Origin of the sequence: Myroides odoratus, assembly GCF_001549985.1 — a bacterium.
Taxonomy (GTDB): domain Bacteria; phylum Bacteroidota; class Bacteroidia; order Flavobacteriales; family Flavobacteriaceae; genus Flavobacterium; species Flavobacterium odoratum_A.
The window spans coordinates 173,014-287,059 of record NZ_LROZ01000003.1 but is presented as its reverse complement, the minus strand read 5'-3'; the positions used below and the strand labels follow the sequence as shown (position 1 = coordinate 287,059).

The window sequence follows — 114,046 nt, the reverse complement described above, 5'->3', positions numbered from 1 at the left end:
TAAACCAAGCTTCTCCTTTTATTCTAATGAGATACTTATGACTTAAAAAACCTGCTAAAAATGGAATTCCTAAATAAATAAGCACACTTTGTATAACATCGCTCATCTTAATTGAAATAGCATAATCAGCAAATCCAAAATAAGAAGGTAATACGTTGATAAAAAGCCAAACAAAGAAGCTATAAAACAGCACCTGGAAAACACTATTTAATGCAATCAGTAAGGCTGCATATTCTCGATTACCTTTTGCTAAATCATTCCATACAATCACCATGGCAATACATCTGGCTAAACCAATAAGGATCAACCCTACCATATAATCAGGCTCATCACGCATGAAAATAATAGCCAGAACAAACATTAAAACAGGTCCTACAATCCAGTTTAAGAAAAGAGATAAACCTAAGACTTTTTTATCCCTAAAAGCCAATGGTAATAGATTATAATCAACCTTTGCCAGTGGAGGATACATCATGATGATTAATCCTATAGCTAACGGAATATTGGTCGTTCCAATAGACAGTTTATCCATCACATTAGAAACACTTGGAAATACATTTCCAATCAAAACACCAATCCCCATCGCCAAGAAAATCCAAAGGGTTAAGTATCGATCTAAAAATTTCATTCTAACTTGCATAACTTACTTTTTAATTTGTGATACGATGTAAAACATTTCACTTGCAATTTCAAGGCTTCGATTAAAATATCCTACTTGCTGGTTTTCCGTTCCATCAAATACCTTCGGATCCTCAAATGTAATAGGGATTCTGCGCTCAGCACCTGCTATAAAAGGACAGCCCTCATCCACCTGTGAACAAGTCATTACCGCTGCAAAATCACTACTTGGATTAAAAGCGGCATCGTACTTCTTAGAAAAACCAATAATAGGAACTTCATTATCCCCATACTTTATCGCATAAATAGGATTTTCTCCTTCTGCAATTTTAAATACATCAAGCCCTTGTTCTTTCAGAACTGTAGCAACCATGGGATACATAGCTGTTTGTTCGGTTCCTCCTGAATAACAAGTAACATTTGGAATACCATAGTAACTAGCCGCTACTTGCATCCAAATCTGAGTCAAATGACTTCTTCTTGAATTATGTGTACAGATAAAATTGATTCGAATTGGAGATTTTGAATCAACCTTAGCTTGAATGTATGCCAGTAAAGGAGCTAAAACTTCTTTTCTATGATTAGTTATCACTCTTGATTCAAGCATAATACTAATTGTAGTTGATAATGTTTTATACATCTTTTACCTTTTTTAAGATTAACAACATCCAGCGTTAGAATCGCAACAACTAGTTTGATTTACCTGATCACTTGGTGTAATTCCACAAGCATCTTCAGCTAAACAAGCAGTCAATGTATTTTTTAATAGAAAGTGAGTTCCATTAAATTCTAAGAAATACTTTCCTATTGTTTCTTTACCTTGAACTTCTACTTCAATATCCGCATCAACAATACCTAATTTTGTTTCTGATAATCGAATAATATTAAGCAATTTACCAGCTTTTAAACGGTGCTGATAATCATCTGCATTCCACAATTGAAAGCTTACTTTAACCTCTTCTCTTATTGTTCCTCCGCAGTCGATAAATTTCTTTGTCACTTGACCTACTTCTGTTACATGGAAGTGTTCTGCTACAAACGTCCCATCTTCAAATTGAAAATCTACTCGATCTAATTTTTCTAACACTACTTTTACTTCTGATAATTTCATATTTTATCTGTTTTAAATTATTTTAATATCGTAATATCACGATGATGTTGAATAAAAAATATTAACAGCAATCCTTTGATTGTATTTTTTGAGCGAAGAAGAATTCAAACTCCTTGAAGAATTCATTCCAAGCTACATTGTCAATACAATAACAAACGGATTTACCCTCAATAGTCCCTTTTATAAGTCCACTATTTTTAAGCTCTTTTAAGTGCTGAGAAATAGTGGCTTGAGCTAATCCAAGTTCTTCTACCAAATCATTGCAAATACAAGCATCTTGATTGATAATATACTGAAGAATGGCAAGTCTTGCTGGATGCCCTAAAACCTTAAACATAAGCGACAATCTATTCTTTTTATCACTAAATAATTCTGATTTTGTTACTCCCATTGTTTTATACTTAAATATACATCGCAATATTACGATGTATATTTAAACTGACAAAGTGTTTTTTATATTATTTTAAAACAATCGCGCATTGAATAATCCATTAAAAAATAGATTACTAGTAGTTTTAAAGGCATACTAAAATAGAAAATTTGTTATACACCTTTAACTCTCCAATAAAACCTACTACAGCTCCAATAGCATAACTAAGTGTAGTGGTTAAATCAAAATAAGAAGTGACTATCTGGATTTCTTATTTTATCTTAGCTAAATACATGGAATAATCAAACCTTAGAAACTATTTATCGAATTAAATACAATGAAAAAAAAGATTGTTCTTATAGGGGGTACAGGCCAAATAGGCTATGCGATCACTAATTTTTTTGTACAGCGAAATTGGGAAGTCTATCTTTTGTGTAGAAGTAAATACTCTTTCGATTCTTTTCTTTCACTACTAGAGAAAGAATCACTTGCGTTTATACCTAATATAAAACCTATATATGGCAGAAAAGAAGATGACAATACCTTAATCCAAATCGCTAGTATACAACCAGCTCTACTTGTTGATTTACTTGCCTTTACAGCAAAAGACGCGAAGCAAATACTCTCTATTCAAAAACACATTGGTCAATATATTGTTCTTTCTTCTTCAAGCGTATATAAAGATAGTAGTGGTAGAACTTTAGATGAAGCTAGTGTAACTGGGTTTCCAGATTTTCCTTTGCCAATAAAAGAAGATACCCCTACAGTGCAAGCAGGTGATACCACCTACTCTACACATAAAATAGCGATGGAGGAATACTTTTTAAAACACAGTAATAAACCCGTTACTATTTTACGCCCGTGTGCGATATATGGCATTTGTTCTCATCATCCCAGAGAGTGGTGGTTTGTCAAAAGAGTACTAGATAAAAGACCTTATATACCACTAAAGTTTAAGGGAGAAAGCACTTTTCATACCTCATCCACACAGAATATAGCCAAGGTAATATGGGCCTGTATTGGAAATAAAGCATATCAAATAGTAAACGTGGCAGATCAGTCTATCTTAACGGTAAAGGAAATAGGAGAATTCATTGCCGATCAATTAGCTTATAGAGCTGAGTTTGTTACTTATCCTGCTATTGAATCTAGCGATCTTTTTATCGGTTTTAGCCCTTGGTCAGTAGCAGCTCCTTTTACCTTAGATACAAGCTATAGTGAGCAACTATTACATCATGTTGGATTAGAACTCGGCAGTTATCAAGAAGATAGCAAAGCTTATATTCAATGGCTCTCTCGCTTTAGTACTGAGAATTGGGAGACCCATTTTCCTCAATTAGCCGCTTATCCCTTTAAGCAATTTGATTATGAGAAAGAAGACTTAGTATTATCCAAATGAATGAATCAAAAAAATGAATAACCCATCTTTACCGCTTCAAGTTACCCAAACCACAGCATTTCTTATCGATACTTTAGGGGAAACTCTTCAAGGGATTTACCTCTATGGCTCTTATGTACTAGGAGGATTAAAACCCAAAAGTGACCTTGATCTTTTCGTTATTGTTAATCAAGCTTTATCTCCAGAAATTAAAAGAATCCTCATAGAACAATTACTCGTATTATCAGGAGAAATTGACAATAATCAAGGGAAGCGATATATGGAAGTGACCATTATCAACCAATCAGAATTAAGGAAGTTAGCATTTCCCTTACACAGAGAGTTTCAGTATGGGGAGTGGTTAAGAGAAGAATATAGCAATGGGTATATCCCTGAGAATGTAAAGGATGAAGATCTTACTATCTTACTTAGAAAAGTACGGTTAAATAGCATAACCTTATATGGAAAAGGAGCTATTGAGGTACTCCCTATTATCTCAGATATGGTGTTTAAAAAAGCAATTTTAGCCTCATTACCCAACATAATCAATGAAATAGAAGACGACGAGGTGAATGTGATCCTTACCCTTTGTAGAATGTATTATTCTGTTCAAACGGGTGAAGTAATCTCAAAAGACAAAGCAGTTGATTATATACTACCTATTGCACCTGATGAGTTTACGCCTTTACTTGCTCAGGCTAAAGCTGTTTATTTAGGAGTAAATAAGAGTCCTCTAAATACAGATGTAGCTGTATTACATCAGTTTGCTGATTTTATACTAACACGAATTAAATAAGCTTTTCTAAAGAATTGGACTTGCTAACTTAGTCTGAACAAAGAGTTAAACATAAAAACTTATCTTTGACTTATGAAAAGAATTAGAAAGACTTACGATAGTGCTTTTAAGAAGCAAGCCGTTGAATAGGATTGGAATCGTTTGATTCTAAAATAAAAACCCTATTAAATAGTTGATTTTGAAGAAGAAGAAAAGGATTTTGCGTTTTATCAATATGCTGTCAATGTATAGGCCACTTATTCACTCTCTAGTTCTTTGTCAATTGTCCACTGGATTTTGGCTTCAAATTCAATTTGGACTAGATTCTCTTTTTTATCAAAAAAAGTCAAAGCACTGTCATAATGAAAACCAATACTGAATTTGTCATTTATTGGTGTTAAGTCAAAGGTGAAACAATTAGAACCGATTGGAACATTACAATCTTTACCTTTAAATTGGCCTTTAAAATGAAACCAGCCTCCATAATGATGAAGCCCATCATCTTGTCGACAGTAATGACAAATTACACTTTCTTTTTTATAATCAACTCCAATCTCAGTTAGTAATTTTTTAATTTCTTCAGGATAAATTGTTTCTCTGCTGTTTACAAAATTTTTACAGTCATTACAATCACAACCTTCAGGACTACCACTAGGGACTTTGTCGTACGTCATTTTTGTCAATTCCTTGTCAACAATGAATTCCCATGCTCTGAATTTTACTATTGTCATTTCTTTGCGTGTTCTGTTATGATAGCTCTGCAAAGCAGTGGGGATTAAAAATAAAAGTTTTAATTCAGCACTACTTAGAGCAAGAACCAATTAATTGAATAAATTTATAAAAAAGGAAATATAATTACTTTTTGCGGAATAGAATGCCGATTATTTAAATTTTAGCCTTACCCCATCATTACGCCAAACCCTTGCTACATGACGTTTTTTATATTTATAGTTTCAGTATGGTCATGATATTCCAGCAAATAATGTTCATCCCATTGCATAAACTTATCACAAGTAAATTCTAATGTGTTATTTGACCAATTTTTAAATTCAATGAAATCCATTTCGATTGGGCTTTCAATTAGCCTTTTATTTTTTATGCTCGAAGTGATTTTTTCGATATTCATATAATCAGCAATTAAATAGGTATCAAAATAGAAAGTCTAGTAAATGTATGAAACACAATTACTATTTCTACAGCTAAGAGGAATCGTAATTAATAGTGGTGTTGGCTCGAAGTAACTCTAGATCAATTCAATTAAAAACAAGGTTTATAACCCTTTTTTTCCTTCTAACCAATATCCTTGAAAACAGATTCTTCCTGCTTTTTTAGCTTTTAAGGTTTTTCTTATTTGCTGTATACTATTGACATTACCCGTGAGAATAAAATTGGCGTTTACCCAATTCGGATCTTGAAAAAATGACAAGCTTTCAATCCAGGTAGACTCTTTAAATGCATTGGTTTTTGGTACGAGGGTATAGTTTTCTAATCCCAAGTTTTGTGGAACTTCCAGATTAGAAGCATTTAATTCAAAATAAAAATGAAAACGATGTTTGTTTTGTTTGAAAAGAGGCAATAAGAAACAAGCCAATCCCAAAGAGGTTTCATCACCAAAAAACAGTTGTTGTTCGACAAAAGATTCATAGAGTTTCTTACCTCGGGGCAGCGTAATGAATAGTTCATCGCCAACTTGCAAAGTAGCTAGAAGATCACTTCCAACACCGTGACCGTGAAGATTAAAAATCATGTCAAACGTGCTCTCCTCTAGATTATAAGCCGCTACGGTGTAATTTCTAAATTCAGTATCATTGATTCGAATTACATTCGCATAACCTGCTTGAAAATTCCATTTGGAGATATCTCCTTTAAATCGAATTTGTTTAATAGCTGTACTTAAATAGGTTACTTCTATAATCTTCATATTGGGACGTAGTGCATTTCCAAAAATACTACTCACCCATTTTGGTAAGGTTGAAATCATGATATTACGTTGTTTATTCGCTCTTTATTTTATAAAAGCAAAACAACAACAGATTCCTTTTTTAGCCAATACCAAACAAATGTAAGTATTGGACTATTCGCTGTTTTTATTTCGAAAAGCTACAGCACTTACGCCTACTACCTTTTTAAACAAGCGGGTAAAATACGGATAATCTTCATACCCTAAGGCAAAGGCAATCTCCTTTACGGTTTGATTGGAATAGCGAAGCATGCGTTTGGCTTGTAGAACAATACGCTGTTGAATATGGTAAGAAACCGGGTGTCCAGTTGTGTTTTTTATGCATTCGTTTAAATAGGCAACAGATAAATTTTGCTGCTCCGCATAATATGTTGGACTTTTATGTTGTTCAAATTGTTCTTCTAATTTGGCTTTAAAGGCTTTGGTTACAATCTCGTAACGAGAAGATTTAATCTCTTGTTTTATCTTCTTAAAATAAGCCGAAAGTACCAAACCTATAAAGGCATTACACCCATGTTGTAAAAAAGAAAAATAGAATTTCTCATTTTTGTGTTCAGCAAATTGAGTACACAATCGTAAAGTGTCTACTAAAAGCAATACATCTTGTGCTTCTACTTGTAAGGGAATAAGTGGAATATTATCCTGTAAAACAGACAGATAGTTTTCTTGTATATGTTCTGTATCGATAGCCAAAAAGTGAATTCTAGCCTCATGAAAGGAAAGTAAATGGTGAACTTGCCCCGGATGAATATAAATAATAGTTCCTTGTTGAAGCGTATAGCGTACAAAATCAACTTCAATACAAGCCTCTCCATGCTCTAATACAATAAAAAAATGATGGTCATCCCGATGGGGTTGAACGATACCTTCGTTAGTCGCTTCCAGCGCTGCATTTAATTCTTGCAGTTCTTCTGTTGAAGCAGTACCCAAGTGAATTCCTTCAAAAAAAGCATGGGAGATAGGATTTAAGGGAATGTGGTTGGTTCTTTTGGACATGGTTCGTGTATTCAAATGGAGTACTAAGGTATAACTTTTGTATAATGAAAGTTATGTTGTTAGAACGAGCGTAATCATTCTTTGATTACTATCTATAACAAACGAAGTGATCCGATCGCTTCCTGTAGGAAATTATTTCCTTTTAACTAAATCTACTTTTATCCTACTCCTTACGATACTCATTAGGTGTCATTCCTGTATTCTTCTTAAAAAAACGACTAAATAACGTAGGTTCTGCAAAGTTTAATTCAGCCGCAATTTCTTTGCTTGTTAAGCTTGTTGTTTTTAACAGCGATTTACTATACAAGATTACCATCTCGCTTATCCAATAAGAGAGGGTGTGCTTAGTTACCGTTCTAATCACGGTAGATAGGTGCTGAGGAGTTACGCATAATTGATCTGCATAGAATTGAAGAGAGCGCTCTGCTTTAAAGTGCTTATATAACAAGGCAAAGAAAAGCTTGGTTAGGTACTCATAACGCGACTCAGCCTTGGTATTCTTACTCGCATGTACATAAACACCTTGAATTTCTAAAAGCAAGGCACTAAATAAATGCGTCTGTACCTCAGCAATTGGGTGCGCTGAATAATGATACTTACTTGTCGTTTGATAAAGGTCCCCTAATAATTCCAATTGTGTGTCATCCAAATCAATAACATATTGTTGCCTGAGTGTTTCTAATAACGTTGTCTTAAAAAGAGAAACAGATGTCGTTATAAAATCAAAAGAAAACAGTAAAGAATGGATTTCTATATCCTCAGAAACCGTTATAGGATAAACAATAGCATTAGGTACCAAACTTATCAAACTGCCTCTTTGAATTGTGTGCTCTACCAAATCCACTTTTATCTTAGCATGAATAAGCAAATGCATACAATTGATTGATTATTAATTGTATGCATTTTGTTTTTTTATCAAATCCCACACATTTCCACAGAAATTTACAGATAGTTTTGAATTGTTCGAACATCACAAAATCGTATAATTTAAAAACTAAAACTATGTATTTAAATCAGTTAAAAGAAAAGCCAGTTTGGCAAATGACAGGAGAAGAACTTTTACAGTTATTACAAACAGTATCTATAAAAGAGTTTAAAGAGCTTAATTCTCCACAAGAAACGCAACAATCCACAAAGCGTTATGTTTACGGAATACGTGGTATAGCAGACCTATTTGGGTGCAGTATTACTACTGCTAATAAAATTAAGAAAGAAGGTCATATAAAAAAAGCGATTATCCAAAGAGGTAGAAAAATTATAGTCGATGCTGACTTAGCATTGGAACTATTCGCTAAAAAATAAAAGGGACAACTTCCGCAAATCGTCCCTTAATCTCTGATTAATATATAACTCAATCCTTATCGTGTAAAGATAAGGATTATTAAAACACAAGTAAATATGAGCTTAGATATACCCTATATCCGAGTAGGAACTGCTTACTTTAAAATCATCGAAAAACCTTTGATATCAGGCGATAAAGTTAAAGTAATGGTGCGTTGGACTCGTGAAACGATTATATCAGATCACGGGAAGTCCTACTTAGAGAACGTCTTAAAATTAGATGGCTTTTGTTGTATTCCAGACCATCTTAATTATCAACCAATCGTAGAAAATTTTTTTAATACTTATAACGAATTAAATATGAAACCAATAGAAGAAAACTTTAGCCTAACTGAATTAGAACAATTGATTCCAAACTCACTACACTTTGTAAAACACATATTTGGAAGTGAACAGTATGAATATGGTTTGGACTATCTAAAGCTATTGTATGAGAAGCCAACGCAAACCTTACCAATATTGTGTCTTGTTAGTAAAGAACGTGCGACAGGAAAAAGCTCTTTTATCAAATGGCTTAAAAATATCTTTGGACTAAATATGACTTATATCAAAGGAGATTCTTTTGGCTCTCAATTTAACGCTGATTGGGCAAGTATGTTATTAGTTGCCATAGATGAAGTATTCTTTGATAAGAAAGAGATTACAGAGCGTTTAAAGTACCTTTCTACCACTGATAAAGACAAAGTTGAAGCAAAGGGAAAAGATAGGCAAGAAATAGAGTTTTTTGCCAAGTTTATTCTTTGCTCTAATAATGAAGATGATTTTATTCAGATAGACGAAGAAGAAATACGTTTTTGGATTCGAAAGATTAAACCTATTGAAGTAGAAGACGTTCACTTTATCAAGAAGCTCACAAGTGAAGTTCCTTACTTTATTAAATACTTACTTCTACGACCTTATTACACTACGCAACAAACCCGAATGTGGTTTACACCTAAACAGATACTTACAGCTTCTCTTTTAAAGCTAATTAGTAAAAACAAAATAGAGGTTTCGCTTTTAGAACTTTTAAACCTGTGCTTTGAAAAGATTGACGAGGATGAAATTTGCTTAGCTCCTAATGATTTACTCTTGTTATTGCGTAAGACAAATCCTAAACTAATTATATCTGCTAGTGAAATAAGAAAAACTTTAAAGAAATGGGATTTTGCCCCTCAAAACAACACAAAATCATATCAAGGAATAGAGCTTTTATCTCACGGAGAATTTGTTAAAATAGAACGTAGAGGACGTTATTACATCATTAAAAAAGATTTATTCTATAAAATATTTGATGCAATGATGCAAGAATAGACTAAGTCATTGTTTAATAATAAGTTACACTGAATCAAAGTTTGCATCAAACTAAAAATACGTCAAGTTTGATGCAAGAGTGATGCAAGAAACAAAATGAGTTTGATGCAGTGATGCAAGAGTGATGCAGAGTATTTTATTGAACTACAATTGATTAACACCTTTCTGCATCATTGCATCAAAAAAAACAGATTTTTAACCCGACTATTTTAAAACGTATGAATTGTGAATTAGCTAAACAAATTAGCCTAACAGGCTTACTTAAAAAGTTAGGTTACAGTCCAACAAAAACGACGAGAATTGATTGGTGGTATTTAAGTCCCTTTAGAACAGAGAAAACAGCATCATTTAAAGTGAATATTGATAAGAATGTGTTTTATGACCACGCAGAGGGATTTGGAGGAACAACGCTTGATTTTGTGATGAAGTACAATAATTGTGATATTAAATCAGCTTTAGAATTACTTAAAAACGATTCTTTTTCTTTTCATCAGCCAATTATTGTGAGTTCTAACATTATTCAAGAACCAATATATACAATTCGAGCGATTAAGCCACTAACGCACCCAAACTTGATACAATATGTCAACGAGCGTAATCTTAGCCTTAAAATGGCTCAAAATTATTGTAAAGAGGTGCATTATACCCTAAACAACAAATCGTATTACGCTGTTGGTTTTCAAAATGAGTTAGGAGGTTTTGAACTAAGAAACAAGTATGTAAAAATGTGTCTTGGGAAAAAGGCAGTGACCTACTTTGATAACAAAAGTACAAATATTGTCTTGTTTGAATCTTGGAGTGATTATATAAGCTTTTTAACCCTTTATTCAAATGCAGAAAAGCAATATGATTTTTTGATTCTTAATTCTGTATCAATGCTGAATAATACAATAATTAAAACACCAAATAATTATTTGTACAAATGTACAAATGGGGAATTGTATAAATGTATCAATGTACAAATGGATAAAAGTATCAATAATGCTTTGTACAAAGAATTAAAGTATGAAAGAATTATTTGTTGTTTCGACAATGATAAAGCTGGAGATAATGCAACTCTAAAAGTTGTACAGGCGTATCAAAACGCTTTTGATGGACGCAAAATGTACGAGAATCACAAAGACTTGAATGATTATTTACTAACTATTAACCGCAATGATTTGACGTGAGAATTATCGAGATGTGTCTTTGTCCTTACAAATTGGAAATTTGACAGCCAAAGATCACTCGTTTTTCTCCCGAAGGTCGCAAAATGGGTAAGACGATGAAAAAAACAAAGAAGATAGAATTTAGAGTTACTCTTACAGAAGCTCTAATCATAAAAAACAAAGCAGAAAAAGTGGGTTGTAGTGTTTCGGAATACATCCGAAATATAGCTCTTGACTATTCTTTAGCCTATAAATTAACTCCTGAAGAAGTAGAAGTTTACAAACTGCTCAACAAATACGCTGATAATTTTAGGCGAATAAGCAACCTTTTTAAACTTGGTGATACAACAGGAGTTAAAGAGCATACCATTGAAACTGCCAATCTAATTCGGACTCACTTACAAAAACTGCTGTAATTATGATAGCTAAAGCAAAATCTTGTGTTGGTGGCACAGCATTATTCAATTACGTAATTGATTCTAAAAAAGGATATGAACTCTTGAGAAACAATCTTTCGGGGGAAACTCCGAAAGATATGTTTCAAACGATGCAGATATTACAAAATCAAAACAGCAGATGTAAAAACAACACAATATCGGCTGTTATATCTCCAACTATTGCAGATAGTCAAAAAATGAGTGATAGAGATTTACGAGCATTAGCGGTTGAGTTTTTACTCGGTTTACAAATCGATCCTATCAAAGCTCAATATATTGCTTTTGTTCATACAGAAAAAGAGCACAAGCATATTCACATCATCGCCAATCGCATAGATGAAAACGGAAAAGCTTTAAAGGATAATTACATTGGTTTTGAAGCTCAAAGGGTAGCTCACGAAATAGCACTTAAATACGGATGGACTTCTATAAGGCAAGAAAACGAGAACAAGATGCAAAGAGCTAACAACACTAATTTAATTGCTAAAAATACTATTAAAACAGCTCACAGAGAGGTTTTAAAGCAGAAGCCAAAAGATTTACAACAATACATTCGCTTAATGCTGGAAAAAGAGATTGAGGTTAAGCCTACCATTAATAAACAGGGGAATATTCAAGGGTATCGGTTTATTCATTTGCCAACAGGTACAAACCTAAAAGCAAGTGAAGTAGACCGAAATATGAAGCTTAATGACTTATTTAAAAATACAATAAGTACAGAGCCTAAGGATGAAGTTGAAAAATTTTTTATCAATCAAGAAAGATTCGAACCTCAAATGCAAAATTGGAAAACAGATACATCTGTTTTATTTAGTCTGCTATCAGCTTTTCAGTATGGCTGTAACGACGAAGATGATGAACAGAAAAAACGAAAACGAAGAACATTAAAAAGATAAATGATGGCAAAGAACCAACCTAAGCTGACAGATATAACTGAATTATTACTTCAGCAAGTCATACAATTAGAACACACGATAAAACAAAGCAAAAAAACTCATTTAGAAACAATCAAAGAATTGAGCAATATCAAAGTAACAGTAAATGTTGCGGAACTCCGACAGATAGAAAAAGAACAACGACAACGATTACAGGATGACTTCAAACAATTTAATCGAGAGATAACAAAAAATAATGAGGAGCTTTTAAAAGTTCATAAGGGTGTTAGTTCTAAAAGGTTGTTGTACTTGATTGTCTTAAATATCTTTTTACTTTTAACAACAGGATTTTCTATGTATTTAGCTGTTAAGAATACTATTGAGAAGTCAGAATGTGAGCAATTAATAAATGAAAGAGAACAGTTAATAAAACAAGTTAAAAGAGTAATTGTATATCCGTTTTTAATCATAATCCTGTAATGTTCGCTATTACTAGCCTATCGAAGAGGTGTTCGCCAAAATATCTCCTATTGAGTTTGTAAACGAACTCATTGAGTATAAAACTGTAGGTTTATATGGAAATAGAGAAGTGATACGTAAGTATATAGAAAATCAAGGTAAGCCAGTCAAAGATTATGAGAAAGTATATTTTGGTCAGCTTACTTTGTTTTAACAATACCTCGTGGGCTTGCCTCGAGGTAGTTTATTTAGTTTATAGAAGGTTCCTTAATTGGAGCCTTTTTCATAGTTTGATTAAAATTTCGCACAACGAGAAACGCATTTGCGAAGTGGCGGATTAATTGAACGGAAAGTTCAATCAATCCAAAACGTAGCCGATGTGTTTCACAAAAGCTAACTTAACGAAAAAAGCTGAATGTGAACACATTCGGCGGATAAAAAAAACCGACTTTTCTTTTTAGCACAAAACCCGCCATTTTGCCAATGCGATGTTAGCTGTAGTTTTTTATCTCTTTTTTTATAATTTGTATTAATTTATACTTGTAGAAAAAAGAAAATGAAATTCCGATTAACGTAAAAATGATATCCCATTTATCACAAATTTTTGATGCAGAAAAAAAAGGAAAAAATTCTTCGGAGATTAAAATTAACAATACAATAAGCATAAAAAAATTTATGTATTGATTTGTTTTCTTTAATTTTTCTATTGTTTTAACTTTATAAAAATCCATGAAGAAAGCAAAAGATATTCCAATTGCAACAGTTAGATTTGGAATCGAACCTATCAAAATTACAAGAAATGAATTTTCAAAATTCATTGTTCTTAGATATGATTTAGTTAGAATATATAAAAAGAACATTAATATTATAGAAAAGATTGTAATAATTTTGGATTTACTTTTCGTCATTTTTAAAATTACAGCTAACGGTTCGGCGGCTTTGCGAAGTGGCGGGAAATCGAAGACGAAAGTTTCGATTTAGACGACACGTAGCAAAAGCCAATTTCTATTTGCTAAATTAAGAAAAAAAGCCAATAAAATTGGCTTTTGCGGATTACGAAGCAGAAACTTTCAATTTAGACTTAACCTCGCCATTTTGCAAAACCGCTTGTTGTGCGATCGGCATTTTTTTAAATTTCGTCAACTAATTTTGCTTTAACCTTTCTATAAATATCTAAAATTGGGCTGTTATTTATTGTTTCAGAAATATAATCGTTTAAATTAATTATGTCTTTCTCATTGGGGCGGACTAATTGAATTGCAAAATGAGCCCAAGAACCTTTTTGATTAAAAAAGTCGGTTTTAATGTATTCTTTTTCCTTATTATCAAATTCAATAGTTTGTATTCTTTCTTTTTGATTTAATAGCTCATTTTGAAGCTCAATTATGAAAAGTAACTCCCTTTTTTCTGTAAATAACTCTCCAAAGACTATAGTAATCATCAAATTGCCTTGATTTGGACATAGGTAGTACCTAAAATGTTCATTTCTACTTCCATATGGTTCTAATTTTTCATCAATATTTATTCGTGCCTTTTCTACTTCAGATATAACAAATGAAACAAAACTATTTTTTACTTCTGAAATTTGGTTAATTTCTTCTTGATTTCTATAGAAAAATTTTATGATGTCTGTATCCATAGGATTTGTTGTATTAATTACATTTTGATAAAAGTCCTTGAGAAATATTATATACTTTTCATTAGCCGTTGAAAAGTAGTTGGATAAATTAGAAACGACCTTTTGTAGTAGTTCCAAATGTGTTATTCCGATAAAATTTGTATTGATTAGTTTAATTTTAGGTACTTTATGAAGAGATAGAATGACACCTATTTTATTTGTTTGGGAAATTGAATTCCAATAGTCTTCTAAATCATTATTTAAATGATGATAAACTTTGTTTTCTATAATAATTGCTTCATTATTATTTGACAAAAGAATATCAATTCTCCCATTATTGTTAGTTCCAACTTCAGTTTCAATATCGAAAGATGATTTTAGACTGAAATTTAAATCAATATTCTCGTTAATGAGTTCAAGCAGACTGTTTATGAATAAATCATTTAGGTTATGTTCTTCAATCGTATTGAAAAAGAAAGCATAAATATTAGACCAAACATTTTCAAAATGTGGTTGTTTCGAAATCCCCAAAAAAGTGAGAGGTTTCTTTTTTACGATTGGTATTTGATGTTCTTTTAAGAAGTTTTCAAGTATAGAAAGATTATAATTCATTCTCTGTTGATATTATTCCGAATGTTGAGTTATGCTGTCGCACAACGGGAAACGCATTGGCGAAGTGGCGGCTAAATTGGACGAAAAGTTCAATTTAGACGGAACGTAGCCGATGTGTTTTCACAGAAGCTAACTTACGGAAAAAAGCTGAATGTGAAACACATTCGGCGGCAAAGAAAGCACAAAAGTTGAGTTTAGCACTTAACCCGCCATTTTGCCAATGCGATGTTGTGTGCAGTTTTTATCGCTCCGTATTCTTCCAGTGCATTTTAAACTCTTTTTCTCCAGTAGGTTTATCAATTGTTTCCGCTACAACCTTAAATCCTTTTGCTTTATAAAAATTTACACTTTTTTGGTTTTTCTGATAAACATTTAAAGTTAGTTCAGTACGTAATTCTTTAGCATAATTCAAAAGCAAGCTTCCAGTTCCTTTGCCTTGCTGTTCTTTATCCACAAAAATGGAGGCAATATGATTCTCAATGAGAGCCACAAAGCCCAAAATGTAACCTTCTTTTTCGGCAAGATAAACTTCCGAATTTGGCAGATATTGCTCTTCCATTAATGACTTATTATCAGTCCAATACTTTTCGGGGATAAAATCGTGAGCAATAATTGACATTTTGAGCCAAATTTCCGCTAACTTTTTTATGTCCTTGTGTGTTGCTTTTCTTATCATAGTTATTTTTTCAAAACGAAAATATCACTTTCCTTTCTTTTAAAATTGAGACTTTCGTACAGATGAATTGCCGCATTTCTATGATCTTCGGTAAATAACAGCACTTCGGTAAAATACTCTTCATCGGCAATTGCCAGAAGTTTTTCAATTAATTTCCGTCCGATGCCCATTCCACGGTAATTCTCACTCACTACCACATCTTCTATCCAGCCTTTTTTTCCTGAAATCACACTATAATTTGCCATTGAGGCAATGCCCACAACTTTATCTGCTATAAAGCAAGCTATTAGCACTATCTGATTGTTTTGATGTAAAATTTCATCGAAATTCAGTGGTCTTTTATTCGGGCTGAGCTGTTTGAAAAGGGCATAGATTTGATTCTGAATGATTAGATTTTTGCCTGTTTCCTTATCTAATATTTTTATTTCCATTACTTCGTTTCATTTAAATGTATAACGGCATTTTGCTGATAATCTTCTGTCAGATTTAATGTTTTCCCCAATTTTTGAGAAGCGTTTACAAAAGCGATAAATGTACATAATTCCGAAATTTCCTTGTCGGAAAAATATTTGCGGAGCATCATAAAATGGGCTTCGGATATAGAATGATGGTCTTTGCAAAACAATTCTGCGAAAGCTACTGCTATTGAAGTTTTCATTTGCGATACGTCAAAATCGGGCTTTCCTCCCTTTACCATACAGTATTCACAACCGTTTTCAAAAGCCATTGCCCTGCGAATTTGTTCCAGCAGATTATTGTCCAGCGATGTGTCGTTCCATACAGTTTCTTCCAGTGCATTCCACTTTTTAAGGATTTCAGGATTATGCCCAATCAGTTTTTGAAATGCGGTATTTCCGTTTAAGGAGAATTTAATTCTTGTCATTGCTTCAGATATTTATAATTTCAAAATTCGACATTTTAACTGCACTTCAAAAATTGATTTAATGATTATTTTAACTAATTTTGGTGGATTTAATTTTATAAATACATTTATACGATGAAAATAATTTTAGACGAATATGATTATAAGATCCTTCAAATCCTAACCGAAAATGCTCGGCTGAGTTATGCTGAAATTGGAAGAAAAATTTCTCTCTCACAATCTGCCACAAAAGAACGGGTTATAAATTTAGTGGATAATGGCGTGATAAAAGGGTTTGACGTGGCAATAGACCACACAAAGTTAGGGTATGGATTGAAAGTACTCATTAGTATGAAATTCAAAAATGATGAGTTCAAGCAGTTTACCGCCAATCTGCATCAATTCCACGAGATTCTTTCCTGCAAAAGAATAACAGGCGAATATTGCCTGATGATGGAATGCGTATTGAAAGATAGTTCACATCTTGAAAATCTTATTGACAGGCTTATTCCGTATGGAATTCCCACGACTGCGGTACAGCTTTCTGAAGTAAGTGTGAGTAAAGTTCTGAGGTGATTTTATATCAAAATTTCATATAAGAAGTATCGCTTAATCTTTTGATGATGCGTTTGCCTGTATGGGTTTGATGTAAAAAAGAAACACCACCGCTTACTCCATATAAATCAATGGTGTTGAGCATTTCCACATTCAAACCCAGCCACATTACATTAAAAACGCTTAACGAGTCTCCGTGTGAAACGATGATGATATTTTCCTCGTCATTGTTCGAAATTTCCTCATAAAATGGATACAACCGTTGCCAGACATCATACCTCGATTCTGCGTCGCTAAAACATTTGTCGTAAATGGTTTTCTCTTCTTTTTCGATATTTTCTTTGAGCCATTGCACCGATTTTCCGATAGCTTTTCCAAGACTTCTTTCTTTCAAAGCATCTGTAAATTTCGGAGTTGCGTTTAGTTTATTTCCAATGATTTCTGACGTTTGTTTTGTTCTTTTAAGTGTTGATGAATAGATGAAAAATTCCTTGCCCTGAATTTCGGGTATTAAATTGCGGGCAATCTTTTCTGCTTCGTGAATTCCTTTCTCTGATAGTTCCCAATCTGTCCACGAACCAATCATTCCATTTGTATGATGGACTGATTCGGGGTGTTGAATTGTAATTATGTTTTTCTTTAAAGTCATTTATTTCAGGACGATACATTTTGTAAAATTGCACACAACGGGAAACGCATTGGCGAAGGAGCGGAAAAGGAAGCTAGAAGTTTCGGTTTTGCACGAACGTAGCCAATGATGTGAGCCGTTGGCTAAATTAAGTAAAAAAAGCCAATACTCACAGCATTGGCGGTATAAAATGTATAGACGTTCAACGTAGCCGTTACTCCGCTCTTTTGCCAAACTGCTTGTTATACGAAATTATAATGTTGAAATTCCTAAATGCTTTCAAATGCCTATTAAATAAGGATTTATGATTTTTACAAATGCATATTAAAGCACAAAAAAGCAAGTAAATACTTGTTTTGTTGTACTAAATGTTGTACTAAATGTTGTACCTTAGAATCACGATGCATCGCTTTGAAACAATTGATTTACATATGGTTTCATTGTTTTGCACCCGATTCAAAAAGTAGTACAACAATTCTAAATCCCGAAACTTATGGCTTCAATCAAATTAGTACTTCGTACACAGCAGGAAGACGGAACAGGTCAAAGTCCTATCCATATCCGTTTGATAAAAGACCGAAAAGCAAAGTTTGTCACTACTGGAGTTAAGGCAAAGGCAAGTGAATGGGATGATGAAAAACAACGTCTGAAAAAGAATTATCCGAACAGTGCCAGGATGAATGCTTTCTTAACTCAGAAAGTAGCTGATGTACAGGCTCAGGTTGCCGATGTGGAGCGTACTCGTAAATCTGTTTCTGCACGAAAACTAAAAGAAGCCATCAAAGGAAAAGAAGATCCTAACTTCTTTAATTATTGCGACAGACGTTTAGAGAAAATCAAATCTATTGTTTCTTATCGTACTGCGGATATTTACAACATCTACATCAAGAAATTTGAAAAGTTTATTGGTCACAGGGATTTTTACTTTTCGGATATCAATACTACACTAGTGGGCGATTATGCCAATTACTGTAAAAAGACCCTGAAGAACGGAAACACTACTACGCATATGTCTTTGAAAATCCTTCGGATATTCTATAACGATGCAATGAAAGAAGAGCTGATACCTTATGCCGTTTCTCCGTTTGAGAAAGTCAAAATTCCAAAAAGCAATGTAGAACGTCAGTACCTCAACAAGCAACAATTGGAAGATTTAGAAAACCTGGTTTTAAGCCAGAAGCCTCACGCTGTCGTTTATAGGGATATGTTTTTGTTCAGCGTGTATGCAGGTGGTTTGCGAATTAGTGATGTGCTGTTACTACAATGGAAAAGCTATAATGAAGAAACGAAAAAAATTACCAAAGTCATTCAGAAAACACAGAAACAACATACTTTCAAGATAGGAACAAAAGCCGTTGAAATCATCAATAAGTATAAACCAAAGAACTCAAATCCTGATGCTTTTATATTCCCGGTATTAGAAAACCCTGAGAGAATATTTGGCGATGAACAATTCAAGAGTTTAAAGCTTCGGGGTAAAATCCGTTTGGGTGATGTACATCTGGACAAAATGGGAGAAGAAATCAAATTGCCTTTCAAACTTCATTTTCATTTGAGCCGTCATACTTTTGCTACTAATGCTTTAAACAATGGTATGCGTATCGAGTATGTTTCCAAGTTACTTGACCATTCCTCTATCCGACAAACACAGGTATATGCTAAGATCGTGAGTAAAGAGTTAGATAATGCGGTAGATAATTTTATTTTTTAAAAAATAAAATTTAGACAGATTTGTCTATCTATTAATATTTCATTTATCTTTGCTGATGCAAAAGGATGCAAAATGAAAAATATAGATGCAAAGAGTTTTTTACCTAATCTGGCATTTGTTTGTCTAGGGTTAATCTGGGGAAGTAATTTTCTCTATATGAAATTGGCAACGCAGTATATAAATCCGATACAAGTTGTTTTTCTACGTGTTGTACTAGCAGTGTTTCCAATCATACTATTCGGATTTGTAAAAGGATCATTTAAAAAAGAGCACCTAAAATATTGGTATCATTTTATAATAATGTCCTTACTGGCAGCTGTCGTTTACTACTATTGCTTTGTAGTAGGATCGCATTTATTATACTCAGGTATTGCCGGTGCATTAAGTGGTTCATCTCCTTTATTTTCTTTTGTATTAGCTGCGATATTTCTAAATGAAGAGAAAGTAAGTCTTAGGAAAATTATCGGATTAATACTTGGCTTTTTAGGAGTAATAATTCTGGCAAAACCTTTTGATGCAAGCATTACGGATACTACTTGGCAAGGGATTTTGTATATGATAATAGGATCGATAAGTCTAGGAGCATCATTTATTTATGCAAAAAAAATTGTTAGTCCATTAAAGATTTCGGGTTTGGCATTGACAGCTTATCAACTTATAGGTGCTACAGCCATTCTATGCCTTATAACGCCCTACGATGGTATTACTAATATTTTCAATAATACAGAAGCAACACTAGGACTCGTTGTAGGACTTAGCTTGTTAGGTACAGGTTTAGCATTTCTTATCTATTATTTTATCATCGATAAATTAGGAGCTGTAAAGGCAGCTTCCGTAACCTATATTCCTCCTATTGTAGCTTTAATCATAGGAGCTTTTATTGGAGGAGAGCCTATCATTTTTTCAGATATTATGGGGGCTTTAATTATTCTTTTGGGTGTATATATATTAAAAAAATAAAGCATGAAATCATCAAACAATGTAAGAGAAAACATTCTGAGTACAGCAGCTGATTTGTTTTACAAACAAGGTTATAACTCTACAGGAATCAATCAAATTATTGATGAAGCAGATATTGCAAGAGGTTCACTGTATAATCATTTCAAATCAAAAAACGAATTGTTCTATGCTTACTTAGAAGAAACCAATGAGCGTTGGTTTGAGCAATTATACAGTTACATTAAAAAAATAAAACATCCTAAAGATAGAATTTTAGGCTTGTTTGATTTTCGAATTAAAAGACAGACACAGAGCAGTTTCGGAGGATGTCCTTTTATTAAAGCCAATGCTGAAGTACCTCAAGATGACAAGAAAGCATTTGAAATCATTGATAAAAATAAAATGAAATTCAGGGATTACATTTTGGAACTGCTAAATGATATCACGCTTCAAAATGACCTGTTTACAAAAGAAGAATTGGCAGATACCATTTATATGCTAGCTGAGGGAGCTACTGTTACAGCAAGTTTTCAGAAAAGCAAAGAAATGATTGGTAGAGCTAAAGATATTGTTGACAGACTAATCTGATTTTAAACAGCAATACAGATCAACTCTCTCTAAGATATATAACAACTAATAGAAATTTAAAAATGACTTATAATTTCAAAAATTACTACTCAGTAGGGGCACATCCCAACATTCTAAAAAGCCTAGTAGATACTAATCTTATTCCGCAATTGGGATATGGAGATGATGACTACTCCATAGAAGCAAAAGATTTGCTGAAAGAAAAAATTAAAAATCCTAAAGCTGAAATTTTCTTTCTGTCCGGAGGTACACAAACTAATCTGATTGCTATATCTTTCTTCTAAGGGTTCACGAAGCGGTAATAAGTGCAAAGACAGGACATAAAGTTATTACGTATCCGCCCTATGAAGTACGTGTTTGATTACTGAATAATATTTTTAAAGTTCTGGGAATACAGAAATATATTATTTAAAATATACCAAAAGGTATATTATTTATATATTTGCACTAGATTACATTACTTTAATATCTAGAAACCATGTCAAAGGCAGAAAGAACAAGGGAATTTATAATTCAGAAATCGGCACCTTTATTTAATATGAAAGGTTACGAAAACACGTCCTTGTCCGATATACAGCAAGTTACTAAGTTGACAAAAGGAGCTATTTATGGTAATTTTTCAGACAAAAATGAATTAGCGGCTGCCTCTTTCGAGTATAGTTGTTCTCAAATTACAGAACGAATAAAGGCGATATTAGCTAACTCATCAACTGCAACAGAAGGTTTGATTGCTTATGGAAATTACTATGTTGAAAAATGGGAAACTGTTTTCAATAAAGGTGGCTGCCCTATGCTTAATGCTGCGGTTGAAGCCGATGATAGTTTAGATTATTTAAGAGAAAATGTTCGCAGAAGTGTAAAACGATTTATTGATTTACTTACCTCAACTATTGAAAAAGGGAAATCTGCAAATGAGTTTTCAAAAGATGTAAATGCCGAAGAATATGCTACTCTAATTTTTAGCATTGTGGAAGGCAATATATTGTTAGCAAAAACAATGAATGATCCCAAATATTTTCAGCTTGCAGTAAACAGAATAAAAAAAATTGCTGAAACTGAATTGAAGGTATAAAATTTTTTTTGACCAATAATATACCAAACGGTATAATTTAATATAATTAAGTATGAAAGAAGTATTCATAGTATCGGCTAAAAGAACTCCTATAGGTGGTTTATTAGGAAGCTTGTCCGAATATTCAGCAACTCAATTGGGTGCTATAACAATTCAAAATACTTACGAAAGTATTTCTCTAAATCCTGAATGGATTGATAGTGTATATATGGGAAATGTGTTGAGTGCCGGCATTGGTCAATCACCTGCAAGACAATCTTCAATATTTTCAAAAATTCCCAACACTAAAGATGCCACAACTATCAATAAAGTATGCTCATCTGGGATGAAAGCAACAATTTTGGGCGCACAACAAATCCAAATTGGCGTTGACGAAATAGTGGTTACAGGAGGTATGGAAAGTATGAGTAATGTTCCGCATTATGCATATTTACGCAAAGGGACAAAACTTGGAGATTTGAACTTCACTGATGGTATGATTAAAGATGGACTGTGGGATGTTTACAACGATTTTCATATGGGAAGTGCAGCAGAATTAGGAGTTAAGAAATATGGACTCACGCGTGAACAATTAGATAATTACGCATTACAGTCTTATAAAAAAGCACAAGAAGCTACTGAACAAGGTAAATTCAAATCTGAAATTGTCCCAATACAGATTAGAAAAAATGCAGAAAATATAATTGTGGACAAGGATGAAGATATTTACAAACTTGTTCCTGAAAAAGTTTCCTTATTAAAACCTGCATTTGAAACTAACGGAAACTTAACCGCAGCTAATTCAAGTAATTTAAATGATGGTGCAGCAGTTCTGTTACTCGCATCCAAAGAAGCTGTTAATAAATATAACCTTAAGCCTTTAGCAAAAATTGTTTCATACGCCGATGCAGCCCAAGCACCGGAATGGTTCACAACATCTCCCAGTTTAGCAATTTCAAAAGCTTTGAAACAAGCGAATTTGTCGCTAACTGACGTAGATTTTTTCGAAATAAATGAGGCTTATGCATCCGTTATCCTTTCTAATCAACAAATTTTAGATTTTGATTTAAATAAAGTTAATGTGTATGGAGGTGCAGTTGCATTAGGACATCCTATTGGGGCAAGTGGAGCAAGGATTATTGTAACACTCTTAAATGTATTACAACAAGAAAAAGGCAAATATGGCGTCGCAGCTATCTGTAATGGTGGTGGTGGATCATCTGCTATCGTCATAGAGAATATGAATTTTAATTAAAGACAGATATGAATACAGACAGAAAGCGAGCTTATGAATGGGAAAATCCTTTAGAAACCGTTGAAATTGCAAAAGAAATTTCAGGATTAGAGCTCTTAAATAGAATATTAAACGGAGAACTTCCAGCACCACCTATTGCAAAAACTTTAGATTTTCATCCTTCAAAAGTTGAAGAAGGAAAAGTTTTGTTTGAATTTACACCTTACGAATTCCATTATAATCCGATAGGAAGTGTGCATGGCGGGGTAATTTCTACCGTATTAGATACTGCGATGGGCTGTGCTGTTCACTCTGTTCTACCACGAAATGTTGCATATACCACTTTAGAATTAAAAGTAAATTTTATCAAATCTGTTAACCTTAAAAGTGGAAAAATGTACGCTGAAGGTCGGTTAATTCATTTGGGAAGAACTACTGCATTAGTAGAAGCTGACCTTCGAAATGAAAATGGGACTTTATATGCACATGCCGTATCAACTTGCATGATATTAAATAACAAGTAAATATAGAATTATGAAGAATACAAAGACAATTTGCTTTTTATTAAGCCTTAGTGTTTCCTTATTAAGCATCGGATTTACAAACAATTTAAACGCTCAAACAAAAACGACTGTGAAACAAATCGAATACGAAACAAAAACCATCAAAGTAAATGACGATGATTTTGCATATAGAATAGTAGAAAACAACAGTAACACAAATATTCCGATTATTTTATTGAACCATACACGTGGAAATCTTGATAATTGGGATCCTGCTTTAATTAATAAATTAGCATCAGAACGCACTGTAATCATCTTTAATAATAGAGGTGTCGCAAGTTCCAGTGGACAAACCCCTGAAAGTTTTGCACAAATGGCAGAAGATGCTTTTCAATTCATAAAAGCACTTAAATATGAAAAAGTTGATATACTTGGTTTTTCAATAGGTGGTTGTGTTGCTCAAGAATTATTAATGCAACACCAAGATATTGTTCGAAAAGCAGTCATTGCCGGATCTGCACCTTTGGGAGCTAGAAGTATTAATAAACGTGATCCAGAAATTGCAGCTTTGGTTCAAAGAGCCTCATCCTTAGGATTGAAAGAATTTCAAGCACTCTTTTTTAATGCTTCTGATAACAGCCGTAAGTTGGGCGAAGATTTTTGGAATCGCAAAGCCGAGAGTAAATATCCTAAAGATTTTGAAGTTGGAACTGAATCAGCTAAAGCACAAGCTATCGCACGTGAAAATTGGGGAAATGGCGAGTTAATCGTTTCTGATTATAAAAAGATAACCACTCCAATCTTAGTTACGGGAGGAAAAACAGACGTCCAAATGCCTGTCCAAAATTCGATGGAATTATTTAATCTATTACCAAACGCCCAGCTTATTTTATATCCTGATGCAGGACACGGTTTCCTTTTTCAATATTATGACCTTTTTGGTGGAGATGTAAATAGATTTTTGAACTCAAAATAATTATTTTAAATGGAACAGCATTCAAACAAGTGGTTGCAACACTTTATTTTACTGGTCGGTCCATTGCTTACAGTGATCGATATTTTCATCGTGAATATTGCTGTTCCATCTATACAGCAAGACCTCTCTGCAACCGATGCCCAAATGGAAATGATTATCGTTTTTTATCTTTTGGGATATGCTTCTTTTCAGGTATTGGGTAGCCGATCAGGTGATATATACGGACGTAAGAAGATATTCCTGTGGGGAATGTTCTTCTTTGTTGTCACTTCTTGTATATGTGGTTTTGCGAACAGCGCAACAACAATTATTATTGCTCGATTTTTTCAGGGAATCAGTGGTGCATTTATGCAATCACAAGCTCTTGCATATTTACAGGAACTATTTCCGGAAACAAAAGAAAGAACCAAAGCCGTTGGATATCTCGGTATTACATTAGGAATCGCCTCGTTGATTGGACAGTTTTTAGGAGGATATCTTTCAGAATTAGATACATTTATTTCTGGTTGGCGATTCATCTTTTTTATTAATCTTCCAATTGGAATTGCTGCACTAATTGCAGCGAAAAAACATCTACAGAATACCAAATTAAATGCTGAAGAAAAATTAGATTTTTCCGGTGTTGTTATGTTTACACTGGCTCTTGGATCTTTCATCTATCCGTTAACGGAAGGTCGAGAGTTAGGATATCCACTTTGGAGTTTTGTCATGCTTTTTTCTTCATTGGCACTATTTATCTACTTTATAGTAGATCAAAAGAAAAAATTGAAACTAGGCAGATATCCATTAATGGACGTACGCTTGTTTAAGATAATGGATTATAATTTGGGGTTGGTTCTTGTTACATTTTACTTTATGATGCATACCTCATATTACCTATTGTCTACGATTTATTTGCAAAATGGTTTGCATTTGACACCATTTGAGACTGGGAAATATTTTGTTGCCTCAGGGGTTTTATTCATGGCAGCTTCATTTCTTTCGGTTAGGCTTGTCAATAAATATGGGAAAAAACCGATACAATTGAGCGCTGTACTAATGATTTTCGTTTATGTGTTACAGCTATATTACTTTAATCAACAGCCAAGTGATTTAATTCTGTTAACTATAATTCCGCTACAAGGATTCTGCGGTGGTTTAATTTTGCCAAGCCTCATAAACTTGACATTAAAGAATGTTCCACCTCAGTTTATTGGTATCGCATCAGGTACTTATAATACGATTCAACAGGTCGCTTCCTCAATGGGAATTTGCTTTATTGCAGGATTATTCTTTAATATAGTTCAATCAACTCAGGATTATGTTTCTGCATTTCATTATAGCTTATATGCAGGCATTGCGTGTCTTATAGTAACCTTTATTGTTTTGTATTTTATTCAGGATATAAAACGTCACAAAACTTCAAAGGATGGCTAAGGTTTTAACAACTTACCTGGATAAAGGAAATTTTCCTTATAAGGAAGCATTGGTCTTGCAACAAAGTATCAGACAGGATATTGTCGAGCGTAAAATGCAAAAAATTGATACTTCGAAAAGCAATGTATTAATTTTATGCGAACACGATCCAATATTAACCTTTGGAAGTTCGGCCAAAGAAAGTGATTTACTGATTCCAAGAGATAAACTGTCAGATGTAGGTTTATCTTATACTAATATAAAACGCGGTGGATCAATAACATTTCATGGAACTGGGCAAATAGTAGGCTATCCTGTGCTAGACCTTGAAAACTTTAAAACCGATGTTAGATGGTATATACGGAGTTTGGCAGAGGTAATAATTCACACTTTAAAAGAATATGGAATTGACGGCTATTACGATGTCGATTTTCCCGGAATATGGATCAATGATTACACCACTGGAGTCAAAAAGAAAATCTGTGCATTTGGTGTTCATTTATCTCGCTGGGTGACCAATCATGGTTTTGCTTTTAACATAAACAACTCCCTTGATTATTATCAATATTTTGTGCCTTGTGGGATTAATGAACCTAACCGAACAGTCACTACTCTATAGAGTAGCAAATGGGAAGAACAGTAGATATAGAGGAAATCAAGAAAATACTTTTGTCAAATTTTTCGATAGTATTTTCCACAGAACTAGTAAAATAACAAACGTATGAAAAGAATAGTAATTACGGGGCTTGGAGCATTAACGCCCCTTGGAAATAACGTTGATGATTTTTGGAAATCACTTATAAATGGAGTTAGCGGAACTAATCTCATTACCAAATTTGACACTTCGAAATTCAAAACAAGGTTTGCTTGTGAACTCAAGGGTTTTGACCCATTAAATCACATTGAAAAAGCAGAAGCAAGAAAGTACGACTTATTTACACAGTATGCTTTAGTTTCTGTAGAAGAAGCCGTAAACAATGCCAATATCAATTTTGAAACATTGAACAAGAATCGTATCGGTGTTATTTGGGGATCGGGAAATGGTGGCATTGGCACTTTCCAACAACAGGTGATGGAGTTTGCAACAGGTGACGGCACACCTCGTTTTAATCCATTTTTTATACCGAAAATGATCGTTGATATTGCTTCAGGTGTCATTTCTATAAAGTATGGTTTAAGGGGAATAAATTTCACAACTGTTTCGGCTTGCGCAACTTCTAATACTGCAATTATCGATGCTTTTAACTACATCCGTTGGGGAAAAGCCGATATGATGATTACAGGTGGTTCTGAAGCTCCAATTAACGAAAGTAGTATTGGAGGTTTTAATGCTTCAAGAGCATTGTCTACTTTAAATGATAATCCACAAATCGCATCTCGTCCGTTTGATATAAACAGAGATGGTTTTGTAATGGGAGAAGGCGCAGGTGCTATTATATTAGAAGAATATGAACACGCAATAAAACGTAATGCTCCAATCATTGCAGAAATTGTTGGTGGCGGTATGGCTGCGGATGCATATCATCTTACAGGAACACATCCTGAAGGTGAAGGTGCGTATTTAGGTATGTTAGCCGCTTTAGAAGATGCTAATATTTCTGCTGATGATATCGATTATCTGAATACACACGCTACCTCAACACCTCAAGGAGATTTAAGCGAGTTAAAAGCGGTAGAACGAGTTTTTGGAACGAAAAACAAACTAAACATTAGCGCAACTAAATCAATGACGGGACACTTATTAGGCGCAGCTGGAGCAATCGAAGCAATTGCCTGCATTTTGTCTGTGAAAGAGGATATCGTTCCGCCAACAATTAATTCAGTAGATATTGAACCGGAATTTAAAGATGTTTTTAACCTTACGTTGAATACTGCACAAAAAAGACGTGTAAACTACTCAATGAGCAACACCTTTGGATTTGGTGGACATATTGCGACTACTATTTTTAAAAAATACGAATAAATTTTTATGCCCCATAATCATCAAATAAAGCATGTTGTTCAATTCCCTGAACAAACGGCTGTTCTACAAGAACAGTCCGAAAATGCTTTATTTGATATTTTGATTGAAGACATCACAGATAACATTGCTTACTGTCAAAAATTGATAAGTAAAATCTTTAAATTACCTTATGCAAAACTACCTGATTTTTTTTCACACCATTGTGATTTTATTGAAGACCCAATAAAATGGCTCAACAAATTCGAGAAGCTAATTTCAGAAAACGAAGAAATCTTTGTAAATGCTACAATGCGTGGCCGAATGATGAAATGCTACACCATTATCGAGCGTAAAAGAAAAGAATTAGAACTAATTCGTAATCGACATATAAAACGAAAACCACCGATGCAGTACATTAATGCCGAATGTGAGGAACGATATTTTTCATTCAGAGAAGTAAAAAGTAAAGTAAACGGTATGGAAGATTACACCGAAAAGATAATGTTTTTGACCAATGAGAAGTTCGATTACGAACAGGCAAGTATAGATTTCATCAATCCTAAATTACCCGATTATTCAGACCAATGTCAAAAGGAGATAGACCAGATACAGCATTTAATTCGTTTAACCGATGAATTTTCTAAGCAACAAATGAGAAAAAATGCGGAGGGCATTCCGTTCAATAAACTAAAAATCAACTGCAACATCAATCGGCTCGTTGATATATTTTACCAGTTACACAGAGAGTTATTTGTAAACGGTAAACCCATTCTGGATGGCAATATCAATGATTTTGTTGCAGTAATCGTAAACTCTTTCGTAGATAAAAACGGACAGGAATTAAGTCCCGAAACTATCAAAACCGTTATCACACCTTCTAAATCCGATAAACGCCCCAAACCGCATAAGCGGATAGATATTGATAAATTACTGTAAATAAATTTTATCCCGAAAGGCCATTTCGGGATTTTTTGACTTTGTACCGTTGCAGTCCTTTGCTTTCATAATCTTAAAAATTAAAAAAAATGGAAGCAGTAATTTTAAGCAAAGACCAATACACCGAATTGGTAGCAAGATTGGACGAAATCGCAACACGTCTTAATGCAAAGAACGAACCAAAAAAGGACACCTTTTTAGACAATCAGGAGTTTTTACAACTGATGAAAATTAGTAAGCGTACAGCCCAAACGTGGCGGGACGAGGGACGTATTTCATTCTCACAAGTCGGCAATAAAATTTACTACAAATTGTCAGACGTTGAAAAACTGTTGCAGGAACATTACAATAAATCATTTGCTAAAAAATAGCATTGATAAAGGTTTCTCAACAATAAAAAACGTTTGATTATGGTAGTAAGTATATTTAAAAACTTCAATGAAGTGGTAGAAAATGCCAAAATAGTTGAAGTATTGAACGACATCAAAACAGGTAAGTACATCAATGAATAAAGCTCCATTTATTACAATGCTCTCTAAAAGCCTTAGTTTGATGTAACCTTCGTTTATAATAACCTGATCTTCTTTGATACTTACTTTTATACTGTTTTTGTGAGTTTGCGCTTTACGCTCCCCTTCAGCGGTATAAAAGGTTTGATTCAAGTGAGGATTAACAGGAAAGAAATCCTGTAAATTCATCGGTTTTACAAGTGAGGATACAATTTCTTTGCTTGTTTTATCTATCACAGTTATAGACTGTTTCTTACTTGGGATTGTTTTGACACTTGTAGTTTGATTTACTGGTACTGATACATTTGAAGTTTGACCACCTGGTAAATACTTAGCTGCCATCTGAAAAGACTTTTCCATAAGCTCTAATTGATTGCCCATGGTAAGAACAGTTGGAGTATCTTTTTGTTCTAATTGCTTTTCTAACTCTTCGATGGATATCCTAATGAAATCCGGACAATTAGTTAAGCAGCTTTATTAATATTTATTATTTGATCAAACTCATTGATTGTCTGGTAGTTTAAGTAGGAGTGTCTACGTTTTTTATTGTACCAGAGTTCTATATATTCAAAGACTTTAGCCTCCATTTGCTTTGTATTTTGTTGTAAATTTCCATAAATCATCTCCACTTTTAGGGATTTAAAGAAGCTTTCCGCTACGGCGTTATCCCAACAATTAGCCTTCCTACTCATGCTTCTAACAACATTAAAGGACTCTAAATAGTTAGCATATTTGTAGTTAGCATATTGTACTCCTTGGTCAGAATGGAAAATTAATCCGTCTTCAAAAGATCTGTTCTTTTTAGCCATTTTAAAGGCTGCTAAAGTGGTGTTGTCCGTTGACATATCTTTACTCAGACTCCATCCAATCACCTTTCTATCGAATAAATCTATTATTGTAGTTAGATAAATAAACCCTTCTTTTACAGCGATATAAGTAATGTCGGATACCCAAGCTTTCCCTGGTTTGGTTTGTGTAAATTCTCTATCTAAGATATTATCAACTACTAAATAATTGTGGTCAGAATCTGTGGTAATTCTATATCGTCGAGCTACTTTACTACGTAATCCTAACTCTTTCATGTACTTAGCTACTGTTGGCTTAGACACTTTATAACCTCGTGCGTTCAGTTCTATTGTAAGTCGAGGACTACCATAACGCTGTTTAAACTCGAAGTAAACTTCTGTAATAACTCGTTTTAGATCTGCTTTGGCTTGTTTGCTTTTATTAACAGGAGACCGTTTCCAATGATAATAACCACTTCTACTTACCTCTAAAACCTTACACATAATCCCAATCGGAAATTCATGTTCATGATTAAATATGAACAGGTAAATCATTTGCCGGTCTTTGAGAAAATGCCGATTGCTTTTTTTAATATTTCATGTTCTAATTCAACAGCTGCTAACTTCTTTTCTAACTCTTTTATTCTTTCTTGTTCTGGTGTAAGCTTTTGTTTACCATTGCCTGGAAAACTACCATCTCCAAACTCTTGAGCCTCTTTACACCATTTATATAACAAGGTGGCTCGAATTCCAAGTTCACGAGCTAATTCTGATTTGTTTGTTCTTTCCTTAGCCAGTTCAACGGCTTGCTTCTTAAAAGCTGAGTCGTAAGTCTTTCTAATTCTTTTCATAAGTCAAAGATAAGTTTTTATGCTTAACTCTTTGTCCAGACTAAGTTAGCAAGTCCAATTTGAGATTATCCAAAAAAAGCGGTTATGTGTATGCAGTAAAAGAATTGACTTGGGAAGAAGTGGACAACCAAAACAGAGAAAAAGAGCCACCACCCGAACCACCCAAACCGCCAGAGCAAACAGGCTTACCGTTCTGAATTTCTAAAAGTTGCAAAATGCACCTTTTTTCATTCGTTGGAATGGATAAGTAAGATAACCTTTTTTCGGCAAAAAGATTTTTCATTTTTTATCTGCGATAAAAAACGAGCCAAAACAAAACTATTGAGTGCAAACAGAAACCTGCGGTTTACTGTTTTGCACCAATACAGCCCGATAAATCAGTTTTTTTATTCCTGCGGAATAAAAAAATATTCTTTTGCTGAATTTTAGTTATCCTACTTATCCCTTTATTTTGCTTTGAATTGCATTACTATAATAACAGTATGAAATGAACAAAAAATGTTCATTTAAAAACGCTTCGCATTTTTAATTTCATTCGGTGCATTCTGCACCTCATTACATTTGTTTAGGTGGATAAGTAAGATAACCTTTTTCGGGCAAAAAGATTTTTTATTTTTTATCTGCGATAAAAAACAAGCCAAAACCAACCTAAATAACGCAAACAGAAACCTGCGGTTTACTGTTTTGCGTTCAATAATCCCGATAAATCGGTTTTTATATTTCTGCGAAATACAAAAAAATCTTTTTGGCAAAAGTTACTTATCCTACTTATCCTATTAATTGAACGTAAAGCGAAGCAACTTTATTTATAACTTGTATTTTTACTGCTTTAATAATGCTAAAAATCAAAGCCTAAAAATAACGCTTGTTGATATTTAGAAATTGAATGTCAGATACAGTTGAAACTTTATAACCTTCGTCTTTTCCGACTGTTTTTGGTGTTGTATGTTTTAATAATTCAGGAGTTAACTTTCCAGTAATATTTCTCATTGACGGGCGTGGTTTAAATATTGCCTATAACGTTTCGGGGCTTGGCGTCAGTGGCGGAAATTGAAGCGAAAAGTTTCAATTTAGCGACACGGTAGGCAAAAGCCAATTCATTGAATAAATTTAAGAAAAAAGTCAATGTAATTGGCTTTTTGCGACATAGAAAGCCGAAACTTTCAATTAATCACTTAACCCGCCATTGCGCCAAACCCATGTTAGGTGCAGTACTATTTTTTTACTTTTTGTGTAATTTCATCTCCGAAAACATTTTCAATGATTTTAGATTCTGGTAAACACTTCCAATCATCAAAGTCTATTTTTAAATTTTTATTCTTTTTAATTTCGAATTGATTTTCTTTTTTAACTAAGAAATCAAAATTCACATCGTTACTAATAATTTGAATTAATTTAAAAGTGGTTTTAAGTATTGAAGTAGCAATTTCTTGATCAACTGCTTTTCCTTCATGTACTAATTTATTTCGAGCTTTTCGAGCTTCGCTTAAATTCTTTAATATGTCTTCAGTCAATATTTTAGATTGAAAGAGAATTTCTTGTTTTATGCTTGCAGTCCAAGTTCTACTATCATCTTTCATTGATTTTTTTCTGTTAGGAATGTCTTCAAATGGATGAAATATTGCATTTGATAAGAACTTATAATGCCATAAATAATCTATAATTTGCTCAACAGTAATCCATAAGTTAGATAATACTAAATCCCAATTTTTATATCTAAATTCTGTTATTCCACGAAGTAGAAATTTTGGTGTAAGATTAGGTATTTTTTGAAGTATTAAATTACCACTTATTAGTTTTTCTTTTAATTCTTTGACTCTAACAATTCTAGGATTTGATAATTGAATAGTATCCATATTACTAGCTACTAACATTCTAATTTTTGAATGTGTTTGAGAAATCGAACTTTCACCTAAGTTAGTTGGCCAAATAGCCCATTTCTCATGCAAATTTCCGGTTACTATATCTTTATGGTCAATACCTTCGATATTAAACCCTGCAAAAAGAAGTTTTACAAACAAATCACAAAAAAAATTAAGTGCAGATTCTTTAGAAGGAAAATTTTCATTTCTGGGAATTGCGATTGCTCCATCGTAGCAAATTAGTGCAGGTAGCTCACAATTTGGGATATCAATCTTAGTAACAATTCTTATTAAATTTCCACTACTGTAAGATACATTATTTATTTCTTCTAATTTAACTTCCCAAGGATTTTCGTCGTCAGGAACAACAAAAGTAAAAGGATGAAGAAAAGCAACCCAACAAGGATTTTTAATAATATTTTCTAACTCTGTTTCTGTCATTGGATCTGGTTTGGAAGTATTGCACCTAACGGGCCGCGTATTGGCGATAGTGGCGGATTAGAAAGCCAAAACTTTCAATCTTGCACTAAGCTAAGCAACAGCCTTTTATTATTTTCTAAATTTATGAAAAAAGGAAATATAAAAGGCTGTTGCGACAAAAAAAGGGGAAACATTCAATTTCTCCCTTAAACCGCCATTTCGCCAATACGATGTTACCTGCAGTACTTTTATTCATATTTTATTGCAATTACTTCAGCAATTCTTCTGATTAAATATAAGTATGGAATAAGTTGATGGCTATTATTTTCAGTTGGTAAAATGACTTTATTTTCACGACTTTCTCTTATATGTACTAATACATTTCTAATTTTATCAATACGATCTACAATATTTTTAAGTATGTCTTTAGAAGGATTTTCTGCTTCTTCTTCATTTTTGATTAAAGAGGATAAAACAAAACCACCATCAAAATTTATATCTTTTGAAAAATAGCTAGCATTAGATTTTATTTCAATTTTAATATTGTCATATTCACAGTAATCTAAAATCAATTTCTCAAGTTTTTGTTTATCATCATTGCTTTTGAAATAATTTTTAAATTCCTCTATAATTTGTCGACTGTAATGTGAAGAGTTACTTAAAACATCCGGGTTTTTGACAACATTATTTAATTTTCTTTTTAACTCTTCATTTAAATGATAATATGAGCAATACTCCAAAATTTGATAATAGAAAATATATTTCAATCTAATGTTTGTAGTATCGGTTGCAACATGTAATAAATCTAATATAACAGGTTCAATTTTTCTGGCACTTATAATTTCAGGAAAATTTTGTGAATCTGTATGACATGGTAATGAAAAATCTTCTTTTTCTTCAGAAGGATTAAATACAATAATATGAGGAGATTTTCTATCGAAATATTTCATATAGAAATTAAGATGTTTTGCTAATTTCTTAAAATCATAATTAATTTTAGAAAAATCACCTTTTATGAAAAAGTTAATAGGCTCTTTATCTTCAAAAAACTTCTTTAATCCATCACTTTGATTATTTTTATAAAAATCGTAGAAAACTCGAAGGTTTCTGTAATTAGTGTCACTTGCAATGTCATTTGCTCTGAAACCAGATGCAAACAATTTTACAGAATCACTTGGTTCATTGAAAAAAGCTTCGAATTCATTTCCTTCAAAATGAAATTTAAAATTTCTTTTAATAATATCTTCATCTTTAGATAACACTGTAAAAATAAACTCTAGAAGATTTTTGTCTTTGTGGTATATTCCAGAGAACTCATTTAATATTTGTGTGTGTTCTATAGAATTAAAATCTTGGTTGTTTGAATATCTGCAGATAAAAGTTTCATCATTCCATAAATTTTCAAGATTGATATTATCTGTTTCTTCTTTAATAACGATTTCCTTATTTATCGTCTTAAATTGCTGTAGAGATTTATCCATAAAGTTATATTAGTATTGCAGGTAACATTGTTTTTTCACGAAACAAAACACAGTGTAGTTTCGTAAAACAACACCTATGTGCGTATTTCGTTAAATTTGCTACTAATATAATTAGTTTTTTGTAAATTAGATAATTAGTGAGTTGTTTTTTGTGGATAGCGAAATAAAATAAGTTAAATTATTTTTATTTAAGTATGGATAGCGAAACAATATTAAAAACCTTACACGACCGATTGCAACTGCAACGATATGCCAATAATGCCAATAATACCATTAAGTCGTATTGTGGTTATGCACAATTATTTTTAGAGTATATGAATAAATATCATACACTCAATGAAATACCTCTTGCAGAGATTGAAGCTTTTATTAATGAAAAAGTACTTAAAGACAACATTAGCGCATCTTATCAAAGCTCTTTAGTAGGAGCAATTAAGAAAGTTTATGAGTTAGTTAATAATCAACAGATAGAGTTAAACTATTTATATCCTAAACGAAAATCAACTCAATTACCTACTTTTTTTTCTCAAGAAGAGGTGAGGAAGCTATTAAGTGCTACCGACAATCTAAAACATAAAGCAATTCTTACCACTATTTACAGTTGTGGATTGCGCTTAAGCGAATTAATAAATCTTCAACTAACCGATGTAAAATCAGACAGTGATTTACTTTTAATACAACAAAGCAAAGGAAATAAAGACAGGTTGGTGGCTTTGCCTGATAAGCTATTAATTTTACTGAGGGAATATTATATTGCATACAAACCAAAAGTGTTTTTATTTGAATGCGCTAATAATACAAAATATAGCGAAAGAAGTGTTCAGTTAGTTTTAAAAAAGCCAATGAAAAAAGCCAATACTACAACCAAAGGCAGTGTGCATACTTTACGGCACTCATACGCTACACATTTAATAAAAAGTGGAATAGATATTCGGGTTGTGCAAGAATTATTAGGCCATAGTGATATTAGAACAACTATGATTTACACTCACATTACAGATGTTGATAAAAAATCAACTCCAAGCCCTTTAGATTTTTTGTAAAATAAAACACCCAATTTCACATTTTTGGGTGTAAAATTGGGTGTTTATGCTTTAACTGATTTAGTATCAGTGTTTATTGCGGAGAAAGAGGGATTCGAACCCCCGGACCTGTTACAGTCAACAGTTTTCAAGACTGCCGCAATCGACCACTCTGCCATTTCTCCAGTAGTCTGCTTTACTTCTGTATTGCGAGTGCAAATATAGCGCATTTACTGACTTTGACAAACAATAATGCAATAATTTTTACTCTTTTTATCACGTAAAAACGTAAGTATTTTAGAACAAAACAATTACATCCTAAAAAAAATAGCACTTCTTTATGCTAAGAAGTGCTATTTGATATGAATCATATACTATACTACGCGTATACTCTCTTTTTAGCTGTTGCCCATAAGTAAACCCCTGCAAGGATAAAGGGAATACTCAACCATTGTCCTGTTGATAATAAACCTAAAGTAGATTCAAATCCACCTTGGCTCTCCTTCACAAATTCTACAACGAAGCGAACCATCCAAAGCAACACCAAGAATACCCCAAAGATGTATCCTCCGTATTTGCGAACGTCCGTTTTCCAGTACATAAAATACAGAATCAAGAATACAATAACATATCCAAATGCTTCATATAGCTGTGTGGGATGCTTTGGTAAAACCGCGGCTAAAGCCTCCGCAAACTGGGGGTTATGTTGAATCGCCTCATAAGCGGCATTGTGGTTATTTATTCCCGTAATTTCCATCGCTTGACGTGGACTATAGGTATCGCGAATAAAGCGAATTCCCATTGCATTTGTCGTTTCGTGTCCAACAATCTCTGAATTGAAAAAGTTTCCTAAACGCACAAAAATCCCTCCTAACGTTACAGGGATAACTACGCGGTCTAAAATCCATAGAATTGGCTTATGAATCACATTTTTGCTGTAGAAATACATCGTTAAGATAATTCCTATTGCAGCACCATGACTCGCTAAACCGCTAAATCCAACAATTTCAAATTTGGGTGAAAAGCGAACAGGTAAGATAATCTCAAGTAAATGATCTTTAAAATAATCCCAATCATAGAAAAATACGTGTCCTAAACGCGCCCCTATCAAAGTGGCCAACACGGTATATATGAATAGCTTATCCAATTTATCCACACTTAATCCTTCGCGGTCGTATATTTTTTTCATTACGAACCAACCTAAACCAAATGCCACTACAAACATCAAGCTGTAGTAACGCAATTGCATAAAACCTAAATCAAAACCTTCCGAAGGATTCCAAATCATACTATTCGAATTTGTTATATTAGTACTGCGGCATTCCGCCTTTGTCAATACGTAAAAATAGAAAAATTATTTAACAATCAAGGGTAAAAAAACATTAAGGTACCGGATCATATCCTTTCCCGCCCCAAGGACCACAACTGGCAATTCGCTTCATCGCCAACCATCCCCCTTTAAATAGGCCGTGTTTCTTCAAGGCATCAATTGTATAATGCGAGCACGTGGGCGTATAGCGACAAGTAGGTGGAAAAAACGGTGAAATCCCCCCTTGGTAAAAGCGCACCAATAAAATAAAAGGTGCAATGAGTATCTTTCGCAACATAAGCAATGAGAATAAGAAAAAAAAGCTATAGAATCACTCCTATAGCTTTTATGAGGTTATAAAGAAAAGGATGTACCTTCTTTGCCATCTTTTAATTGAATATCTAGCTTCGCTAATTCATCGCGAATGTGATCCGACATCGCGAAATCTTTATTCGCTCTGGCTTCATTGCGCATTTGAATTAACATGCTTACAACGCCTTCTAACTTATCGTTATTAGCTGCCATGATGTTTGTTGATTCTAATCCCAACACATCAAATACAAACGCGTGTAACAGCGAAATAAACAAGGCTAAATCTTCTGCACTAATTTGCTCTTTTCCTTCTTTGATTACGTTGACTAAACGCACCCCTTCAAAAAGATGAGCAATTAAAATCGGACTATTGAAGTCGTCGTTCATTGCGTCATAACACTGTTGTCTCCATCCTTGAATATCTACCGTAGATTGAGCAGAAACAGGCAATTCACTGCTGTGTTTTACCGCTTCCATCAAGCGATTGAATCCACGTTCAGAAGCTAAGATAGCCTCATCAGAGAAGTCCAATACACTTCGATAGTGTGCTTGTAACATAAAGAAACGAACAACTGCAGGAGCAAATGCTTTACTCAAAATAGCGTTTTCTCCAGAGAACAACTCATTTGGTAAAATATTGTTTCCTGTAGATTTTGCCATTTTCTTGCCGTTTAACGTCAACATATTAGCATGCATCCAAACATTTACAGGTGTATTACCTGTGCATGCTTCATTTTGAGCAATTTCACACTCATGGTGAGGGAATTTTAAATCCATTCCTCCCCCGTGAATATCGAAGTGATTCCCCAAATATTTGGTACTCATTGCTGTACACTCTAAGTGCCAACCTGGGAATCCATCTCCCCATGGAGAAGGCCAACGCATGATATGTTCAGACTCTGCATTTTTCCAAAGCGCAAAATCCAATGGATTGCGTTTATCCGATTGACCATCTAAATCTCGTGTATTCGAGAGTAGATCCTCAATCTTGCGTCCACTTAAAATACCGTAGTGGTGTTCTTTGTTGTATTTCTCTACATCAAAATAAACAGATCCATTTACTTCATAAGCAAAACCATTGTCAATAATTCCTTGAATAATAGCAATTTGCTCAATGATATGTCCTGTTGCTGTAGGTTCAATACTCGGCGGTAAGTTGTTGAATTGTTTCAGGATATTGTGGAAATTCACCGTGTATTTCTGTACGATTTCCATCGGTTCAATTTGCTCAATACGCGCGCGTTTTGCAATTTTATCCTCTCCTTCATCCGCATCGTCAACCATATGCCCCACATCCGTAATATTACGCACATAACGCACTTGATATCCTAAATGTTTCAAATAGCGGAATACCAAGTCAAAAGAGATAAAAGTTCTACAGTTTCCCAAATGCACATAGTTGTAAACCGTTGGTCCACAAACGTACATTCCGACTTTTCCATTGTGAATCGGTACGAAAACTTCCTTTTCTCCCGAAAGAGAGTTGTAAACTTTTAATTGTTGCTCTTGATATAATGCCATAGTTCTGATTTAATAAGGGATACTAGAATGTAGTATCTAATTTAATATAATCTAAGAATTCTTTTCTTACACTTTCTTCTTTAAAACGTCCACCGAACTCAGCCGTAACTGTACTACTTTCGATGTCTTTAATTCCGCGAGAATTTACACATAAATGCTTTGCATCCATAACACAAGCAACATCTTCTGTATTCAATACGCGTTTTAATTCATTTACGATTTGAATCGTCAAACGCTCTTGTACTTGTGGTCTCTTTGCATAAAAATCCACAATACGATTCATTTTAGATAAACCAACCACCGTACCATTTGAAATATACGCTACGTGTGCACGTCCAACGATTGGCAATAAATGGTGCTCACAAGTAGAATAAACCACAATGTTTTTTTCTACTAGCATTTCGTTGTACTTGTACTTATTATCAAACGTAGAAGAACTTGGTTTTTTTGCTGGATTTAACCCACCAAAAATTTCTTTCACAAACATTTTTGCTACACGATTTGGCGTTCCTTTTAAACTGTCATCAGTTAAATCTAACCCTAGTGTATTTAAAATATTTTCAACGTCTTTTTTAATTAACTCTATCTTTTCTTCGTCTGTGCGATCAAACGCATCACTTCTTAATGGAGTCGCATCGCTAGAAGCAATGTGGTTATCTCCCATATCGTCATGAAATTTTTCGTCTAAACTCATTATCTAGATTTTAATACGGTTTTAGTTTTAAAATAAACGCAAATATAAGTAATAAAACTAACATTTTAGTAGGTAAAATACTTTAATTAATACTGCAACCCGCTCATTAAATCCTTGAAAAAACAACGCATGTATACGTGCAATGGGTCAAACTGAGACGATGAGGCGATGAGGCGATGAGACGATGAGGCGAGGAACAAACCTCACAAAAAACAAACCTCACAAAATACAAACGTTGAGTAACAGATGCGATGCTTCCTCCGTCAGCAGGACATACGGAGCAGATTGACTAATTGGAATAACTAGGTGCAGTAACAAATAGCGTATTTCCTTTAATCGATAAATCTTACGACTTCACAAAGAGCAAAAAACAAACCTCACAAAAAGCAAACGTTGAGTAACAGATGCGATGCTTCCTGCGTCAGCATGACATACGGAGCAGATTGACTAATTGGAATAAGTAGGCGCAGTAATAAATAGCGTATTTCCTTTAATCGATAAATCTTACGACTTCACAAAAAGCAAAAAAACAAACCTCACAAAGAGCAAACCTCACAAAGCTCCACTAATTACCATACAATTAACTAAAAAAAGCAGATTTTATTAATAATTATCCGTATTTTTACACAAAAATTTTTAGTTACTATGAGAAAAACATTTTTAATTGCGAGTTTAGTAGGTATGTTTGCTTTTGCAAGTTGTCAAGAGAAAAAAGACCAACAAGAAGGAACTGTTCAAGAAACAAGCGTAGAAGAAACGACGAATCAAACAGAAACAACGGAAACAAAAGAAACACAAAACATTGTAACCATGTATGTAGGGCCTAAACAAGTAGATTGTACAGGGGTTGGACCTATGAAATGTTTACAGGTAAGAGAAACAGAAGATGGAGAATGGACGTTATTCTATTCCTCAATTCAAGGTTTTAAATACGAAGAAGGGTATAACTACACGTTAGAAGTACGCAAAGAAGACGTACCAAACCCTCCTGCTGATGCACCTTCTATTCGCTATATCTTAGTGAAAGAAATTTCAAAAACAAAAGCATAATCAAACGATTCAATACAAAAAAGAGCACTTTAGGTGCTCTTTTTTTGTATGAATTCTAATTATATTCTTTTATATACAGTTTGTGTTCCAAGAGTGGATGATCTACAGGAACCAACGGATGATTAAAATTTTTGACATACGTCATGCCACTTTTGATCATCACCTGTTCTGAAGCCTTATTTGACAAAGTAGTAAAAGCATATACGCGATCCAAATTCAATTGCCCCTTCGCGAAATCAAGACAAGCCTTAGCCCCTTCTGTGGCATAGCCTTTATTCCAAAATTCAGGCAATAAACGCCAAAGCACTTCTACTGCTGGAGCAAAATCTACCTCAAAAGTAAAGGTATTCAATCCAATAAAACCAATAAATTGTTGCGTCGCCTTCTCCTCTACGGCAAATGCTCCAAATCCATTCGCTTCTATCTTGCGCATCATATTTTGCATGATTTCCGTTGATTCCTCAGGCTTTTTCATTTCAAGAAAATAGCGCATCACTTCTGGATCACTATTCAAGCGAATAAAAGCCTCTAAATCCTCTTGCTTGTACTGTCTGAGTATTAATCGTTCCGTTTCTAAGTATACCATTGTCTTGTTATTTAAACAGCAAAAAGAGATTGGATTGCTCCAATCTCTTCAAACCAAAAATCTATAAAAAACAAATTTAACTATTTCGTTGAATTTTCTTATTGCTGTAGCGCTTTTTTAACTGCAGGAGCTACTTTAGTTCCCAACAATTCAATGGATTTCATCATGGTTTGATGATCAGGTGCCCCTAAGTCCATATGCATCAACCAACGGGTTAACCCAAACATCTCTTGGTGGTACAAAATCTTATCAATCACTTGATTGGCATCTCCAATAAACAAAGCTCCATCTCTACTTCTACCGCCTTCATATTGCTCAAAGGTATACGGTTGCCATCCTCTTGATGCACCAATGCGATCCATTTGTCCTTTGTACAAATCAAAATACTCTTTAGCCAATTGATTGCCATTTACCCCAACCAAACCATGGGAATGGGTTGCAATCTGCATGGTTTTAGGATCATGTCCTGCAGCCAAGTATTCTGCTTTATAATAATCAAAGAAAGGTTTGTACTGCTCTGGCATTCCACCAATAATGGCAAATACCAAAGGCAAGCCTAATTTAGCAGCACGCAATACCGATTCTGGTGTTCCTCCTGCTGCAATCCAAACATCCAACGGTTTTTCTGCACGTGGAAATACTTGTTGGGCTTGTAACGAAGCGCGATGTTTTCCAGTCCAGGTTAACGGCTCTTCCGTAGCATTAATATTCAATAAGAGATTTAATTTCTCTGTAAATAACTCATTATAGTCATCCAAATTATAACCAAACAGTGGAAATGACTCAATAAAACTACCGCGTCCAACCGTAATTTCAGCTCGTCCTTTCGACAATAAATCAAGGGTTGAGAACGATTGATAAACGCGAACGGGATCATTCGAGCTCAAAACAGTTACCGCACTTGTTAGTTTGATTTTTTCTGTAACACTAGCCGCTGCTGCTAAAATAATATCAGGAGCCGAAACGGCGTAATCCGGGCGGTGGTGTTCTCCTATTCCAAACACGTCAAGTCCGACCTGATCCATGAGTTTGATTTCTTCAATTAATTCGTTTAAACGTTGTTGTGGAGCTTGATAAGTATTCGTTTGTTTATTCAAACGCAAATCTCCAAACATACTGATTCCTATTTCCATAACTTCTTGTTTTTTAGTATATTATAAAATTACAACATCTAAACCGATAAAGCGCTTAACCTACATTAAGTTCACTCCACAAAAAAACCTTCTACCGCAGTGGTTAGAAGGTTTTGTTCCTTATTCTTATTCGATCGGATCGTTTGTTTTATCATTTGTTGGATCTGCTTCAGCATCCCCTACTTGATTTTGTTTTTCTTTTGGATCTACAATACGGAGATTCGACTCATCCTTGGGTTTTCGCAAACTCCAAATCACCAATCCCAATCCCACAATCATAAAGGGAATGCTCAAAATTTGCCCCATATTCAAGGCCATCTCGTCCTCAAAAGCAACCTGATTTTCTTTAAAATACTCCAATACAAAACGAGCAGTAAACATGAGAATCAAGAAAAGACCAAAAAGCAAGCCCTTGTAACGGCTGTATTTCTTTTGGTATAAACGATACAAGAGGATGGTAACAGCTAAATAAGCGAACGCTTCGTATAATTGGGTTGGATGTCTTGAAATAGAATCATCACGTAAAAAAATAATGCCAAAAATAGAATCTGTTGGTTTACCGTAAATTTCAGAATTCATAAAATTCCCAAAGCGAATAAATGCGCCTGTGATAGGGATTGCAATCACCAAGCGATCCAAGAGTTGTAATAAGTTCGTTTTATATCTTTTACAAAACAAAGCTAAGCTCAACAATACACCAATTGCCCCTCCATGACTCGCTAAGCCCATAAAGCCAACAAAATGATAACTACCTTCTACTTTGGCAATAGGTAAAATAATTTCTAAGGGATGTTGTGAATAATAGGCAAAATCATAAAACAAACAATGCCCTAATCGAGCCCCAACTACAGTACCTATCACAATATAAATCAAAAGTTTATCTAGATATTGAATTCCGATTTGCTCTCGCTTAAAAATTCGCTTCATGAATTGATAGCTCAAAATCATACCTATAGCGAATAATACACCATAATAGCGAACAGCAAAATCCCCTATTCTAAAAATCTCTGGATCTACGTTCCACGTAGCTAAACTTATATTCATATATTTTCTTTTGTCTCTACTTTTTACTCAAGTTTCCAAAAGTAGAGGAATTGAAAAGAAAAACAGAAAACTTAACATTTTTTTGTAAGGTGATAAGAGGGTGAGGTGGTGAGGTGGTGAGATGATGAGCAAACCTCACAAAGAGTTTTTTTGCCTTTTCGTTTTTTTGCCTTTTCGTTTTTTTGCAAGAGGCTTTTTTACAGCAATCTACTTTAATCGATACATCTTACAACTTCACAAAGAGCAAACCTCACAAAGAGTTTTTTTGCATTTTCGTTTTTTTGCAAGAGGCTTTTTTGCAGCAATCTGCTTTAATCGATACATCTTACGACTTCACAAAGAGCAAACCTCACAAAGAGTTTTTTTGCCTTTTCGTTTTTTTGCAAGAGGCTTTTTTGCAGCCATCTACTTTAATCGATACATCTTACGACTTCACAAAGAGCAAACCTCACAAAGAGTTTTTTTGCCTTTTCGTTTTTTACAAGAGGCTTTTTTGCAGCCATCTACTTTAATCGATACATCTTACGACTTCACAAAAAACCGTTCACTGTCAACCGTCAACCGTTAACCGCAAACTGTTAACCGTTAACCTCATGCTGCAACACATACACTTGCTTATACTTTTCTTTACGGGATTTACGAGGGTGAAAAACAATTCCGATTTTAGTATCTGAGATTGGGCTAATTGAAGAAACAGCCAAATCATTAGTCTCTAGATTTAGCACCTCTTGAGACAGTAGGTTTTTATACCCGCTTTTATTTTTGTTGTAGACCAATTCGACTAAACTATCGTTGCGTACAACTAACCAGCCATTCCCGTGTTCCGTGGTAAACTGGATGGCACTTGTTTCCGCATTAAGGTGTTGAGGATGCCAAGTACCGAAGAATTCATCTCCTAAATTATACAATTCAGCATAAAGACAATTGCCTTCTTCATCAATTTCTACCAAGCCAATTTCTCCATTTTCCTCACATAACAAATAAGATTTATGGTCAAAAGACAAGCTCAAGGCTTCATGTACAAAAGGAAAATCAAAATCTAACACACGACTGCGGATTTCTTGTCCACTTTCGTTAATTTGGCGGTGTAACCAGCCTGATTCTACTTCAGTAATCAGGTGTATTTCATTATTTTGTACGCATACCTTATTGCCTTTAGGCATAGGGACTGTTATCTGCTTGCATCCTACAATAGCGTGTTCATTAAAAGTCAAACAAGTCATAATATCTTGTTTACTTTCTTTCCAGATATCCACTTCATAAAAAATAGTGGATGCTTTTGTACAACCGACAAAACGCCCCGCTAAATCCTTATCAAAGCAAAACTGTTCTACTGTATTTCGCTTGAAAATAGGTAGAATTTGTCGAGATTCACTTTCATCTTTATCCCCTACTACAGCCACGTAATTTGCAGCTAATGGATTTAAAAACAACGTAGGTAAAACACCTTCTGATTCGACAATCTCTCTTTTATTTCCTTCTTCATCAATCAAGGTATACACCAATTCAAAAGCAGAAGCATCTTCTGCATCTGTTGATACATAGTTTGCTACTAATAACCCTTTTTTAGCCCAACAACTTCCCATCGCTTGAATAGCAAAAGGTACTTCTATTGTTGTGATTAATCCAAATGATGTTTTTTCATTCATAAAGCAATATTATTAGCAGTTAAACGTAGGTACAAAGGTAAAAAAACTTAGCAGACAAAGGAATGCCTGGCCTCCTTTTTTGTCCACTAAGTCTTTTCTTTCAATTATTACTACTTATTCTTCTGTTTATGCACGTAAATCTGCTAATTCTGCATGTCGATCAAACATGGCTTTAGCAAATGGGCATAAAGGCATTACTTTCACTCCCTTTGCTCTTGCGAATGGTACAACACCCTCTTGGAGCAATTTTTGTCCAACTCCCTGACCTTTAAATGCTTCATCTACATGCGTTGCATCAACGATAATCATTGAGGTTCCTGCAACGCTATACGTCATCTCTCCTGCTTTTTTACCGTCAATCCAAGCGGTAAAAGCACCTTTACTATCATTTTGTTCGTGTTTTATTTCCATTATTTCTTACTTATTTAGGGTTGTTTCAATTATTACATTACCGGTTATGATTCGATGTACCGGGCATCTTTCTGCAATCGCTAATAATCTTTTCTCTTGTGCCTCATCCAAAGAAGCACCAGTAAACGATATTTCGCGCTTAAAATTAGCTACTTGATTGGGCTTATCATCTTCCATTTCCACTTGTACGATAATCTCCCCTACCTCCCATTTCTTCATGTTGATGTACATACGCAACGTTGCAGCTGTACACGTAGCTAAAGAAGAAGCCAACAATTCAAATGGATTCAATCCGGTATCTCCACCACCTAAATCGACTGGTTCATCACTGATGATACTGTTTTTTCCTGCTTTTACTTCTGTTTGATATAAGGTACTGCATAATGTAGCTATTACTTTTACTTCCATTTTTTTCTTGCTGATTTAACTCGTTTTATTTCTAAAATTCTTCATTCCTTCTGGGAAAGGAACATAACTCTTATCATCTCCTTCAATAAGAGGGAAAGCCTCATAATTTTGGTCAATCCAATCTTGTTTTGCTTTTTCTAGACGTTCTACATCATGCGAAACAAAGTTCCAAAGAATGTAGCGTTCTTCAGGTAAGGGATCTCCTCCAAAAATATAAACGGTAGTATTAGGAGCCATCTCAAATTCACACAATGTACTATCATTGGCAATTAAGATGTTCTTATTTCCATAGGTATGTTCCCCGCTTGTTACTTCTCCTTCGAGAATATACAGGGCTGCTTCTCCAAATAAACCTGCACCAATATTGATTTTTGCTGCATCTTTGGATTTAATTTCAATATAATATAAAGGGCTGTGTACAGGAACAGGAGATTCATAACCTAAAGCTTTTCCGGCGATCAACTTATAGTCTACTCCATTTTCTTGCCAACTAGGCAAGTCCTTTGCTTCGATATGAACAAATGAAGGTTCGATTTCCTCTAATTCTTTGGGTAGAGCAATCCAAATTTGCAAGCCATGCATAACCATATCTGGTCTGTCTTGGCGTACATTAACTGGCATGCGTTCTGAGTGAACAACCCCACGTCCTGCTGTCATCCAATTGACTGCACCAGGTGTAATTTCAACATGGCTACCAAGGCTATCTCTATGCATGATAGAACCTTCAAATAAATAGGTTAACGTGGATAAGCCAATATGCGGATGAGGGTCAACATCTAAATTATCATGTTCTTTTACTGCTGCTGGACCCATGTGGTCAATAAAGGCAAAGGGACCTACGGTTCTCTTTTGACGGAAAGGCAATAGTCTTCCAACTAGAAAATTACCAATACTTGCCGCTCTTTCTTCAATAACTAAATCTACATTTGACATAATTTGCGTGGTTTTTATACGTTTATTTTTCTTTGAAGTAAAAATACATTCCTTTTTTCACCTCAACACTTAATCTACCTTAAGTATCCTTCTAAAATACGCCAAATAACCCAACTATGCCAATTAATCCTGTTAACTTCTTGTGAAGTCGCGAGAATCCCCTCTACTTGCCACGCAATTTCAACTTATAAATCAGCTCTAAACTAAGTAAATGATTGTTTACGTGACCTTTAGGTGCACTTACACGATATAAAGAGGGTTTATAACTCAATCCAACATGAAAATTTTTCGCCACTTCAAAATTAACTGCCGCTAGTAATCCTACCGTATTGTGGCTACTCACCTTAATATCCTCTCGATTATATCCATTTTCGCTAATATCTTCTCTATTTTGGTTGCGCCCCCAAAAAACACCATAACCTAAATTTAAACGGTTAATTTGATGAAAATTAGCTACTTTAATGGTATAAGCATATAACAAAAAATCTTCTAAAATAGGTAAAAGCATAAATGAAGTATATCCTCCAGCCCCAATTGAAAGATAACTATTAGCCCCATAATAATAAAGAAACCCTACTTCTCCTCCTCCATTTCCAAGAGCTTCTTGTTTTTGTTCTCGAAGCACGCCGGGAATATCAAAAGACATATAATTAAACGGTGTAAATGTTCCATAAAAATAGATATCGCCTTTTTTCGTGTTTGGTTTATAGTTAATATATTTATTTCTGTGTTTTAACATTTGCTCCTCTTGAATTATAGGCATTCCATCTGCCATCATCGGATCCAAATAAACAGTACGCGGGTATTCAAATCGCCTGTGATTCGTTAAGTCTACAGCATAATTGACTGGAGCGAATACAAGTCCAGTTAAATTTAAAGCGAGAAATTTATTGTCTAAATGGGCTTTGATGGTATAATTTAAATCCGTTGAATCGGTAACCATAACGACCTTCAAATCTTCTTTTGAACGTGCTAAATTAAGTTGAACAGGCAACTCGTAAATAGAGTCCTTCACCTTTATTTTTTCTAGATTTTTACTGGAATAAAAGTAAATCAGACGAGAATCTTCATTCAGCACTGTTGCACAAGAGGTTAGCAACAGCAAGGCTAAAAGTAGTAAGGTGCACTTCATTGGTTTTGTTTTTTTGTTAAATTTAACCAAATATAAATACAAACCAAATAAAAAAAGACCGTGTAAATTGCTACAGATTCTCCCCAAAACGGCTTTATCTTTTCGCTGAAAAACCCGTATCTTAGGGGTTTTAATTTGATTTCCATTTAAAATGTATAATAATTTACTTGACACCCCTATTGAATACTTGAAAGGCGTTGGACCTCAACGCGGTGATTTACTCAAAAAAGAGTTGGGTATTTTTAAATACAGTGATTTGCTGCATCTCTATCCCAATCGTTATATTGATCGCACGCGTTATTACAAGGTGAATGAACTTTCAACCACGTTAGCAGAAGTACAATTAGTAGGTAAAATTATTCACCTCAAAACGGTTGAACAAAAACGAGGCAAGCGATTAGTAGCTACGTTTACGGATGGCACTGGTCAATTGGAACTTGTGTGGTTTCAAGGATTTAAATGGATACAAGAAAATTTAAAGCTCAATACTCCCTATGTTATTTTCGGTAAACTCAACCATTTTAACTATGTGTATTCCATGCCCCATCCAGAAATGGAAACAGTAGAAGAACACAAAAACAATATCGCCTCAAGTATGCAAGCGGTGTATCCTTCTACGGAGAAACTTGGCGCTAGAATATCCAATAAGGCGATGAATAAATTAATGCACCAATTGGTTCAAGAAACTCACCCGCTCTTTCGCGATTCTTTACCCGAAGATTTTCGCACTCGATTGGGATTAATGCCAATGAATCAGGCTATGGTGAATATTCACTTCCCTAAAAATCCAGATGAATTAAACAAAGCGCAATTTCGTTTGAAATTTGAAGAATTATTCTACATTCAAATGCAATTGTTGATTAAAAATATTGCGCGTAAAGGAAAAATTCAAGGTTTTCCTTTTACACAAGTAGGTGAATATTTCAATACGTTTTACAACCATCACCTTCCTTTTCCATTAACCAATGCCCAAAAAAGGGTAATTAAAGAAATTCGCAATGACGTAGGGGCACCAGCTCAAATGAATCGCTTATTACAGGGAGATGTGGGATCAGGAAAAACTATTGTAGCATTTATCAGTACATTGTTTGCTTTAGACAATGGCTTTCAAGCTTGTATTGTTGCTCCAACGGAAATCTTAGCAACACAGCATTTTATTGGTATTTCTGAATTAGCCGCTCCCTTGGGGATTCAGGTAAAATTACTCACTGGATCAACTAAAACAGCCGAACGACGAGTAATTCATCACGATTTAGAAGAAGGTAGTCTACAGATACTTATTGGTACACATGCGCTATTTGAAGACAAAGTAATCTTTAAAAACTTAGGGCTAGCTATTATTGATGAGCAGCATCGTTTTGGAGTGGAGCAACGTTCCAAACTTTGGAAGAAAAATACAATTCCCCCGCATATTTTAGTCATGACAGCTACGCCTATTCCGCGAACTTTAGCTATGAGCTTATACGGAGATTTGGATATATCTGTAATTGACGAATTGCCACCAGGTCGTAAACCCATTCAAACCATGCATTATTTTGAAGGAAAACGCTTGGCTGTTTGGCATTTTATCAAACAAGAAATAGCAAAAGGTAGACAAGTGTATATTGTCTATCCTCTTATTGAGGAAAGTGAAACCTTAGATTACAAAAACTTAATGGAAGGATATGAGGGAATTTCGAGAGATTTTCCTCTTCCTCAATACAGCGTAAGCATTGTTCACGGGCAAATGACTCCTGCAGAAAAAGACAAAGAAATGGATCGTTTTGCTCGAGGCGAAACCAATATCATGGTTGCCACCACAGTTATCGAAGTTGGGGTGAATGTACCCAATGCCTCAGTCATGATTATTGAAAGTGCCGAGCGTTTCGGTTTATCTCAATTACACCAGTTGAGAGGTCGAGTTGGTCGAGGAGCCGAACAGAGTTTTTGTATTCTTATGACAGGAGATAAATTGAGTAACGACAGTAAAATACGCATGGAAACCATGTGTCGTACCAACGATGGTTTTGAGATTTCAGAGGTAGACTTAAAACTTCGCGGTCCAGGGAATATTATGGGTACACAACAAAGTGGTACCCTACCCCTCAAAATTGCAGATATTGTACAAGATCAAGAAATTTTGCACTACGCAAGACACCAGGCGATCCAACTACTCAAAGAAGATCCAACCTTGGAACAACCCAATCACGCGAAGATCAAAGAGAAATTAAACCGATTGAATCAAAGCACTAGCATCTGGAATTACATCAGCTAGCTTTTTGTACTAAAAAATGAGGCTATCTGCAATGAACCAAAAACATTACAGACAACCTCACTTACCCCAAACTACAACCTATCAAACGCACCACCAACCTTATGACTGAACAACTCTTACAACATTATAAACTCTTCCTCACGATGCTCGATATTTGATAATTGGCTACTGCTCTTTGAACTAAATGTTCATTCAATTGTTGTTGTTTTTCCATAAGATAACCACCATCTTCATTTTCAGAAACTTGAAACTGTTCTACTTTTCGATTCGGAGATAAAACGGTTAAAATATTATTTTCCAAATACCCTAAATTCTGATAGGTAGCTATAAATGCTCGCTCTTGGTACTGTTTTTTGTAAATATCTTGGCCATAAAAACGAGAATCATACGAAAAATGCAGCAAACCAAGTAATGTTGGCATCACATCAATTTGAGAAACCAATCGCTTTTCTTCTTTCGGTTCAATGAATCCAGGGGCATAGATCATAGCTGGAATATGGTAGCGTTCTAGGGGCAAACTTGCTTTTCCCGCACTAGACGCACAGTGATCCGCAATCACAACAAAAACAGTGTCTTTAAACCAAGGTTTTGTTTTCGCTTGTTCGATAAATTTACCTATGGCGTAATCCGTATATTTAACTCCGCCATCTCGAGATTGTGAATCCCCATCAATCGTAATCTTACCAGCTGGATACGTATAAGGTCTATGATTGCTTACTGTCATGATATGGCTGAAAAAAGGCTGTCCTTTTTCACTATTGGCATCAAACGTTTTCAAGGCCTTATCAAACATATCCTCATCACAAACCCCCCAAATATTACTAAATGTAATTTCATTGGGTTTTAAATCACTTTTATCAATAATCTCATAGTGATTTCCTCCAAAAAAGGTCTTCATATTGTCAAAATAGCTATCTCCACCATATAAATATTGCACTTGATACCCTTGATTTTTCAACACGTTACCCAACGAGAATAAATCCGCATTGTCCTCTTGTTTTACTAAGCTCTCACCCGCACTAGGTGGTCGAGATAGTGTTACCGCCTCTAATCCTCTAACAGTGCGATTTCCCACTGCAAATAAGTTATCAAACACTAAACTTTCTTTAGCTAACTCATCTAAATAGGGCGTAATTTGATCGGTATTTCCATAGCGCTCCATAAATGAAGCACTTAAACTCTCCACTGTAATTAAAACAATATTTTTCTTCTGTACAGGTAAGGAATCTACAATGTGTTTTATATTTTCAACGCCTTTGCTATTGTACATCGTATTAACAATCGCTTGCGCTTGCTTTTCATCTAATTTTTTGTAAAAATGATTGTAGTCCAAACGGCTACTTCTAAACGCTTGATAAAACTTATACCCACCATTGGCTTGTAGTTCATTGTAATAGACATTATCTGTGGCTTGGAACTTCGTGGTATAGTTCAGAATTCCGACACATCCCATACTCAATAAACAATACCCTAGTACTGCACTCATCTTTTGTTTCGTTTCCATCGGTTGTTCAAATGCAGCACGAGCACCTTTTGTTATCCAATACGTCAATAAACCTGCTACTATCACAACGCCAATCAAAATCGTTTTTATCGGATATGATTCAGCGATATTCCCAACAACTTCATTGGTATAAATCAAATAATCAACTGCAATAAAATTATAACGCACCCCAAATTCATCCCAAAACAAATACTCCCCTAGGGCTATAAATTGAACAAATACAACAGCGTAAATAAAGATAATACTATTGTAAACCACATAGCTCCAAGCACTTCTAATTTTGGGTATAAAAAGACGCAAACCAAAACTCAGCGTTTTATACAAGAAAAAACCTTGAGCAATTGTTGGAACAACACTTCCATACTCGTGAAATATAGTAGTAAAGAATAACACGTAACCAAGTAACAAAGCGTAGCATCCAAAAATGAGATACCCCCAAGGTTTTTTATATTTAAAATGGGAAACACCCACTAATTGTATCCCCACGAACAAGCAGACAATTAACGTCAAACTAACATCATTAATCATACCTAGAAAACTCAATTTAAAGAGCGACAGCATCGTCAAATCTTCTCTTACTTGAAAAGCCAAAACCATTCGAAGTAAGAAACCAATAACGACTGCAAGGCCAATTAAACGCTTAGCAGTGTATCCTAGTAAGTCAAAACAAGAGGTTGCGGATGTATTTCTCCAGCGATTTACATGCATCATACGACAAGTAATTTTAAATTTAGTTGTACATTTAATTCATTCTATTCGTTAGAATTGATTCACAAAAGGAAGAATTCATTTTGTAGAAAATTTGAATTTTAGAAAAATTTCACTTTTTTAATCAAAAAGTAGCACAAAATCCGAAATTCAAAATTTCTATAAATTTGCATTCTACCTTTGTTTCAAATTCATTCCTTATGAAGCTATTACTTGTTGAAGATGAACGCGAACTATCCCATAACATAGTTCAATTTTTAGAGGCTAATTATGTATGCGAACAAGCTTTTACATTTCGAGAAGCCTTGGATAAATTGAAATTGTATACCTACGATTGTATTTTATTGGATTTGGGATTGCCTGGAGGTGATGGTCTTCTACTACTTGAAGAAATTAAAAAATCACACATCGACAGTTCCATTCTCATTATCTCTGCTCGCAATGCCTTAGAAGATAAAATTCAAGGACTTGAACTGGGAGCAGATGATTATTTAGCTAAGCCTTTTGCTTTGCCTGAATTAAGCATCCGTATTCACGCTCAATTGAGACGTCGATTAGCTACTGCTACGAATGATTTAATCTCTGGTAATGTGACAATTAACTTATTAAGTAAACAAGTAACAATAAATAAAACCCCTGTTTTGTTGACTAAATCGGAATATGCATTACTTTTATTTCTCATTGGCAATAAAAAAAGAGTAGTTTCAAAAAATGCGATTGCGGAACACCTATCTGGAGATATGGCTGATATGCTAGACAATCAGAACTTTGTTTATGCTCATATCAAAAATGTAAAAGCAAAACTACAGGATCATCAATGCGATTGTACAATAAAAACGATATACGGAATTGGTTATCAATGGATCGAAGAATGAAAAGCTTATTAAGTACTTACCAACGCTATTTTATACTTTATACTAGTCTCTTGTTGATTGGTTGTGCTCCCTTATTTTATTGGGTGATGGAGTTTTGCTATGCAGAAGATTTAGATGAATTGATTGAATATCGCACACATGATTTTACTCAAAATCAACTGACTGAACTCGGGAAGCAAGACATCAACATTTGGAATAAATACAATTACGATTTACAGATTATCCCCCATGATACCTCTATCCTTGTCAATGAGCCCCAATTGATTTCTTTTTTCAATCCAGCAGAAGGCTATGAAGTAGGATATCGAACCTTATACACGTCTATTACCATTGAAAATCAGCCCTATCTCCTACTTTCGAGAATTGCCATGGTTGAACCAGGTGATTTACTCCATACCTTACTGTATGAATATGGATTAATCGTATTGATTTTCTTTTTATCCATTGTATTAATTCAAAAATTATTAGCCAAAAAACTGTGGTTTCCTTTTTATCAAACATTGAATCAAATTGAGCATTACAACTTAGAAAAAGGCAATGTACCTGTGTTTAAACCAACTGAAACACTAGAGTTCAATCGATTAAACAAAAACCTACAACACCTCATTGAAAATAACTTGGCCGTTTTCAAACAACAACGCGTATTTATAGACAATGCCTCCCATGAGTTACAAACGCCTTTGGCCGTTTTTCGCTCTCAATTGGACTTACTTTTACAAGATACAGATCTCACGCAAAAACAAATGCACTTAGTACAGTCTCTATACAATGTTTCCTCTCGTTTCAATCGACTAAACAAAAACCTTTTGTTATTAGCGAAAATTGAAAACAATCAATTTCAACAGTTTCAACAAATCAACCTTGCAGAATTACTCGCTACACAGTGGAGTTTTTTCGAAGAACTAGCGACTGAAAAAGAAATTCAAATTACCCAAACACTTGATGCAACAATCAATGTAAGAGGAATCTACTTCCTGCTTGAATCGCTATTTAGCAATTTATTGTCCAATGCGATTAAATACTGTCCTATGAAAGGAAGTATTCACCTCAACTTAGATGCTACTGGTGTTCAACTCTCTAATACAGGAGACACGGCTTTAGATCCTGAACGTATTTTCTTGCGTTTTAATCGAGCAACAGAAGAGAAAAATGGAACGGGATTAGGCTTAGCAATCGTCAGTGAAATTGTCAAATTACATCAATGGTCCATCCAGTATACCTATACGTCTAACCGCCATTGTTTTACTATCCTATTTGCGAAAAACAAACCTGAATCTTTACACAAACACTAGCTTTGAAACGATAATCTTTTATTAAAAAATCAAATGTAGGCGTATAATTCATTACTTTTATCATATTAAATCTTAATAAAAAAAGTTTAGTATGAAAAAAGTAATGGGATTTTTAATTGTTTTTTTAAGTTTAACTACAGCAAGTATGGCGCAAAAAGTAGATGTATCTGTTTTTCCAAAGCCAGAAAAAGGGTACAAACAAATGGTTATTGAAGTCCCTCATTCTGCTCAAGATGGCAATAAAAAGATTGAATTTCGAGTAGGAAAAATGATGGAAGTAGATGGTTGTAACAACTATAGTTTAATGGGAACTTTAGAGAAAAAGGACTTACAAGGTTGGGGGTATGACTACTATGTATTTAAAAGCAAAGGGGATGCAGTATCAACATTGATGGGATGTCCTGATATGCCAAAAAGACATTTATTTGTAGCTGCGCAACCCGAAACAACGCGTTACAATGGAAGAATGCCGATTGTAATTTACGTACCTGAAGAGTATGAAGTAAAGTTTAAAATCTTTACTGCAGATCAAGATGAATACGAAGCACAAGAAATTCGCGTTAAAAAATAAGACAACAACCTAATGTGGTTCTATATAAACGGAGTAAAAGCTATCTTTTACTCCGTTTTTTTTATCTATTCCATTCTTATCTAATACGTTATTTGTTTTCATTAATCAAAATAGGTGAAATAAAAATAAATAGTACATTTGCCCTGTCTTACGAATTAACATAAACCCTGTTGAATACAGTTGTGATTTAAGGATAAATGCTTACTTTAGAGACATTATTCCCTAGCGACAAGAAAGAGACAACCAAAAACAGGCCATGCATTTGAGATAGAACCGAATAATAAGAAGAACAATTCAGCTCCACAAGAAGATGAATTGGAACTAACAGACAAAGACTTTGTAATGAAAATTCGCACTCGACTATCCCTCCAATTCTTAGGTCTATTCACCATCTTACTTTCTATTGTACTAATTGCTATCTATTTTGTGATAGCAAATCATTGGCAAAAAAACTTCTTCAAACAACTGGAGGATCGAGCGTATATTGTTGGACACAACTATTTAGCTGAAGACAATTTTACATATGCGGAATTTCAAGAAGTATTGCGGAAATTTCCTCGTACACTACCCAAAGAACAAATTCGTATTTATACCCTTGATTTTAATCCTATTTTCATTGCAGAAAATGAATTAAAATGGGACAAGAATGTGCTACAAGCAGTCGTAGATGACAATAAAGTGTGGTTCAAACAGGGAGATGAATACGTTTTCGGTGTATTGTACAAAGATAATTCAGGGGATTATATCGTCATGGCTAAGGCTGTTGATCAAACGGGATTAGATGCTTTAAAACAGTTGCGTTCGATCATGTTGATCAGCTTATTGATTGCCCTTTTGATTACCTTTATGCTCTCTCGTTTATTTGCTGAATCGTTTCTACACCCCATTAAAAAAATCATTCATCACGTTCAATCTAGAAATGTAGACACCCTAGCAGAACCAATTTCTATTGCTGAAATGTCCAAGGACGAAATCCGTACGTTAAGTGAAGCCATCAATACCTTATTTGAGCGTTTGCACGAATCCTTTGAAAGTCAAAAAGCCTTTGTTGCTCATGCCTCTCATGAGCTCAAAACACCTATTGCAGCTGTTTTGGGTACAGCAGAAATTACGTTAACCCAAGAACGAGAACCCGAAGCATACCAACAAGCGTTACAATCCATTATTCAGGATACGATTTATACAGATCAAATTATCAATAACTTGCTAACAATCGCCAAATTAGATCAAATAAACTACAACTTATCTCCGATTGATTTTGAAACATTTTGGTGGCAAACCATTGACAACTTAATGTTGCACCACAAAGAATTGAAATTGAATTTTGTGGTAAAAACAACCGAAGAATTACACAAATTACACCTTAAAGGGAATCAACAACTCTTAAGTTTAGCCCTCTCTAATGTCATTCTAAATGCGGATAAGTTTTCTTTTAATCAAACTGTAGACCTTATTTTAGATAGCAACAGTACGGCTATTATTATTCAAGTTAAAGATGCAGGAATTGGTATAAAAGCAGAAGACCTTGAGAAATTAACCTTGCCTTTCTATCGCTCATCGAATGCTTTCCCTATTCAGGGAACTGGATTAGGTCTGTCGCTGGCCTTTAAAATTATAAATATTCATGGCGGGCATTTAACTATTGAATCACAACTAGATCAATACACAACCGTAACCATTCAATTACCCAAAGCATAAAGTAAAACAACATATTTATTTTTCATGATTTACAAAAAAAGATTAGCCCCTTACTTTTTCCTCTTGTTTATTGTGTCACTTCTTACTAGTAGCTGTCAAACCAAACAAACCAAGCACAAAACGGATATAGATAACCTCTATGCTTTTAAGCGTACACCTGCACAAAAAGACAGTATTTCAAAAAAGCATGAAACAGCTGTTAAGGCTTTCTTTGCCTCCGAAGATCAACCGCAAGAAGAGCTTGATCAATTGATTAATGACATGCGTTGGAGCAGCAATCAGCCTGTTTTTTTTTCACTCATTAATCTAGCGACGGAACGAGCAAAAAAGGAAAAAGATTTCTCTCGCTTGGCAAAAGTATATGAAGATGTAGCTGTATTTTATCACGACAATCAACAATTGGACAGCGTATATGCCTATTACCTAAAAGCAGAGAAATTCTATGGTAAAACAGGTGATAGCTTAGCTTTAGCAGAAAACATCTACTACCAAGCGCGCTTGCTTTTTGAGGTTGGTTTTGTCAACGAATCTGAAAACAAGCTATACCAAGCCTTAAAAATACTAGAAAAGACACCAAATCATCCCATTCACATCGAGTCCAATCAGCTCAAAACCTTTTATATTACGGATATTACCAAGCATCCAGAGGCTTTACAGACCTTATTGGATACCTATAAAATATTGAAAAAAGACGAAGGAAAATACGAGATATTACCTGAGAAAACCTACAATCTAGCGATGTCTAACTTATTGGGTAACCTTGGTATCTTTTACCAAGAGCTCGGTCAATTGAATCAAGCTGAATCCTATACGTTAGAAGCCCTTCGCTACTACAAGAAAAGTAAAGCAGCAGAACAATTATATGCTCACTTAAATACAACCTACTACAATATTCGTTATGAACAAGGCAAAGAGGACGATATCATTGAACATTTGACGCATTCCTATGCTATTTATACCCGACTCAATCACCCATTCTACGCTATTGAAGCCTGCCATGAAATCGCACAGAAGTACAAAGATTTCAACCAACCCGAAAAAGCTTTAATGTGGTTGAATAAAGCCTATGACTTAGCCGATGAACATCATTTTTATAAATTAAAGAAATACGCTGTACAAGAGCTTCTATTCTTTTATTCTGATCAACCCTCTACCAAATTAATTCAAGAGTTAGTAGATTTAACCAATCTCTTAGAAAATACACAGGTTGAAACGAAAGGAAGATTTGCAAAAATTGAATACAATTCTTTTCTTCTTGAACAAGAAAACGAAACACTAAAACAAAAAATTTACCTTTTATACCTCAGTGCCCTTGTGGTTATTGGCAGTTTAGTCTTTTTTCTAATTTGGTTTCGATTGAAATCAAAAAACAGAGAATTAGCACATACCAATAGTCAAAAATCAAAAAACGAACAGATTTTAAACTTGTTGATTGAGAATAATACCATCGAACATGTAACAACACTAAAAGAGCGCAATCGCATTGCGAAAGACCTCCATGACGGGGTCATTAACAGCATATTTACCTTGCGCTTTAACACTCAATTACTCGAAATTCCCAACAAGAATTTAAAAGAAATGCTAGTAAATGAATTGATATACTTGGAAAACAAAATCCGCGATATTTCTCATTCCTTTGCGCAGACAAGTATTTTTAGAAATAAATCGTTTGAAAACTTATTAATTGAATTGGTTCACAAACAATCAAATAAAGACAAAACTAATTTCTCCATTACATTAGAAGATAATGTAAGACTCGATCAGCTATCGACCTTACAGAAAATAAACATCTATCAAATTATTCAAGAAGCGCTTCAAAATGTCAATAAACACGCCCAAGCGAGTACCTGCAAATTGAGGATATACACAAATGATACACATCTTATTTTTGAAGTAAAGGACAATGGCTCAGGGATGAAAAAAACAACCCATCGCGGGATTGGTTTAAGCAATATGACGGAACGCGCAGCTATCATTCAAGCTGAATTAAAGATTCAATCCCATCTACAAGAAGGAATGGCAATCGTCTTATTTTTAAACTACTAATGATCGAATATCTCTTTGATCTGTAGGAATCGTAAGACATTCTATGACTCTGGCATCAGCGGCAATTCTAAGACCTGTTAACCCATAGCCATAATAAGCTCCAGTATCAATATTCCACGAATCAGAATCAGGCGTGTATTGCGCTTGATTCGATTTCAAAGGGGTATGTCCGTGTATTTGCAGTTTTCCTAGAGCCTTCAATGGTTTTCTATTCCACAATACACTGTCATCTTCTGCCTCTAAAAAAGGATGTTCCGTTTCAGTAATACCTGCATGTGTCACTATAAAATGAGTCGTTTCATAGCATAAAGGACGCTCTACAAGCCAAGGTAAAATCGCTTGATGTTCAATGCCTTTTTGTGCAAATTGCACTAAGGTTTCCTCCCCTCCTTGACGCGTCCAATTTTCATTGCTACCCTCTAGTATATATTGAATCAGCTCCGCTTCGTGATTGCCTTTGAGAATAATACAATTGTCATAGGCTTGAGTTAATGCCATAGCTTTTAAAACAACTTCAGCACTATACTGCCCTCGATCTATTAAATCACCAACTAAAATCAACGTTTCCTCTTCCCTCTTCCAATGCGTCAAGAGTTGATTAAACGTATAATAACACCCGTGAATATCACCAACAATCAAGTAATTCATTTTATATTCTCTTTTTCACTTAGTAACTTACTCGAAGTATGGATTAAAAAACGTGTAAGGCAATATGCGCACATGCTTCAGCATCTGCTAACGCATGATGGTGATTATCTAATCTAAAACCCAAATATTCTGATACGGTATTGAGCTTGTGATTGGGCAATGTAGGAAATACTTGCTTTGATTTTCGAAATGTACAATAGAATGGATTTTGATGAATGGGTAGGTTATAACTCGCCAGTACCGCTTTCAAACAGCTTTGATCAAATGCACTGTTATGCGCCACCAAAGGTAAATCTTTGATACGCATACGTAAATATTCCCATATTTCAGGGAATTCTTCTGCTCGGGCGGTATCACTTTCCGTTAATCCGTGCACTTTTGTATTCCAATAGCTATAAAAGTTAGGAGTAGGTTTGATTAACTCGTAATACTTATCGACGATTTGTCTGTTCTCAACAAAGACTAACCCAATACTACAGACACTACTTCTATGTTGATTGGCTGTTTCAAAATCTAAAGCAACAAAAGAATTCATTTTCACTTCACTTGGTTTCTCCACAAAGGTAGGATTTTTGTACGGCATCCTTTATTTTTTATAGGGGATTTTTATAGCTTGTGCCTATCCTTTTGTATCCCATCATTTTATTGCTATTCATACACAAAAAAAGCCTTCTATTCTGAGAATAGAAGGCAAAAAAGCAAATCTCATGTATTGTTTAATACTGAGCGATTAAATAATTAATGAGGTCTGTTGTTGTAACAATTCCTACCAAAGCTTTGTTTTTATCCACCACTGGTAACGAGTGGAATTGTTGTTCAACTAATAATTCGGCTACTTCTTTTATCGTTACATCATCGTCAACTACAACGGGATCAACCGTCATAATATCTTCTAATTTATAAGCGTCATAAATCGCATTGATTGCTTCTACATCCATATTAGCAGTGCTATACCCAATTTTTAAAATATCATTACTCGATATAATGCCCACCAACTGCTCCCCTTCTACAACAGGAATATGTCGGATATTATAATCGGTAAATAATTGATTGACTTCACTAATTTTTTTGGTCGTAGGTACTGCAATTAATACCTTGGTCATGATTTGCGAAATGGGTACTCTTTGTTTCATAGTCTTCTTATTTTCTAGGATAAAGTTCCTCCTATAAAAATTGTAAAAACATGATACTTAACAGCTTTATCTCTCTTTTTTTTTCGTAACTTCTAGTGTTGTACTTGTTCCATCAAGTTTGGCTACTAAAGAGTAGAGGGATTCACACCAAAGCGTTGTTTAAAGGCATGTGAAAAGTGAGACAACGTTTCAAATCCAACCTCAACATACACCTCTTTTACCTTCATTTTTTTATATTCCAACAAGTAATACGCTTCTTCCAATCGTTTATTAACTAACCATTTATTGGGAGAAAGATGAAAAATCTTTTCAAAGTCTCGTTTAAATGTCGCTAAACTCCTTCCGGTAAGAAAAGCGAATTCAACTAAAGGAATATTAAAGCGAAAATGCGTATTCATATAATTTTCTAAATCGACTTTTCCTGGTTGTACAAAATGAAACAAGGTAGCAGCTAAATTGGGATTGTGATGCAAGAGCAAATAAATCAATTCTCGCTTTTTGAGATCAATCAGGTTTTGATCCTTAATTTGATGAGCAAACCACCCTTTTAAAGCAGTAAAATAATCCTGTAACAAATCATCCTGCTCTAAGCGGATAAGATTAGCCCCTGTTTTCTTTTCTGCTTTATAACCTTGATTGAAAGCAACTTCTTGTAAAATAGCATCGTCCAACACCACAGAAATAGCTTGAAAAGCTTCTCCTTTATACGGGTATTTAACGAATCGGATGAGGGTATTTTTCCGGTATACAATTAGATCTCCTTTTCGGTAGTAGTATTTTGTTTGCCCATCAAATGCTTCTAATTCGCCTGAAATTAAAAAAGAAACGCCATGCTGCTTCATGAGTTGTTCGCCAGATTTTTTACTCTGTGTATAACAAGCGAATTGAATACCAAATAAGTCCATTGATTGTACCATAAGCAAACTAGTTTTTCCACCAATACGTTGGCTGGGTGTGCATAGCATCTAAATTAACATTTTCTCCAATTTGAGGAGTCAGCAAAGGCATCTTTTCTTTTAAACTCGCTACAGCTATGCGTTCCAAAGGCTCATTCCAAGCGTGGTTGGCCAATACAAACTTAGCCGAATGAACGGGAAATAAAACACGAGCTTGCAAATCTTTAGCGGCTTGAACAACCTCTTCCGGCATCATGTGGATGTACTTCCAACTCTTATCGTATTGCCCATTTTCTAAAATTGCTAAATCAAAAGGACCAAACTGCTCTCCTATTTTTTTAAAATGAGTATCATACCCACTATCACCACCAATGAAAATCTTTTTGTTTGCTGTTTCTAATACAAAAGACGTCCACAGCGTATTCGCTGAAAAAATACTTCGTCCTGAAAAGTGACGAGCAGGTGTTAGCGTTACCTTAAACCCAGTATCCAATACTATTTCCTCCCACCAATCTTTTTCAATAAGTTGTTGAGGGGAATATCCCCAATACTCCAAATGCTCACCTACTCCCAACCCACAAACAACCTGTTTTACTTTCGTTTTCAAGGCTTTTAAGGTCTCATAATCCATATGGTCATAGTGATCATGGGTAAGGAATAATACATCAATAACAGGCAATTCAGCGACTGTAGTAATATCAGTTCCTTTAAATGCTTTTGTCCCGCCTGGTATAGGAGAAGCACTACCACTCAACACAGGATCCACCAAAATAAATTTACCTTCTAGCTGCATCAAATAAGACGAATGACCAAACCAAACTAATTGGGGTTGATCTCCTTTCAATGCCTTCCAGTCAATAACCTGAGTCGGAATTTGATTTAAAGGTTTAGTCTCCGTTGATTTTGCAAAGAAATAATCGTACAGTGCTGTCGTTATAGATTGAGTTAATTGAGGGGTATGACTTTGATTTTGGAATTTCCCTTGACTGTAATTTACAGATTCTTTAATTCGTTGTAAACGCCCTCCTGATGGACGTTTACCAAACTTTGGATGCATCATATATAAACTGGTTAGTACACATAATCCAACAAAAAAGTATCCGATTCTTTTGGCGTATTTCTTTTTATTTTTCACTTTTTTTATTGGATTTAAATTGAAGTAAAAATAGTGGTAAAACTACAATACGACTTCCCTCAAAAGCTCAAATTCGATTGCTTGAAACGCTCATTTTGTTATTTTTATCTTAGCAGAAAAGGTTATAAAGAAGCCTTATATTGAAATTTTCAATAAAAGTGAAAACCAAGTTTATATTGAGTTGAAACGCATCACCTCATGCTCAAACAAAGAATAAACGGTATATTTGCAAAAAAACAAATCGTATGGAAGCTTCAAAAGATCCTTTACACGGAAAAAAACTCGTAGATATTCTTGAAGAATTAGTCGACTACTATCAAGGTTTTGAAGGTTTAGGCAAGCAAATTAATATCCGCTGTTTCACCCATGATCCAAGTATTAATTCTGCTTTAAAATTCTTGAGAAAAACACCGTGGGCAAGAGAAAAAACGGAAAGTTTATATGTGTATGTCTTACGTCAAAAAGCAAAGAAAGGCAACTTATAAACAGCTCGTATTGTATTCGTTAGGATACAATTTCGAGCAATTCTACTTCAAACCTCAACGTACTATAAGGTCCGATTTGTTTGCTGATGTGCTCTTCTTTATACGCATATTCAGGTGGAGTAACCATACTAAATTTTGTTCCAATTGGCAGTAAAGGAACGACTTCTTGATAGGCTTTAATTAATTTTTGCAATACAAACGTACTTGGTTGACCTCGGTCAAACGAGCTGTCAAACACCTCTCCTTTCGCATTGGTCCCCTGATAGTGACAAACGATTTTATCTGTAAGTGTAGGTTTCTCTCCTGTTCCTAAAGTCAAGATTTTATAAGCAATTCCCGAGGGTAAAACGACCACCCCTTCGCCTTGAGCAAAAGTGGCTAAAAATTGTGCTCCTTCCTCTTTGTTTGTTTGCTCTAACTGTTCTTTTCTCTTTTTTAATAATTCCGCTACACTCATAATTCATCGTTTATACTAGAACAAAAATACTTTTTCCAGTTCAATCGCACAAATCCATTATTCCTCATCAAGTTCTTGATAGGTATGCAACTGCCAAATATTTAAATTATCAATCGCCCTTGTACAGCCTACATACCACTCAAAAGGAGTAAACTGATCGGGTTTATCGACAATAAGAATGACGTTTTTACGCTCTAATCCTTTGTATTTTAGTGCTGTTGTATATTGTAATTGGGTTGGTTCAAGAGTCAAATTCGCAGGAGTCAACTCTTCCATTTTTAATTCAGCAATCAAGTCCGCTACATTATTTCTGCGTTGCCAAACTTTACTTTGTACCAAGACAATGACATCTTGTGCTTCCAGAGAAGAATGCGGATCATTAATATTGTCAATCACCGCTTTGATTGCCTCTTTTAATACAGTTACCTCATCAAAAGAACGCAGCTCAATCTCATCATATTCAGCTTGATGTATCGTTATTTCCTCCCATTCTTCTGGTGATTCCTGAATGTGTTCTGCGATTTGGCGAATCTGTGATTTCTGTGCACTTCGCCTTATTTTATGCAATTTGAAATGGGTAAAATAATCTTTCAAAAAGTAGGCATATTCCGTGACATCCCGGCCAAAAAGCGAAAAGCTTTGGTCTAAATCGTACAACAACATCACATTGCCTTGTGTTAATCCTTGCGCATCACCACAAAGTTTATCTATTAAAAGCGCTAGATTTCGATCAAACAAATCTTGAGCTTCGTCGATAATCATATAATCATAATCGGGCAATTGTTCTTGTTGCTCCAAATATTCCATGGTTTCTTGTACTAATTTGGCACATGTCAGGGGTTTTAAATAGTAGACCTCCTTTTCGTTAACATGCGGATGATATTTTGCAATAAATTGTTTGAATGTAATGCAATCAATACGCACATTTCGCTCTTTAAAACGCTGTTGATTATACGCACAAAGTAAAGCATTCCAACACAAGTAAATTCCTTCGCGTTCCACTTGCATCTCAGCATACGCCATTGCCATCGTTGTTTTTCCTGTTCCAGGAGATCCTTCAATCATCAAACGCGGATTTTCGGCTAACGAGTACAAGTAATCTAAGTTTCGCTCTTTAAGCCATTGGAATGAATTTCTTGAAGCAAATACATTGGTATCTTGTACTTTGGGACTAAATGTATTCACAATATAACTCAAATCACTCCTCTTCAGCTTTTTAAATGAAATAGGATGTACACTTTCTAGCTTTTCTTTGGTGTATTTATAGATATGCAGAAGAAAGTGTTCTATGTTTTCATAGTCATTTTTTCGCGTATAATCACTGTAAATCAAATTCTTATCATAGATTGTACTTTCAATGGCTATTTTAGTTGTTGGAAAAGCGACAGCTTCACAAAATTGCACTTGTTTAAAATTTGGAAAAACCTTATTCATTAGGGTGTATTTGTAGCCTTTTACTTGTTCAAAAGGATTTTGAGGCAACCATTTGGTATGATCTCCATCTTTAAAGCAAAAACGCCCTTGATCGATAAAAACATTTCCTCCTTTAACCTCTAACACAATAATACCAAAACGAGAAACGATGATAAAATCGAGTTCTGCATCGGCTTTGGCGCGTTGAATTCGGGTATTATCGTGAAAAGGCAAGCGCAAACTATACCATACATACCAGTCGTGTTCGCTTTTACTCAGCGATTCCACCAAGTCTCCATAAATTAAAAATTCCCCGTAGGGTACTTTATTGCCGTTGATAATCAATTGTTCTAATTCATCAAGAGGATATTCGGGATAAATTTTTAAAGCCATGATGGTGTGTCCTTTAGCATATAGAACTAATGTAGCCTTTTTTCATCAATACTACGCCATCAATCACTAAAAATAAAGAGGAATAAAAAAGAAAACCCGTAGTTTGACAACACAGGCAAACTACGGGTAAAGAATTAAACTATTTACCTAAAATCCAAGCAAATATAAGTGGGGCTACAATGGTAGCATCGGATTCAATGACATAACTTGGCGTATCGACATCGAGTTTTCCCCAAGTTATTTTTTCATTTGGAATACAACCAGAATAAGAACCATACGAAGTTGTAGAATCTGTAATCTGACAGTAATATCTCCATTTTAATACGTTGTCTTTCTCTAAATCTTGTACAAGCATTGGAGCGACACACATGGAGAAATCACCTGCAATACCTCCTCCAATTTGGAAAAATCCGATTCCTTGGTCTATGGCATTTTGTTCGTAGAACTCAGCCAACCAAACCATATATTCAATACCGCTTTTTACGGTTGAGGCTTGTAACTCTCTTTTAATTACATACGAAGCGAAAATATTTCCCATCGTTGAGTCTTCCCATCCCGGAACTACAATGGGCAAATTGCGTTCTGCTGCGGCAAGCATCCACGAGTTCTTAGGGTCAATTTCATACTCTTGCTCTAGTACACCGCTCAACAACAATTTATACATGTACTCATGTGGAAAATAACGCTCTCCTTGTGCTTCTGCATCCTTCCATATTTTTTCAATGTGATGTTGAATCTTGCGGAAAGCTTCCTCTTCTGGAATACAAGTATCCGTTACGCGATTGTATTTATTTTCCAATAATTCCAATTCATCCTGTGGCGTTAAATCGCGGTAATTGGGTATTCTCTTATACTGTGAATGCGCTACTAGATTCATGATATCTTCCTCTAAGTTGGCGCCTGTACAGCTAATAATATCTACTTTACCCTGACGAATCATTTCGGCTAATGAAATACCAAGCTCAGCGGTACTCATTGCACCAGCTAACGAAATCAGCATTTTCCCTCCTGCTGCTAGATGTGCCTCATAACCTTTGGCAGCATCAATCGTTGAAGCAGCATTAAAATGCAAAAAATTTTCTTTTAAAAATTGTGAAACGGGTCCTTTAGTCTGTTCCATTTTACGTTTTTATATTAAGGATTAAAAATTAAAAGCAGGAATACAACAAAGAGTACCAAGTGCATCATTCCCATAATAGGAGTGGTTCGCTTGCCAATAAAAGTCATCAAACTCAACAATAGAGTGATGATAAAAAGCATGGTCTCCGTAGCAGTCATTCCAAACAGCACTGTTTTACCTGTAATCAGTCCGACGATTAACACCGCAGGAATTGTTAGCCCAACAGTGGATACAAATGCACCGTGACACAAGTTAATTGCGCGTTGAAATTCATTGTTTAAAGCAGCTTTAACTGCCGTCATAGATTCTGGAGTAAATACGATAATTGCAATTAAAACTCCCCCTAATAAAGGAGGTAAATTAGCTGCTTTAATACCATAATCTACTACCACAGCCATATTATGGGACAGTAAAACAATAGGCAGAATCATTCCTAGTAAAATAAAGGTACGCACCCAAATCTCATTCTTATTTACGGATACTGCTTCTATAGCTGTAGTCTCTTTTTCTTCTACTTCATGGCGTTTTGTGAACAAAATTTCCATGTTTCCAGCCTTTGGTTGAATATACAAATGCTTGTAGCGTTTCATTTGCAACAACAAGAAAAAACCGTAGAGTACAATCACCAATCCAGCGAGTACCACAGCTTGTGTTGTTGTAAACTGACCTCCACCAGCTCCTTGTATAAAGTTAGGCAGCATCAGTCCAATCCCTCCAAGCATGATAATCATCCCCATATAGGAAAGCGTTCCTTGCGCATTGTATTCTTGTTCTCCAAACTTTAAACCACCTAAAAGGATACACAGTCCAATAACCAAGTTCATAATAATCATCATTACCGAAAAAATCGAGTCTTTCCCGATAGTAGGATTTTCCCCTGGCCCTAACATCACTGCTGCAATCAAGATTACCTCAATGGACACAATAGATAACGTTAGAATCAACGTTCCATAAGGTTCACCTAATTTATGTGCTAGCTCATCGGCTTCTTTCACCACGCCAAATGCTGCACCAATAATAGTAAAAAGTAAAACTAAGAATGTCCCTAATGCAATCATTCCCGTGATGGAATCACCTAAGAAGCTTTGTCCAAAAAGCAGAAATACAATCACAATTAGCCATACAGCTACTAATCGAATTCTAGTTTTAGTCGGAAAAATCTCGGATAATAGTACCTTTTTAGTTGTCATTTTTTTTATTTTTTGAGTTAAAATAACAAGACAAAATTACGGTCCGTGTTCTACATTACATTTATCATAGGATAAATAATGGCGGAAGGAGTTTTTGAATTTTATGAGGTCTTGAAGTTGTGAGATTATGATGTTGTAATGACACTAGGCCAAAAACTCTAAATTTTGGTCAATATTCTAATATTTCATGCATGATTAATTGTACATCTCTTTTGCGCATTTTAATGAGGTAATTGAATGTCTTTGGAGGAAGTCCTAAAAAATAATAATCCATATATCTAAAATAGATATTCTCTTCATTTTTCACATCTGAAACTCCCAACAATGCCTCTATCCGTCTTTTTAGGAATGGTTCATGCGCTAACTGATCTAATTGCTCCATTAATTCCTTACTCTTTTTGATAAAAACTTTACCTTCACTCGTTATTTCATCCGTATTTGTATAAAAAAGATTCTTTTCTTGAGCCAAACTAATAGAATCAAGCCGTTCTAAATAAATAAAATAGAATTCCATATCTTGAATTATAGTGACGTATTTCAACCCTGTTTCTCGTTTTTCCAAACTATCCTTCTTTAGAACAAGACTTTCTTTCAACCACATTATATCTTTTTCTATATCCTTTCCATACATCAACATCATATGATCCAATTGTAAATCATAAGAACTTCCACTGCGTTGACACCCCACACAGAAAGAAAAAAACAAAATTAAACAGCTGATTATTAAAAATTTAAACACTCTCATACCTTTTGTCGTTAACTAATTTATTATTCAATTTTCTTATTTTTTAATCAATCCAAAACCTCTATTGATAAATAGTTAAACCAACAGTATTTATTCCTTGGTATATTTTTGGCTTTGATTGAAATAGCCTATTATCCTTTTCTACATTACTCCAAATTGTATCTTTCAAAATAATAATATGTCGCATATAACTAAAATTTTGAACTAGATTTTCAAATACAGATGTTGTCACAAAATCAAAAATTTCTCCTTTACGTAGTGCTATTTTTTGTCTATCACTCGGGTTTGTAAAACTATTTTTATTTCTAGTATAAGAAATAATGTAAACAACCTCATTCTTATTATTTATAGCTTGAATCAAATAATACTTATTTCGCTTTATCTTATCTAAATAGGTTAATTGTAACGATTCATACTCAATATAATCAGGTATTTCCTGATATTCTCCTATCTTTCTATTTGTTGTACAACTGAAAAGAAATCCTACTACAAGCAAACTAATAACAATCTTTTTCTTTTTCATACTAGTGTATATTTCACAACAAGATAAAGTAAAAATCAGTTACTTATATAAAAACAGAATAAATGAAACCAGACAAGACGCTCTTTTTGGATGGTACCTCTCAAAATACAACGGATTAAAAAAACGATTTAGAATAGTTGTCTCTCAATAAATAAAGTTGAATTGCCAATCAGCCTATATTTATAATCTCTTTCTTACTATATTAGTCATCACATCCTACGATTCACTAACACCTACGAATGAGAACACTTATACTGCTATTTTTTCTATGGGGATCCTTTGCTAGTTGGGGACAATCCAAACAAGAGAAATTAATTGACCAATACCTTACCCAGGGTGCTTATCGTTATCATTATACCCTACAAGGATGGCAAGATCAAATTGACTTAGCCCTTGCGCAAGATTCTACACTTGCTATCCTTTGGCAGAATAAAGCACTTCCGTATTGGAAAACCAAAAAGTACAACTTAGCTGTGGCTTGTTATGATCAGGCCGTACGTTATGATCGAAAAAACTATTTAGGACGAAGAGGATACCTCAAATGTATTTTTCAGCGAGATTATAAAGGAGCTATCCAAGACATGCAGCAAGCAGAGCAAGAATTTGGTTATGACTATCAAAATGATCATTCTTATGCGTTTTATATTGCGTTGTGCCATTTACAACTTAATGCATTTGAAGAGGCTAAAAACACCTTAGAAAAAGATATAAACCGCACCATTCAAAAGCATGGTGAATCTTGGCTGCATCACTTAGATCTCTTTTATATGGGGATTATTTACTATGAACTACGAGAGTATACTCAAGCCCAGTATTACTTGGATAAAGCCTTGATCGAATACCCTAAATTCTCCGATGCTCAGTACTATAAAGGTTTGTGTTTTCTCGCTCAAAACAACAAAACGGAAGCTCGAAATATCCTGCTTCAGGCACAAGAAAATGCCAAACAAGGATATACAATTAATGAAGATGACGCCTATTACGAATCCTATCCTTATCAAGTGAATTGGCATATGGCCCAATGGACCATTCCTCAGGATACACCATAAAAAAACTCTTTCCTACAGGGTGTAGAAAAGAGCTTTTCCTCTTACTAATTCTAGTTTTTATCAGTTAATGGGAACATCCGAATTTCTTATTTTCCAGCTTGTTTTGCGCCTTCAAATACATATATAATTTCTCCTTCTGCCTGTTTAGTCGTGTGAACATCCATCGTTTTTGTATCAGCATGATACCAAAATATACCCGATAGATCCCCTGTGACAGTAGTGATATCGTTGTTGTAATTTCCTTCTACTTTCATTACTTTTTCAGTAACTCGAGAATAGATTTCATCCGATTTTGCTGTTACTTTCACATGTTGTGCATCAACTTTAGTCACATGGATAATTACATCGAAAAATTCATATTTTCCGGTTCCTGTGAAATCATCGTAGACTCTCATTGATCCTTTATATGTTCCAACAGCAGCGTCAATTGATCCTCTTTCTGGTAAATCAATTCCACCATTGTCATCACTTGAACTACAGCTTGTAACAAATGCGCTGGTAGCCATAACAGCTACTGCTGCTAATAAGCTTACTTTTCCTTGGAGTTTTTTCATACTAATTTTTGTTTTTGTTGTGAAAGACAAATTTCTTTATCTTCTACTTTTTCGACAATCATCGCATACCGTGATTTTTTTCTACGGGTTTACCCTGATTTTTATAACCTATTGCGAATATTTTTTTTTTATTCAGATATTTGTTTCCTAATTGCCATCGGATGCCTAAAACGCTATTATCTCTAGTCCTATTAGTCTTGGGTTGGAATACAACCTTTGCTCAGTACTTAATTCCTCTAGATGAGGAACAATACTTGTCGCAAATTAATTCCCAAATCCAAACCCATGGACAAGATACAATTGCACTAAAAAATTACCTCCTCTTAGCGGAATATTGGGCACCGACTGATAGTATTCAAAGTTATAAGGCTCTACAAAAGGTCCTTCAAGCCTCTACTTCTAAACAACTTCACGCAGGTATACTTGCTTATTATCAAGGGATATACTATGCTAATACGGGTAAAAAAGACAAGGCTAAAGAATATTATCTCCAAGCCATAGAGCAACTTAAATCCAAAGCTTATCTAGCAGACATCCGCATCAAAGCCCAATACAGTTACGCCTATCTTCAAATTGAAGAAAAAGGCTATGATATCATGGTCAAAACATTAACTGAAACCTGTATTCCATGGGCCAAAGAAGTGAAAAATAAAGAAGCACTTGCCTATTTTTATACGCAATTAGGACTTGTCTTTATGTCCGTAGCCCAACTGGATACCGCTCAAGAATATCATGATAAAGCTTTAGAAGTACTAAAAGAAATTGAACCCCAAAGCACAGTACACTTAATTACCTACTTGAATTTAGTAAGTAATTATTGCTATAAACCAGATAGTGAATCGGCTAAAATCTACTTGGATCAAGCAACGAAGCTAGTAAGAAAGTTCCCTAATTCTCAACACTATCCCAACTACTACTATCAAGTAGCCATGTACTATACCACTAGGCAAGAATTTAAACAAGCATTAGAAACACTGCATCTTGGGATAGCTTCGGCTAAAAGTAAAAAACAGCTGAGGGTACTCAACATGTTGTATTTCCGTCTGTATAATGTGTACTTGATGCAAAAGGATTACCTCCAGGCCAAAGCGCTATTGGAGCAAATTCTCAAGGAAAATATCATCGTCAAAGAGCCAGTCAACCGCAAAATAACCTATACTCAATTAGCATCGGTTAATGAAGTTCTTCAAGATTTTAAAAGTGCATATGATTGGCAGAAAAAAGCAAGCATCCTAAGTGATAGTTTGCATCAGCAAAAGCTTTTTGAAAAGATGAACCAACTGGAAATTCAGCTTCAAACAGCTGAAAAGCAGCAGGAAATAGACCAATTGGAGCAAGAAAAAAAAGAAAGTGAATTGTTGAATAAAAACAAAAATTTAAAGTTCACTTTACTGATTATTGCCTTTATTTTATGTTTGATTATTGCCTTTTTGGCGTGGATTAACTTCAAAAATCAGAAGAAACTCAACAAACAAATTCGCCTGCGCCATGAAGAGCAACTGCTCCATATTGACAACGAACGCAAATATGAAGCAACGCAAGCCATTTTACAAGGTGAGGAACAAGAAAGACAGCGTATTGCTCAAGATTTACACGATAGTATGGGGGGAATCTTGGCGAATATTCGAATGACGGTTTCGAAAGATGTAACACAGCCAGAATCGAAACAAGATCTGCTAAGCAAATTGGATTATTCCATTGCAGAAATGAGGCGAATCTCTCGTAATTTAATGCCTGAAACACTCAAAAACCTTGGGCTAGAAATAGCACTTCAAGAATTGTGCGAATCCATGAGTCACCCGCATCTTCCTATTCAATTTGAAGCTTATAATATACAAGATGGTCTTGATTTTTCCATACAACTAGCCCTCTATCGCATTACCCAAGAAGCGATTAGCAATGTAATCAAATATGCACATGCTTCTAGTATTATTGTGCAAATCAGTCAAAATGAGGGAGAACTAAGTTTAACCATTGAAGATAATGGAATGGGGTTCAACCAAGAAACGATCACCCATGGCCTAGGTTTAAAAAACATAGCTCATCGCGTCGAACTCATTGAAGGACACTTAGAAATCAACACAGCACCTGGTGAAGGCACCACATTAAACATTACTTGTCATGCATAAAAAAGAACAACTCACCTTAGCGATTGTAGATGATCATCCGATGATAATAGCCGGAATAAAATCCTTATTGAGTGATTCCAATTTTCAAATCTTCTCCTTTACGAAAGGAACGGCTTTGTTGGATTTTATCCAAACCAACCCCGTTGACCTTGTGCTGCTTGACATTATTTTAAGTGATGGAAATGGTTTAGATTTCTGCAAAAGCATCAAACAACAGTATCCTCACATTGTAGTCATAGGGCTAAGCAATCAAACAGAACGCAGTATTATCTTTAAATTTTTAGAACATGGTGCAGCGGGTTACCTGCTCAAAAATGCGGATTCAGAAGAAATTCTCGAAGGCATTGAGCAAGCACTCGAAGGCAAACTAGCACTGAGTAAAGAAGTTCAAGAGATTATGGTTCGACCTACACATACCCACTTTGAGATTCCACGGTTAACCAAAAGAGAACATCAAATACTCTTAGCCATTGCCCAGGGCGATACTTCCGCTATTATCGCACAAAATTTATTTATCTCTCTCGTAACCGTCGAGACCCATCGCAGAAATCTTTTGCAGAAATTCAAGGCTAAAAATATGATTGAATTGGTTAAAATAGCTACCGATCATCATTTAATTTAACCCCATTTTTGCGTTTTTCGCCTAAATTACATTACAAAAAATTCGAGATTCATTACAGTTTTACGTGAACTAATTACAGTAAAGCTCTAAAATAATCTAAATTTTAAATCTTTGCGTTGTATCTTTTAAACACGCAAGCCATGTCTACAACAGTCAATCTAAACTCTATATGGAATTCCAAAACACCTCAAAGGCGTTTTTGGAACTTATTTTTATTTTGGAAATCTCTGCCTAAGAAACAAGCCAAAATACCGACCCCTAAACATATCACCCAAAACTGTAAAGGATTAGAATTGCAGAAAAATAAAATTAAAACCATTCTCTATTCTACTGATTTAGCGTTGATTGAAAATAACGATGCAGATGCGCTATTGGCTGTATATCCTTTCCCCCCTTCCATACAAATTATCAAAACCCTCATCGAATTTTCGAATCGACCTGTTATTTGTGGCATTGGTGGTGGAATGACACAAGGGGAACACGCCATTGAAATAGCTCTTCAGGCTCAAAAATATGGTGCAGCGGCAGTTATCGTTAATCAACCTTTTAAAAATGAAGATATTGTCAAATTGAAACAACAAGTATCGATCCCTATTATTTCGAGTGTATCCACGTTGAATTTTGATTTTGATCAGCGCATACAAGCGGGAGTATCTTGTTTTAACGTTACGGGAGGTCCTAATACAGTGGCAATCGTTGAACATCTACAACGCAACTACCCCGATTTCCCTATTATTTCAACAGGAGGTAAAACCGTCGATTCCTTACACCATATTGTAAATAAGAAAATTAATGCAGTCATCTTAACTCCGCCATCTAATGCAGAACTTTTTCGCTCGATTATGGATACTTATAGGCTGGAATAATGAATACGGAACTATTTACCACTTACTAACAATAAAAAAAGCCAATCCTCCGGATTGGCTTATCTATAATTTATTATGTTCTTTTCAGCTAGTTTCTACAGCAATGCTGCAGCTTTCTGATCTAGAATATATTCAACATGTTCCAATTGCTGTAAGAAAGTAGCAGGAACTGCAGTTGAAATCTCTCCTTTTAAGGCTTTCTGAATAATTTCTGCTTTTCGTTCGCTCAAGGCTAACAGAAAGATTTGTTTAGCTTGAACAATGGTTTGAATACCCATGGTAATCGCTTGTGTAGGTACCTTATCAGCGCCTCCAAAGTCATCTATTGCATCTTCGCGTGTGATAGCATCTAATTGGACCAAGCGCGTTAAAGAATCCTGTAATGATCCTGGTTCATTAAACCCAATATGCCCACTGCGTCCAATACCCAGTAACTGCACATCTAACCCTCCAAAATCAACAATCTTCTTTTCATATAAATCACAAAAGGCTTGTATAGCACTCAATTCTAGCGTTCCATCAGGAATGTGAATCTGATGCGCAGGTATATCAATATGATTAAACAAATTTTGCTTCATAAAGGTAACATAACTCTGTTCCTCTACCGGATGCATAGGATAATATTCATCTAAGTTAAAGGTTACTACATTTTGAAAACTTAGCCCTTCACTTTGATGCAAACGCACCAATTCTCTATATACTCCTTTTGGAGTAGATCCCGTTGCTAATCCCAAAATAGCAAGCTTCCCTTTCTCTTGCTTTGCTTTAATTATTTGAGCAATTTTATCTGCTACGTATGCAGATGCTTCATCTGCATTCGCATATACTTTGATCACTTGTTGTAAAGAATGTTCTAGCACTTTTTTCCTGATTCTTTTATTTGTATATCCCCCAAAAAAAGCAGAAAAACAATGCGAATTCTACTTGCATTGTCCCTTTTATTATGGATTGGATGTACCCTATTACTATTAATTCCATTCGCAGGTAAAGAAGAATCTTCCATCCTTATTTAACCGCCTTTCTTTTTCATGTATCAAAAATACAAAAATTAAAAATAATTAACACATTTTTTTTGCGCAAACCCCTATAAATAGTTAGTTCAACCGAATTAACGAATCAATCCATGACCGTTCATTTTCCATTTTTTACCGTTTACGAACAAAAAAAAAACACCCTACTTGAAGTAGGGTGTTTTTTTTTATAGCTTAAAGCTCGTCATTATGCTTTTTCAGCAACTAATTCTTCTTGAGCTTCTTGGTGTAATCTTTCGATTTCCTCTTTATCTTTTCTAGGCATTGTATCAACTAATACAGGCGTAGCTAAGAATAGAGACGAATAAGTACCTACAATAATACCAATCAACATAGCAAAGATGAATCCGCGGATTGAATCTCCACCAAAGATGAACATAATTAATAATACAAAGATTAAAGTCAATGACGTATTAATTGTTCTTGATAGTGTTGTATTAACTGAATCGTTTACAATCTTATTAAAATCTCCTTTTGTTTTACCAGCGATAAATTCACGTACACGGTCAAATACAATTACAGTATCGTTCATCGAGTAACCAATTACAGTCAAAATAGCTGCAATAAAGTGTTGATCGATTTCCATGTGCCAAGGCATAAACTTGTATGTCAACGAGTAAACTCCCAATACAAAGATTACGTCGTGCGCAACTGATACAATAGCACCTAATGAATATTGCCATTTACGGAATGAAATTACCAAGTAAATGAAGATTGCTACCATTGAACCTAATACAGCCCAATATGCATTTTGTTTTACGTCTTTAGCAACACTTGGTCCAATTTTAGAAGCTTGAATAACTCCATAAACTTTTCCTTCTGTAGCATTAACGAACTCTTCATATGTAATATCTTTTGCATAGTAAGGTTTCAATCCTTTGTATAACAATTCGTTTACTTCTTGATCAACCGTTGCACCTTCTTCTTCTACTTTGTATTTCGTTGTAATTTTCAACTGTTCTTTGTTACCAAAAACTTTAGCTTCAACATTTACTCCGAATACCTCTCCTAATTTTTCACTTACATCATTAGCAGAAACGGCTTTGTCAAACTTCACTTGGAACGTTCTACCTCCAACGAAATCCGTTCCTTCATCAAATCCATTGATAAAGAATGAAGCAAAAGAAACAACAACGATTACAGCTGAAAGACCATAAGTTGCTTTCTTCATTTTCAAGAAATCGAAGTTGAAGTTTGTAAACCAGTTTTTCGTGATATTTGTTGCAAACATTAATGTTCTTCCTGCTTTCACATCTCTATCCATGAAGATACGAGCGATGAAAATAGAAGTAAATAATGAAGTAGCAATACCAATTAATAATGTAGTTGCGAATCCTTTGATTGGTCCTGATCCGAAAGCGAATAAGATAACCCCTGTAAGGATGTGTGTTACGTTAGCATCTACAATTGGACGCATAGCACCATGCCAGCTGTATGATTCTTTGATTGTATCCGCCAAACTCATACCCTTTCGCAAACACTCTTTCGCACGTTCGGAAATAATAATATTCGCATCTACTGCTGTACCCATAGTCAATACGATACCCGCAATACCAGGCAATGTCAATACAGCACCTAAGCTTGCTAAAATACCAAACATGAACAATAAGTTAGCTAATAACGCAATATTTGCGTACCAACCTGCTCTACCATAGTAGAAGGCCATCCATAACCAAACAACGATTAAACCAGCGATTGCAGATAACATACCTGCATCAATAGCTTGTTGTCCTAATGATGGTCCTACAATTTCAGATTGAACGATATCAGCACCTGCAGGTAATTTACCAGCACGTAAGATATTCGCTAAATCTTTTGCATCAGCAACAGAAAAATCACCAGAAATAGATGATCTACCACCAGAGATAGCTCCGTTTGTAACACCTGGAGCAGAATACACCACGTTATCTAAAACGATTGCAATATTCGAACGCTCCGCGAATGCTTTTCCAGTTAATTCTTCCCAGATTTTAGCTCCTTTTGGGCTCATCGTCATACCTACAACTGGACGACCGAAGTTATCGTATTCGTCTTGTGCACCTGTTACAACACTTCCACTTAAAGGAGGAACTCCTTCGCGGTTTGTTTTCAACGCGTATAACTCAACGATATCTGGTGCCTTTTTACTTGGTTTACCCCAAACAAAACGAGCGTATTTTTGATCAGCTGGTAATAAGTTTCTAACGTCTTGACGTTTTAATAAACCATTTACCTTCACTGTATCTTTCGTTTGAACATATCCTAAAATAGGACTTCCTTGCTGTCCACCTCCAACGAATAAGCTGAATAAAGGACCTAATTCTTGCAATTGATCAGTCTCAGTAGAATCAGCTTTGATTCCACCTAATAATGCATCAACATCTGTTTTTGTTGAATCTTGAACTTGTTCAGTTTCTTTTGTTTCAGGTTTAGCCGCTTTTTCCGTTGATTTTAAGTACTCATTAGCAGAAGCTAAGTAATTCCCGATTTCTTCAACTTTATACGTTTCCCAAAACTCTAATTGAGCAGTACTTTGTAAAAGATTCTTGATACGATCTACATCTTTTGCACCTGGCAATTCAACTAAAATACGTCCTGTATCACCAAGCATTTGAATATTGGGTTGTGAAACACCAAATTTGTCAATACGCTCTCTGAATACGCGGTACGCACTCTCAATAGATTCTTTTACTTTTTTGTCTAAGATAGCCTTTACTTGGTTATCTGACATACCTACTGTAATCTCACTTAAATTTCTGTTTGCAAAAATATCTCCAGAAGCTAATTTCACGCTACCTTTTGATTCTTTTTCAAAAGCAGCATAAAACGCATCAAGGTAACTTTGATTACCTTGTCTCATTGCCTCAGCCTCTGCCAATGCTTTATTAAAAACAGCATTTTTCGAATTATTCGCTAATCCTTTAAGGATATCTTTGATTGAGATTTGTAACGTTACGTTAATACCTCCCTCTAAATCTAATCCTTTGTTGATTTGTTTAGCTCTTACTTCATTAAATGTCTGTCCTAAAAAAACTGTTTGATTACCAATAGAGTCTAAATAGTGTAATTCTTTCTCAGAATCCCCGTTAGCAAAAGCTTTCGCTTTGTCCTCATAATGGCCTGTAACAAAGGTGAAAGACAACTGATAAATACTTACCAGAGCAAAAATTATTGCAAAAAATTTAACAAGTCCCTTGTTTTGCATTATTACTAAAAATTAATTAATTATTTTTTTAAAACGAGCAAATATAAAATATGATGCTAGATTAACCAATTCTTTTAGCAAGTTTATCGCTAAAAAAATAAGGATTTCCATTTCTATTTGCTCGACATGTTATAATTATTTTATGAAAGTATATTGTGAAGTTCTTTATTGACCTCCTTAATAGCTTCCGCACTCTTACGAAATTCGTCTTTTTCTTCTTTATTTAAAGTAATATCAACGATTTTTTCAATTCCGTTTTTTCCGATAATACAAGGAACACCAATAAAAATATTTTGTTCTCCATATTCACCTTCTAATAAAGTTGAACAAGGTATTAATTTTTTTCTATCGTGCAAGATACTATCGACTAAATGTGCGACTGCTGCTCCTGGTGCATACCAAGCGGATGTACCTAAAAGCTTCGTCAACGTTGCTCCACCAACCATCGTTTGTTTTACAACTTCTTGTTGATCCGCTTCTGAAAGCAATTGCGTAACAGGAATTCCTTTATACGTCGCTAAACGAATAAGAGGAATCATAGTAGTATCACCATGACCTCCAATAACCATTCCTTCGATATCCGCTACAGGTTTATCTAATTTCTGACTTAAGAAATACTTGAAACGAGCAGAGTCTAAAGCACCTCCCATTCCAATAATTCTATTCTTAGCCAAACCTGATATTTTCAAGGCAGCCAAAGCCATAGTATCCATTGGATTGGTTACAATAACAAAAATCGCATTAGGTGAAACAGTCAATGCGTTTTCCATCACACTTTTCACAATAGCGGTGTTTGTTCCAATTAATTCTTCACGTGTCATCCCCGGTTTTCTTGGAATTCCGGAAGTAATCACAACAACATCACTGTTTACAGTACGGGCATACTGTTTTGTTACCCCTTTGACTACGGTGTCAAATCCTGAGTTAACAGCGCATTGCATGATATCCATCGCTTTACCTTCAGCTAATCCTTCAGCAACATCTACGAGTACTACCTCGCTTGCTATTTGCCTAAATGCGATAACCTCAGCACATGTTGCACCAACGTTACCTGCTCCAATTACAGATACTTTCATAATTAAATGGCTTTTAAAGTTTTCGTTAAACAAAAAAAGGTCAATGCAAATATGCTTGACCTTTTATTTTAGATATTTTTAATTAAGCATCGATTTTCGCGTACGTTGCATTTTTCTCAATAAAATCTCTACGTGGTGGAACTTCATCCCCCATCAACATTGAGAAAACCAAATCGGCTTCTTTCAAATCGTCAATTCTAACTTGTCTTAAGATACGGTGTTCCGGATTCATTGTAGTTTCCCACAATTGTTCTGCGTTCATCTCTCCAAGACCTTTGTATCGTTGTACACTCGATCCATTCCCCATCTCTTCCATTAAATCAATACGCTCCTCATCGCTCCAAGCATAAACTTTACGCTGCCCTTTTTTCACCATATATAACGGTGGTGTTGCGATAAAAACGTGTCCATTTTCAATCAATCCTCTCATATAACGGAAGAAGAAAGTCAAAATAAGCGTTGCAATGTGGCTACCGTCCACGTCGGCATCACACATGATTACTACTTTATGGTAACGCAATTTTTCGAGATTTAAGGCTTTACTATCTTCTTCTGTTCCAATAGTAACCCCTAAAGCAGTAAAGATATTTTTAATCTCCTCACTTTCGAACACTTTGTGTCCCATTGCTTTTTCAACGTTCAAAATTTTTCCACGCAAAGGTAAAATCGCTTGGAAATTACGATCACGTCCTTGTTTGGCAGTTCCACCCGCCGAGTCTCCCTCGACAAGGAATACCTCACATTTCGTTGGATCTTGCTCAGAACAATCTGATAATTTCCCTGGAAGACCTCCTCCAGTCATTACCGTTTTACGCTGAACCATTTCACGTGCTTTTTTCGCAGCATGTCTAGCTTGAGCAGCTAAGATTACTTTTTGCACGATGATTTTTGCGTCATTTGGATTTTCCTCTAGGTAATTCTCCAACATTTCAGCAACAGCCTGGCTCACAGGAGAAACAACCTCTCTATTCCCCAATTTTGTTTTTGTTTGACCTTCAAATTGTGGTTCCATTACCTTCACAGAGATAATAGCTGTCAATCCCTCACGGAAATCGTCTCCACTAATTTCAAACTTCAACTTATCCAACAAACCAGAAGCATCCGCATACTTTTTCAACGTACGAGTTAATCCCATACGGAAACCTTGTAAATGCGTACCTCCTTCGTGTGTATTAATATTATTCACGTAAGAATATATATTCTCCGAATATGTATCATTATATACTAAAGCAACCTCAACTGGAACATCACCTTTATCTGATTCCATCCAGATTACTTCATTGATAATTGGCGTACGGTTTCCATCTAAAAACTTGATAAATTCTTTCAATCCTTCTTTAGAAAAGAAAACTTCGCTTTTCATCTCTCCTTTTTCATTTACCTCACGTGCATCCGTTAAAGTGATGGTCAATCCTTTGTTCAAGAAAGCCAACTCACGTAAACGAGACGCTAAAGTATCATAGGAGTATTCTAATGTTTGTGTAAAAATGGTTGGATCGGGCTTAAACATTACGGTTGTCCCTCTCTTATCCGTTTCACCAATAACTTTTACTGGAAATAAAGCTTTTCCTTTTGAATATTCTTGTTCATAGATTTTTCCATCGCGGTAAACAGTCGCTCTCAACAAATCAGATAACGCATTCACACACGATACTCCTACCCCGTGTAAACCTCCTGATACCTTGTACGAATCTTTATCGAACTTTCCTCCTGCACCAATTTTGGTCATTACTACCTCTAACGCAGATACCCCTTCTTTTTTGTGAATATCAACGGGAATACCACGACCATTATCTTCAACAGAAACAGAGTTGTCCTCGTTAATAATTACATTAATGGTATCACAATGTCCCGCTAATGCCTCATCAATAGAGTTATCTACTACCTCATATACAAGGTGGTGTAATCCGCGCACTCCTACATCTCCAATATACATGGAAGGACGCATTCTTACGTGCTCCATTCCTTCTAGTGCCTGAATACTATCGGCTGAATAATTTCCCTTATTTACTTCTTGGCTCATAATAATTTTCTAAAATAAGTAACGTACAAATATAGCTTTTTTAAAACAATTTATCAACTTCTCCTCTTCTTATCTCAACGTTTTTCGTATTTAATTTAAACATTTCTAACAAAAAGCGGAAGGTCTCAAATTACAATAATATTCTATCTTTTCACAAAAAAGTTCTACTTTATTTTCAATGGCCTGGATTCAAAAAAAAACAGGTATAAACGTTCGCTTACACCTGTTTTTATTTATCAATCTAATTCTTTTTTTACTCTAAAAAGTTAACCGTAAAATCACAATTATTAAAAGAAAATGAATCGTGTAATTTACGTCCCAACAATGCTTTCGCAATGGGTGCATCCATAGAAACACCTAAAACCGACACATCGTCTACGGATACTTTCGGCAAGGCAGCAGCCAAAAATAAATAAACTGTATTGACTTTTACAATGCTTCCAAACTCTACGATATCTGAGTTTTTATTCTCATCTACTCGCTTGACAACCTCTCTTAGATCAAGGCTCTCTTTAATTTTTTTGGCAATATTTTCTTGCTCTAAATGCATCATAGACAAAGCTGTTTCGTGTTTATCCCCTGCTGAGCTTTTTGCATCAGTCTGAGCATCCACGGCTAAATCTTCGACAATACCTCGGAGGGCATCAATCTTATCATCTAATCGCTGTAAAAATGTAGCCTTTAATTCTTGTTTTAGTGTCATTTCTAATTTCTTAAATACCTTATAGGTTCTGTTTTGCTGTTTGAGCAACAAAAGTAGTCCAATAAACTATGAAAAAAAATTAAAAATTGAGAATAAAACGGCTTTAAACTAAAAAAATATGATTTTTAACAATATTTAAGCTGCAATTATTCTCAAAAGTCGAATTTATAGATAGCTCCACCCATTACCTGTATCCCTTGCGACTTAAAGCTTCCCCACTGGTTGTACTTTTCATTCAAGAGATTATTCCCCTTAAGGAAAACAGTCCAATTTTTTGTTGGTCGATATCCTACCTTTACATTCATATCAACATACCCATCCACATTTCGAATATTTTGTTCAGGTGCATAAAACGTCATCGTATCTTCGTTGATAAACAAATCTTTTCGCTCGCCAACATACTGTACATCCATTCCAGCAAACCACTGCTCTGTAAAGTTAATCAACGCATCTGCCCCTACAGTAAACTTAGGTAAGCCCCAAGCTTCTCCTTTGTCTACTTGGTAGTTGTTATACTCTCCACGAATTCCCATCAACAAGGTATTGTCGATATCAAAGCGCAATTCCCCAAATAGATTCAATGTTTCTACTTCATTATACCACACGTCAAACGCATTTCCATACAAATAATTGAATCGATTAGCATTAGAGGCATAAGGCGTAGATACAAACAACGCTTTGTCATTTTCTTTCTTATAAGATGCTTTGATATTATACGAAATGGTGTGATCTAACTTTCCTTTCATCCCCACGTGAAAATCATAGGTTTTATCTGTAGGTAAAAGCATTGCTTCTGGTGATACAAATGGATTTTGATCCACGAAATCTTTAAATGTATTTTGCGTTAAACGTCCATCAATTCCAGCATATGCAATTACAATATTTGGCACTAAGTTATAAGACGCCTTTACTTGGGGATAAAATTTAAAAGTATTATCTGAGTTCCCTCCTACTTTTCCATTGTTGTAGTACAAACCTACTCCTAATTGTACAAAGTAATCATCTCCTTTAAATACAATACTTGGTTCAGCACCAAAAATAAAATGTTGATCACGTCCTTTATACGTATCCATGGTCTCTCTCGTATACTCAAGCAAACCTTCATCATTGGTAATTTTTCTTCGCTTATAGTCTGAACTTACATAATCAACCACTAAGTTTAATTTACCTAAAAAACCTTCATCAAAAGCCGTTTCAATGCTAGGCTTAAAGACAAAGCGATTTTCAGCACGATCAAAATCATCACTAAAGTTGTTGTAATACACATCCACCCCTTTGATTGGCAAATCTTCAAAAGACACTGACCCATCAAAATAGAACGATTTATACTTCTGTTTTGGATTAATGCTCACTACTGTATTTTGAGGAATCATATCCCCCATTTCCTCTTGAGGTAAACCATACCAATTCAACGTTTGATAAGAACCCCCTACCTCAGTATTCCATCCTATTTTCTTTTTCTGTCCAGAAAAATTAATTCCAGCCTTTGTTTTAGAGAAATCATCATCCAACAATAAGTTCTTAATGCCTCCTTGAGAGGAAAAATGGTTCACAAATCCAGCAATATAACTATCCGGATCAATTTGACCACTCAAAAACAACTCCCCATTGATATTAGTATAATTACCAATAGCAAATAATGCATAATTATCAAAACGCTCTAAGTTGCGCTTTGCCTCTACTTTTGCCGCCTCTCCTTTTGTAGGCACAAAGGTAGACGCTACTGGAAAAGAAGTAATCGTATAAACTACCTCTTTCTTTTTACCTTTAACGTCTTCGTCTAAATTAGGCATTTCTCTTACTTTGAATGCCTCTGAAACAGTCGCATCATAACGTCTTACTACATCAACAACTTCTGTTCCTAAATCACTTTTATTTTTATCTTGAGCAACCGCTGTACCAACAAACAATACACTTGATACAAAGGTTAATATTTTTATCTGCTTCATAATTACTTTCTAATTCGATTAAACCTTACTGTACTACAGATGAATTGCGTTTCGCTTCTTGGCTCTTAATGGTGTTCAATTCTTGTTGTGCCTCTGCAACAACATCCGAAAACTCTCCAAAATTCTTAATTACACTATCCAAGATATACGTCGCTTGATACGCATCTTTTAAGCTATAGAAATTTTTCGCCATCAATACTAATCCTTTTGCCCCGTAATACTTATAGGTTGAATAGTCTTTTGCTAATTTTTGAACACTCTCATTAGAAGCATCGAACTTGTTGTCCATGCGCTTAAAGAAAGCATCATAATACAAGGCCTCAGCAGCTAATTCACCTTTGGCAATTTTAGCTACATCTGCATATCCTTTTTTCGCCTTGTCATATTGTTTATTTGCAAAAGCTGTTCTCGCAATAATAATTTGCGCATCACTCTTAACCTTATCGTCTATTTTAGCCATTTTCAATACCTGCTCAGCATAATCCAACGCGTTGGTATAATCTTCTTCCTGATAATACAACTTCATCAAATTCGACTTCGCAAAAACTTTATTTTGTTCTTGAGCCGCCTCGTTTTCCAATCGACTCAACATCAATAAAGCCTGATCGGTATCCTTATCTTTCAAGTATAGTTCAGCCAAACGCGATAAACTCACTTCCACATATTCATTTTTATTGCCCTCAACAACTGCTAAATAATGGGTTTGTGCTTTTTTCGAATTATTTGCTGCAAAATACATTTGTCCTAAATAAAAATGAGCTTGTAATGCTTTTAACCCTTTTGGATAAGTCGCTAAATATTTCTCAAAACCAGCAATTGCAGCTTGCGTATTATTCTGCATATACTGTTTCTCCGCAGACTCATACGTGTCCTTATCCAATTCCAAGTCACTTACACTTACAAATGACAAGCCTTTAGCCCAAGCACCATATTCATCTACCTTTCCTTGATCCACATAAACCAATCGAGCATTTTGTACCGCCTCAATCGCTTCAGCACTAGTTGGATATTTTGCTACCACTTCCTTAAATTTAACCAATGCCTCATCTGGTCTATTCGCATTATAGTGAATTAAACCTTGACGCAATAAGGCTTTAGAAGCATAAGAACTCTTTGGAAAGTTTTTCAACAATTGATCAAAGATAGGGGTTGCTTTTTGTGGTTGTTGCATCACAACATACGTCATTCCTAATTCATACAACGCATTATCCGCTAAGCTTGATTTTGGATAATCTTTAGTAAAAGCAATTAAATCGTCTGCTTTTTTCTGTAAACGATCCACAAATCCATAAGCTATTGCTTTTTGAAAACGCGCATACTCAACATCTACCTTATTAGCTTCAATTACTTTATTATAAGATTCCATAGCAGCCCAATAACTTCCTTCTACAAACTGACTATCTCCCAAGCGAAGGTAAGCATCAACGCGTCTTGCTTCATCTTTTGGCGCAGTGGCTATAAAACTTTGAAATTGCTTCGCTGCATTGCTGTAATCTTTTTGTTTGAAGTAGGTATATCCTAAACCGTAGTTTACATTTTTATATTCATTGGTATTTTTAGCTTGCGGACTACCCAAGAAGCTCACATAAGAAGAAATGGCTTCTGAAAATTTATTCAAGGCATAATTAGATTCTGCTTGCCAATAATAAGCACGTGCTGTAAATACACCATCTTGACGCTCTACTAAAGATTTAGTAAACATAGCTAATGCATCGTCGTACTTGCCTTCAGCAAATAATTCTAATCCGCGATAAAACGTTACCTTTTGATAGGCTTCTTTATTTGCCGTTGTTTTGTTTTTCTCTAAAAGCGTTAAAGCTTCTGAAAAGTTTTTAGCTGAAATATACGAATCAATTAACAATCCTTCCATTTCCTCTTTATAAGGGGAACTTGGATATTTCTCCATGAATCCGCTGATTACCTTTGGTGCACTTTGGTAAGCATTTCCAATATCATAGCTCAGCTTACCATAATTCAGATACGCATCTTCTTGAATACTGGCATCAAAACGCATCTCTGATGCATTTTTAAATGCATTCAAAGCCTGTGTTTTTTTATGGGTATGCAAATAACTTTCTCCTAAATGGTAGTATGCATTTTGAGCAATCGCATTATCTCCATCGATAATTTTATTGAATTGTTCAATTGCTTTTTCATAGTCTTTCGACTTGTAATACGCATATCCCAATTGATAATAATCCGTATTATTCCACTTGCCGTTTTTCCCTTTGTACTCTAATAAGTAAGGAAGGGCTTTATCATATTGTTTGAGGTTAAAGTAACTCTCTCCAATAATCTTTGCAAGCTCTGATTTTTCTTGTGGATTGGATTTATCAATCTGCGATAGACCATCCGTAATAGCTTGTTCAAAATTTCCTGTTTTGAAATTCATATCTGCTTGGAAGTACCCCATTTTCTCTTTGTACTTTTCCTTGCTTTCTACTTTTTCAAACAGCTTTTTCGCATCATCAAAATTATCCGTATCATAAGCAATATACCCTAAATAGTAGGTTGCCTGCTCTCCCCACTCTCCTTTTTGACTTACTTTTTCTAAGTATTTCTTTGCCTCTTTTCTATTCTTCATGTAAAAAGAACTATATCCTTTTTCAAAGAAGAATCGATCCGCTACTTTTTCTGTTTCAATTACATTATCCTTTACTTTAGCTGCATAATGAGCCGCCTTTGCAAACTGACCTCTAGTAAAATAGTAGTCTGTTGCTTCGATATAAGCAATATTCTGTTTCGAACTCGTTGGATAATTGGCCACAAAATCATCAATTTTGTTTTCCGCACCACTCTGATCCAATCGAATGGCACAATTGGCGATATAATACGCACAATCAGCTTCGATTTCTTTATTCTCTGAACTATTTTCTTTCTTTATTTTATCAAACAATAGTTGGGCTGCTAAATACTCTTGTTCATTATACAGCGCTACTGCATGATTAAACGTTGCATAAGGACCTGTATATACAGCTGTTTGCTGTGCATAAAGGCTCATACTCCCCACTAGTGCAGCTATACAAGCCAACCTATTAATTCTACGCATTGATTTTCTATTTATTTTAGTGTCAAATATAACGATTTATACCTTTTTTAAACAGTATAACTCTATATTTTATTGTACAAAACATCAACTAAATCTTAAAATTAGTAGTCAAAATCTAAAAAAAATAGTTTTCACTTTCAACATCCTCTTTTTCAAACACCTCAAAACCAACACACCCCCTATACAATCATAAAAAAAGGAGCGAATATATATTCGCTCCTCCTACTTTATCTCTATTTTTTTCTCCCTGTATGAACAAATAACAATTCGTTCCTTAAAAGGATAATTTTCTTTTTTTCACACTAGTTCAATGCTAGTTGTCCTTACGATTTCAAATTATCGAAATACGCTTTTAGAATCTCTTCTCTAAAATCAGGATGAGCAATTTCAGCCATTGCTGCTACCCTTTGTTTGAGTGTTTTCCCGTACAAATCAGCCACTCCATATTCTGTAACAATATATTGGGCGTGTGCACGTGTTGTAACAACACCTGCTCCTTGACGCAAGAACGGAACAATGCGATTATGTCCTTGATTACTCGTAGAAGCTAACGCGATAATTGCTTTTCCACCCTCACTCAAAGAAGCACCGCGAACAAAATCCATTTGTCCTCCAACACCAGAATACATTCTATGTCCAATAGAATCCGCGCAAATCTGCCCCGTTAAATCCACCTCAATGGCAGAGTTAATCGCCACTACTTTTGGGTTCTTGCGAATAATTGCAGTATCATTTACATAGCTCGATTCTTTCAGCACAATAAAGGGGTTATTATCCACAAAATCATACAGTTTCTTAGATCCAATTAAAAAAGTAGCCAACGCTCTTCCTTTGGCAATTTTCTTTTTCGAACAATCAATCACCCCATTTTGGATTAGATCAATTACACCATCCGAAAACATCTCCGTATGCAGCCCTAAGTTTTTATGGCTATTCAATTGTGCCAAAACAGCATTAGGAATAGAACCAATCCCCATTTGAAGCGTACTTTCATCTTCTATTAAATTAGCAACAAATTTTCCAATTGTCGCTTCTTTTTCCGTAATCACAACTTCTTTAGCCGCATAAATTGGACAATCACAATCTACTGCCAAATCAATTTTTGAACTATGTAAAACACTATCTCCAAATGTACGTGGCATTTGCGGGTTAATTTGTGCAATAACCACTCTTGCTCTTTCCATAGCTGCTACACAAGCTTCGACAGATACCCCAAGAGAACAAAACCCATGCTCATCTGGAGGGGAAACTTGAATTAAAACAACGTCTACTTTGAGTACACCTTTTCGAAACAACAAGGGAACTTCACTTAAAAAAACGGGTGTATAAGACCCATTACCCGCCGCTAAGGTATGGCGTACATTTTTGCCAATAAAGAAAGAATTAACATGAAAGCTTTCTGCTAACGCTGGATCTGCATAAGGCGCTTCTCCTTCTGTGTGAATATGACAAAATTCAACATTGCGCAATTCACTAGCACGATCACTAATAGCCTTGGTTAAAACATTTGGGGTTGCAGCAGCTGCATGTACATAAATTCTATCTCCAGATTGAACAACTTTAGCAGCTTCTTGAGCAGATACATATTTCATAGATTCTTTTTCTTATCAGGTTAATTTTTAGCTTTTTAATTCCGAATACAAATTACTGATTTTTAACAAAGAAAAGAACTGATATTCATCATATCTACCAAAAAAATCAAACTATTACCAAAAAAACAAGAAAAAATGACTTAAACTCAAATATATACAAATTGGAATAAAAACAGTTGCATCTTTCTGAGCAAAAGAAGTGTTTTTTACTTTTTTACCAAGCCCTATATACCTAAAATCCCCAATAATACGCAATCCGAACAAGAGACCGATTAAGAAATACGCCCATTGTCCAAGCGCTAAAAAGCCCAAATTCAGCATTGCACCAGCAAACAAGCAACAAGCCACGAGTAGAGTTCCTGCTTTTCTAGGTTGAAAAACGGGGTTTCCCGTTGACGTAACAGGAATTGCAAATTGAGTTCCCCAAGTACCGCCAACTACCCAAAATACATGTATTCCTCCCAATACAAGAAAGACTACTGCATTCATCCATTGAATACCTTCTATCATCACGTTTAGTTTATTGTGAACGACAAAACTAATACATTGGCAAAAGTGTCACATTCACTTAAGTTAACTCTTCATTTTTATTGATGCGTTTTTTTAATCGAGAGAGTGATTGCGGTTGAATTCCAATATAGCTCGCAATATGCTTCTGTGCTACTACATTCAAAATTTCAGGCTGCTTCATTTGCAAGTAATTGTAGCGCTGTTCAATAGTATAAAAAAGTAAAAAATCAATGCGCTCTTTCGCAGATAAGAAAATAGCATCTGACATCAATCTCCCGATTTTTTGCCAATAAAACGAAGATTCATACAACGCAAACAGCTCTCTTTTTCGAATAAGCAAAACCCTTGTATCCACAAGAGCTTCGATTTCCATTGTAGAAGCTTGACCAGACAACAACCCTTCATAGTGCGTAAAAATATCTTGCGCTAAAGAGAAGGAAAACGAGATATCTTTTCCTTCTGCATCGAGATAAAACATGCGCAAAGCCCCTTCCTCCACTCGACCTACATATTCACATACCTCTCCAATACGCAAGAGAGACTCTCCTTTTTTGAAAGTCCTTTCCAACACAACATCTTTCAACGCTTCTAAAATTTCATCTACCCAAACCGTATTTTTCATCTGTTTTCTATTCCTGTTAGCTCTGCTTTATTTCTTACCTATCAAAGATAAAAACTATTCTATTCCACGCCCTCCTTTCCTCAGCGAATTAGCACGTATCTTTATCGCGCTTCTCTCTTTTTTTACATAAATAAGTAGTATTTTTGCTAGATAATCTCATTGTAACACATGACATCGATTAATACAAAGACTTTACAAGATTTAGAATTTAATACCGTTTTAACGTTCGTTTCCAATCTCTGTGTAACAGAAAGTGGAAAGGAATTGGCCATGGAAATTGTTCCGTACAAAACAAAAGAACAAACCTTACATGCCCTCCAACAAACCTCAGAATATTTAGCTTCTTTCACAAATAACAACGTCATTCCCAATCATTATTTTGAAGGAATCGACTATGAGCTAAAATTCTTAGGCATTGAAGACAGCTTCCTAGAAGTAAGTAGTTTTAAAAAGATATACAACCTTACAGAGACCACAAGTAATTTAATCACCTATTTCAATAAATTCAGTGATTATTACCCACATCTCTCTTCAGATACTGCTACCCTAACTTTAGAAAAGAGCATTTTAAAAGAAATTGAACATGTACTAGATAAATACGGGGAAATTAAAGACAATGCTTCGGTAGATTTATTATCGATTCGCAAGAGCATTAATTTAGTTCGCGGTAAGATCAACCAAAGTTTTGGCTATGCCTTATCCCAATACAACAGTGCGGGGTATCTTGATGATATTAGAGAAACCATTGTGGATAATCGACGTGTATTAGCCGTAATAGCTATGCACCGTCGAAAAGTAAAAGGGAGTGTATTAGGACAATCCAAAACGGGAAGTATTATCTATATTGAACCAGAAGCAACTTTGCATTTCTCAAGAGAGCTCAACAATTTAGAATACGAAGAACGAGAAGAAATCGTTCGCATTTTAAAAACGCTAACCAACAACATTCGTCCATTCCGAACCTTATTGTTGGAGTATACGCAATACTTGAGCTTACTAGATATCACAGCAGGAAAGGCAAAATACGCGTTAAAAATCAACGGCTTACTTCCTGAAATACGCGAAGAAAAGAGCCTTTATTTCAGAGAGGCTTATCACCCTATTTTGTGGTTAAACAACAAAGAAAAGAGAAAGGTCACGCACCCACAAACGATTCAATTGGAACAAGACAGTCGAATCATTGTAATTTCTGGACCAAATGCAGGGGGAAAAAGTATCACGTTAAAAACCGTTGGACTCTTACAACTCATGTTGCAATCGGGCTTGTTGATTCCTGTACATGAACGCAGTCATACGTTTTTATTTGATCGAATCTTAACGGATATTGGTGACAATCAATCTATTGAAAACCATTTAAGCACCTATAGCTATCGATTGAAAAATATGAATTATTTTTTGAAGAAATGTAATTCAAATACCTTATTTTTAATAGATGAATTTGGAACGGGATCTGATCCAGAATTAGGAGGCGCTTTAGCTGAAGTTTTCTTAGAAGAATTCTACGATAGAGAGGCTTATGGAATCATTACCACCCACTATACGAATTTAAAAATCTTAGCGGATCAATTACCAGATGCAACAAATGCGAATATGCTTTTTGATGAAAAATCGCTAGAACCTTTGTACAAATTGAACATTGGTCAAGCAGGTAGTTCATTTACTTTTGAAGTCGCACAAAAAAATGGTATTCCTTTTAGTTTAATCAATCGAGCAAAGAAGAAAGTAGAAACGGAAAAAGTTCGCTTTGACAAAACCATTGCCAATTTACAAAAGGAAAGACACAAACTGGAACGCACCTCTCAAAATCTAAAAGAAGAAGAAACAAAAGCAAGAGAAGAGAGTAAAAAATTAGAGGGCATCAATGCAAAAGTTCAGGATAAGCTGGAACGTTACCAAGAATTATATGATTCTAACCAGCGTTTGGTTTATCTCGGGCAGAAATTAGATGATTTATCAGAAAAATACTTCAACAACAAGAGCAAAAAGACCTTATTTAGTGAATTGCTGAAAGTAGTTGAAATTGAAAACTCCAAGCGCAAAAAAGTCACCCTTCAGGAAAAAAAGAAAAAGGAGACGGAACAAAAGGCTTTACTTCAGGAAGTAGAGAAAAAAGTAGAAGTCATTCGCAAGGAGAAGAAAGAGAAAAAAGAGATTCAAAAACAGCAAGAAGAAAGCAACAAGACGAAATTCCCACTTAAAGTAGGTGATCGTGTTAGAATGCTTGAAGGAAGAGCTGTTGGAACGATTGACAGTATTGAAAAGAAAACCGCTACGGTGAATTATGGTTTCTTTACGTCAAAAGTAAATATAGATCAACTGGAAATGGTAGAGCGTAAAAAATGATAGAAGAACTCCCAAAAAACAAAAAAATTGTTCTTTTTGACGGCGTATGCAACCTATGTGACAATGTAGTCAACAAGGTGATTGCCGCAGATCGACAAGATCAATTCCGATTTACCTCGTTAGATTCGGAACTAGGACAACAAATTCTACAGCAAATTGGTGTAGATCGCGCACAAACAGACAGTATCGTCCTGTATATACCTGGAGAAGCTTATTACGTAAAGTCACAAGCTGCACTGATGATTGCCAAATATCTTGGCGGTTGGTATACGCTATTGACATTTTTTCTCATTTTACCCACCAAATTAGCCGATTCACTTTATGATTATATAGCAAAAAATCGCTACAAATGGTATGGAAAAAAAGATCAATGTATGATTCCCAGTGAGTCAATCCGCAAAAAGTTCTTATAATAATATGAACTTTAGATTTTAAATATTAACACCAAAATTATTTCACTTAAACTAAGGCAATCCGTATATTTGCCTACAATAAAATTATTTTCGAATGCATATTTCATACAATTGGTTAAAGCAATTCATTAAGTTAGACATCACGCCAGAAGAAACATCAGAAATTCTTACGGATTTAGGTCTTGAGGTTGAGGGAATTACTCAATATGAAAGCTTAAAAGGAGGTTTAAGAGGAGTTGTTGTAGGACATGTATTATCTTGCAGTAAACACCCCAATGCAGATAAACTAAATGTTACAAAAGTTGATTTAGGAACGGGGGAACCTGTACAAATCGTTTGTGGTGCTCCAAACGTAGCTGCTGGACAAAAAGTACCAGTTGCAACCATTGGCACAGAGTTGTACGATGCTGAAGGAAATGCATTTCAAATTAAAAAAGGCAAAATTAGAGGAGAAGATAGCTTCGGAATGATTTGTTCTGCTGTTGAATTAGGCATTGGAACAGACGGAAGTGGAATCTTAGTTTTAGATGAGTCTATTGCTCCAGGAACTCCTGCTGCTACAATCTTCAATATTACAACGGATCAAGTTTTTGAAATCGGACTTACACCAAACCGTTCTGATGCAATGAGCCACTGGGGCGTTGCGAGAGATTTGCGTGCAGGTCTTTTACAAAACCCAAAAATAGAAACTCCACACAAAGAATTAATTACACCCGCTGTAAGTAAATTCAAAGTAGAGAGAAGAACACTTAAGATGGATGTAATCGTTGAGGATTACAAAAAAGCACCTCGCTATTGTGGGGTGACCATTTCAGGAATTGAAGTAAAACCTTCTCCAGAATGGTTGCAAAATCGCTTAAAAGCCATTGGTGTTACACCTAAAAACAACATTGTAGACGTCACAAACTACGTATTACACGATTTAGGACAACCCCTACATGCTTTTGACGCAGCTAAAATTAAAGGAAGTAAGGTTATTGTAAAAACAGTAGCTGAAGGAACGAAATTCGTTACTTTGGATGGTGTTGAACGCATATTACATCAAGATGACTTGATGATCTGTGACGAAAATGGACCAATGTGTATCGCTGGTGTATTTGGTGGATTAAAATCGGCCGTTTCAGAAAATACAACCACGATTTTCTTAGAAAGTGCATACTTCAACCCAGTTAGCGTTAGAAAAACAGCAAAAAGACATAGTTTAAATACTGATTCATCTTTCCGTTTTGAAAGAGGAATTGACCCGTCTATTACAGAATACGCATTAAAACATGCAGCGCTATTAATTCAAAGTGTAGCTGGTGGTGAAATTACATCAGACATCGTTGACTTATACCCGAAAAAAGTAGAAGACCATTCGGTATTCTTGAATTTCAACAACATTAACCGCATCTTAGGAGAAGATATCTCTAAAGAAACAATCAAAACGATTTTAGTTTCTCTCGATATCAAAGTTCACAGCATGTCGGATGTTGGATTGGGAATTACAGTACCTGCTTATCGAGCAGATGTAACAAGAGAAATTGACGTTATTGAGGAAATTTTACGTGTGTATGGATACAACAACATTAGCTTCTCTTCAAAACTAAATGCGACAATCTCGAATAGTTCAAGAACAGAAGACCACCGCGTTCAAAATATCATTGCAAATCAATTAGTTGCTCAAGGATTCCACGAAATCATGAACAATTCATTGACTACGCCTGAATATAACAATCTAACAGAAAGCATCAATAAAAGTTATCAAGTAGATATCGTAAACCCATTAAGTGCAGATTTATCAGTGATGAGACAATCGTTACTATTTGGTGGTTTAGAATCTATTTCTTACAATATCAATAGAAAAAACAGCGATTTACGTTTATTTGAATTCGGTAAAACATACCACAAGATGTTGAACAACTTCGAGGAAAATAAACACTTTGCTTTGTTTGTAACAGGTAACAGTACACCTGCTTCGTGGAACTCTCAACAAAAACCAAGTGACTTCTTTGAATTCAAAGGGTATATCTTGAATATTTTAGATCGATTAGGCTTAACGAAGTTCACTACACAGCCAACAGAAAACGACGTGTTTTCAGAAGGAATTACTTATTTTGTAGGTAAAGAGGCTATTGTTGATTTTGGAGTCCTTAAAAAAGCTATAACAAAGCAATTTGACATCAAACAAGAGGTTAGTTACGCAGATTTCAAATGGGATGCAATCTTAAAATTAGTAAGCAGCAAAATCAAATTTACAGAATTGAATAAATTCCCAACAGTAAAAAGAGATTACGCTTTACTATTGGATGAAAAAGTAACCTTCGATGAAATCTTCACTATCGTTAAACAAATAGATAAAGCCATCATTAAAGATGTTACTTTATTTGACGTTTACCAAGGCGATAAGATTGAAGACGGGAAGAAATCCTATGCGATTTCAATCTTAATGGAAGACAGTACTAAAACACTTACTGAAAGCCAGATTGAGAAGATTATGGGTAAAATCCAATACCAATTAGAAAATAATATAGGAGCTCAATTGAGATAATAAAAAAGCGGTCATATGACCGCTTTTTTATTGGTAATGAGAAATGGGAAATAACTATCTTGATCATTTAATCATCACCCATTTCTATTCTCCTCTCTCCAATAAAAAAAGCCACATCAAAAGATGTGGCTTTTTTTATATTTGAATCTAGGATTATCCTAAAACTTCTTTTACTTTTTTCCCGATTTCAGCAGGAGAATCAACAACGTGAATTCCGCACTCACTCATGATTCTTTTCTTAGCTGCAGCTGTATCATCTGCCCCACCTACAATAGCACCAGCGTGTCCCATTGTTCTTCCTTTTGGTGCAGTTTCTCCAGCGATGAATCCGATAACTGGTTTTTTATTTCCGTTTTCTTTAATCCATCTTGCAGCATCAGCTTCTAACTGTCCTCCAATTTCACCAATCATAATGATTGCTTCTGTTTCAGGGTCAGCCATTAATAATTGTACAGCTTCTTTTGTAGTAGTTCCAATGATTGGATCTCCACCAATTCCGATTGCTGTTGTAATACCTAAACCTTCTTTTACTACTTGGTCAGCTGCTTCGTAAGTTAAAGTACCTGATTTAGAAACGATTCCTACAGTTCCTTTTTTGAATACGAAACCTGGCATAATACCAACTTTAGCTTCACCTGGAGTGATAACTCCTGGACAGTTTGGTCCTACTAATCTACAGTCTCTTGTTTGTATGTAGTCATAAGCTTTAATCATATCCGCCACTGGAATACCTTCAGTAATACAAATAATTACTTTGATACCAGCGTCTGCAGCTTCCATAATAGCGTCTGCAGCGAATGCAGGCGGTACAAAAATGATAGATGTATCTGCACCTACTTTTTCAACAGCATCTGATACTGTATTGAATACTGGACGATCTAAATGGCTTGTTCCACCTTTTCCTGGAGTTACACCACCTACAACGTTTGTTCCGTATTCAATCATCTGAGAAGCATGAAAAGTACCTTCGCTTCCAGTAAATCCTTGAACGATTATTTTTGAATCTTTATTTACTAAAACACTCATGATCTTGTTTTTATTTATTTTTAAAACTTACTTCCTACAAAAATAAACAATTCTAATCAGCTTTAAAACTTTTTAGATGCAATCTTCGTTAAATAAGCCTTAACAATTATCGATTAATTCTCTATTCTTTTCCTCTACGTCTAGTTACGCTCTAATCTCTTTAGATCTTCTAAAATAGAAGGTATTTTTTTCATATTTGCCATTTGTTTTAGCTTTTCTCTTGACTCTTCAGCAGGATAACCAAAATAGACTTTTCCTCCTTCTAAGCTCTTTGAAACACCTGATTGTGCTAAAACAACAGCCTTTGTACCAATGGTAATTCCACTTGTCGTACCTACTTGTCCCCAAAGCGTTACTTCATCTTCAATCACTACACATCCTGCAATTCCCGTTTGGGCTGCAATTAAACAGCGTACACCAATAACCGTGTCGTGTCCAATATGTACTTGATTGTCAATTTTAGCCCCTTCTTTGATTGTAGTATCTCCTGTTACCCCGCGGTCGATTGTACAAGCTGCTCCGATACCAACATTATCTTCAATCACGACTCTACCACAAGAAATTAAAGGATCAAATCCTTCAGGTCTCTTTTTATAATAGAATGCATCTGCTCCTAAGATAGTACCAGCGTGAATAACTACGTTATCCCCAATTACTGTACCATCGTAGATGACAACATTCGGATGAATCAAGCAGTTCTTTCCAATCACCACATTGTTTCCAACAAAAGTTCCTGGTTGAATTACTGTTCCCTCTCCAATCACTGCATCTTTTGCTTGCAATTGTGTAGCAGGTTTGAATGGATTAAAATAAGTTGACAACTTATTAAAATCTCTAAATGGATCATCAGAAATCAATAAAGCTTTGCCTTCTGGACATTCCACATCCTTGTTAATTAGGACAATGGTAGCATTGGAATTTAAAGCTTTATCATAGTATTTGGGGTGATCCACAAATACTATTTCTCCTTCTTGTACTACGTGAATTTCATTCATCCCGTACACCGGAAAATCAGCTGATCCGACGAATTTACAACCGATAATTTCGGCTATAGTTTGTAAATCTTGAACTTTTGAAAAACGCATCTTCTCTTCTTAGACTATTTTTAGACTATTTTTAGACTATTCTTTGATACGCTCGATATAAGAACCTGTAGCTGTATCGATTTTAATTTTATCTCCTTCGTTGATAAATAAAGGTACGTTTACAGAAGCTCCTGTTTCAACTGTAGCTGGTTTAGTAGCATTCGTTGCAGTATTTCCTTTTACTCCTGGCTCAGCGTATGTTACTTCTAAAATTACAGAAGCTGGCATATCCACAGCAAGAGGTAAATCTGTTTCAGTATTAATTTGAACCATTACCATTTCTCCTTCTTTCAATAGCTCTGGAGCATCTAAGATGTCTTTTAACAAAGTAATTTGCTCATACGACTCTACGTTCATGAAGTGAAACTGATCTCCTTCTGGGTATAAGTATTGGAATTTATGTGTTTCAACACGTACTGTCTCAATTTTATGACCCGCAGAAAATGTATTTTCTAATACTTTTCCATTTGTCAAACTCTTCATTTTTGTTCTAACAAATGCAGGTCCTTTTCCTGGTTTCACGTGTAAAAATTCTGTGATTTTGTAAATATCGTTATTATGACGAATACACAAACCATTTCTAATATCTGAAGTTGTTGCCATTTTTTAAGTCTTTATTTTATTATTAATACATTCCTGAATATCCACGCATAATTCCTCTTGAACTATTGCGAACAAACATAAGGATTTCATCTCGTTCTGGAGTTGCTTCCATTTCAGTTTCTATAATCTCTAGTGCTTGACTTGTGTTATAGTTCTTTTGAAATAAAATTCTATAGATTTCTTGAATCTCTCTAATTTTTTCGGGCTCATACCCTCTTCTACGTAAACCAACAGAGTTGATTCCGGCATAAGAGATTGGTTCTCTAGCTGCTTTAATATAAGGAGGTACATCTTTACGAACTAAAGTACCACCAGTTACAAAAGAATGTGATCCAATTGTACAGAATTGGTGCACAGCAACTAATCCTGCTAACACTACAAAGTCTCCAACTGTCACGTGTCCAGCTAAAGTACTTGAGTTAGAGAAAATACAATTATCTCCAACAATACAGTCATGTGCAATATGGCTATACGCTTGAATCAAGCAATTTTGACCAATTACTGTTTTATATCTATCTTTTGTTCCTCTGTTAATGGTAACACACTCACGAATGGTTGTGTTATCTCCAATTTCAACAGTAGTTACTTCACCTTCAAATTTTAAATCTTGTGGTTCAGCAGAGATTACAGCACCAGGAAAAATTTTACAATTTCTTCCAATACGAGCGCCTTCCATGATGGTTACATTCGAACCAATCCAAGTTCCCTCGCCAATTTCCACATTATTATGAATCGTAGTAAATGGTTCTATTACGACATTTCTAGCTATTTTTGCTCCTGGATGAACATATGCTAAAGGCTGATTCATACTATTTATATTTAATTTTTAACTTTTGATATTTGAGCCATTAGCTCAGCCTCTGCTACTAATTTTCCATTAGCGTAGGCATAACCTTGCATATGACATATTCCACGGCGAATAGGCGTAATTAATTCTAATTTAAAAATTAAAGTATCCCCTGGGACAACTTTGTTTTTAAATTTCACATTATCCATTTTCATGAAATACGTTAAATAATTTTGTGGATCTGGAACAGTACTTAAGATTAAAATTCCTCCTGATTGAGCCATTGCCTCGCAAATTAATACACCTGGCATAACTGGAGCTCCGGGAAAGTGTCCAATGAAAAAAGATTCATTCATTGTTACATTTTTCAATCCAACTACATGATTTTCAGACATCTCTAAAATTTTATCTACCAACAAGAACGGAGGTCTATGTGGCAAAAATTCCATAATCTTAACGATATCCATCAAAGGTTCTTGATGTAAATCATAAGTAGGTACTTGGTTGCGCTTCTCATTGCGGATAATTTTCGACATTTTCTTAGCGAAACCTGTATTGATAGCGTGTCCTGGTTTATTTGCAATAACTTTTCCTCGAATACGAGTACCAATTAAAGCCAAATCTCCAATAACATCCAATAATTTATGTCTTGCTGCCTCATTTGGATAATGCAAAGTCAGATTATCTAAAACCCCATTTGGTTTTACACTGATTTCCTCTTTACCAAAAGCTTTTTTCAAATGCCCCATCGTTTCTGGAGAAATCTCTTTATCCACATAGACGATAGCATTATTTAAATCGCCTCCTTTAATCAATCCATTTGCTAACAAAGCTTCTAATTCATGTAAAAAGCTGAATGTACGTGCTTCAGAAATTTCCACCTTAAAATCATTCATATCTTTTAAAGTTGCATTCTGTGTACCTAAAACTTTTGTACCGAAATCAACCATCGTTGTTACTTGGTAACTATCCGCTGGCATTACAATGATTTCACTACCTGTTGCTTCATCCACATAAGAGATTACTTCTTTTACGATGTACTCTTCTCTTTCTGCGTCTTGTTCTACAACACCCGCTTTTTCAACGGCTTCAACAAAATACTTGGATGATCCATCCATGATAGGTGGTTCAGATGCATTCAACTCAACAATCACGTTATCAAGATCGCACCCTACGAAAGCAGCTAATACGTGTTCTGTAGTTTGAACACGAACTCCTTTTTTTTCTAAGTTTGTCCCGCGTTGTGTATTAACAACATAATTTGCATCTGCTTCAATAATTGGATGCCCTTCTAAATCCACTCTGACAAAAGTAAACCCATTATTAATTGGCGCAGGTTTTAATGTCATGATAACATTTTGTCCTGTGTGTAATCCAACTCCTTCTAAGGTAACTTCACTTTGGATGGTTTTTTGCTTAACCATAATAAAATCTTTTTGTATTTCGATAGATTACTATTTTTCGTTCTTTAACATTTCTAAGTCATCTACGATTTTCGGTAGATTTCTAAAATGACTATATGATTTCAAGAAATCAGTATGGCCTATAGCTGGTGATCCTTGAACAGCAATATTCGATTCTAAATTCTTTGTTACTCCTGATTGTGCTTGAATCTTAACATTGTCTCCAATTGTTAAGTGTCCTACAATTCCCACTTGTCCGCCAATCATACAGTTCTTGCCAATTTTTGTTGATCCTGCTACCCCTGTTTGTGAAGCAATAACGGTATTTTCACCGATTTCAACATTATGTGCAATTTGAATTTGATTATCTAGTTTCACTCCTTTTCGGATAATGGTTGACCCCAATGTTGCGCGATCAATTGTTGTAGCAGCCCCAATTTCAACATTATCTTCAATGATAACATTTCCAATTTGAGGTACTTTACTGTAAGTTCCATCTCCATTTGGTGCAAAACCAAATCCATCTGATCCTACAATAGTTCCCGCATGAAGCGTACAACCTGATCCAATAATCGATTCTGAATAAATACGCACTCCTGCAAACAGCACGGTATTATCACCAATCACTACATTATCTCCAATAAAAGTATTTGGATAAACTTTTACGTTGTTTCCAATTTTTGTATTTTTCCCTACATAGCAAAAACTCCCTAAATACAAATCTGTACCATACGTAGCTCCTTCTGAGATTACGCTAGGTTGTTCTATTCCAGATTTCATTAATTTCACTTGGTTATAATATTCCAAGAGTTTTGAGAAAGCTTTATATGCATCATCAACTTTAATTAATGTTGCTTCCACTTCATGCTCCGGTTCAAATGTTTTATTCACAATGACAACCGATGCTTGAGTGGTATATATATAATGGACATACTTTGGATTGGCCAAAAACGAAATAGAGCCTTTTGCCCCTTCTTCAATCTTAGCTAATGTAGATACCTCTACTTGAGGATTCCCAACTATTTCTCCTCCTAATACTGACGCTATTTGTTCTGCTGTTATTTTCATCACCGCAAAAATATAAAATATAATTGAAAATTAACTTTCAAAAACGCTTTTTGGATAACAAACAAAGTGCTTTGTGACTGGTTTGGTTAACGCTTTGAGATTTAATTGATCCGAAACGGATAAAACATCCGCAACTTGTCCATCTTTTCTCACAATCATAATAGGCTCCTTATCCTTGCTATAAGCCTGATTTCTAACCTTTCCTTTAAACACAAAGTAGCTCGCCCATTCTGCCGAAATCTTATTTTTGGTTTGAACGTCTTCTAAACGTTTTTTCAATTCTTCTTTAACTAATTTCTTGTCTTCTATAATTTCTATGCGCAACAATTTTCGGTTCACGATCATCTTACTCAACTGAGCCAAGACAAAATCGTCGTGAAACTGCCACGATTTTAATGCACTAACAATATCTGAATCATCTAACAAGGCAAATTGTTCCAAAGCAGTTTGTTCAAAATCTACAAACTCCCCTTTATGTTCTAAGAAAAACAACAAGGCAGGGCTTCCCCATAGCTTCACTCCTTTACTTACTAATTCTTTTGCGCGTTTTAAAATGCGCACCAAGATTAATTCAGCACAAACACTCGTTTTATGTAGATAGGCTTGCCAATACATCAAACGACGTCCAACTAAAAACATCTCTACCGAATAAACACCCTTTTCTTCCACAACCAGGCGCTCATCGACCACATTAAGCATTTGAATCAATCGCGCTGAATTGATATCTCCCTCGGCCACCCCACTGTAAAAACTATCTCGCTTCAGGTAATCCATACGATCCATATCCAACTGACTAGAAATCAATTGCAACATAAACTGACGGTGATATTCTCCTTTAAAAATTTGGATAGCCAAGTCGAGTTTTCCGTTAAATTCTTTATTTAATTGATGCATAAAATAAAGAGAAATCGCCTCATGATGTACTCCTTCTACGATACTTTCCTCCATTGCATGAGAAAACGGACCATGCCCGATATCGTGCAATAAAATAGCAACGTATAAGGCAGTTTCTTCCTCTTCAGAGATAGCGATATTTTTAAAACGGAGTACTTGCACCGCTTTCTGCATCAAATGCATGCAGCCTAAAGCATGATGAAAACGAGTATGATGTGCCCCTGGATAAACCAAATAAGACACTCCCATTTGAGAAATCCTTCTTAATCTTTGAAAATAAGGATGTTCTATCAAATCATAAACGAATGAATTGGGAATAGAGATAAATCCATAAATTGGATCGTTCAGTATTTTTAATTTATTGCTTGTAATCAACGATGATAAATTATTTTGTAATACGTAAAACAAAGATAACAATATAATAAAAAGCCACATCTCTTTTTTAAAAAAAGATGCAGCTTTTATATCAATGGCTTTAAAAAACCAATACTATTCTTCTAAATCGATTTGAAAACTTCCTAAAAATGCAATTGTTTTTTCAATATCATAATGTAGAATACGATCTTCTGAAACAAAAGGCACCTCTTCGCGGTAAGACTTAATAAATGATTCAATAAATTCACTTGATTTAGCTGGACGTCTAAACTCTAACGCTTGTGCTGCATTGAATAGTTCAATAGCTAAAATACGTTCTAAGTTATCAATAATACGCAACGTTTTCGTAGCACCATTTGCTCCCATACTCACGTGATCTTCTTGTCCGTTACTTGAAACAATACTATCTGTACTGGTAGGATTAGCTAAATGTTTATTTTGACTTACAATACTCGCTGCTGTATATTGAGGAATCATAAATCCTGAATTCAATCCTGGATCAGACACCAAGAAAGCAGGCAACCCTCTCAGTCCTGAAATCAACTGATAGGTACGTCTTTCAGAAATATTTCCTAACTCCGCTAAAGCAATACCCAAGAAATCAAAAGCCAATGCTAAAGGTTGTCCGTGGAAGTTCCCTCCAGATACAACTAAATCATCTTTATAGAATACATTAGGATTATCTGTTACCGAGTTGATTTCTGTTTTAAATACTTTACTCACATATTCAATTGCATCTTTGGATGCTCCATGTACTTGTGGAATACATCTAAATGAATATGGATCTTGAACGTGTTCTTTATGACGTGCAATCAATTCAGACCCTTCTAACACTTCATTAAAGAAAGATGCTGTTTCAATTTGTCCACGGTGTGGTCTTACATGGTGAATCAGTTCATTAAATGGCTCGATTCTTCCATCAAAACCTTCTAGAGAAACTGCCCCGATTAAATCAGCCAAATAAGACATCTTTCTTGATTTAATCATCACGTAGCATCCATAAGCACTCATAAACTGCGTTCCATTAAGCAAAGCCAATCCTTCTTTTGATTTCAGCTGAATATGCTCCCATCCCATTTTCTCCAACACCTTACTTGCAGGTTGTCTGAATCCTTCATACACCACTTCTCCTTCTCCAATCAAAGGTAAGGTTAAATGTGCCAAAGGCGCCAAATCTCCCGATGCCCCTAAAGATCCCTGTGTATACACAACAGGTAAAATATCGTGGTTAAAGAAATCCACCAATCGCTCTACAGTCTCCAATTGAACCCCAGAGTTTCCATAGCTCAACGATTTAACCTTCAATAACAACATAATTTTCACAATCTCATTTGGCACAATTTCACCCGTACCACAAGCATGAGATTTCATTAAGTTTTCTTGTAATTTCGTTAAATCACTATCATTAATCTTTACATCACATAATGACCCAAATCCAGTATTAATACCATAGATTGGATCTTTTTGTGTTTCCATTTTATTGTCCAGATAGGCACGACAATTTACAATATTTGCACGTGCTTCTTCTGAGATATCCAACTTTTGGTCTTGGGTGATAATCTCATTTAATTTTTCAATTGTAAATACATCTGAACTTATATAATGTACTGTTTCCATAATTTTATTGGCTCTATTCTTTTATTTATTATCTTGTAAATATCAAATTATTTGCTGTTGATTCACTCTCACTCCACGCATATCCATCCAAGTTGAATCGCTTCAATCCTTCCACATCTTGAATAGAATGATCGATAATATAACGCACCATCATTCCTCTTGCTTTTTTGGCGTAAAAACTAATTGTTTTCAGCTTTCCATCTCTTAATTCTTTGAATTCTGGAACTACAATAGGCGCTTTGAGTTTCTTTTGATCAATAGCACTAAAATATTCGTTACTAGCTAAATTAACCAACACTTCTCCTTCTTCCATCTCCTTATTTAAATAATCTACAATAATAGGCTTCCAAAATGCAGGCAGATTCGCTTTATCTCCAATTGGCATTTTAGTTCCCATTTCCAAACGATACGGTTCGATTTCATCCAATGGACGTAAAATCCCATATAATCCAGACAAAATACGCAGACTATTTTGCAAGCGTTCTATTTTCTCTTCAGACAACGTATAAGCATCTAATCCAACATATACATCTCCACTAAACGCATATACTGCTTGTCTAAAATCAGCTTCGTTCTTTTTATTTTTCTTGTAATTTCGCTCTTGATTTCTCTGCCAATTCAGCTCTGCTAAATTAGTAGAGATTTTCATCAACTCCATCAACTCCACTGGTGTTTTTTCTTTCAAAACCCCATTAATTATTTTACTCTCTTTCACAAACAAAGGCTCTGTAGTAGCTGTAAAAGGCACTTTTGTATTATAATCCAAGCTCTTAGCAGGCGACACAATTATCTTCATCTTATTTTTTTTCCAAATATAGCCATTCTTCCCTTAATCTTCTTTCAATCCAAAAATCTTTCGTCCAATAGATTTCAACAAATTAATCCCATCACCTCTATCCTTTTTCACTTCCTTCACATTCAATTCCCCCTTTTCATCAATATAAAATTTATAGCTAAATGCAAACTGCACATCTCCTTCCTGCTCTCGCAAGACACCAAAGCGCAAATCATTGAAATAAATTTCATTATTTACCTCAGTAAACGTATAATACCCCTCTGAAAGTTCAACTAGGCGATGAATCAGGCTGTGTTTTTCCAAACTTCCTATCAGCTCTCTATTTTTTGGATACGTTTTAAATTCAACAGGCTCCGGATTAAAGAAGGAATACGTTCCTATTAAAAAGGCGTCTTCTGTTTCCACAATAGCGGTCCACAAAATCGTATTCATAATTGTAGGTTTAACCGACATGGCTTTGTACGAAATATGTTGTTGATCCAAAGCCCCAGTAAAACTATAAAAAGCTATTGCTTTTAGTAAAAGCGTCAACACCAAATACGCACTACTTACATACAACCCTAAGCGATTGAAGTACAGTCGTCGTTTCATATCTGTTTTTTCTCTCATGGATTTAATGAGAAAAAACAGAAACGGCAAGGTATAAAGAGGATCAATCACGAAGATTGATTTAAAAGCGAAAGAATAATCTAGCGGCCATAATACGCGTGTCCCCCAAGTAGTAAAGACATCCAATGCCGCATGGGTAAAAAATCCCCAAAAGAAGAGCCATACCCCTTCTTCATAAGTAACTCCTTTTTTCTTTTCAAACCAATACAGCAAGAAACCAAAAAAGAAGGCGCCAAAAATGGCAAACAATATCGAATGTGTGATACCGCGATGAAATTCTAAAGCGCTTAATGGATCAGTAAAAAAAGTAGCTAAAACATCTAAATCAGGAATAGTACCAGCTATTGCCCCGTACAAGACTGCTTTATTTTTTAGTTTCTCCCCCAATAGCGCGTTTCCAACAGCACCTCCTAAAACAATTTGAGTAAACGAATCCATTTTTATGATATATAAAAAACGAATATAAAAAAAAACTGCACAAGGGCAGTTTTTTATTCATTTACTTTTTTAAAAAATTGACTACAATTCTTTAAAAATTGTATGCATTAATCGTTTTTTGTCGTTGATACTTTCTTCTAAAGAAATCATTGACTCTGTTCTGTACACTCCATCGATATCATCAATCATATAGATAACTTCTTTTGCATGGCGTGTGTTTTTCGCTCTAATTTTGCAGAACACGTTGAATTTACCAGTAGTTACGTGAGCAACTGTCACATATGGAATTTCATTGATACGTTCTAAAACAAATTTAGTTTGTGAAGTATTATGTAAAAATATACCGATATAAGCAATAAATGCATATCCTAATTTTTCATAATCAAGCGTCAACGAAGAACCCTGGATAATACCAGCATCTTCCATTTTTTTCACACGTACGTGAACCGTACCTGCAGAAATTAATAATTTCTTAGCGATATCTGTAAAAGGCACTCTCGTATTATCAATCAGCATATCTAAAATCTGGTGATCGATTTCATCTAAACGAAACTTACTCATAAATCAATTATTTATGTTAATTCTAAATCTATATTTCAGTACAATAATAATAAAAAAAAATCTTATTTATTCAAAAAATAGCAATTTTACCTATTTTTTTAATAAATAATTAACCTCTTCGACTGATAACGCTATAACATCCTCAATATTTTGATCTAAAATATCGTTTGGCTTCTCAATGAAAGATTTCAACATACACTCTTTTTCTATTAATGTATGCACAAATTTACTCTCTTTTTTATCAATACCCACAACAATAGGACAAAATTTAACACTTCCATCCGTTAATACCTCTTTATATTGAATTTTCACTATAAATTTCCTTTGCGAAGATGGGATAATTACATTACTCAATTCTACATCACAAAAGCTCTTTGTATTCTCAGGTAGTGAAAAATAAGCTTCAGTTGAATAGCCTTCATATGTATTATGAGCTAACACATCCAACACACGCAACAAGCTAGCACAAACTAATGTTCTTGTATTCTCTCGCTGGTAATCATTAGCCCAATGTCCTGCCTCTATTAATATAGTAGAAATCCCCATCGCTTGGGCATAATCTCCAATACAATTTAGATTAAATCCATCATCAAAGCGTCCAACATGTCCAGGAGCCATTTTTTGTACCACTTCATTCATTACTACAATTAACTGTACCGCCTTTTTTCTTGTTGCATTCATCTCTCTTTCGGCATTAAAAGCAGGGGCTAAAAATGATATCGCAGCAGATTTTCCAGTATCCCCTACGCCAAAAATACTGCGTTGATCATGTAAATTAAATGCAAAATCGGGTTGGATGTTCTCCAATAAATGTCGCAATAATTTACTTTCGGGTTGACTTAACTCAACGGAATCTCGATTTAAATCGACTTGATTTGCATTCACTCGTGTATAATAAAAAGCACCGTCCGGATTTAAAATAGGAACAATTGTAAGGGTAAATTTCTTCGCCCATTCTGCAATTTGATCTTCTTTAGATTCGTTTAAATAATGAAGTAAATCCAACACCGCTTTTGTTGTGGTCGATTCATTTCCATGCATTTGTGACCACATCAAAATTTTCGTTTTTCCCTGACCAAACTGCACCGTATAAATCGATCTATTCTCCACTGATTTCCCAATCACATTAACCTTAAAGTAATGATTTAAGTAAGGTAAGAAATCCTCCACCTTTTCATTGGTTATATAGCGACCTGAAATTGTTGGCATTTTGTACGCCTTAGCTTTCTGTTCTTCGTTCATTTTCTCAATCTATTTACAATATTACAAATGTAAACATTTCATTTTTTACAAATGTAAACATTGTTTCTCTTTTGTTATTTTACATTTGTCAACAATTTACCCCTGCTCTTTTCCAATGAATACTCTAAGATTTTACAATTTTATTTTAAAACTTTTTTTAACTTAAAATTCAACTAGTTACACCATTTTACATAAAGTAAAAATACAATATATCTACTACTTATTTTTCTTGTATACATTTGTTAATTCATTATTTTTATTACATTTGTAAACTATTTGCTTTAAAAATATACATTTGTATCCATGGAAAATTTTGTAAACAGACTCGAGTTTTTATTAGAACATTTTGAGCTCTCTGCCTCTTCTTTTGCAGATAAAATTGGTGTTCAACGTTCAAGTTTATCCCATATTTTATCAGGAAGAAATAAGGCTAGTTTAGATTTTATTTTAAAAATAAACGATACTTTTCCGGAGCTAAATCTCGAGTGGTTAATTAAGGGTATTGGCTCTTTTTCGAGTGAAAAAAAACAGGGTGATTTAGGTACTTCCTCTGTAGATTTATTTTCTTCGGCAAGCAAAATTGAAACGCCAAATCCCTCTCTTCCATCCACTCCTTTGGAAGGTAAAAAAGAGGCTATCGCATCCAAACCCATTCCTGATTTTTTGACTTCTGCAGACATGGAACAAATTGTAGTTTTTTATAAAGACGGAACTTTTACCACCTACAAGCCTAGATAAAAAGCAAACAATAAACTAACTCCATATTTAGTTAATGCTAAAAAATAAATTAGTTTATCTAAAATAATAATTATACATTAATCAAAAATAAGTATTCACCGCGACTAAGTTTTACTGAAGAATAAATTTCTTTGTTTATCTCCTCCTTGTCTTCGTTACTTTTTCAATTGACGTTTGCTTCGAGACATCTCTGAGTGAAGTTCGCATCAAACTCAGAAAAGAGCTTTTTTTACGAAGTAGACTACTTCTTGATTCAAAGAAGATATAAACGACTTCTCTACCTCTTCACTTTTAACTCTTGTATCTTTATTTTCTTTTACCGCTACTTCAGTAAACAATTTGTTTGCTTGAGTGATTTTTAACTGTTGTTGAAAAATAAAAAAGAATAGTATTGTTCCTTTAAGTTTTATTTGAATGACTTTATTATTAATTTATTTATTTTTAGCCCTAACGGTTTCTTTTATCTGTTCTATTGCAGAAGCAGTATTATTATCTACCCCTCTTGCTTTCTTACATTCAAAATCGGATCAAGGAGATACCAAAGCAAAAGCTTTGATTCACATGAAAAAGGATATTGACAAACCTTTATCTGCTATCTTATCTTTAAATACCATTGCACATACTGTCGGAGCTGCTGGTGTTGGCGCACAAGCCACAGCCGTTTTTGGAGAGGCTTATTTTGGGGTTATTTCTGCCCTTTTAACTTTACTCATCTTAGTATTAACAGAGATTATCCCCAAAACATTAGGTGCAAACTATTATAAATCCTTGTATAGCTCAACCGCGACTACGATTTCTAGTATGGTTATTCTCTGCTATCCTTTAGTCCTACTTTCTTCCTTTTTAACTAAGCGATTGAGCAAAAAACAACAAGAATCAAGTATTAGCCGAGAAGAGTTATCGAGTTTAGCAAGTATTGGTGAACAAGAAGGAATATTAGAAGGAAAGGAAACGAAAATTATACAAAACTTAATTCAACTCAAGGATGTTTCGGTTGCTGCCATTTTTACTCCTCGTATTATGATGATTCACGCAGATGAAGAACTAAGGCTACAAGAGTTTTTAGCAAACAAAGAATTACTTCACTTTTCACGTATTCCTATCTATAGTGGACAAACGGAAAATATTGTAGGATATGTCCTCCGTGACCTCATCTTTGAACACTTAGCAGACGACCAATTTGATATTCAACTAAAAGATCTAAAACGAAACATTCTTCAGTTTAACGAGCGAACAAGCGTTTTAGAAGCTTGGAGTCGATTAACGGAAAAACACGAACACATTGCGATCATTACCAATGAGTATGGAGAAGTTCAAGGACTTCTTACACTAGAAGACATTCTGGAAACCCTTTTAGGATTTGAAATTGTCGATGAAAAAGATAAAATTGTCGATTTGAGAAAATACGCAGAAGATAGATGGAAAAGCAAACAACGCAAATACCAATTTATTGAAAATCATAAAAACATTGGGGAATAAAGGAAGGGATTTGTGAATTTGTAGGTTGCTTTTTTGCTTTTTCGCGAAGTCATAGGATTTATCGATTAAAGAAGAATTTCTCATCGTCTCATAATCCACACCCTGTATGTCTCCCTGAGGCTACGAAGGGTCGCATCCCGCGCTCACACCCGTAATGATGTGAGGCTTGTACTTTGTGAGATTTGTTTTTTTGTGCGGCGTTGAGGCGGTGAGAAGGTGAGGTTTGTGAAAACGTGGGTTTTATCGATTAAAGAAGACCGTCTCATAATCCACACCCTGTATGTCTCCCTGAGGCTACGAAGGGTCGCATCTCGCGCTCACACAACTGTGCATTGTGAGGTTTGTTGTGAGAGAAGGTGAGAAAATCTCACCTTCTCACCACCACACCAATCTCACCACCTTCACTGCCTCACCCTCTCATCGCCTCACAAAAAAAGTTCCTTGTAGCGTTATTGGACATTCCTTAGACAATGCTTGGAGAATACTAGGAGAAAAGGCTGTTTTGTCGAAGGAATATCGAAGGAACCTCCAAGGAATGTTCAAGGAATGTTGAAGAAACCCTATTCAATTCCCTAATATAATTTTTTATGTTCCCGTTTTTAGGGTGAAGTTTGTTTTTTGGTATAAAAAAAGAATCCATAATATTTTTATTTACCAGATTTTTTTTGTCAATTAGCGTATGACAGAAGGGCAACTTTTACCAACTAGGTATGCTTTTTGCCTTAGTTTATGTATAAAACAAATAATCACCTAAATTCAGTTAATATGGACGAAAATTTTTCACAAGAAATAAAAGATGTTATTTCCTTTAGTAAGGACGAGGCATTACGTCTAGGTCATGACTTTATTGGAACTGAGCACTTTTTGTTAGCCTTATTGAGAATTGAGCAAGGTGAAGCGTCAACGATTCTCCAAAATTTAGAAGTCGACCTTGATTTTTTACGACATAAAGTTGAGAATTTAACACCTTATTCTACCACCAAGACAGCAGTAAACGAGAAAGGATCCCTATATCTTACCAAGCAAGCAGAAAGAGCATTGCGCTTAACCTATCTAGAAGTTAAAGTATTCAAGAACATTGAAGTTACTTCTGCCCATTTGCTTTTGTGTATTTTAAAGAACAATGAAGATCCTATTACTCAAATCCTCAATAAAATGAATGTGGATTATGAGAATGTAAAGAAATATTATGTAGAATTTCTGTCTGAAGAGAAGACAGAATCAGATAGTGAAGATATCTTCCACAGTCCCAAAGCGGAGACTTTTGAAGAATCAGGACAAAATGACAGTTCTAGTAGCAAAAAATCTGACACTCAATCTACTCCGCCAAATAAAAAGAGTAAAACTCCAGTATTAGATAATTTTGGTAGAGATTTAACAGAGATGGCTATTGAAGGCAAATTAGATCCTGTTGTTGGACGTGAGAAAGAAATTGAGCGCGTTTCACAAATTTTGAGCCGTAGAAAGAAGAACAACCCCCTGTTAATCGGTGAACCAGGAGTTGGTAAATCAGCTATTGCAGAGGGATTGGCCTTAAAGATTATTCAGAAAAAAGTTTCTCGTGTTTTATTCAACAAACGCGTCGTAACGCTAGATTTGGCGAGTTTAGTTGCAGGAACGAAATACAGAGGGCAGTTTGAGGAGCGTATGAAAGCGGTCATGAATGAGCTAGAAAAAAATACGGACATCATTTTGTTCATTGATGAAATTCACACTATTGTAGGTGCGGGTGGAGCAACTGGTTCATTAGATGCCTCTAACATGTTCAAACCGGCTTTAGCTAGAGGTGAAATCCAATGTATTGGTGCCACAACGCTAGACGAATTCAGACAGCACATTGAGAAAGATGGAGCTTTAGAGCGCCGTTTCCAAAAGGTACTGGTAGAGCCTACTTCGGTAGATGAAACCATTATCATTTTGAACAATATTAAGGACAAATATGAAAGTCACCACAACGTTAGCTATACCGATGCAGCTATTGAGGCTTGTGTAAAATTGACAAACCGTTATATGACGGATCGATTCTTACCAGACAAAGCAATTGATGCATTGGATGAAGTGGGATCTCGTGTGCACATCACCAATATTAATGTACCTCAAAACATACTCAACTTAGAACAAGAGTTAGAGGAAGTTCGCGAGAACAAAAACCTCATGGTTCAAAAGCAGAAGTATGAAGAAGCAGCCAATCTAAGGGATAAAGAGAAAAACATCGAAAAAGAACTTGAGATTGCGCAAGAAGCATGGGAAAAAGAGGTAAAAGACAATCGTATTCTCATCACAGAAGATGATGTTGCAGATGTTGTATCAATGATGACTGGAATTCCAGTAAATCGAATTGCTGAAAAAGAGATTACCAAATTAGCGAACCTACCGGCTATTATAAAAGGTAAAGTAATTGGACAAGACGAGGCAGTTGGAAAAATTGCCAAAGCGATTCAACGTAATCGCGCGGGATTAAAAGACCCGAATAAACCGATTGGATCCTTTATCTTTTTAGGTCAAACGGGAGTTGGTAAAACGCAATTAGCCAAAGTGATTGCCAAAGAGCTTTTTGATTCTGAAGATGCCTTAATTCGCATCGACATGAGTGAATACATGGAGAAATTTGCTTTATCTCGTTTGATTGGAGCACCTCCAGGATATGTTGGATACGAAGAAGGAGGCCAATTAACAGAGAAAATCCGCAGAAAACCTTACAGTGTTATTCTATTTGATGAAATTGAAAAAGCACACCCTGATATCTTTAATATGTTGTTACAGGTTTTAGATGATGGGCATTTAACAGATAGTTTAGGTCGTAAAGTCGATTTCAGAAATACGATTATTGTCATGACTTCCAATATTGGAGTTCGTCAATTGAAAGATTTTGGACAAGGCGTTGGTTTTGGTACACAAGCTCGTAAGGAACAAACGGATCAACACAGTAAATCAGTGATTGAAAGTGCATTGAAAAAAGCCTTTGCTCCTGAATTTTTAAACAGAATTGATGATATTGTTGTCTTCAACTCGTTAGAAAAAGAACATATTCACTCTATTATTGACATTGAGTTGGCTAAATTATTCCAACGTATTGATGATTTAGGGTATAAATTGAACTTAACAGACAAAGCGAAGAATTTTATTGCAGAAAAAGGATTTGATAAACAATATGGAGCTCGACCATTAAAAAGAGCCATTCAGAAGTATATTGAAGATCCAATTGCAGAGGAAATTGTAAATGCCAAGCTCACAGTAGGTGATACCATTACATTGGACGCGCCTAAGGATGAAAAAGGAGAAGCTTTACTGATTAAAATAAAAACAAAAAAACCTGCTAATTAGCAGGTTTTTCCTTTTTCTATCTTAGTGGTTTTTAGACTAAAGATAATAGACATGTTATTTAATCGTTATTTTTTATTTTTTTATCTTTATTACATCATAGCAATTGCTTTAAAGTAGTACTTTCGCGGTTGCATAATTAAATAAAATGGTAGATAAACTCATTGTTGGTAGTGAAGAATGGTGTTCTTTCTCTACATTAAATATCCCAGCGATTAAAGCTCGCGTAGATTCTGGAGCAAAGACTTCTGCTTTACATGCGGTAAACATTAGTGCTTTTGAAAAAGACGGTGAAAAATGGGTCAAGTTTGATGTAAATCCTTTACAAAATAATGGCAAGACCATTATACATTGTGAAGCCAAAATGGTGGATAAGAGAATCGTCAAAAGCTCTAGTGGTTCTAGAGAATCTCGCTATGTTATCAAAACCACCCTTGTTTTGGGTGAAACTTCTTGGGATATTGAATTAACCCTAACCAATAGAGACTCTATGGGGTATCGCATGCTATTGGGACGAGAAGCGATGGGCGGTCGTATTTTAGTTGATCCTGAAAAGCACTTTTTATTGGGTCAA

Annotated in this window: 110 protein-coding genes, 1 tRNA gene and 1 pseudogene (1 of these 112 cut by a window edge); 43 read left to right on the top strand and 69 right to left on the bottom strand. The window is 35.0% G+C overall.

Annotated elements, in window-relative coordinates; all coding sequences use genetic code 11:
* The 5 genes from AWV75_RS05840 to AWV75_RS18435 all read right to left on the bottom strand — a co-directional run.
* Positions 1–640: arsenic resistance protein (locus tag AWV75_RS05840; RefSeq protein ID WP_369038034.1), on the bottom strand; the 640-nt coding region annotated here is incomplete at its 3' end.
* Positions 641–643: 3 nt separating this feature from the next.
* Complete coding sequence (locus tag AWV75_RS05835) at positions 644–1,258, bottom strand: arsenate-mycothiol transferase ArsC (protein ID WP_060873484.1); 615 nt, start codon at positions 1,256–1,258, stop codon at positions 644–646.
* Positions 1,259–1,276: 18 nt separating this feature from the next.
* Entirely contained in the window at positions 1,277–1,729 is a 453-nt protein-coding gene (locus tag AWV75_RS05830) for a DUF6428 family protein (protein ID WP_060873483.1), read from the bottom strand.
* A 61-nt stretch (positions 1,730–1,790) separates the two neighbouring features.
* Positions 1,791–2,120: an ArsR/SmtB family transcription factor gene (locus AWV75_RS05825; protein ID WP_060873482.1), complete on the bottom strand. Its 330-nt coding sequence runs from the start codon at positions 2,118–2,120 to the stop codon at positions 1,791–1,793.
* Between the two features lie 124 nt (positions 2,121–2,244).
* A complete protein-coding gene (locus AWV75_RS18435) occupies positions 2,245–2,361 on the bottom strand; it encodes a DUF4134 family protein (protein ID WP_440131125.1) in 117 nt (38 codons plus the stop codon).
* A 75-nt stretch (positions 2,362–2,436) separates the two neighbouring features.
* Here AWV75_RS18435 and AWV75_RS05820 point away from each other — a divergent pair, with 75 nt between their 5' ends.
* Together AWV75_RS05820 and AWV75_RS05815 are read left to right on the top strand one after the other, a co-directional pair.
* A complete protein-coding gene (locus AWV75_RS05820) occupies positions 2,437–3,498 on the top strand; it encodes an NAD-dependent epimerase/dehydratase family protein (protein ID WP_060873481.1) in 1,062 nt (353 codons plus the stop codon).
* A gap of 13 nt (positions 3,499–3,511) precedes the next feature.
* A complete protein-coding gene (locus AWV75_RS05815; RefSeq protein ID WP_060873480.1) occupies positions 3,512–4,273 on the top strand; it encodes an aminoglycoside adenylyltransferase family protein in 762 nt (253 codons plus the stop codon).
* 236 nt (positions 4,274–4,509) lie between these two features.
* On the opposite strand, the gene AWV75_RS05810 is transcribed toward AWV75_RS05815, so the two are convergent.
* The 5 genes from AWV75_RS05810 to AWV75_RS05790 all read right to left on the bottom strand — a co-directional run bounded on the left by AWV75_RS05810 (position 4,510) and on the right by AWV75_RS05790 (position 8,082).
* Entirely contained in the window at positions 4,510–4,983 is a 474-nt protein-coding gene (locus AWV75_RS05810) for a hypothetical protein (RefSeq protein ID WP_060873479.1), read from the bottom strand.
* A gap of 194 nt (positions 4,984–5,177) precedes the next feature.
* The gene (locus AWV75_RS05805; RefSeq protein WP_231738015.1) at positions 5,178–5,378 is read right to left on the bottom strand and encodes a hypothetical protein; all 201 of its coding nucleotides are present in this window, start codon (positions 5,376–5,378) and stop codon (positions 5,178–5,180) included.
* A 144-nt stretch (positions 5,379–5,522) separates the two neighbouring features.
* Positions 5,523–6,233, bottom strand: coding sequence for a siderophore-interacting protein (locus AWV75_RS05800; RefSeq protein ID WP_060873478.1), 711 nt, complete (start codon positions 6,231–6,233; stop codon positions 5,523–5,525).
* Between the two features lie 93 nt (positions 6,234–6,326).
* Complete coding sequence (locus AWV75_RS05795; RefSeq protein WP_060873477.1) at positions 6,327–7,208, bottom strand: helix-turn-helix domain-containing protein; 882 nt, start codon at positions 7,206–7,208, stop codon at positions 6,327–6,329.
* A gap of 163 nt (positions 7,209–7,371) precedes the next feature.
* Positions 7,372–8,082 carry a helix-turn-helix domain-containing protein gene (locus AWV75_RS05790; RefSeq protein ID WP_231738013.1) on the bottom strand — a complete coding sequence of 237 codons (711 nt, stop codon included), beginning with the start codon at positions 8,080–8,082 and terminating at the stop codon, positions 7,372–7,374.
* A gap of 128 nt (positions 8,083–8,210) precedes the next feature.
* Here AWV75_RS05790 and AWV75_RS05785 point away from each other — a divergent pair, with 128 nt between their 5' ends.
* From AWV75_RS05785 to AWV75_RS05750, 7 genes are all read left to right on the top strand, one after another.
* Positions 8,211–8,510 carry a DUF3853 family protein gene (locus AWV75_RS05785; RefSeq protein ID WP_060873476.1) on the top strand — a complete coding sequence of 100 codons (300 nt, stop codon included), beginning with the start codon at positions 8,211–8,213 and terminating at the stop codon, positions 8,508–8,510.
* A gap of 96 nt (positions 8,511–8,606) precedes the next feature.
* Complete coding sequence (locus AWV75_RS05780) at positions 8,607–9,842, top strand: primase-helicase family protein (RefSeq protein ID WP_060873475.1); 1,236 nt, start codon at positions 8,607–8,609, stop codon at positions 9,840–9,842.
* A gap of 218 nt (positions 9,843–10,060) precedes the next feature.
* Complete coding sequence (locus tag AWV75_RS05775; RefSeq protein WP_060873474.1) at positions 10,061–11,011, top strand: toprim domain-containing protein; 951 nt, start codon at positions 10,061–10,063, stop codon at positions 11,009–11,011.
* A gap of 95 nt (positions 11,012–11,106) precedes the next feature.
* Positions 11,107–11,406, top strand: coding sequence for a plasmid mobilization protein (locus AWV75_RS05770; RefSeq protein WP_060873494.1), 300 nt, complete (start codon positions 11,107–11,109; stop codon positions 11,404–11,406).
* A 2-nt stretch (positions 11,407–11,408) separates the two neighbouring features.
* Positions 11,409–12,323 carry a relaxase/mobilization nuclease domain-containing protein gene (locus tag AWV75_RS05765; RefSeq protein ID WP_060873473.1) on the top strand — a complete coding sequence of 305 codons (915 nt, stop codon included), beginning with the start codon at positions 11,409–11,411 and terminating at the stop codon, positions 12,321–12,323.
* A 3-nt stretch (positions 12,324–12,326) separates the two neighbouring features.
* The gene (locus tag AWV75_RS05760) at positions 12,327–12,782 is read left to right on the top strand and encodes a hypothetical protein (protein WP_156424174.1); all 456 of its coding nucleotides are present in this window, start codon (positions 12,327–12,329) and stop codon (positions 12,780–12,782) included.
* A gap of 708 nt (positions 12,783–13,490) precedes the next feature.
* The gene (locus AWV75_RS05750) at positions 13,491–13,742 is read left to right on the top strand and encodes a hypothetical protein (RefSeq protein WP_060873470.1); all 252 of its coding nucleotides are present in this window, start codon (positions 13,491–13,493) and stop codon (positions 13,740–13,742) included.
* A 148-nt stretch (positions 13,743–13,890) separates the two neighbouring features.
* On the opposite strand, the gene AWV75_RS05745 is transcribed toward AWV75_RS05750, so the two are convergent.
* The 4 genes from AWV75_RS05745 to AWV75_RS05730 all read right to left on the bottom strand — a co-directional run bounded on the left by AWV75_RS05745 (position 13,891) and on the right by AWV75_RS05730 (position 16,550).
* Entirely contained in the window at positions 13,891–14,991 is a 1,101-nt protein-coding gene (locus tag AWV75_RS05745; protein ID WP_060873469.1) for a PD-(D/E)XK nuclease family protein, read from the bottom strand.
* Positions 14,992–15,232: 241 nt separating this feature from the next.
* Complete coding sequence (locus tag AWV75_RS05740; RefSeq protein WP_060873468.1) at positions 15,233–15,667, bottom strand: N-acetyltransferase; 435 nt, start codon at positions 15,665–15,667, stop codon at positions 15,233–15,235.
* A 2-nt stretch (positions 15,668–15,669) separates the two neighbouring features.
* Complete coding sequence (locus AWV75_RS05735) at positions 15,670–16,098, bottom strand: GNAT family N-acetyltransferase (protein WP_060873467.1); 429 nt, start codon at positions 16,096–16,098, stop codon at positions 15,670–15,672.
* Positions 16,098–16,550, bottom strand: a complete 453-nt coding sequence (locus AWV75_RS05730) for a carboxymuconolactone decarboxylase family protein (RefSeq protein WP_060873466.1) — start codon at positions 16,548–16,550, stop codon at positions 16,098–16,100. Before AWV75_RS05730 ends, AWV75_RS05735 begins: the two co-directional genes overlap by 1 nt.
* A gap of 114 nt (positions 16,551–16,664) precedes the next feature.
* Between AWV75_RS05730 and AWV75_RS05725 the strand changes: the two genes are divergently transcribed.
* Complete coding sequence (locus AWV75_RS05725; protein WP_060873465.1) at positions 16,665–17,105, top strand: Lrp/AsnC family transcriptional regulator; 441 nt, start codon at positions 16,665–16,667, stop codon at positions 17,103–17,105.
* 7 nt (positions 17,106–17,112) lie between these two features.
* On the opposite strand, the gene AWV75_RS05720 is transcribed toward AWV75_RS05725, so the two are convergent.
* Positions 17,113–17,733 carry a histidine phosphatase family protein gene (locus AWV75_RS05720; RefSeq protein WP_060873464.1) on the bottom strand — a complete coding sequence of 207 codons (621 nt, stop codon included), beginning with the start codon at positions 17,731–17,733 and terminating at the stop codon, positions 17,113–17,115.
* Between the two features lie 472 nt (positions 17,734–18,205).
* Here AWV75_RS05720 and AWV75_RS05715 point away from each other — a divergent pair, with 472 nt between their 5' ends.
* The 13 genes from AWV75_RS05715 (at position 18,206) to AWV75_RS05655 (ending at position 29,358) form a co-directional block, all read left to right on the top strand.
* A complete protein-coding gene (locus tag AWV75_RS05715; protein WP_060873463.1) occupies positions 18,206–19,423 on the top strand; it encodes a site-specific integrase in 1,218 nt (405 codons plus the stop codon).
* 72 nt (positions 19,424–19,495) lie between these two features.
* On the top strand, positions 19,496–20,383 hold the full coding sequence (locus AWV75_RS05710) for a DMT family transporter (RefSeq protein WP_013634528.1): 888 nt from the start codon (positions 19,496–19,498) through the stop codon (positions 20,381–20,383).
* 3 nt (positions 20,384–20,386) lie between these two features.
* Entirely contained in the window at positions 20,387–20,950 is a 564-nt protein-coding gene (locus AWV75_RS05705) for a TetR/AcrR family transcriptional regulator (protein WP_013634527.1), read from the top strand.
* Positions 20,951–21,012: 62 nt separating this feature from the next.
* Positions 21,013–21,234, top strand: a complete 222-nt coding sequence (locus AWV75_RS05700) for a hypothetical protein (RefSeq protein WP_060873462.1) — start codon at positions 21,013–21,015, stop codon at positions 21,232–21,234.
* A 194-nt stretch (positions 21,235–21,428) separates the two neighbouring features.
* Positions 21,429–22,022 carry a TetR/AcrR family transcriptional regulator gene (locus tag AWV75_RS05695; protein ID WP_060873461.1) on the top strand — a complete coding sequence of 198 codons (594 nt, stop codon included), beginning with the start codon at positions 21,429–21,431 and terminating at the stop codon, positions 22,020–22,022.
* A 52-nt stretch (positions 22,023–22,074) separates the two neighbouring features.
* The gene (locus AWV75_RS05690; protein WP_060873460.1) at positions 22,075–23,256 is read left to right on the top strand and encodes an acetyl-CoA C-acyltransferase; all 1,182 of its coding nucleotides are present in this window, start codon (positions 22,075–22,077) and stop codon (positions 23,254–23,256) included.
* A gap of 8 nt (positions 23,257–23,264) precedes the next feature.
* Positions 23,265–23,759: a PaaI family thioesterase gene (locus AWV75_RS05685; protein WP_060873459.1), complete on the top strand. Its 495-nt coding sequence runs from the start codon at positions 23,265–23,267 to the stop codon at positions 23,757–23,759.
* 10 nt (positions 23,760–23,769) lie between these two features.
* The gene (locus AWV75_RS05680) at positions 23,770–24,714 is read left to right on the top strand and encodes an alpha/beta fold hydrolase (protein ID WP_060873458.1); all 945 of its coding nucleotides are present in this window, start codon (positions 23,770–23,772) and stop codon (positions 24,712–24,714) included.
* Positions 24,715–24,723: 9 nt separating this feature from the next.
* Positions 24,724–26,130 carry an MFS transporter gene (locus tag AWV75_RS05675; RefSeq protein ID WP_060873457.1) on the top strand — a complete coding sequence of 469 codons (1,407 nt, stop codon included), beginning with the start codon at positions 24,724–24,726 and terminating at the stop codon, positions 26,128–26,130.
* On the top strand, positions 26,123–26,728 hold the full coding sequence (lipB, locus tag AWV75_RS05670; RefSeq protein WP_060873456.1) for a lipoyl(octanoyl) transferase LipB: 606 nt from the start codon (positions 26,123–26,125) through the stop codon (positions 26,726–26,728). Before AWV75_RS05675 ends, lipB begins: the two co-directional genes overlap by 8 nt.
* A 102-nt stretch (positions 26,729–26,830) precedes the next feature.
* Entirely contained in the window at positions 26,831–28,072 is a 1,242-nt protein-coding gene (gene fabF, locus AWV75_RS05665; RefSeq protein WP_060873455.1) for a beta-ketoacyl-ACP synthase II, read from the top strand.
* A 6-nt stretch (positions 28,073–28,078) separates the two neighbouring features.
* A complete protein-coding gene (locus tag AWV75_RS05660; RefSeq protein WP_060873454.1) occupies positions 28,079–28,987 on the top strand; it encodes a hypothetical protein in 909 nt (302 codons plus the stop codon).
* Positions 28,988–29,076: 89 nt separating this feature from the next.
* Complete coding sequence (locus AWV75_RS05655; protein WP_060873453.1) at positions 29,077–29,358, top strand: helix-turn-helix domain-containing protein; 282 nt, start codon at positions 29,077–29,079, stop codon at positions 29,356–29,358.
* Positions 29,359–29,478: 120 nt separating this feature from the next.
* On the opposite strand, the pseudogene AWV75_RS05650 reads toward AWV75_RS05655, so the two are convergent.
* The 6 genes and pseudogenes from AWV75_RS05650 to AWV75_RS05630 all read right to left on the bottom strand — a co-directional run.
* A pseudogene (locus AWV75_RS05650) lies at positions 29,479–29,934 on the bottom strand (conjugative transposon protein TraM); the annotation flags it as partial.
* A gap of 26 nt (positions 29,935–29,960) precedes the next feature.
* On the bottom strand, positions 29,961–30,836 hold the full coding sequence (locus tag AWV75_RS05645) for an IS3 family transposase (RefSeq protein ID WP_060873452.1): 876 nt from the start codon (positions 30,834–30,836) through the stop codon (positions 29,961–29,963).
* The gene (locus tag AWV75_RS19110) at positions 30,833–31,132 is read right to left on the bottom strand and encodes a transposase (RefSeq protein WP_060873451.1); all 300 of its coding nucleotides are present in this window, start codon (positions 31,130–31,132) and stop codon (positions 30,833–30,835) included. The genes AWV75_RS05645 and AWV75_RS19110 overlap by 4 nt, the downstream gene beginning before the upstream one ends.
* Positions 31,133–31,214: 82 nt before the next feature.
* The gene (locus tag AWV75_RS18685) at positions 31,215–31,415 is read right to left on the bottom strand and encodes a hypothetical protein (protein WP_156424173.1); all 201 of its coding nucleotides are present in this window, start codon (positions 31,413–31,415) and stop codon (positions 31,215–31,217) included.
* A 931-nt stretch (positions 31,416–32,346) separates the two neighbouring features.
* Entirely contained in the window at positions 32,347–33,435 is a 1,089-nt protein-coding gene (locus tag AWV75_RS05635) for a hypothetical protein (protein ID WP_060873450.1), read from the bottom strand.
* A gap of 227 nt (positions 33,436–33,662) precedes the next feature.
* Complete coding sequence (locus tag AWV75_RS05630; RefSeq protein ID WP_060873449.1) at positions 33,663–34,895, bottom strand: hypothetical protein; 1,233 nt, start codon at positions 34,893–34,895, stop codon at positions 33,663–33,665.
* A gap of 194 nt (positions 34,896–35,089) precedes the next feature.
* Here AWV75_RS05630 and AWV75_RS05625 point away from each other — a divergent pair, with 194 nt between their 5' ends.
* Positions 35,090–35,938 (top strand): tyrosine-type recombinase/integrase, encoded by an 849-nt coding sequence (locus AWV75_RS05625; RefSeq protein ID WP_060873448.1) that lies wholly within the window; start codon positions 35,090–35,092, stop codon positions 35,936–35,938.
* A 79-nt stretch (positions 35,939–36,017) separates the two neighbouring features.
* Here the strand turns inward: AWV75_RS05625 and AWV75_RS05620 are convergent.
* The 5 genes from AWV75_RS05620 to folE form a co-directional block, all read right to left on the bottom strand.
* Positions 36,018–36,102, bottom strand: a tRNA-Ser gene (locus tag AWV75_RS05620).
* Positions 36,103–36,296: 194 nt separating this feature from the next.
* Positions 36,297–37,205, bottom strand: coding sequence for a prolipoprotein diacylglyceryl transferase (lgt, locus tag AWV75_RS05615; RefSeq protein ID WP_060873447.1), 909 nt, complete (start codon positions 37,203–37,205; stop codon positions 36,297–36,299).
* 94 nt (positions 37,206–37,299) lie between these two features.
* Complete coding sequence (yidD, locus tag AWV75_RS05610; RefSeq protein WP_060873446.1) at positions 37,300–37,524, bottom strand: membrane protein insertion efficiency factor YidD; 225 nt, start codon at positions 37,522–37,524, stop codon at positions 37,300–37,302.
* Between the two features lie 56 nt (positions 37,525–37,580).
* The gene (gene cysS, locus AWV75_RS05605) at positions 37,581–39,059 is read right to left on the bottom strand and encodes a cysteine--tRNA ligase (RefSeq protein WP_060873445.1); all 1,479 of its coding nucleotides are present in this window, start codon (positions 39,057–39,059) and stop codon (positions 37,581–37,583) included.
* 22 nt (positions 39,060–39,081) lie between these two features.
* The gene (gene folE, locus AWV75_RS05600; RefSeq protein ID WP_060873444.1) at positions 39,082–39,753 is read right to left on the bottom strand and encodes a GTP cyclohydrolase I FolE; all 672 of its coding nucleotides are present in this window, start codon (positions 39,751–39,753) and stop codon (positions 39,082–39,084) included.
* A gap of 645 nt (positions 39,754–40,398) precedes the next feature.
* Here folE and AWV75_RS05595 point away from each other — a divergent pair.
* The gene (locus AWV75_RS05595; RefSeq protein ID WP_060873443.1) at positions 40,399–40,803 is read left to right on the top strand and encodes a DUF4377 domain-containing protein; all 405 of its coding nucleotides are present in this window, start codon (positions 40,399–40,401) and stop codon (positions 40,801–40,803) included.
* A 55-nt stretch (positions 40,804–40,858) separates the two neighbouring features.
* Here the strand turns inward: AWV75_RS05595 and AWV75_RS05590 are convergent, their stop codons facing one another.
* The 8 genes from AWV75_RS05590 to AWV75_RS05550 all read right to left on the bottom strand — a co-directional run bounded on the left by AWV75_RS05590 (position 40,859) and on the right by AWV75_RS05550 (position 48,099).
* Positions 40,859–41,389 carry a GNAT family N-acetyltransferase gene (locus AWV75_RS05590; protein ID WP_060873442.1) on the bottom strand — a complete coding sequence of 177 codons (531 nt, stop codon included), beginning with the start codon at positions 41,387–41,389 and terminating at the stop codon, positions 40,859–40,861.
* A 98-nt stretch (positions 41,390–41,487) separates the two neighbouring features.
* Positions 41,488–42,522, bottom strand: coding sequence for an LLM class flavin-dependent oxidoreductase (locus AWV75_RS05585; protein WP_060873441.1), 1,035 nt, complete (start codon positions 42,520–42,522; stop codon positions 41,488–41,490).
* Positions 42,523–42,648: 126 nt separating this feature from the next.
* Positions 42,649–43,566, bottom strand: a complete 918-nt coding sequence (lgt, locus tag AWV75_RS05580; protein WP_060873440.1) for a prolipoprotein diacylglyceryl transferase — start codon at positions 43,564–43,566, stop codon at positions 42,649–42,651.
* A 578-nt stretch (positions 43,567–44,144) separates the two neighbouring features.
* Entirely contained in the window at positions 44,145–45,215 is a 1,071-nt protein-coding gene (locus tag AWV75_RS05570) for a hypothetical protein (protein ID WP_060873438.1), read from the bottom strand.
* A 126-nt stretch (positions 45,216–45,341) separates the two neighbouring features.
* Positions 45,342–45,626: a GNAT family N-acetyltransferase gene (locus AWV75_RS05565; RefSeq protein WP_060873437.1), complete on the bottom strand. Its 285-nt coding sequence runs from the start codon at positions 45,624–45,626 to the stop codon at positions 45,342–45,344.
* A 6-nt stretch (positions 45,627–45,632) separates the two neighbouring features.
* Positions 45,633–46,034, bottom strand: coding sequence for an OsmC family protein (locus tag AWV75_RS05560; RefSeq protein ID WP_060873436.1), 402 nt, complete (start codon positions 46,032–46,034; stop codon positions 45,633–45,635).
* A gap of 15 nt (positions 46,035–46,049) precedes the next feature.
* Entirely contained in the window at positions 46,050–46,967 is a 918-nt protein-coding gene (locus AWV75_RS05555; RefSeq protein ID WP_060873435.1) for a pirin family protein, read from the bottom strand.
* A gap of 163 nt (positions 46,968–47,130) precedes the next feature.
* Positions 47,131–48,099, bottom strand: a complete 969-nt coding sequence (locus AWV75_RS05550; RefSeq protein WP_060873493.1) for a hypothetical protein — start codon at positions 48,097–48,099, stop codon at positions 47,131–47,133.
* Positions 48,100–48,250: 151 nt separating this feature from the next.
* Between AWV75_RS05550 and recG the strand changes: the two genes are divergently transcribed.
* Positions 48,251–50,353: an ATP-dependent DNA helicase RecG gene (gene recG, locus AWV75_RS05545; RefSeq protein WP_060873434.1), complete on the top strand. Its 2,103-nt coding sequence runs from the start codon at positions 48,251–48,253 to the stop codon at positions 50,351–50,353.
* Positions 50,354–50,477: 124 nt separating this feature from the next.
* On the opposite strand, the gene AWV75_RS05540 is transcribed toward recG, so the two are convergent.
* Entirely contained in the window at positions 50,478–52,568 is a 2,091-nt protein-coding gene (locus tag AWV75_RS05540; protein ID WP_060873433.1) for an LTA synthase family protein, read from the bottom strand.
* 197 nt (positions 52,569–52,765) lie between these two features.
* Here AWV75_RS05540 and AWV75_RS05535 point away from each other — a divergent pair, with 197 nt between their 5' ends.
* The 5 genes from AWV75_RS05535 to AWV75_RS05515 all read left to right on the top strand — a co-directional run bounded on the left by AWV75_RS05535 (position 52,766) and on the right by AWV75_RS05515 (position 59,047).
* Complete coding sequence (locus tag AWV75_RS05535) at positions 52,766–53,440, top strand: response regulator transcription factor (protein ID WP_060873432.1); 675 nt, start codon at positions 52,766–52,768, stop codon at positions 53,438–53,440.
* On the top strand, positions 53,437–54,732 hold the full coding sequence (locus AWV75_RS05530) for a sensor histidine kinase (protein WP_060873431.1): 1,296 nt from the start codon (positions 53,437–53,439) through the stop codon (positions 54,730–54,732). The genes AWV75_RS05535 and AWV75_RS05530 overlap by 4 nt, the downstream gene beginning before the upstream one ends.
* Before the next feature lie 91 nt (positions 54,733–54,823).
* Entirely contained in the window at positions 54,824–55,303 is a 480-nt protein-coding gene (locus AWV75_RS05525; RefSeq protein ID WP_060873430.1) for an ecotin, read from the top strand.
* Positions 55,304–55,645: 342 nt separating this feature from the next.
* A complete protein-coding gene (locus AWV75_RS05520; protein WP_060873429.1) occupies positions 55,646–57,001 on the top strand; it encodes a sensor histidine kinase in 1,356 nt (451 codons plus the stop codon).
* A 24-nt stretch (positions 57,002–57,025) separates the two neighbouring features.
* Entirely contained in the window at positions 57,026–59,047 is a 2,022-nt protein-coding gene (locus AWV75_RS05515) for an ATP-binding protein (RefSeq protein ID WP_060873428.1), read from the top strand.
* Here the strand turns inward: AWV75_RS05515 and AWV75_RS05510 are convergent.
* From AWV75_RS05510 to AWV75_RS05490, 5 genes are all read right to left on the bottom strand, one after another.
* Positions 59,036–59,695, bottom strand: a complete 660-nt coding sequence (locus AWV75_RS05510) for a metallophosphoesterase family protein (RefSeq protein WP_060873427.1) — start codon at positions 59,693–59,695, stop codon at positions 59,036–59,038. The two genes, AWV75_RS05515 and AWV75_RS05510, sit on opposite strands and share 12 nt — an antisense overlap.
* Before the next feature lie 43 nt (positions 59,696–59,738).
* Positions 59,739–60,230 (bottom strand): 3'-5' exonuclease, encoded by a 492-nt coding sequence (locus AWV75_RS05505; protein ID WP_060873426.1) that lies wholly within the window; start codon positions 60,228–60,230, stop codon positions 59,739–59,741.
* A gap of 181 nt (positions 60,231–60,411) precedes the next feature.
* The gene (locus AWV75_RS05500; RefSeq protein ID WP_060873425.1) at positions 60,412–60,828 is read right to left on the bottom strand and encodes a CBS domain-containing protein; all 417 of its coding nucleotides are present in this window, start codon (positions 60,826–60,828) and stop codon (positions 60,412–60,414) included.
* Positions 60,829–60,953: 125 nt separating this feature from the next.
* Entirely contained in the window at positions 60,954–61,745 is a 792-nt protein-coding gene (locus AWV75_RS05495; protein WP_060873424.1) for a helix-turn-helix domain-containing protein, read from the bottom strand.
* A gap of 7 nt (positions 61,746–61,752) precedes the next feature.
* Entirely contained in the window at positions 61,753–62,784 is a 1,032-nt protein-coding gene (locus AWV75_RS05490; RefSeq protein WP_317038693.1) for an MBL fold metallo-hydrolase, read from the bottom strand.
* 320 nt (positions 62,785–63,104) lie between these two features.
* Here AWV75_RS05490 and AWV75_RS05485 point away from each other — a divergent pair, with 320 nt between their 5' ends.
* Complete coding sequence (locus AWV75_RS05485; RefSeq protein ID WP_060873422.1) at positions 63,105–63,344, top strand: VF530 family DNA-binding protein; 240 nt, start codon at positions 63,105–63,107, stop codon at positions 63,342–63,344.
* Between the two features lie 19 nt (positions 63,345–63,363).
* On the opposite strand, the gene AWV75_RS05480 is transcribed toward AWV75_RS05485, so the two are convergent.
* The 6 genes from AWV75_RS05480 to AWV75_RS05455 form a co-directional block, all read right to left on the bottom strand.
* Positions 63,364–63,801, bottom strand: a complete 438-nt coding sequence (locus tag AWV75_RS05480; RefSeq protein WP_060873421.1) for an FKBP-type peptidyl-prolyl cis-trans isomerase — start codon at positions 63,799–63,801, stop codon at positions 63,364–63,366.
* A gap of 57 nt (positions 63,802–63,858) precedes the next feature.
* Positions 63,859–65,607 (bottom strand): nuclease-related domain-containing DEAD/DEAH box helicase, encoded by a 1,749-nt coding sequence (locus tag AWV75_RS05475; RefSeq protein ID WP_060873420.1) that lies wholly within the window; start codon positions 65,605–65,607, stop codon positions 63,859–63,861.
* A 139-nt stretch (positions 65,608–65,746) separates the two neighbouring features.
* Positions 65,747–66,727 carry a deoxyhypusine synthase family protein gene (locus tag AWV75_RS05470; RefSeq protein WP_060873419.1) on the bottom strand — a complete coding sequence of 327 codons (981 nt, stop codon included), beginning with the start codon at positions 66,725–66,727 and terminating at the stop codon, positions 65,747–65,749.
* 14 nt (positions 66,728–66,741) lie between these two features.
* Positions 66,742–67,917, bottom strand: coding sequence for a calcium:proton antiporter (locus tag AWV75_RS05465; RefSeq protein ID WP_060873418.1), 1,176 nt, complete (start codon positions 67,915–67,917; stop codon positions 66,742–66,744).
* Positions 67,918–68,086: 169 nt separating this feature from the next.
* Entirely contained in the window at positions 68,087–68,662 is a 576-nt protein-coding gene (locus AWV75_RS05460) for a hypothetical protein (protein WP_060873417.1), read from the bottom strand.
* A gap of 61 nt (positions 68,663–68,723) precedes the next feature.
* Positions 68,724–69,185, bottom strand: a complete 462-nt coding sequence (locus tag AWV75_RS05455; RefSeq protein WP_060873416.1) for a hypothetical protein — start codon at positions 69,183–69,185, stop codon at positions 68,724–68,726.
* Positions 69,186–69,424: 239 nt separating this feature from the next.
* Between AWV75_RS05455 and AWV75_RS05450 the strand changes: the two genes are divergently transcribed.
* Positions 69,425–70,234: a tetratricopeptide repeat protein gene (locus tag AWV75_RS05450; protein ID WP_060873415.1), complete on the top strand. Its 810-nt coding sequence runs from the start codon at positions 69,425–69,427 to the stop codon at positions 70,232–70,234.
* An 86-nt stretch (positions 70,235–70,320) separates the two neighbouring features.
* Here the strand turns inward: AWV75_RS05450 and AWV75_RS05445 are convergent, their stop codons facing one another.
* Positions 70,321–70,788 (bottom strand): hypothetical protein, encoded by a 468-nt coding sequence (locus tag AWV75_RS05445; protein WP_060873414.1) that lies wholly within the window; start codon positions 70,786–70,788, stop codon positions 70,321–70,323.
* 161 nt (positions 70,789–70,949) lie between these two features.
* On the opposite strand from AWV75_RS05445, the gene AWV75_RS05440 reads away from it, so the two are divergent.
* The 3 genes from AWV75_RS05440 to AWV75_RS05430 all read left to right on the top strand — a co-directional run bounded on the left by AWV75_RS05440 (position 70,950) and on the right by AWV75_RS05430 (position 74,405).
* Positions 70,950–72,917 (top strand): tetratricopeptide repeat-containing sensor histidine kinase, encoded by a 1,968-nt coding sequence (locus AWV75_RS05440; RefSeq protein WP_060873413.1) that lies wholly within the window; start codon positions 70,950–70,952, stop codon positions 72,915–72,917.
* Positions 72,910–73,539: a response regulator gene (locus AWV75_RS05435; protein ID WP_060873412.1), complete on the top strand. Its 630-nt coding sequence runs from the start codon at positions 72,910–72,912 to the stop codon at positions 73,537–73,539. The genes AWV75_RS05440 and AWV75_RS05435 overlap by 8 nt, the downstream gene beginning before the upstream one ends.
* 140 nt (positions 73,540–73,679) lie before the next feature.
* The gene (locus AWV75_RS05430) at positions 73,680–74,405 is read left to right on the top strand and encodes a hypothetical protein (protein WP_060873411.1); all 726 of its coding nucleotides are present in this window, start codon (positions 73,680–73,682) and stop codon (positions 74,403–74,405) included.
* Between the two features lie 95 nt (positions 74,406–74,500).
* On the opposite strand, the gene nagB is transcribed toward AWV75_RS05430, so the two are convergent.
* The 10 genes from nagB to AWV75_RS05380 all read right to left on the bottom strand — a co-directional run bounded on the left by nagB (position 74,501) and on the right by AWV75_RS05380 (position 90,144).
* A complete protein-coding gene (nagB, locus tag AWV75_RS05425; RefSeq protein ID WP_060873410.1) occupies positions 74,501–75,265 on the bottom strand; it encodes a glucosamine-6-phosphate deaminase in 765 nt (254 codons plus the stop codon).
* A 358-nt stretch (positions 75,266–75,623) separates the two neighbouring features.
* Positions 75,624–78,620 carry a protein translocase subunit SecDF gene (secDF, locus tag AWV75_RS05420; protein WP_060873409.1) on the bottom strand — a complete coding sequence of 999 codons (2,997 nt, stop codon included), beginning with the start codon at positions 78,618–78,620 and terminating at the stop codon, positions 75,624–75,626.
* Positions 78,621–78,760: 140 nt separating this feature from the next.
* Positions 78,761–79,696, bottom strand: a complete 936-nt coding sequence (locus AWV75_RS05415; RefSeq protein ID WP_060873408.1) for a malate dehydrogenase — start codon at positions 79,694–79,696, stop codon at positions 78,761–78,763.
* 82 nt (positions 79,697–79,778) lie between these two features.
* A complete protein-coding gene (gene gyrB, locus AWV75_RS05410) occupies positions 79,779–81,719 on the bottom strand; it encodes a DNA topoisomerase (ATP-hydrolyzing) subunit B (protein ID WP_060873407.1) in 1,941 nt (646 codons plus the stop codon).
* A 253-nt stretch (positions 81,720–81,972) separates the two neighbouring features.
* Entirely contained in the window at positions 81,973–82,422 is a 450-nt protein-coding gene (locus tag AWV75_RS05405) for a hypothetical protein (RefSeq protein ID WP_060873492.1), read from the bottom strand.
* 152 nt (positions 82,423–82,574) lie between these two features.
* Entirely contained in the window at positions 82,575–84,371 is a 1,797-nt protein-coding gene (locus tag AWV75_RS05400) for a TonB-dependent receptor (protein WP_060873406.1), read from the bottom strand.
* A gap of 25 nt (positions 84,372–84,396) precedes the next feature.
* Positions 84,397–87,420 carry a tetratricopeptide repeat protein gene (locus tag AWV75_RS05395; RefSeq protein ID WP_060873405.1) on the bottom strand — a complete coding sequence of 1,008 codons (3,024 nt, stop codon included), beginning with the start codon at positions 87,418–87,420 and terminating at the stop codon, positions 84,397–84,399.
* 323 nt (positions 87,421–87,743) lie between these two features.
* The gene (locus AWV75_RS05390; RefSeq protein ID WP_060873404.1) at positions 87,744–89,012 is read right to left on the bottom strand and encodes an acetyl-CoA hydrolase/transferase family protein; all 1,269 of its coding nucleotides are present in this window, start codon (positions 89,010–89,012) and stop codon (positions 87,744–87,746) included.
* Between the two features lie 114 nt (positions 89,013–89,126).
* A complete protein-coding gene (locus AWV75_RS05385; protein ID WP_060873403.1) occupies positions 89,127–89,522 on the bottom strand; it encodes a DUF3995 domain-containing protein in 396 nt (131 codons plus the stop codon).
* A gap of 58 nt (positions 89,523–89,580) precedes the next feature.
* Entirely contained in the window at positions 89,581–90,144 is a 564-nt protein-coding gene (locus tag AWV75_RS05380; RefSeq protein WP_060873402.1) for a Crp/Fnr family transcriptional regulator, read from the bottom strand.
* 168 nt (positions 90,145–90,312) lie between these two features.
* On the opposite strand from AWV75_RS05380, the gene AWV75_RS05375 reads away from it, so the two are divergent.
* The 3 genes from AWV75_RS05375 (at position 90,313) to pheT (ending at position 95,430) form a co-directional block, all read left to right on the top strand.
* The gene (locus tag AWV75_RS05375) at positions 90,313–92,487 is read left to right on the top strand and encodes an endonuclease MutS2 (RefSeq protein WP_060873401.1); all 2,175 of its coding nucleotides are present in this window, start codon (positions 90,313–90,315) and stop codon (positions 92,485–92,487) included.
* Positions 92,484–92,900 carry a thiol-disulfide oxidoreductase DCC family protein gene (locus AWV75_RS05370; RefSeq protein WP_060873400.1) on the top strand — a complete coding sequence of 139 codons (417 nt, stop codon included), beginning with the start codon at positions 92,484–92,486 and terminating at the stop codon, positions 92,898–92,900. Before AWV75_RS05375 ends, AWV75_RS05370 begins: the two co-directional genes overlap by 4 nt.
* Positions 92,901–92,994: 94 nt before the next feature.
* Positions 92,995–95,430, top strand: coding sequence for a phenylalanine--tRNA ligase subunit beta (gene pheT, locus AWV75_RS05365; RefSeq protein WP_060873399.1), 2,436 nt, complete (start codon positions 92,995–92,997; stop codon positions 95,428–95,430).
* 153 nt (positions 95,431–95,583) lie between these two features.
* Here pheT and sucD read toward each other — a convergent pair whose 3' ends face one another.
* The 12 genes from sucD to AWV75_RS05305 all read right to left on the bottom strand — a co-directional run bounded on the left by sucD (position 95,584) and on the right by AWV75_RS05305 (position 107,934).
* Positions 95,584–96,456 (bottom strand): succinate--CoA ligase subunit alpha, encoded by an 873-nt coding sequence (gene sucD / locus AWV75_RS05360; protein ID WP_060873398.1) that lies wholly within the window; start codon positions 96,454–96,456, stop codon positions 95,584–95,586.
* A 140-nt stretch (positions 96,457–96,596) separates the two neighbouring features.
* The gene (locus tag AWV75_RS05355; protein ID WP_060873397.1) at positions 96,597–97,541 is read right to left on the bottom strand and encodes a UDP-3-O-(3-hydroxymyristoyl)glucosamine N-acyltransferase; all 945 of its coding nucleotides are present in this window, start codon (positions 97,539–97,541) and stop codon (positions 96,597–96,599) included.
* 36 nt (positions 97,542–97,577) lie between these two features.
* Complete coding sequence (efp, locus tag AWV75_RS05350; protein WP_060873396.1) at positions 97,578–98,144, bottom strand: elongation factor P; 567 nt, start codon at positions 98,142–98,144, stop codon at positions 97,578–97,580.
* 22 nt (positions 98,145–98,166) lie between these two features.
* Positions 98,167–98,952 carry an acyl-ACP--UDP-N-acetylglucosamine O-acyltransferase gene (lpxA, locus tag AWV75_RS05345; protein WP_060873395.1) on the bottom strand — a complete coding sequence of 262 codons (786 nt, stop codon included), beginning with the start codon at positions 98,950–98,952 and terminating at the stop codon, positions 98,167–98,169.
* An 11-nt stretch (positions 98,953–98,963) separates the two neighbouring features.
* On the bottom strand, positions 98,964–100,355 hold the full coding sequence (locus AWV75_RS05340; protein ID WP_060873394.1) for a bifunctional UDP-3-O-[3-hydroxymyristoyl] N-acetylglucosamine deacetylase/3-hydroxyacyl-ACP dehydratase: 1,392 nt from the start codon (positions 100,353–100,355) through the stop codon (positions 98,964–98,966).
* A gap of 30 nt (positions 100,356–100,385) precedes the next feature.
* Positions 100,386–101,402 carry a UDP-3-O-(3-hydroxymyristoyl)glucosamine N-acyltransferase gene (lpxD, locus tag AWV75_RS05335; protein ID WP_060873393.1) on the bottom strand — a complete coding sequence of 339 codons (1,017 nt, stop codon included), beginning with the start codon at positions 101,400–101,402 and terminating at the stop codon, positions 100,386–100,388.
* Between the two features lie 30 nt (positions 101,403–101,432).
* Positions 101,433–102,671 carry an HD domain-containing protein gene (locus tag AWV75_RS05330; protein WP_197429553.1) on the bottom strand — a complete coding sequence of 413 codons (1,239 nt, stop codon included), beginning with the start codon at positions 102,669–102,671 and terminating at the stop codon, positions 101,433–101,435.
* A gap of 114 nt (positions 102,672–102,785) precedes the next feature.
* Positions 102,786–104,288 carry a histidine ammonia-lyase gene (gene hutH, locus AWV75_RS05325; protein WP_060873391.1) on the bottom strand — a complete coding sequence of 501 codons (1,503 nt, stop codon included), beginning with the start codon at positions 104,286–104,288 and terminating at the stop codon, positions 102,786–102,788.
* A 28-nt stretch (positions 104,289–104,316) separates the two neighbouring features.
* A complete protein-coding gene (gene yaaA, locus AWV75_RS05320) occupies positions 104,317–105,084 on the bottom strand; it encodes a peroxide stress protein YaaA (RefSeq protein ID WP_060873390.1) in 768 nt (255 codons plus the stop codon).
* Between the two features lie 33 nt (positions 105,085–105,117).
* A complete protein-coding gene (locus AWV75_RS05315; RefSeq protein ID WP_060873389.1) occupies positions 105,118–106,131 on the bottom strand; it encodes a metal-dependent hydrolase in 1,014 nt (337 codons plus the stop codon).
* An 81-nt stretch (positions 106,132–106,212) separates the two neighbouring features.
* Complete coding sequence (locus AWV75_RS05310) at positions 106,213–106,692, bottom strand: Lrp/AsnC family transcriptional regulator (RefSeq protein WP_002985664.1); 480 nt, start codon at positions 106,690–106,692, stop codon at positions 106,213–106,215.
* A gap of 90 nt (positions 106,693–106,782) precedes the next feature.
* On the bottom strand, positions 106,783–107,934 hold the full coding sequence (locus AWV75_RS05305) for a M14 family metallopeptidase (RefSeq protein WP_060873388.1): 1,152 nt from the start codon (positions 107,932–107,934) through the stop codon (positions 106,783–106,785).
* 303 nt (positions 107,935–108,237) lie between these two features.
* On the opposite strand from AWV75_RS05305, the gene AWV75_RS05300 reads away from it, so the two are divergent.
* The 4 genes from AWV75_RS05300 to rimK all read left to right on the top strand — a co-directional run.
* The gene (locus AWV75_RS05300; protein ID WP_060873387.1) at positions 108,238–108,672 is read left to right on the top strand and encodes a helix-turn-helix domain-containing protein; all 435 of its coding nucleotides are present in this window, start codon (positions 108,238–108,240) and stop codon (positions 108,670–108,672) included.
* 414 nt (positions 108,673–109,086) lie between these two features.
* On the top strand, positions 109,087–110,151 hold the full coding sequence (locus AWV75_RS05295) for a CNNM domain-containing protein (protein WP_060873386.1): 1,065 nt from the start codon (positions 109,087–109,089) through the stop codon (positions 110,149–110,151).
* A gap of 765 nt (positions 110,152–110,916) precedes the next feature.
* Complete coding sequence (locus AWV75_RS05290; protein WP_060873491.1) at positions 110,917–113,475, top strand: ATP-dependent Clp protease ATP-binding subunit; 2,559 nt, start codon at positions 110,917–110,919, stop codon at positions 113,473–113,475.
* A 145-nt stretch (positions 113,476–113,620) separates the two neighbouring features.
* On the top strand, positions 113,621–114,046 hold the start of the coding sequence (gene rimK, locus AWV75_RS05285) for a 30S ribosomal protein S6--L-glutamate ligase (RefSeq protein WP_002985675.1). It continues 939 nt past the right edge of the window; 426 of the gene's 1,365 nt are visible here — the first part of the coding sequence; its start codon is at positions 113,621–113,623; the stop codon falls past the right edge of the window.

Coding starts and splice junctions, on each gene's coding strand:
- gyrB (WP_060873407.1), bottom strand. CDS start 81,719: ATGAGCCAAGAAGTAAATAAGGGAAATTATTCAGCCGATAGTATTCAG.
- yaaA (WP_060873390.1), bottom strand. CDS start 105,084: ATGAAGATAATTGTGTCGCCTGCTAAGAGCTTGGATTATAATACAAAA.
- recG (WP_060873434.1), top strand. CDS start 48,251: ATGTATAATAATTTACTTGACACCCCTATTGAATACTTGAAAGGCGTT.
- AWV75_RS05450 (WP_060873415.1), top strand. CDS start 69,425: ATGAGAACACTTATACTGCTATTTTTTCTATGGGGATCCTTTGCTAGT.
- AWV75_RS05315 (WP_060873389.1), bottom strand. CDS start 106,131: ATGGATTCGTTTACTCAAATTGTTTTAGGAGGTGCTGTTGGAAACGCG.
- AWV75_RS05505 (WP_060873426.1), bottom strand. CDS start 60,230: ATGAATTCTTTTGTTGCTTTAGATTTTGAAACAGCCAATCAACATAGA.
- folE (WP_060873444.1), bottom strand. CDS start 39,753: ATGAGTTTAGACGAAAAATTTCATGACGATATGGGAGATAACCACATT.
- AWV75_RS05430 (WP_060873411.1), top strand. CDS start 73,680: ATGTCTACAACAGTCAATCTAAACTCTATATGGAATTCCAAAACACCT.
- AWV75_RS05385 (WP_060873403.1), bottom strand. CDS start 89,522: ATGATAGAAGGTATTCAATGGATGAATGCAGTAGTCTTTCTTGTATTG.
- AWV75_RS05690 (WP_060873460.1), top strand. CDS start 22,075: ATGAAAGAAGTATTCATAGTATCGGCTAAAAGAACTCCTATAGGTGGT.
- AWV75_RS05835 (WP_060873484.1), bottom strand. CDS start 1,258: ATGTATAAAACATTATCAACTACAATTAGTATTATGCTTGAATCAAGA.
- AWV75_RS05540 (WP_060873433.1), bottom strand. CDS start 52,568: ATGATGCATGTAAATCGCTGGAGAAATACATCCGCAACCTCTTGTTTT.
- fabF (WP_060873455.1), top strand. CDS start 26,831: ATGAAAAGAATAGTAATTACGGGGCTTGGAGCATTAACGCCCCTTGGA.
- AWV75_RS05475 (WP_060873420.1), bottom strand. CDS start 65,607: ATGGCTTTAAAAATTTATCCCGAATATCCTCTTGATGAATTAGAACAA.
- AWV75_RS05355 (WP_060873397.1), bottom strand. CDS start 97,541: ATGCGTTTTTCAAAAGTTCAAGATTTACAAACTATAGCCGAAATTATC.
- AWV75_RS05720 (WP_060873464.1), bottom strand. CDS start 17,733: ATGACTTTAAAGAAAAACATAATTACAATTCAACACCCCGAATCAGTC.
- AWV75_RS05460 (WP_060873417.1), bottom strand. CDS start 68,662: ATGAGAGTGTTTAAATTTTTAATAATCAGCTGTTTAATTTTGTTTTTT.
- AWV75_RS05675 (WP_060873457.1), top strand. CDS start 24,724: ATGGAACAGCATTCAAACAAGTGGTTGCAACACTTTATTTTACTGGTC.
- AWV75_RS05560 (WP_060873436.1), bottom strand. CDS start 46,034: ATGGAAGTAAAAGTAATAGCTACATTATGCAGTACCTTATATCAAACA.
- AWV75_RS05685 (WP_060873459.1), top strand. CDS start 23,265: ATGAATACAGACAGAAAGCGAGCTTATGAATGGGAAAATCCTTTAGAA.
- AWV75_RS05645 (WP_060873452.1), bottom strand. CDS start 30,836: ATGATTTACCTGTTCATATTTAATCATGAACATGAATTTCCGATTGGG.
- AWV75_RS05290 (WP_060873491.1), top strand. CDS start 110,917: ATGGACGAAAATTTTTCACAAGAAATAAAAGATGTTATTTCCTTTAGT.
- cysS (WP_060873445.1), bottom strand. CDS start 39,059: ATGGCATTATATCAAGAGCAACAATTAAAAGTTTACAACTCTCTTTCG.
- AWV75_RS05830 (WP_060873483.1), bottom strand. CDS start 1,729: ATGAAATTATCAGAAGTAAAAGTAGTGTTAGAAAAATTAGATCGAGTA.
- AWV75_RS05760 (WP_156424174.1), top strand. CDS start 12,327: ATGGCAAAGAACCAACCTAAGCTGACAGATATAACTGAATTATTACTT.
- AWV75_RS05730 (WP_060873466.1), bottom strand. CDS start 16,550: ATGACAAGAATTAAATTCTCCTTAAACGGAAATACCGCATTTCAAAAA.
- AWV75_RS05500 (WP_060873425.1), bottom strand. CDS start 60,828: ATGAAACAAAGAGTACCCATTTCGCAAATCATGACCAAGGTATTAATT.
- AWV75_RS05635 (WP_060873450.1), bottom strand. CDS start 33,435: ATGACAGAAACAGAGTTAGAAAATATTATTAAAAATCCTTGTTGGGTT.
- AWV75_RS05490 (WP_317038693.1), bottom strand. CDS start 62,784: ATGATGCATCCAAAGTTTGGTAAACGTCCATCAGGAGGGCGTTTACAA.
- AWV75_RS18685 (WP_156424173.1), bottom strand. CDS start 31,415: ATGAAAAATCTTTTTGCCGAAAAAAGGTTATCTTACTTATCCATTCCA.
- AWV75_RS05775 (WP_060873474.1), top strand. CDS start 10,061: ATGAATTGTGAATTAGCTAAACAAATTAGCCTAACAGGCTTACTTAAA.
- AWV75_RS05395 (WP_060873405.1), bottom strand. CDS start 87,420: ATGCGTAGAATTAATAGGTTGGCTTGTATAGCTGCACTAGTGGGGAGT.
- AWV75_RS05340 (WP_060873394.1), bottom strand. CDS start 100,355: ATGGTTAAGCAAAAAACCATCCAAAGTGAAGTTACCTTAGAAGGAGTT.
- AWV75_RS05465 (WP_060873418.1), bottom strand. CDS start 67,917: ATGACAACTAAAAAGGTACTATTATCCGAGATTTTTCCGACTAAAACT.
- AWV75_RS05810 (WP_060873479.1), bottom strand. CDS start 4,983: ATGACAATAGTAAAATTCAGAGCATGGGAATTCATTGTTGACAAGGAA.
- AWV75_RS05555 (WP_060873435.1), bottom strand. CDS start 46,967: ATGTCAAATGTAGATTTAGTTATTGAAGAAAGAGCGGCAAGTATTGGT.
- AWV75_RS05530 (WP_060873431.1), top strand. CDS start 53,437: ATGAAAAGCTTATTAAGTACTTACCAACGCTATTTTATACTTTATACT.
- AWV75_RS05820 (WP_060873481.1), top strand. CDS start 2,437: ATGAAAAAAAAGATTGTTCTTATAGGGGGTACAGGCCAAATAGGCTAT.
- hutH (WP_060873391.1), bottom strand. CDS start 104,288: ATGGAAACAGTACATTATATAAGTTCAGATGTATTTACAATTGAAAAA.
- AWV75_RS05695 (WP_060873461.1), top strand. CDS start 21,429: ATGTCAAAGGCAGAAAGAACAAGGGAATTTATAATTCAGAAATCGGCA.
- AWV75_RS05435 (WP_060873412.1), top strand. CDS start 72,910: ATGCATAAAAAAGAACAACTCACCTTAGCGATTGTAGATGATCATCCG.
- lgt (WP_060873440.1), bottom strand. CDS start 43,566: ATGAATATAAGTTTAGCTACGTGGAACGTAGATCCAGAGATTTTTAGA.
- AWV75_RS05625 (WP_060873448.1), top strand. CDS start 35,090: ATGGATAGCGAAACAATATTAAAAACCTTACACGACCGATTGCAACTG.
- AWV75_RS05825 (WP_060873482.1), bottom strand. CDS start 2,120: ATGGGAGTAACAAAATCAGAATTATTTAGTGATAAAAAGAATAGATTG.
- AWV75_RS05715 (WP_060873463.1), top strand. CDS start 18,206: ATGGCTTCAATCAAATTAGTACTTCGTACACAGCAGGAAGACGGAACA.
- AWV75_RS05440 (WP_060873413.1), top strand. CDS start 70,950: ATGCCTAAAACGCTATTATCTCTAGTCCTATTAGTCTTGGGTTGGAAT.
- AWV75_RS05380 (WP_060873402.1), bottom strand. CDS start 90,144: ATGAAAAATACGGTTTGGGTAGATGAAATTTTAGAAGCGTTGAAAGAT.
- AWV75_RS05305 (WP_060873388.1), bottom strand. CDS start 107,934: ATGAACGAAGAACAGAAAGCTAAGGCGTACAAAATGCCAACAATTTCA.
- AWV75_RS05710 (WP_013634528.1), top strand. CDS start 19,496: ATGAAAAATATAGATGCAAAGAGTTTTTTACCTAATCTGGCATTTGTT.
- AWV75_RS05585 (WP_060873441.1), bottom strand. CDS start 42,522: ATGGAAATAGGAATCAGTATGTTTGGAGATTTGCGTTTGAATAAACAA.
- AWV75_RS05700 (WP_060873462.1), top strand. CDS start 21,013: ATGACTTATAATTTCAAAAATTACTACTCAGTAGGGGCACATCCCAAC.
- AWV75_RS05300 (WP_060873387.1), top strand. CDS start 108,238: ATGGAAAATTTTGTAAACAGACTCGAGTTTTTATTAGAACATTTTGAG.
- lgt (WP_060873447.1), bottom strand. CDS start 37,205: ATGATTTGGAATCCTTCGGAAGGTTTTGATTTAGGTTTTATGCAATTG.
- AWV75_RS05310 (WP_002985664.1), bottom strand. CDS start 106,692: ATGAGTAAGTTTCGTTTAGATGAAATCGATCACCAGATTTTAGATATG.
- AWV75_RS05735 (WP_060873467.1), bottom strand. CDS start 16,098: ATGGAAATAAAAATATTAGATAAGGAAACAGGCAAAAATCTAATCATT.
- AWV75_RS05765 (WP_060873473.1), top strand. CDS start 11,409: ATGATAGCTAAAGCAAAATCTTGTGTTGGTGGCACAGCATTATTCAAT.
- AWV75_RS05455 (WP_060873416.1), bottom strand. CDS start 69,185: ATGAAAAAGAAAAAGATTGTTATTAGTTTGCTTGTAGTAGGATTTCTT.
- AWV75_RS05485 (WP_060873422.1), top strand. CDS start 63,105: ATGGAAGCTTCAAAAGATCCTTTACACGGAAAAAAACTCGTAGATATT.
- AWV75_RS05750 (WP_060873470.1), top strand. CDS start 13,491: ATGAAGAAAGCAAAAGATATTCCAATTGCAACAGTTAGATTTGGAATC.
- AWV75_RS05745 (WP_060873469.1), bottom strand. CDS start 14,991: ATGAATTATAATCTTTCTATACTTGAAAACTTCTTAAAAGAACATCAA.
- secDF (WP_060873409.1), bottom strand. CDS start 78,620: ATGCAAAACAAGGGACTTGTTAAATTTTTTGCAATAATTTTTGCTCTG.
- AWV75_RS05795 (WP_060873477.1), bottom strand. CDS start 7,208: ATGTCCAAAAGAACCAACCACATTCCCTTAAATCCTATCTCCCATGCT.
- lpxD (WP_060873393.1), bottom strand. CDS start 101,402: ATGAAAATAACAGCAGAACAAATAGCGTCAGTATTAGGAGGAGAAATA.
- AWV75_RS05570 (WP_060873438.1), bottom strand. CDS start 45,215: ATGAATGAAAAAACATCATTTGGATTAATCACAACAATAGAAGTACCT.
- AWV75_RS05565 (WP_060873437.1), bottom strand. CDS start 45,626: ATGGAAATAAAACACGAACAAAATGATAGTAAAGGTGCTTTTACCGCT.
- AWV75_RS05520 (WP_060873429.1), top strand. CDS start 55,646: ATGAAAATTCGCACTCGACTATCCCTCCAATTCTTAGGTCTATTCACC.
- AWV75_RS05525 (WP_060873430.1), top strand. CDS start 54,824: ATGAAAAAAGTAATGGGATTTTTAATTGTTTTTTTAAGTTTAACTACA.
- AWV75_RS05770 (WP_060873494.1), top strand. CDS start 11,107: ATGAAAAAAACAAAGAAGATAGAATTTAGAGTTACTCTTACAGAAGCT.
- AWV75_RS05805 (WP_231738015.1), bottom strand. CDS start 5,378: ATGAATATCGAAAAAATCACTTCGAGCATAAAAAATAAAAGGCTAATT.
- sucD (WP_060873398.1), bottom strand. CDS start 96,456: ATGAGTGTTTTAGTAAATAAAGATTCAAAAATAATCGTTCAAGGATTT.
- AWV75_RS19110 (WP_060873451.1), bottom strand. CDS start 31,132: ATGAAAAGAATTAGAAAGACTTACGACTCAGCTTTTAAGAAGCAAGCC.
- AWV75_RS05405 (WP_060873492.1), bottom strand. CDS start 82,422: ATGACACTAAAACAAGAATTAAAGGCTACATTTTTACAGCGATTAGAT.
- AWV75_RS05390 (WP_060873404.1), bottom strand. CDS start 89,012: ATGAAATATGTATCTGCTCAAGAAGCTGCTAAAGTTGTTCAATCTGGA.
- AWV75_RS05780 (WP_060873475.1), top strand. CDS start 8,607: ATGAGCTTAGATATACCCTATATCCGAGTAGGAACTGCTTACTTTAAA.
- AWV75_RS05790 (WP_231738013.1), bottom strand. CDS start 8,082: ATGCATTTGCTTATTCATGCTAAGATAAAAGTGGATTTGGTAGAGCAC.
- AWV75_RS05815 (WP_060873480.1), top strand. CDS start 3,512: ATGAATAACCCATCTTTACCGCTTCAAGTTACCCAAACCACAGCATTT.
- AWV75_RS05590 (WP_060873442.1), bottom strand. CDS start 41,389: ATGGTATACTTAGAAACGGAACGATTAATACTCAGACAGTACAAGCAA.
- yidD (WP_060873446.1), bottom strand. CDS start 37,524: ATGTTGCGAAAGATACTCATTGCACCTTTTATTTTATTGGTGCGCTTT.
- AWV75_RS05400 (WP_060873406.1), bottom strand. CDS start 84,371: ATGAAGCAGATAAAAATATTAACCTTTGTATCAAGTGTATTGTTTGTT.
- lpxA (WP_060873395.1), bottom strand. CDS start 98,952: ATGAATCAGCCTTTAGCATATGTTCATCCAGGAGCAAAAATAGCTAGA.
- AWV75_RS05515 (WP_060873428.1), top strand. CDS start 57,026: ATGATTTACAAAAAAAGATTAGCCCCTTACTTTTTCCTCTTGTTTATT.
- AWV75_RS05535 (WP_060873432.1), top strand. CDS start 52,766: ATGAAGCTATTACTTGTTGAAGATGAACGCGAACTATCCCATAACATA.
- AWV75_RS05495 (WP_060873424.1), bottom strand. CDS start 61,745: ATGGTACAATCAATGGACTTATTTGGTATTCAATTCGCTTGTTATACA.
- AWV75_RS05295 (WP_060873386.1), top strand. CDS start 109,087: ATGACTTTATTATTAATTTATTTATTTTTAGCCCTAACGGTTTCTTTT.
- AWV75_RS05630 (WP_060873449.1), bottom strand. CDS start 34,895: ATGGATAAATCTCTACAGCAATTTAAGACGATAAATAAGGAAATCGTT.
- AWV75_RS05370 (WP_060873400.1), top strand. CDS start 92,484: ATGATAGAAGAACTCCCAAAAAACAAAAAAATTGTTCTTTTTGACGGC.
- efp (WP_060873396.1), bottom strand. CDS start 98,144: ATGGCAACAACTTCAGATATTAGAAATGGTTTGTGTATTCGTCATAAT.
- AWV75_RS05660 (WP_060873454.1), top strand. CDS start 28,079: ATGCCCCATAATCATCAAATAAAGCATGTTGTTCAATTCCCTGAACAA.
- AWV75_RS05375 (WP_060873401.1), top strand. CDS start 90,313: ATGACATCGATTAATACAAAGACTTTACAAGATTTAGAATTTAATACC.
- AWV75_RS05470 (WP_060873419.1), bottom strand. CDS start 66,727: ATGGAACAGACTAAAGGACCCGTTTCACAATTTTTAAAAGAAAATTTT.
- AWV75_RS05445 (WP_060873414.1), bottom strand. CDS start 70,788: ATGAAAAAACTCCAAGGAAAAGTAAGCTTATTAGCAGCAGTAGCTGTT.
- AWV75_RS05740 (WP_060873468.1), bottom strand. CDS start 15,667: ATGATAAGAAAAGCAACACACAAGGACATAAAAAAGTTAGCGGAAATT.
- AWV75_RS05415 (WP_060873408.1), bottom strand. CDS start 79,696: ATGAAAGTATCTGTAATTGGAGCAGGTAACGTTGGTGCAACATGTGCT.
- AWV75_RS05595 (WP_060873443.1), top strand. CDS start 40,399: ATGAGAAAAACATTTTTAATTGCGAGTTTAGTAGGTATGTTTGCTTTT.
- AWV75_RS05550 (WP_060873493.1), bottom strand. CDS start 48,099: ATGAAGTGCACCTTACTACTTTTAGCCTTGCTGTTGCTAACCTCTTGT.
- AWV75_RS05785 (WP_060873476.1), top strand. CDS start 8,211: ATGTATTTAAATCAGTTAAAAGAAAAGCCAGTTTGGCAAATGACAGGA.
- pheT (WP_060873399.1), top strand. CDS start 92,995: ATGCATATTTCATACAATTGGTTAAAGCAATTCATTAAGTTAGACATC.
- AWV75_RS05480 (WP_060873421.1), bottom strand. CDS start 63,801: ATGAGTGTAGCGGAATTATTAAAAAAGAGAAAAGAACAGTTAGAGCAA.
- AWV75_RS05800 (WP_060873478.1), bottom strand. CDS start 6,233: ATGATTTCAACCTTACCAAAATGGGTGAGTAGTATTTTTGGAAATGCA.
- lipB (WP_060873456.1), top strand. CDS start 26,123: ATGGCTAAGGTTTTAACAACTTACCTGGATAAAGGAAATTTTCCTTAT.
- AWV75_RS05705 (WP_013634527.1), top strand. CDS start 20,387: ATGAAATCATCAAACAATGTAAGAGAAAACATTCTGAGTACAGCAGCT.
- AWV75_RS05725 (WP_060873465.1), top strand. CDS start 16,665: ATGAAAATAATTTTAGACGAATATGATTATAAGATCCTTCAAATCCTA.
- AWV75_RS05510 (WP_060873427.1), bottom strand. CDS start 59,695: ATGAATTACTTGATTGTTGGTGATATTCACGGGTGTTATTATACGTTT.
- AWV75_RS05680 (WP_060873458.1), top strand. CDS start 23,770: ATGAAGAATACAAAGACAATTTGCTTTTTATTAAGCCTTAGTGTTTCC.
- AWV75_RS05655 (WP_060873453.1), top strand. CDS start 29,077: ATGGAAGCAGTAATTTTAAGCAAAGACCAATACACCGAATTGGTAGCA.